This is a genomic window from Candidatus Nealsonbacteria bacterium (genome assembly GCA_026396195.1).
GTDB lineage: Bacteria > Patescibacteriota > Minisyncoccia > Minisyncoccales > JAGGXC01 > JAPLXH01.
In genome coordinates, this window is sequence record JAPLXH010000006.1 from 1 (window position 1) to 113,652 (window position 113,652).

Below are 113,652 nucleotides of genomic sequence, written 5' to 3' on the forward strand. Positions count from 1 at the left end.
CATTACTTTCAAATTTCATTATTCTGATAGAATCCCCCATCTCTATTCCTGCTTTTTGGGCTGGCGAATCTTTTAAAACTTCTGAGATTATAATGTTTGGATTTAAAGCATCATATTTTTCATCATCATCTACTCCCGTAGGTACCCCCCACAGAGCCGAAACGAAAGATAAAATAATTACAGCTATTATCCAAAAACTGACCACTCCTCCTAATATAATCAACATTCTTTGCCAAATTGGTTTAGCTAAAAAATTCCAAGGTTCCTTGTTTCCTTCTCCCTCTTCTCCGCAAATCTTAACAAAAGCGCCAAATGGAATAAGATTAATTGAATATATTGTTTCTCCAATTTTTTTTCCGAAAATCCGAGGAGGATAACCGAACCCGAATTCCTCCACTTTAACTCCAAATTTTTTCGCTAAAATAAAATGGCCAAACTCATGAATGGCTAATAAACTCATTAAACTGATTAAAGCAATGATTATTGTTAAAAACATATAATTTATTTAACCCGCTGTTATTTCTTTTTTCTTTTTTTCACTTATTTCTTCTATTTTTTTATTGGTGTCAGAAACCAAATCTTCAAGCTTGTCTTTTGCCCTGTATTTATCGTCTTCGGAAATCTTGCCTTCTCTTTCGCTGTTTTGAATTTCCTTCCAAATTTCGTCCCGAAGGTGCCTTACTGTCCGGCGAGCTCCTTCTTTTTTCTCTGAAATCATTTTAATCAAGTCCTGGCGGTATTCTTCGCTTAGGGGCGGCAAAGAAAGACGAATCATTTTTTTATCCACAATCGGCTTTACCCCAATATTGGCTTTTTCAATGGCTCCTTGAACTGCTTCCATGTAAGAATCGTCCCAGGTCTGAATAATAATCTGGCGGGACTCGGAAAAAGAAATCGCCGCCAATTGTTTTAGCTTCATTTTCTGGCCAAAACAATCAACTTCTATGTCTTCAATTAAATCTATTGAAATCCCGCTAATCCTTATTTTAGAAATTTCCCTTTCTAAAAAATTAATTGCTTTATCCAGTTCCGGCTTTATTTTATCTGTAATTTTTTGGTATTCCATATACTAAAATATTACCAAAATATAAACTTTTTGTCGAGAAAAAAATGGTGCTTTTAATTTTTAAAAGACACTTTTTTTATTTTTAAGCAGTGCTATAAATTTTCACGCTCATTTTTTGTTATATCAACAATAACATAAATTTGCCTCTGCTGGAAAACAGAGGCAAATTTCAAAAATTATTTTCTAGGATTAATTAATTTTACCACGAACAACAATAAGTATTCATCCTTGTTGTCATTGCTGCCCATGTTGCTCCGTCTGTATTGGTTGATTTAGTTCCTCTCTGATTGGCAAAAATAACCATATTCATTCCTGCTTGTGTCCCCTGTTCAGTAGTCGCCCAAATACAATACCATTGGCCAATTGCCGCACCACCGCAGGCCGCCCCACTATTGGTTACCCACTGATAAGATTTACCAGCTGTTGGATCTTGCGGAAAAGGGCTTAAAAAGTTTGTAACCCCTGTAGTCATAGGGTCGGTTGTTGTATAAACGCTGTTGTGAGAGTCATAATACATTTCCATAGCTAAGCCCATCTGCCTGACATCTGATTGTCTTCTGGCATCTCTGGCTTTGCCCCTAGTGCTGCCCAAAGAAACTAAAACAATGGAAGACAAGATTCCAATTATGGCTATCACAACTAACAACTCAATTAAGGTAAAACCTTTATTTTCTTTCATTCTTAATAAAAAATTTATCGAACTCAACCTTTTAAACATTTTATTTATTATACTATATTTTTATGATTTTAAAATAATGGATGTGTGGAAAACTTTTTTGATTTTTTAAATTAAATTTCCAACAATAAGTTCTCTAAAGCTAAGGTTGGATTTATTTCGGTTTTGGAAAGTAAAAAATTAATATCCTGAATCAGATTAATATTTTTTTTTAATTTTAAAAATGATTTTTTTTCGTCTGAAGAACCGACTAAAGAAAAAAGGTTGTTTCTGAAATATTCCAGCCAAATATCCAAAATTTCTTTCAGTTGCCAGGCATCCTGGGTAATCTTTTTAGCATATTCGAATCTCACGTTTAATGGAGAACCAATAAGGTTCTTTAATTCTTCTATTCTTTCTTCTCTTACTTTCAGCTTTTCCGGGTTATTTAAAAAATCCATAATCTCGCCGGGCCTTCCCCAGCCGACTGAAATTAATTTTTTGATTTTTTCTTCTGAGATTTCTTTATTTTTTAAAAAGTTTTCCATTTCTTTTTTTGCCACTCGGGAAAATCTAATTCTTTTTGTCCGGGAAACGATTGTCGGCAAAAGCAGTTCCGGAAAAGCGGTTGTTAAAATTATAATTGCCTGGCCCTTGGGTTCTTCCAGGGTTTTTAATAAACAATTTTGCGCTTCCTGATTCATCAAATGAGCGCTATCAATTATGGCTGCTTTAAAAGGAGAATAATATTTTTTTAAAGATAATTGCCAAGTCAAATTTTTAATTTGAGCAATTTCAATTTCTTTTTTTTCAGGCTGAGGCTCTATTAAAATAAAATCGGGATGAGATTTTCTTTCCAAGTCCTTGCAGCTTTGACATTTTTCGCAGGGTTTATTTTTAAAATTTTTTTCCTGGCAATTAAGAAGTTTAATAAATTCGAAGGCAATAGTTTTTTTCCCCACTCTTTCCGGGCCAAAAAACAAATAAGCATGGGAAACTTTCCCATATTCAGCTGAGTTTTTTAAAAACTTCCAGATAGAATGGTGCCCCAGAATCTCCATTGATTATTTTTTAGACATTATGGATTTTTTATAGAGTTCCAAGCTTTCCAAGACCGCTCCGGTGCCCTTCGCAACGCAAAGCAAAGAATCTTCAGCCACAAAACAAGGAACTCCGGTGCGCTGGGAAATCAAACGGTCGAGATTCCTTAACAACGCCCCTCCTCCGGAAATAATCATTCCTTTGTCCATAATATCGGCGGATAACTCGGGAGGAGTGTCTCTTAAAACAACTTTTATAACCTGAACAATATCGTTCAAAACATTGGCAATCGCCTCGCAAACTTCATGGGAAGAAATTTTTATATTTTGAGGAAGACCGGAAAGCAAATCCCTGCCCCTAATTTCCAAATATCTTTTCTCCCGGTCGGGCAAAGCAGTGCCAATTTTTATTTTTATTTCTTCAGCGGTCTGGTCTCCGATGGCTAAATTATATTTTTTCCTGATATAATCTGAAATTGCCTCATCCATTCTGTCGCCGGCCACTCTTACTGAACTGCAGGTAACTATCCCGCCCAAAGAAATTACCGCCACCTCCGACGTCCCGCCGCCTATATCAACAATCATATGGCCGCAGGAAGAATTAATGGGAATGCCGGCGCCGATAGCGGCTAAAATCGGTTCTTTTGCCACAAAGGCGTGTCTGGCTCCGGCCGCCAAGCCAGCTTCAATAACCGCTCTTTTTTCCGTGGAAGTGATGCCGGCCGGCACCGAAATCATGAGTTCCGGCTTAAAAAGCCGAAAACGACCCAGGGCAGTGTCAATAAAATGCTTTAACATTACTTGAGTTATCCGATAATCAGCGATTACCCCGCTTTTTAAAGGCCGAAAAACCTTAATAGCGTCCGGAGTTCGGCCAATCATTTCCTTAGCTTCGTTTCCTACTGCCAAAATCTTATTTTCAGTTAAAAAAACAGCAACCACTGAGGGCTCCTGCAAAACTACTCCTTTTTTAGGTATAAAAACCAAAGAATTACAAGTTCCAAGATCAATTCCAATTTTTTTTGAAAACATAATATTAATTCAAAGCTCAAAGTTCAAAACTTAAATTTGTGTTAGTTTCAAATTTTAAGTTGTGATTTTACGCTTTGAGTTTTGCGTTTTGAATTTAGGCACGAATACGCTTAATGTCTGCTCCTAATTTTTGAAGTTTTTCTTCTATTTTTTCGTAACCCCGGTCAATCTGAAAAACATTTTCAATGGTTGTCTTGCCTTGGGCCACCAAACCGGCAATAATAAGCGCCGCTCCCGCCCTGATATCCCAGCTTTCAATTTTTAAACCCTGTAAAGATGTTTTTCCAAAAATTATTGCCCGATGAGGGTCAACCATTTCAATGTCCGCTCCCATTTTTCTTAGTTCTTGAAGATGGCTGAAACGGTTTTCATACAGCGGGTCGTGAATCAAACTTTTTCCCTCAGCTTGAGTTAAAAAAGCGGCAAAAATAGGCAAAAGGTCGGTCGGAAACCCGGGATAAGGCAGGGCCTGAACCCTTACTGCTTTTAAATTCGGCGAATAATTCACGCTTATTGAGTTTAATTCTTTTTTAAAATTAACGCCAGCCTCCTCCAGTTTATCCAAGAAAAGAGTCAGATGTTCGCTCTCTATGTTTTTTATCTCAACTTGGCCCGAAGTAAGGCAACCGGCTATCATAAAAGTCCCGGCTTCAATCGGGTCCGAAATTATTTTATAAGATATGCCGTGTAATTTTTCCACTCCCTCTATTTCTATGGTATGAGTCCCAAGTCCTTCTATTTTAGCCCCCATTAAAATGAGCATTTTTCCTAAATCTTGGACATGAGGCTCGCAAGCAGCTCCCATGATTCTTGTTTTGCCTTGAGCCAAAACAGCCGCCATCATTACGTTCTCGGTAGCTGTCACGCTAAATTCTTTTAAAACAACCTCCCCGCCTTTCAGTTCTTTTGTTTTAAATTGATAAAAATCTCCTTCAATTGAAATTTCAGCTCCCAGTTTTTTTAAAGCTTCCAAATGAGTATAAATCGGCCTTATTCCTATTTTGTCCCCGCCGGGACGAGCCATTTTAAAATTTCTGAAACGAGCCAATAAAGGCCCGATTAAAAGAACCGAAACCCGGGTTTTGGCTATCTTGTCAAAATCAAGATTTTGAGAATTTATATTTTTTGCTTTTATTCTGATTTTTCTCGGAGACAGCCACTCTATTTCAGCTCCAATGCCTTTTAAAACTTCTATTAAATTAACTATATCGGAAACCAAAGGCAGGTTATCTATAATAACCTCTTCGTCGGTCAAAAGAGAAGCGGCTAATATGGGACCCGCTGCGTTTTTTGAACCGGCCATTTCTATTGTTCCGCTTAACGGCTTCCCGCCGTAAATAACAAATTTATCTGACATGCCAGCTTATTTTAAAGCAAATAAAAAAATTTGCAAGCTTGTTTTTTGATTTTTAAAAAATGAAAAACATCAAAAATTTATGGAAATCAAGGTTCTGTCCGTACCGTATTTTAAAGGATTATTTTTTGCTTTTTCAAGAGTTAAAACGCTTAAAGATTTTTTGTCCTTTCTTCTCAAAATTTCAATAAAAACCGGTTCTTTAAAATAGTCAGAAAACCCGTCGGAATAAAAGATAACCAAATCCCCCTCGTTCAACGATTTCCTGTCAATTTGATAATATTTTTTAACCCCCTCTTCCCCGGAAAATGAACCGTAACCTTGGCCCGAATGGCTATTCCTGAAATCTTTATGCTGGATTATTGATTTTTGTTTGAAAGACAACTCTCCCCAGTTTTTATAAATTTTTTTGGCTTTTTCTAAAAAGGGCTGAACCTCATCTTTGGTTTGAAATTTTAATTGATTCGCTTTGTTAAAAATCGCTAAACCGCAATCGCCCACAAACCCGTAATATAAATTATTTCCCAGGATAAAGCCCAGCGCTCCTACTGCGTCAAACCAATCATAATCAAAATAATTTAATTTTTTATTTATTCCCTCGTTTATATTCAATTCCTTAATACGCCGATTTGCTAAATTAAAAGATTTTTCAATAAGAGCCTTATTAAACCCTAAGTTATCTTTTTGTTTAAAATCAATGTTTTTCTCTAAAAACTCTAAATTGGTATAACAAAAAATCTGGGCCGCAGCTCTGGCCCCGGTCGGAAAAGCGTAAGCTCCGGATTCAAAACGGCCCTGGGTTACTCCGTCAGCCACCGTAAAAATTGGAGATACTGAAGAAATCAAATAAAAGTCCTCATTGGGCTTTCTATTGAACTTTATAAAATCAGTATATGATGCAGAGAAATAAGTCATTGTTTTATTCTATCACTTCAACAAATTCAGTGTAAACACTTCGATAAACTCAGCGTAAACACTTTAATAAATTCAGTGTAAGCAAAAAAATTAAGATTTAAAAAAAACTTAACTTAAAAACTTGAAGGTGCTAAGTTTACTAAACAGGTTTAAAAAACTATAATTAACGAACATGGAAAAAAGAATAAGAAATATTTTAATTGTAATTTTTGGAGTTATTTTTGTGCTGGCCATCCCATTGGTTATTCTTTACTGCCAAGGATATCGCTTTGATTTTGAAACAAAAAAAATAATTAAAACCGGCGGATTTGCTTTCAAGGCCCAGCCAAAAAATTGTGAAATTTATATAAACGATAAATTAACAAAAAAAACTGATTTTATTTTCGGGGAAGTTTTTATTAAAAATCTTTTGCCCAAAAAATACAATATCAAAATTAAAAAAAATGGCTTTTCTGATTGGGAAAAAAATCTTGAAGTAAAGGAAAAAATGGTAACTGAGGCTAAAAATGTCTTATTATTTCCAAAAGAAAATAATTTTTCGGCTTTCCTTCCCGGTATTGATATTGAAAATTATTATTTTTCTCCCGATGAAAATAAAATAATTTTGAAAAAAAATACTGAAAATACCTGGGAATTAAGCGTTTTTAACTTAGAAAGCAAAGAAGAAAAATTGCTTTTAAAAGAAGTTGAATATTTCAAGCAAAAAGGAGTTGCAGTTTTAGATTTAAAATGGAGCTCAGATTCAAAAAAAATACTGCTGGAAACCCAAATTAAAAAAGAGGTTAAATATTTTGTTATTGATGTTTTAAAGGAAAATGAAGAATATATCTTTTCCCTTGATTATTCGGGAAAACCAAAAGAAATTTTATTTAATAACCAAAACTCCCAAGAACTTTTCTTTTTAAAAACAACCTCAACCGGAACTAATCTTTTTAAAACTAATTTCTATCAAAAAAGCTTATCAAAATTGCCTATTGAAAACGTTATATCTTACCAGCTCTCCAATGGAAATATCTTTTGGTTAGACAAAGACGGATTTTTAAGTAAATCCGACCTTTCCGGAAATAATTCGGAAATTTTAAACAAAGAGTCATTCCCCGTTGAACAGGGCCTTGAAGTCGAAATAAAAATTTTACCGAATCAAAAAATATTTTTAAATAATAAAAACGGACTCTATTTATTTAATCCGGAAACAAAAATTTTCGAAAAAATATTAAATTCAATCAAAGACTTAAAGTTTTCTCCTGATTCTAAAAATATTTATTTCTCCAATAATTACGAAATTTGGCTTTCGGACCAATCTTTAAAAGAATTTCTTTTTTTAAACCGGTTTTCCAAAAAAATAGATGATATTTTTTGGTTAAATTCTGATTATCTGATATTTAATACCGAAGAAAAAATAAAAATTTCGGAAGTTGACCCGAGAGACAGAATAAATATAGTAGAAATAGGTAATTTTGAAAATCCTAAAATTTTCTGGAGCCAAAATCATAAAACCCTTTATCTTTTGAGTAAAGGAAGTTTGTATTCACTCGGGAATTTAGTGCCTTGATTTCAAGGCCAAAACCTATCTAAGGGTTGATACGAAAGGGTTGTTCTTTATATAAAACCTCCAAGGTTTTTTAGCCCAAGAGCCGGCATAATCTATGCCGATTCTTCTTGCAGCCATAATCTGGCTTTTTTTCATCTTCTCTCCCCCGCCCTCCAGCCAAATTCTTTTTGATTTTATCAAATCTTCTCCGTAAAATGACTTGTCCAGTTTTAGCCACCGGCACAATTTTCCGGGACCTGTTGTCAAATTTTTAATTTCTTTTAAATTTTTGTATTTCAAAATAGGCTCCAGCGCTCGAATCAAAACACACTCTGGCTTTCCTTGTTTTTGGGTTGTAAAATTCAGTTGCCAGTGCATTCCATAGCAAAGGTATATATAAATCCGGCCTCCTTCCAAATACTCAACCTTGTTTCTTTCCGTCATTTTCCAACAATAAGCATGAGAAGCCTTATCTTTGGGACCGATATAAGCTTCGGTTTCAACTATCTTGCCTATTAATTTTTCTTTTCCGATTTTCCTGATTAAATTCTTTCCTAAAAGGTCCTTGGCCACCTTCAGGGTTGGTCGAATATAAAAATTTTTAGAAATTCTTTTTTTCATTTTAAAACCAAAAAACAGCCAAAAAGCTGTTTTTTTTATTATTTTTTAATCTTTTTCTGGCTTTCCTTCTCAATTTTATCTTTAAATTCCTCCCAATCCATCTCGTCGCTCTTTCCGATCTTGCAAATGTCCTTAAACTGACAGTACTTACACTGCCAACTGTCGGGATAGCTGGAAATTCTGGCGGGAATAATGTTTAAATCTATTTTTTCTTTTAAATTTGCGAGAGTTTTTAAAATCGGTTCGACTAACTTTTTATCGTAATAAACAAAAAATTCTTTTAATTCTTGATTGTCTTTATTAACGTAAAGCAAAATGCCTTTTGGAATTTTAAAATAATGCAAATAAAGCTGAATCTGATTAACATTTTCCTCTTTGGGATTCTCCAAGGTCCTGAAAATCATGCTATTCATGCTTTTAATGTCCAAAACGTATAGCTCCTTTCCATCGCTCAATATGGCGTCCGCTCTGCCGGAAATTATCTCCTGAGGGGGAATTGTCACCTCGGAAGCCACAACATGAATATCTCTGGTGCTGACCAATGACTTCATTATGAGTTTGTGGATAGCGTCTCCGTGGTCAAACAATCTTAAAATGTTTGCCTCCATTTCTTTTCTGGGGGCGTTTTTAAACTTAAAAAATATCGAACGGGAACACTTGCCGGCATCGGTAACGTAAAAATGATTTTGTTCTTTATCTCTTTGTCCGTCCAAATAAAATTTATCAATAATTTCTTTTAACATATACCCTATTTTATTTTAAAAAAACCGAATTGGCAAATAAAAAATCCGCTTTTTTTCAAGCGGATGGAATTTTTAATCTTTTATTTCTATAAGCGAGCTGTTTAGCAAATCTTGAGCAAGGCAATAAATTTCAGAGTAAATTTCGCAGGTCTGTTAGCATGGTCTCCGATTTATTCGGAGTAACGGACCGAGAATTTAGATAGTCAAATTTCGCTGGAAATTTGAACTATCGGTACTCTGAAAATTGATTGCCGAGCAGATTAACGTTTCTGCCCTTCGACTACGCTCAGGACAAAAAAGATTTCTATCTTTTTTGCCACTGTGGAGCTCGGCGAGCTCGCTTTAACCCAAACTTCTTTCTTTCTCTCATCCTTGGATCGCGGGTTAAATATCCCACCTTTCTTAAGCGTTTTTTAAAATCAATATTAAATAAAACTAAAGCCCGGGAGATAGCGTGTCTTACCGCTTCCGCCTGAGCTTGAGTTCCACCGCCCTTTACCAAAATCTGAGCCCTAAACTTATCCAAGCATTTCATTTTATCTAAAGCATCTATCACTACTTGCTGAAGTTTCAAGGCGGGAAAATAAGATTTATAAGGCTTTTCGTTAATTAAAATTTCTTTTTCTCCCTTACCATAAAGCCGAGCTCTGGCCACGGCCGTCTTTCTTCGGCCTACGGCCTCAAAATATTTATCCTCTTCTTTGGGTTTGACTTTAGGTTTCTTTTTTATTTCAGTTTTCTTAATTTCAATTTTTTTAATTCTTGGCATAAATCTACTTTATAAATTTTAATGCTATCGCTACAAACTTACTTCGTAAATTTTAATGCTATTGCTATAAACTTACTTCGTAAATTTTAATCTTTTGATTCTTTTGGCTCTTAGTTTATTTTTAGGCAACATTCCCAAAACAGCTATCCTTAAAACTTCTGAAGGTCTCTTTTCGAATAATTTGCTGAAAGGAACTCTCTTCAATCCTCCATGATATCCGCTATAATGATAATATATTTTTTGATCAAACTTTTTGCCGGTAACCTTAATTTTCTCTATATTTTTAATCACCACAATATCTCCCATGTCCTGAGAAGGGTCATAATTCGGGCTGTTTTTCCCTTGAAGCAAAAGCGCTATCTGGCTCGCCAATCTTCCTAAAATCTGGCCATCGGCATCGATTGTATGGGTTTTTCTTTTTTCCATGTTATTTAATTAATTCAATTATCGCCATTTTAGCGCCATCGGATTTGGTTCTTCGGCCTAATTTTATAATTCTGGTATAACCGCCCGGTCTTGTTTTATATCTTGGAGCAATTTCTTTTTCCAACTTCGCAACAACCCTAGAAGATAAATCTCTAAGCAATAATCTTTTTTTTGCCAAATTAATTTCTTTAGCTTTGGTTATGTATTTTTCAGCAAAACCGGCAAGCTCTTTGGCTTTGGCCTGGGTGGTTTTAATTTTTTCTTTCAAAAATAAATTATTTGCGAGCCCGATTAAAAGCGCCTTTCTTTGGCTTGTTTCTCTGTTGAATTTTCGGCCCTTTTTTCTTTTTTTCATACCAATAAAATGCTATTTTTCTTCTGTTTCCAGTTCAATGTTTAACTTTTTTAAAACCTTTTTAATTTCTTTGATTCCTTTCTCCCCCAGTCCTTCTATTTCCGATAGTTTTCTTTTTAAAATTCCGCCTACGGTTTTAATTTTATTCGCGCTCAAAGCATTGATTGTTCGAGTGGATAATTTCAAATCTTCTATTTTCGTTTCCAAAACATTCTCGTCTTTTTTGCCGATTGATTTTCTTCCTTCTTTTTCTTTTTTCTCTTCTTCGGGAATCAAAGAGAAATGCTCAACTAAAATCTTAGCCGCCCTGGATAATGCTTCTTGGGGAGTAATGGTGCCGTCAGTTTCAATTTCAATTTTTAATCTGTTAAAATCGGTTCTGTCCCCGACTCGCATGTTCTCAACGTGAAAAGCCACGGTTTTAATCGGAGTAAAAATGGCATCCAGGCAAATCTCGCCCACTCCCAATTTTTCTTTTCCTCTTAGTTCTACCGGAACATAACCCACTCCTTTTTCTATCTGGATTTCCATTTCCAAGGAAGTGCTTTTTGAAGTAATGGTAGCTAAATGAGCATCCTTATTTATCAATTCCACTTGGGATGGCAGCTCAAAATCACCCGCTTTCACCTCTTTTTCGCCTTTTATCTTTAAAAAAGCTTGCTGGGGTTCGTCGGTATAAACCTTAAACCTTAAAAGTTTCAAATTTTGGCAAATTTGAAGAACGTCTTCCAAAACTCCGGATAGTGTTGAAAATTCGTGCTGAACTCCTTTAATTTTAACCCGGGTAATAGCCGCCCCTTCCAAAGAAGAAAGCAAAACCCGTCTCAAAGAGTTACCAATGGTAACTCCGTATCCCGGATACAAGTCTTCTATTTCAAAAACAACCGAGTTTTTTTTAGTTTCAATAATTTTTGGTTTTTGAGGTAAAGGAATCATATTTTTTTATTTTTTAAATTATTTTTAACGAGAATAAAATTCGAAAATTAAAGATATTTCCACGGGCGGAGCAACTTCTTCCAATGACGGAAAAGATTTTATAGTTCCTTCGGCTTTTTTAGGATCAATCAAAATCCAGGAAGGAGGAGTTTTTTTATCCAAAGAAGATAGCACGCTTTTGAAAACGTTCTTTTTTAATGATTTCTCGGAAACTGTAATTTTGTCTCCTATCTTTAAATGATAACTTGGAATGTTAACTTTTTTCCCGTTGATTAAAAAATGGCCATGGGAAATCAGCTGGCGGGAAAAAGCTCGGGAACTGACCAGCCCCATTTTAAAAATTACATTATCAAACCTCGATTCTAATTTTTGAATTAAAAGAGTTGGAGAATCTTTAGATTTCACTGAAGAACGTTTGCTTAAAATATCTTTTACATAATTTTTAAACTGAACCTCTCTTAAGCCGTACCATTTTTTTAATTTTTGCTTTTCTTTAAATTCTCTTCCGTATTGGGAAAGGCCCTTGTTCATTCTTGTTTTCATTCCGGGAGGATAAGGACGCCTAATCATCGGACACTTTGTGGTAAAACACCTGTCTCCTTTAAGAAATAGTTTGGTTCCCAATCTTCTGCAAATTTTACATTTTGAAGTCTTCTTCATATTTTTATACTCGGCGGACCTTTGGCGGCCGACAGCCATTATGAGGAATCGGAGTTAAATCTTTTATGGAATTAATGTCTAAACCGTGGGTAGCTAAAGACCTGATGGCAGATTCCCGACCCGAACCCACTCCTTTGATTATAATATCAGCCTTTTCCATTCCTATTTTTTGGGCAATTTCACAAATACGGCCCGCTACTTTGGAAGCGGCAAAAGGAGTGGCTTTTTTAGTCCCCTTAAAGCCGATATTGCCGGCCGAAGTCCAACCCAAAGTATTACCCTTTAAATCAGTCAGGGTGATAACTGTATTATTGTAAGAAGAACTGATATAAATCTTTCCTTCTCTGACTCTCTTGGCTTCCTTGATCTTTACCGTCTTTTTTATTTTTTCGTCAATTTTTTCTCCTTCTTTTATTAATTCTTCTTTTCCGCCTTTAATAACTCTTTTTTTGCCCATTTTTTAAATAAATTAGTTTAATTTTATGTCGGCTCAACGGCTTTTCTCTTGCCGGAACCCATTGTTTTTCTGACGTTCCCCCTGATGGTCCTGGTATTGGTTTTGGTTCTCTGTCCTCTTACCGGTAATTTTTTTATGTGGCGAATACCCCGCCAACAGCCGATATCTTTTAATCTCTTTATTGCCATCATTTTTTCTCTTCTAAGGTCACCCTCGACTTTATATTTTTTTTCAATAATCTGTTTAAGCAAGTTGACCTCCTCTCCTTTTAAGTCTTTTCCCTTGACGGAAGGATTAATATTGGCCTCTGCTAATATCTTTTTACTGAAAGGCAACCCTATCCCATAAATATAGGTCAATCCAACTATTATTTGTTTGTTATCGGGAATATTTATTCCCGCAATACGTAACATAAAATAAAAAACAAAATATGTTTTTAAAAATAAAAACTATCCTTGTCTTTGTTTGTGTTTAGGATTTTCGCAAATGATATAAACTCGGCCCTTGCGTCGGACCGTTTTGCATTTTTTGCAAATTTTTTTTACTGAAGCGCGAACTTTCATAATTACTTTTTCCGGTAGATTATCCTTCCGCGTGTTTTATCGTAAGGAGATAATTCCACCAATACTCTGTCTCCGGGCAGAATTTTTATTCTGAATCTTCTTAGGTTTCCCGAAAGATGGGCTAAAATTTCAGACCCATCGCTTAACTTTATCTTAAAAAAAGTGCTCGGCAAAGCCTCAGAAACCACGCCCTCTACCCGGCTTTTCTGATTAGGTTTTTTATAAAAATTATTGTTTTCTTTATCCATTAAAAACTGTCTTTAAAGATAGCAAAAATATTGGATTTAGTCAAGGTTTATTTTTAAATCAATTTTATTGAAGTCTGGGGGCATTTTTTTAATCCAAAACGGCCAAGATTTTATTTCAAAACTCGATATTTCGGGTTTTCCCCCCAGAAAACCCTTGGCCCCTGCGAGGTCCTTGTTTTGTAAATCTTTTTTAAGGTTCGTTTGCAAAATCTCAAAATAAGTTTTTGCTGAAATTTCCACATCCAATATAATTTTACCCGCAGAGGAGGTGGAAGCGTCGGGAAAAATTATGGTTTTGGGCTTCCAATCAATCTTTAGGCTCTTTTCATAAAGCTTTTCATTTCCCGTAAGGTTTTCTTTAAAAAATTCTTTAATTAAATTGTCCATGTCCTCTTTTTTAAATACCAGAGCTTTTGATTCTACTTTCCCCGAAAAATTAAATTTTTCAAATTCAAAACCCGCCTTAGTCAGGGAAAAAGCGTCTTTTATCTCCTGCCTGAAGGCCTGTTCCAATAAAACAAACCCTGATTCTTGTATTTTTTTATCAATAGCGTTTTTCTCTTCCGTCTTTAATTTTTCCGCTACTATGTTTTGGGCTTTTTGAAGGTCATCCTGGGTCACTTGGGACGCCTCTCCTGTAAAACCGCCCTTCATCGGCTCAAAAGATTTCCCGTAAAGCTTGGTATAAAGAATCGTTCCTGCCAAACCCGGCAAAGAAAAAGTATCAGGCCCAATATTATAGTCCGGTCCTGGTTCTGAAGCTATCACGTCTACATCTATGAAGCCGGGAGCTTCTTTGTTATTTTCTATTTTCTTCCCCGGAACTACTATCTTTTTCGGCGTTAAAAAAACATTGCCGGAAGCCGCCATAAAACGGGTGTTTTCCCTTAATGATTGGGAAAGCTCATAGTTGTTGTAAACCCTGATTATGCCTTTTGCTTTTTCGGTTTTTAAAGTTTTACCCGAAGAAAAAAATGACTGGGAAGCTGATTTTTCCTGTTCCAAAAGATATGCCGGAATAACTTTAACCGATAAATTCGGCTCTTTAGCGCCGGTGTCGGCGACAATTTCAAGTTTATAATCAAAGTTTTTAAATTTAGGCGAAATTTCAATTTTTATTTTAGAAGAAACAAAAAAATAACCGCCAATGACAAATATCAGGCTTAAAAATAGGAACAAAAATAATTTTCCTCTTTTGCCTTTTTTTGCCGGTTCTTGAGCGTGAAGGGTTTTTTTAGCTTCGACAACCGGAATATTTTTTATTTTTTCGGCTTTTTCCGGAGGTAAAATATCAAAAAACTTTTCTCCCATGTTGTTATTATTATATATTATTTTTTCGTGTTTATGAATTGCCCGCCCTGATTCTCCTGATGCCGGCTCCGGCCGACTCTTCTTTTATAATTTTAAAAATCTCGATTTCCGACGTTCTCTTAACGTGAGGTCCCGCGCAAATTTCTTTGGAAAAAATTCCGGCCGAATAAACCGAAACTCTGTCCGGATATTTTTCTTTGAAAAAAGCCAGAGCTCCCGAATTTATTGCTTCCTGATAGGACATTTCTTCTCTCTTTACCTCCAAATCCTCTTTTATTTTTTGATTTACCAGGTCTTCAACTCTTTTTATTTCTTCGGGAGTCATCTTTTTAGGGTGGGAAAAATCGAATCTTAATCTTTGGGCAGTAATGTCCGAACCCATTTGCTGAACATGCTCTCCCAGTATTTGCCTCAAAGCTTGATGCAAAAGATGGGTGGCGGTATGAAACTTAGTGGCTTCAAAGGTAGCTTCCTTGCCCAAGCCCCCGAATTTCTTTTCCACTCCGGCCCTGGAAATTGCCTGATGTTTTTCAAACTCTTGCTTAAATCCATTTTCATCTATTTCAAAATTAGCTTCTTTCGCCAGCTCCTTGGTCAATTCCAAAGGGAAACCATAACTTTGATATAAATCAAAAACTATTTTTCCGGATATTAACTTTGTTTTTAATCCGGACGTTTGCGATTTAAATTCTTTCAACCCGTTTTCCAAAGTCTTGATAAATCGCTCTTCTTCGTTTTGCAAAACAATTAAAATTTCGGCTTGCCTGGATTGGATTTCAGGATAAATCTCTTTATAAATTTCTATTATTTTTCGGGCCGATTTAACTAAAAAATCATCAGGCAAATTTAAAAGCTTTCCAATCCTTATGGCTCTTCTCAAAATCCTGCGTAAAACATATCCTCTTTCCGTATTGGAAGGAATTATTCCTTCGCCGGCTAAAAAAACCGAGGCCCTGATATGGTCCGCCAGTATTCTGAATTTAATTTTTTGTTCTTCATATTTATTTAAAGATTCTTTTTCCAGCTCCAAAATTATCGGCCAGAATAAATCCGTTTCGTAAGCCGAATCTTTTCCCTGAAGGAGAGCCGCCATTCTTTCAAAACCGGCTCCCGTATCCACGTTCCGATGAGGCAGGGGTTTAAAGCTTCCGTCTTTTTCTTTGCTATATTCCATGAAAACTAAATTCCAAATTTCAATTATTCTTTTACATTTTAAGCAATTCGGACCGCAATTTTCATCTTTACATCCCAATGCCATGCCGCGGTCATAATGAATTTCAGATGTCGGACCGCAAGGCCCCATATCTTTCACCGGACCCCACAGATTGTCCGCTTCTCCGAATTCTCTTATTCTTTCTTCGGGAATCCCAAGTTTCAGCCAAATTTTTTTTGATTCTTCGTCCTTGGGAATATCTTTATTTCCCCTAAAAATAGTTATCCAAATATTTTCTTTTTTCAATCTTAATTCTTTCAATACAAATTCTAATGCGTATTTTATTGCCCCTTCTTTGAAATATCCTGTTTTTTTGTCCTCTCCGATTGACCAATTACCCAACATTTCAAAAAAAGTATGATGAGTATCGTCTCCAATTTCTTCGATATCGTTAGCCCGAAAACATTTCTGGCAGGAAGTTAAGTGCCTGATGCCAAAATCCTTTAAAACATCCTTTTCTCCGGCCAAATAAGGAGAAAACTGCTGCATTCCGGCCGTAGTAAAAAGAACCGTCGGGTCGGCGGGTATCAGGGAAAAAGAAGGCACTATTTTGTGTTTCTTTTTCTTAAAATAATCTAAAAATTTCTTTCGAAGTTCGTTCGATGTCATAATATGATTTTACCTTTTTAGTATTTTTTTCGCAAGAATTGTTAAAAATAAAATCGGCCACTCACCTGCCTCAATTTTTCCTCCTCCCTCTTTGCCAATTTTTCTCCTTCCCTTCTATAAAAACAAAAAAACCGCTAAAAAGCGGCTGGCGTTTGTTTCAGTATTTTTTATTAAGAAAACCTATCAGCTACAACCGAAGCTGCAAAAGATTCCGGTTTTATTTTTGGCTCAAAACCGTTTCCCCGTATTAAACCTGTTACTTCTTTTATCATATCCCTGGTCGCTCCTCCTTCTCCTACGTCAGCGTGAATATAATTAAATTGATAAGAAAGATTTTGAATTTTCTCTTTTATTTTTTCTCTTAAAACCAAAGCCAGTTCGCAGGACAACAAAACTTCTTCAAGAATTCTTTGGTGAAGATTAAAAAATAATTTGTTTTTATATTTAATTTTTTTAAGGAAAAATCTTCCGCCCTCTCCTTTTCTTAAAATTACTATTACTAACGGAAAATCCGGCTCTTTTTTTGAAGATGAGTCGCAACCGACGATTATCTCGTATTTCTTATCGGGTTTTTCTTCTATCCAATTTTCCATTTCTCCAATTGCTCCCTCAAAGGTCAGATTCCCCCGAGTGGGATTATAAAAATTTCCTTCAGTGATGTTTCTCATAAATCCAACATTAGCAAAGAGAAAAATTAAAGTCAAAAAGATTCGACGTCCTTCACGATTTTAATAAATTCAACGGAATCCAATGATGCTCCGCCGATTAAAACCCCTTTCATTTCCGTTTCTTTTAAAAAAGTCGAAGCCTTTTCCCGGTCTACGCTGCCGCCGTATAAAATTCGGATGCTTTGAGCCGTGGAACGGTCGTAAATTCTGGTAAGAATTTTGCGAATCATAAAGTTTATCACCTGAGCTTCAACCGGCTTGCATGATTTTCCGGTGCCTATCGCCCAAACCGGCTCATAAGCTATGACTATCTTATCCGCTTTGCTCTTTGGAACTTTACTCAATCCTTTTTCAAGCTGATGTCGGATCACTTTTTGAATTTCTCCTTTTCTTTTTTCTTTTTCGTTTTCGCCGACGCAAAGAATGCAATTTAATCCTTCTTCCAAGGCCAGTTTTAATTTTTTATTAATCATCGAGCTTTTTTCTTTCAAATGTTTTCTCCTTTCCGAGTGCCCCAAAATTACATATTTACAACCTAAATCCCTTAACATTGAGGGAGATATTTCACCGGTAAAAGCCCCTTCTTTTTCCCAGAAACAATCCTGAGCTCCCAACTTTAATTTAGAATTTTTATTTTTTTCCAGCTCTCCGGCAATATCCGCGAGATAGATATAAGGCGGACAAATTACTATCTCGTCCTCCTTTATCTCGCCAACGCCCTTTGTAATGGAATCAAAAAGCGCTTTAGCCTTAGCTAAGCTTGAAGGATTCATTTTCCAATTGGCAACAATTAAAGATTTTATCATAAAATTAAAAATATAAATTTCTTGTAATGAAGAAATTGATTTTTATGGACCTTCCGCAGTCCCGATTTATCGGGAAGGAACTGAGCTTGCTTCTCGCTGGCAGGTCGCGAGAACTTCCCGCGAAGCGGGAGTTCCCGACCGGGAAGCAGAGCGCGTCCTAAAAATTAATTTCTGAATGCTACTGTTTTCTCAAATATTCGGCCGCTTTTTCAGGTTCAATAGTTGAAATTTCCATTCTGGTTCCGATTTCAAACCCTGCCCAAATTGAAGTTTTGGGTAGCATGGTCCAATGCCAGTGATAATGTTCGTAGTTCTTACCATCACAGGGAGCGGTATGTAAATAAAAATTATAATCAGGGTCATTTAATCCCTTGTGCAGTTTTCCAAAAGCTACTTGAAAAGCTTCGGCTAATTGCCACTTTTCTTCTTCAGTAATTTTTTCAAAATTGGATTTGTGCTTTTTTGGAGAAATAATTATTTCAAAAGCCGACTTTGAGGCAAAAGGACATACCACTAAAAAATCTTTGTTTTCAAAAATAACTCTTTTTTTGCTTTTTCTTTCCCATTCTCCCATTACGCAATAAATGCATTTTTTATGTTTTTTAAAATATCTTTCTGAATTTGAAAGGGCGTTTCTTAAATCCGCATCAATAAGAGGGGTGGTTACAATCTGGGAATGGGGATGGGAAACCGTAGCTCCCGCTCCCGGTCCGTAATTGTGAAAAACGGAGACATAATTAACAAATTTTTCTTTCATTAAAGATAAATATCTTTCCTGGTAAACATTTAAAACTTCTTTTATGGAGCTTATTGAAAGCTGGGCTATGTGTTTTTTGTGGTCTCTGGTCACCACGATTTCATGAAAACCGACAGCATTCATTGTTTGATAAACTCCCCCTTCTATATGCTTATTTAATTCATTGGTGGGAATAAAAGCCGGATACTTGTTGGGAATGGATAGCACCGTCCAGTTCGAAGGAATTTTTTCCCCTTTTTTTAATGTAATTTTTTCTCCTTGGCTATAAATTAAAGTGGGGGTTTCTTGGTTTTCTATATTGCAAAAGGGACAAATTTTTTGCGATATCTCGGGCCTTTCTTTTTTTTCTTTAAACATTTCCGGTCTTTTTGCCCGGCCGGTAGCGATAACTACCCAATCTTTGGACACCAAGTCAAACCTCAGCTCCGAGGGAAAGCTAACTTCTGTTTTTTTCGGTTTTGTTTTCAAAATCTTTTTAATCATACTTTCGGGTAATAATATTTATGCTTATCTTAACCAGGTCAAACCCCATTTTAACCATGCTTTTAAATTGTACCTTGCTTTCCAAATCATTCTTCCAGGTTATCGGAAATTCCTTAATTTTATATTTTAATTTTTTGGCAATAACCAAAATTTCAGCATCAAAGGAAAATCGGTCAATTTTGCATTTTGGAAATATGGTCTCGGATGCCTTCGCCGTAAAGCCCTTGAACCCGCATTGGCTATCGTCTATATCCCAAAGCCCGGTAAATATGTCTGTGAGCAACCTGAAAGCATTTCCGGTTAATTTTCTGGTAAACCCCTGGGGCGGGTCTAAAATAGCTCCCTTTATCGAACGGGAACCGACTAAAACATCGTATCCTTGCTTAAAAAATGGCCACATTTTTTCAACCTGATCAATATTAGTGGAGTTATCGGCATCCATAAAAACCCTGAAGCTTCCTTTTGCTTCCAGCATTCCCTGTCTGGTCACAAAACCTTTGCCGTGATTTTCTTTGTTATCAATAAACTTTAAATTTTTAATCTGAGACATTAAGCCCCGCACGTTGTCCCCTGTTTTATCTTTTGACCCGTCACTAACCACAATTATTTCGTAATTATAATTTTGCTTTGATAAATAAGAATCAACGTCTTTTAAAGTTTTAGGCAATCTTTTTTCTTCGTTATAAGCCGGTATCACAACTGAAAGATAAATATTATTTGACATATTTTAAATTATTTTTTAATAATTCATTAATTGTAGCATAAAATCAAAAAACCAAAAATCGTCTTTCGTACGATTTTAAAAAATCCTGTTCATTTAAAATAATTTAGAAATCGGTTAAAATAATGTTGCCTTTTTGGGTTATGGCAATCTCGCTTTCAAAATGGCAGGAAAGGGAGCCGTCAAGCGTTTCATAGACAAAACCGTCTTTTCCTCTTTTTATCCGCCAATCACCCATTGTTACCATTGGTTCCAAGCATAAAACCATGCCTTCTTTAAGCTCAAAACCTGTTCCCCGTTTTCCGTAATTTAAAATTTGAGGGTCCTCGTGTAGTTGCCTGCCGATTCCATGGCCGCAAAGTTCTCTCACCACGTTAAAACCTTGGGATTCAACATATCTTTGAATTGTATTTTCTATATCGCCCGTCTTGTTCCCGGGTTTAGCTTTCTTAATTCCGATTTTTAAAGATTTTTTAGTAACTCTGATTAATCTCAACTTTTCAAAATCAACCTTGCCTACAGGCAGGGTTAGCGCCATATCAGAATGAAATTCTTTGTAAAAAATACCCAAATCCAAAGATAAAATATCCCCTTCTTTCAATTCCCTGTCTGATGGAACGCCATGAACGATTTGTTCGTTGATTGAAGCGCAAAGACAAGCGGGAAACCCATCATAGCCCTTAAAAGAAGGTTTTGCTCCCGACTTAAAAACAAGGTCTTGAGCGACCTTGTCTAATTCTTTGGTGGTAATCCCGGGGCTGATTTTTTTTTCTAATTTTCCCATAATTTCTGATAGAATTTTCGCCCCTTCTGCCATTATTCTAATTTCTTCTTTTGTTTTTATTTTGATCATTGCAATATTTTTAAAATATCGTTGTGAAGCTCTTCGGGTGTTTGCTTGCCTTCAATTTCTTTTGCTATAAAATTTTCTCTTTTAAAGTAATCTATCAAAGGCAAAGTTCTTTCTTTATATTCTTTAAGTCTTATCTTCATTGTTTCGGTGGTGTCCAAAATCCTAACTACCAATTCTGAACCATCTAAAGGACATCTGGTTAGCTTTTCGGTTTCTTTGCTATATAAAATTGGGTGGCGCATCAAAGAACAGAATCTTCTGTGGGTATTTCTAAAAATAGATTCTTTTTCCGGAAGTTTAATTAAAATTATTTCTATGTTTTCTTTTCCGTATAACTCATCTAAAAAAGGCATTATTTGCTCTCCTTCATAAATAGTTCGCGGAGAACCAGAAAAAACAATTCCCTTTCCTTCTTTTGCCAATTCCTTAATTTTTTCTTTCACTAAATAAGTAACTAAGACGGGAGTGCATAAAATTCCTTCTGCAAATAATTTCTTTTCGTGAAGAAGGTCATATTTTTCTCCATCGACTTCAATGAATTCACCTTCTTTGGCATTATTAAAGTTTTGTTCAATAATTTTCGAAGTTTCAAAATAATAAAAATTTAATTTTTCAGAAAGCAATTGAGACTGAGTTCCTTTTCCCGAACCCGGAGGTCCCATTATAATAATTATTTTCTTATTCATTTTTTTTAATTTAAAGACTAAAAAGTATCGTATTCTCTCATTTTCAACTGGGCTTTGATTTGCCTCATTGTTTCCAGAACTACGCTGACCACGATCAGCAAAGAAGTTCCGCCCACTAAAAATCTGAAAGACTGCACTCCCGTTGTCCCCTGGACAATAGAGGGTAAAACAGCAATAGTGCCTAAAAACATAGCGCCGATAAATAATATTCTGTTTAAAATATATTTTATAAAGTCGGCCGTATTTTTTCCCGGCCTGATGCCCGGGATAAAACCTCCCATTTTCTGAAGATTGGAAGCAATGGTTTCAGGGTTAAAGGTTACGGCCGTATAAAAGAAAGTAAAAAGAAAAACCAAAATAAAATAAAAAATTCCGTAAATCCAAGGATTTTGAAGAGAGGTGCTGACACTCGTAGCCAGATTAGATAAAAATTGATTTCCGGCTCCCGCAAAAAAAGCGGATATCATGCCCGGAATCATCATAATGGATATTGCAAAAATTATGGGAATAACTCCGGCCGGATTAATATTTAAAGGCAAATAAGTGGAAACTCCGCCGTAAAGTTTCATTCCTCTGACTCTTTTGGCGTAAGAAACCGGAATATTCCTCCGAGCTTCGTTAACTAAAACTACTCCGAAAATAATAATCAGGGAAGCTGCGATAAACAAAAGATAGGAAGGAATTTCAGACGCTCCGCCGCCGCCGGATATCATTTGCCTGATATTTGAGGGAATCCCGGCAATAATTCCGGCAAAGATCAAAAGAGAGGTGCCGTTACCGATTCCCTTTTCGGAAATTAACTCTCCCAGCCACATTAAAAATACGCTGCCGGCGATTATCGTCAAAACGGAAGTTAAAAGTAAATTCGGAGACATGGAAGGAATCAATCCTTGGCGCTGGAACAAAACCAGCATTGAAAATCCCTGAACCGCAGCCAAAGGAACCGTTAAAATCCGGCCGTACTGATTAAATTTTTGCCGGCCCGATTCCCCTTCTTCTTTATACATTTTTTCAAAAGAAGGAAAAATCATGGTCAACAATTGTAAAATAATGGTCGCGGTGATGTAAGGGCCCAACCCCAGCATCACGATAGAAACTTTGTTTAAAGCCCCGCCGGTAAAAAGGTTCAAAAGCCCGAATATTTGATTATTTGCAAAAAAATCTATCAATCTTGCCCTGTCTATCCCGGGAACCGGAATATTGGCCATAATCCTGAAAACAACGAAAATAAACAAAACAAAAAGTATTTTTTTTCTCAGGTCTGGAATTTTAAAAATTTGAATAAAGTTTTTTAACCACATAATAAATTAAATTATAAACTCAAAGGTCAAAGTTCAAAACCAAAGCTTTTAAACTTAAAAACTTCTTTCTGTTCTTATAAGTTTTTGGCTTTAAGTTGTGGTTTTGCATTTTGAGTTTTGCACTTTGAGTTAGTTATAGAACCGCCGGCTTTTTCTATTTTTTCTTTAGCGCTTTTAGAAAACTGGAAGCCTTCAAAAATTAAAACTTTTTTTATTTCTCCGCTTCCTAAAATTTTAATCTGGGGAATGTTTCTTTTTTGGGCGCGGATAATTTTTTTATCAACTAAAATTTCCGGCGTGATTTTTTCGTTTTCTTTAAATTTCTTCTGCAAGTTCCCGATATTTATTATAACAAGATTTTTAATTTTTGTATTAAAACGATAACCCCTTAATTTGGGATATTTTTTTATCAATTCCCTGATAATGGGTTTGAATTTTGCCCCTGCTCTGACGTTTTGTCCTTTTACCCCTCTGCCGGAATAACTTCCTCTTTTTCCTCCCCGTCCTATTCTTTTTTTCCCTTTTCTGGAATGAGTTGGTTTTAATTGATGCAACTGCATAAAATTATTTTTTACTTTCTTTGTTTTTAAAATTATCGAAGGTCTTTTTCAGATTATCAAAGGCCTTCAAAGTGGCTTTGGCGTTATTAATCTTGTTTCTTGATTTTGACAATACCTTGGAAGAAACGTCCTGAATCCCGGCCAGCTCGCAAATTGTTCTTACGACTCCGCCGGCCACCAAGCCCCGGCCTTTTATTTGAGGCCTGATTAAAATTCTGGCTGCTCCAAACTTAGCCTCAACGTCAAAAGGAACGGTCCCGTTGACAATCGGAACTTCGACTAAATTCTTTTTGGCGAATTTTGTCGATTTTTCAATCGACTGAGCGACATCAACCCCTTTGCCGACGCCCAACCCGACTCGTCCTTTTCTGTCTCCCACTATCATCACCGCCCTGAATTTAAGACGGCGCCCCCCTCCGGTCATTCTTTCCACCCTGCTTAAATCCAATAATTTTGAATCGAATTCGTCTTTTTGTTTTATTTTTTCTTCTCTTCTGAACATAATTAAAAAAATTAATTAAAATTCTAAACCTCCTTCTCGGGCGCCCTCGGCCAAAAATCGGACTCGGCCGTGATAAGCAAATCCGCCCCGGTCAAAAACCACTTTTTTTATTTTATTTTCCAGTGCTTTTTGGGCAATCAATTTTCCGACCTCAAAAGCCAAAACTTCTTTCGAACCGAGAGCTCTTTTTTCCTTAATTTTTGGTTTTTGTGCGGATTTTCCGTCAGTTTTATTCTCTTTATCCGCCGCAATTTCAGCAGAAATGGATTTTTTTTCAACCTTATCGCTGATTTTTGTTTTTTTAATTTCAAAATCCTTGGCGCTCAAAATAACCCGATTTTTTTCATCATCGATCAAATTACAATAAATGTGGTTAGCTGACCTGAAAACGCAAAGACGGGGAACCTGGGCCGTTCTGGAAATCTTAGCTCTGATTCTTTTGTGTTTCCTTTTAATTCTTGCTTTTTTTATTGAAATTGCCATATTTTTTAATCAAATTTAAGCGCCCGTGGAAGAAACTACTTTCTTGCCTTCTTTCAGTTTTATCACTTCCCCTAAATATCTTATTCCTTTGTCTTTATAAGCATCGGGCGGCCTTATTCTCCTTATTTTAGCAGCCGTCTCTCCGACCAATTGCTTGTCAAATCCTGAGACAATAATAATATTTTTTTCTACAATAAACTTAATGCCTTCGATTTTTTTCATTTTTACGGGATGGCTGAATCCTACCTGCAAAACCAAATCCTCTCCTTCTAAGTTGACCTTGAAACCTATTCCTTTGATTTCTAATTTTTTTTCAAAACCGTCAGTAACGCCCTTAACCATGTTAAATAAAAGAGCGCGGGTTGTTCCCCAAAAAGCGCCGGTTTTTTTAATTTTAATTTTCGGAGTGATAAAAAGCTTATCCTCTTTCAAGGAAACTTCAATTTCCCGGCGAATTTCCTGAGAAAGTTCACCTTTGGGGCCTTTTATTAAAATTTTCCCTTTCTCTATTTTTACCTCAACGCCCTTAGGGATTGTGATGAATTTTTTTCCTACTCTGGACATAATTTTAAATTTTACCAAATTTCAAACATTAATTCTCCTCCCGTTTTATTTTTTCTCGCTTCCTTGCCTGTCATTAACCCCTTGGGAGTAGAAATTACGGATATGCCATATCCGCTTCTGACTTTTTTTATTTCAGAAACAGAGACGTAAACTCTCCGTCCCGGCTTTGAAATTCTCTTAAATTTGGAGATGGCGGGACAATCTCCTTCATATTTTAATTTAATTCTTATCGCCTTTTTTTCTTTTTTAATGCTTTTTTCAACCTCTCCTAATATATTTTCCCTCTCTAGAAGCTTGGCAATGTTATATTTTAAATCAGAAAAAGGAATCTTAACCTCGGGATGTAAGACGGCTTGCGCGTTCCTTATTTGATTAAACATGTCTGTAATTGGGTCTGTCATAATTTCAAAATATTTTTAATTACCACGAAGATTTTTTAACGCCGGGAATCAAACCTCGGTTAGCCATTTCTCTGAAACAAATCCGGCACAAACCGAACTTCCTCATATAAGCTCTTTTTCGGCCGCACTTAAAACATCTTCGCACCAATCTCGTGCTGAATTTGGGTTTCCTTTTTGATTTGGCAATTTGAGATTTTATCGCCATATTATTAATTTAATCTTACTTTAATTCTTTATTTTTAATTGGGAATCCCATTAATTTCAGAAGTTCCAATCCTTCGTCTTTATTTTTAGCATTAGTCGCCACTATCACTTCGAATCCGAAAATCTGCCTTGCTCTTTCCGGAGAAACTTCCGGAAAAACAATGTGTTCTCTAAGGCCTATCGTAAGGTTCCCGGATTTGTCTATTGATTTTTCTTCAATTCCTTTAAAATCCCTGGATCTGGGCAGTCCTATGGAAATCAATCTTTCCAAAAAATCGTACATCTTTCTTTTTCTCAGGGTACACATTGCGCCTATCGCCATGCCTTCCCTGATTTTAAAAGCCGCGATTGATTTTTTGGCTTTGGTTAAAACCAATTTCTGGCCGGCAATCAAGGCCAAATCCTGTAAAATAAAGTTTTGAATTTTCTTTCTTTCTTCCGAAGAAGCCTCTCCGGCAACCTGCCTGCCAAAACCGACATTTATCACCGCTTTATTAATTTTAGGAACCGCCATGCTGTTAGGATAACCGAATTTCTCCTTCATTTTGGGAATGACTTCTTTTTGATATTTTGATTGTAAATTTGGAATTCCTTTGCTCATGCAATTAAATAAACTTTATATTGTCTCTTTGCATTTTTTACAAATTCTAAATTTTTCTTTTTCAACGATTTTTACCCCCAATCTCGTCGGCTTCCCGCATTTTGGACAAATCAATTTTACTTTTGAAGCCGGAAAAGGATAAGGAAGGGACACTATCTGCCCTTTTTCTCCTGATTTTTTCGGTTTTACGTGCTTTTTTATCAAATTCGCTCCTTCAACCGTAATTTTTTCAGATTCGGGCAAAGCCCTAAGAACCTTGCCTTTTTTGCCTCGGTATTTTCCTGAAATTATGAGAACTTGGTCATTCTTTTTTATTTTCATTTTTTTTATTTTATACCAATTCTTCAGCCAAAGTAGCTATCTTTTCAAATCCTCTTTCTTTTAATTCCTTGGGAATGGGACCGAAAATTCTTCCGCCTTTCGGCTCTTTTTTCGCATCAATAATAACAATCGCATTTTCATCAAAACGGATATAAGTGCCGTCTTTCCGGCGAAAATTCTTTTTTTGCCTCACGAGCACCGCCCTTAAAACCTGATGTTTTTTGACTTCTCTCCGAGGCTCGGCTTTCTTGATAACCACCACAATCTGGTCTCCGATTTGGGCGAATTTTTTATTGCTTCCGCCCAAAACGGTAATACACTGAGCCACCTTGGCTCCGCTATTATCCGCTACTTTTAACATGCTTCTAAGCTGTATCATTTTTTTAAAAAATTATATTTTTTTAATAACCACCCATTTCTTGTCTTTGCTGAGAGGCCTGCACTCTTCAATCAAAACCTTGTCTCCCGTCTTGAATTCTTTTTTTTCATCATGGGCTTTGTATTTTTTATGAATGGTGTATCTTTTTTTATATTTAGAATGGAATTTGTTTCTTTCAACCGATACCACCACTGTTTTTTGCATTTTGTCGGATATGACTTCTCCCTTTAATTGATGTTTTGGCATATTTTAAAATTATTTTTTGCAGTTTTTTATTGTCATAATTCTGGCAATATCTTTTTTCGTCTCCCTGATTTCCCTTACGTTTTTTACCTTGCCGGAAACCAAATCAAAATTAAGCTTCCCTATTTTTTCGGATAATTCTAAAAATAGTTTATCCACCTCGGTTTTTGATTTTTGGCGAATTTCAGATATTTTCATCTTTTTTAACAAATTTAGTTTTAATTGGCAACTTAGCGCCCGCTATCTTAAAAGCTTCCCGGGCCTGTTCCTCGCTTATACCTTCCAATTCAAAAATAATCCGGCCGGGCTTTATTGGAAAAGCGTAAAATTCCACTCCGCCCTTTCCTCCGCCCATCGGTGTTTCCACTCCCTTGCTGGTAATGGGTTTGTCCGGAAAAATCCGAACCCATAACTTTCCTCCTTTCTTCAGATATCTGATAATAGCTCTCCTGGCCGCCTCAATTTGCCTGGCATTAATCCACTTGGTCCCCATGCTTTTCAATCCGAAAGTGCCGAAAGCAATCTCAGTTCCTCTGGTCTCTATCCCTTTAGAGCGTCCTTTTTGCCATTTTCTGTGTTTTACTCTTTTTGGATTAAGTAATGCCATATTTTTTAATCAAATTTGTCTCCTTTGTATATCCAAACTTTAACTCCTATTTTTCCGTAAGTGCAAAGAGCCGCCGTTTCACCGTAATCAATATCCGCTCTCAATGTCTGGCGAGGCAATCTGCCTTCTTTCAGCCACTCTCTCCTGGCGATTTCTTTTCCGTCAAGCCGTCCGGAAACCTGAACCCTGACTCCTTTTGCTTCTTTGTGAACCATAACCTTGCCGATGGCTTGTTTTAAAACCTTTCTGAAGCGGGACCTTTTCTCTATTTGTTGGGCAATCCATTGGGCCACCAGCTGGGCTTTTATCCAAGGATCTTTTACTCCCTTTATTTCTATTTTTAAAATTCTTTTCTTGTCTGATTTTAAAATCTTATCTTTAATGTATTTTATCAGCATTTCTATTCCTTCCCCGCCCCGGCCGATTACAATGCCGGGTCTTGCCGTAGAAATAATAATGTTAATTTTGCCGGGAAATCTCTCAATCTCAATTTTTTCTATTGATGCTTCTTTTAATTTTTTATCCAAAAAATCTCTGATCCTCAAATCCTCCTCTAAATATTGGGGGGTGTTTTTCATGCTTATCCAGCGGGAATCCCAGTCGCCGATGTCTCTTATTCTGAACGCTTTTGGGTGAACTTTATGTGTCATATATATTTGAAATTACATTGCTTTCCTTTGAAATATCCTTTTAGGGGTGGGTTTTATTTCCGACTTTTTCATTGTTTTTAAATCTTTAAATTTAAATTTGGCTTCTTTTTTAATTTCAGGCTTCCTGTCTTCTGTTTTTTCTTTAATTTCCTCAATTTTTCTTGCCTTTCCTTTTGCGATTTTTTGTTTGTTTTTTAAATCGGCTGTCTCTTCTATTTCTTTTAAAACTAAAACAATATGGGATGTCTTTTTTTGAATTTCGTAGGCCTGGCCTCGGGCTCGGGGCATAAACCTTTTTAATTTCGGCCCGTCGTTAACCAGAAGTTTTGATATATAAAAATTATTTTCATCCAATCCGAAATTATTTTTAGCATTAGCCATCGCGCTTTTTAAAAGTTTTGCCAAGGGAAGGGTCGCTCTTTTAGAAACAAATTTTAAAATATTCTGAGCTTTCTCAACTTTTTTACCTCTTATCAAATCGGCCACTAATCTGACTTTTCTTGCCGATATTCTTAAATAATTTAATTTAGCGATAACTTCCATTTTTTTAATTATTTTTTAGTTCCTTCTTTTTCTTTTTGAACCACTGTCTGTTCTTTTTCAACTGCTTGCGCCTCCAAGTCGCGCTGCATCCTTCCGCCGTGTCTTGAAAAACGGGTTGTCGGAGCAAACTCCCCAAGTTTGTGCCCGACCATTTCTTCGTTTACGGTCACCTGGACATGTTCTTTCCCGTTATGGACTCCAAAAACCAAATCAATCATTTCCGGAGTAATGGTGGAAGACCTGCACCAAGTCTTAATAATGGCTTTCTTGCCTGAAGCTTTCATCTTTTCTATTTTTTCCAAAAGTCTTGAATCCACAAAAGGGCCTTTTTTAAGCGATCTTGCCATGTTTTTTTAATTATTTTTTGTTTTTTTGCATTATAATTTATTTCTCAAACTATCTGACTCCTTTTTGGCGGCGGGACACTATGAATTTATCGGAATATTTTTTTCTTTTTCTTGTTTTTACTCCTTTGGCATGCTTTCCCCAGGGAGTTTTAGGATACTTCAAGCCGATAGGCGTGCTTCCTTCTCCTCCGCCATGAGGATGGTCGCAGGGATTCATCGCTGTCCCCCGAACTCTCGGCCTTACTCCCATGTGGCGCGCTCTTCCGGCCTTGCCTATAACTATAAATCTGTTTTCCGGACAAGAAATCTGGCCGATGGAAGCGAAACAATCTCCTAAAACTTTTCTGACTTCCGTGGAAGGAAACTTTATCTGGCAATATTTGTTTTCATGGGCTAAAACCACGGCCGAAGAACCCGCTCCCCTGACTAATTTTCCCCCCTGGCCGGGAATCAATTCAATATTATAAACCGCGGTCCCTACGGGAATATTTTTTACTTTCATTCGGTTGCCCCCTGAAATCGGAGCCTCTTCCGCAAAAATAATTTCGTCACCCACTTTTAAATTGTGGGAAGCGATAATATATTTCCTTTCTTTGTCAGGGTATTCCAATAAAGCTAAAAAAGCTGTCCGGTTCGGGTCGTATTCCAAAGCAATTACTTTGGCTTTTACATCTAATCTTTGCTGGCCGAATTCAATAATCCGGTAAATTTTTCTGGCCCCGCCTCCCTGATGCCTGGAAGTAATGCGGCCGGTATTATTTCTTCCGCCTTGTTTTTTCAAAGACACCAACAAATTTTTTTCCGGTCTTTTTTTCGTTAAAACCGTAAAGTCCTTGCTCATCATATGTCTCCTTGAGGGAGTTGTGGGTTTATAGCTTTTCATAAAAAAATTATCTTGGCAAAATTTCTATTTTTTGTCCTTCTTTTACTTTAATAATGGCTTTTTTATATCCTTTTTGCCAACCCTCATGCCTTCCCAACCTTCTTTTTCTCGCCGGAATGTTTATAATCCTCACCGTCAAAACATCAATGCCGTACAGGTCTTGGACCGCTTTTTTAATTTCTATTTTATTGGCTCTTGAATAAACCTTAAAAACGTATTTATTTTTTGCCACCAAATCCGTTGCTTTTTCGGTAACGTGGGGTCCTTTTAAAATCCACCTTTCTTCGCCCCGGGTTATTTTTTTAATTTTAATTTTTGGCTCCTCAATCTTTACTTCTTTTTTTTCCGGTTTTTTCTCAACCTCTTTCTTTTCCGGAATCTTCGCCGGCTTTTTTTCCGTCTTCTTTTTCGCCTTCTTTTCTTTCCAGGGCTTTTTTAAGGCTTCTTTTTTATTTTTTTTAAATTTGTCTAAAAAGCTCATAAATTTATTTTAAAAACGTTTCTCTTATCATTTTTACCGATTCTTTCGGCAGAATTAAATACTTGGAAGAAAGCAAATCCAAAACATTCAAATTCCTTGCTTCAAGAGTTTTCAATCTCGGAATGTTTCTGGCTGATAAAACTATTTTTTTATCCAATTTTGGCAAAGATATCAGGCAACTTTCGCTTTTGCAGGGAAGTTTTTTTAAAATTTCGGCCATTGTCTTTGTTTTTATATTTTCTATTTCAATTTTATCCAAAACTATTAAAAAGTTTTCTTTGGCTTTAACGCTCAAAACCATAAACAAAGCCTTTCTTCTCATTTTCTGGGGCATATCTCTTTTAAAAACTCTTTGTTTTCTCGGCCCGAAAGTCACTCCGCCGCCTTTCCAAAGAGGAGAACGGATGGAGCCGTGTCGGGCGCGGCCGGTTCCCTTCTGTTGCCAAGGTTTCTTTCCTCCGCCCCTCACTTCGCTTCGGTCTTTGGTATGGGCGATAACCTGCCGGCGATTGCCTTTTTGGATGGTTACTGCCTGATGGACTAAATCCGAATTAAAAGGAACTTCAAATATTTCCTTGGGAAGCAAGGCCTCGCTGACTGCTTTTCCTTCTTGATTATAAACTTTAATTTTCATAAATCTATTCTTTAATTTCCAACAAGGTCCCTCTTCGGCCCGGAACCGCTCCTTTTACGGCTAAAATATTGTTTTCTTTATCTATCTTGGCAATCTTTAAATTTCTTACTGTTATTCTTGCAAACCCCATATGGCCTGCCATTCTTCTACCTTTAATTACGTGCTGGGGATAACGGCAGCCTATTGACCCCAAAGTTCTTGATTCATGTTTTATTCCGTGGGCAAAACCCCTGTCCCTGAATCCCCATCTTTTTACCGCTCCCTGAAAACCCTTTCCCTTTGAAATGCCGGAAATTCTTACCTTGTCTCCTTCTTTAAAAATGGAAAGGTCTATCTCCTGTCCTAATTTTAAATCTTCGTTATTTTTAAATTCTTTTAAATATTTAAATTCTTTTTTGTTTTCGGTTTTTTTAATATTTTTTGTTTTTTTAATGAAACCCAATTGAACGGCCTCGTACCCGTCTTTTTCTTTATTTTTCACTTGCAAAACTTTGCAAGGCCCGGCTTCAATCAGAGTTACGGGAACAACTTCTCCTTTTTCATTGAATATCTGGGACATTTCTAATTTTTGACCAAGAATGAATTTCATAATTTCGAAGCTTTAGCGAAAAATTATATAGTTTCCGCCAAAATTGAACTCTATATATTTATCAACGCAAAACTGGGCTACTAGCCCAGCCTAGACTAGTCTAATAAATTTTAAAAATATCTTATTTTTAAAAAAATTGCATATTTATTAATGAAAAATAGCAATTAAGTTTTCATTTCGATATCCACTCCGGCCGGCATATTTAAATCCCTTAAGGTGTCTATTATTTTCCCCGAAGGGTTTAAAATCTCAATCAATCTTTTGTGGATTCTCATTTCAAATTGCTCTCTGGCATCTTTATGCACAAAAGTAGAACGGTTAACCGTATATTTATGAATTTCGGTCGGCAAAGGAATGGGACCTAAAACTTCTCCTCCGCATCGCAGAATGCTCTCTACGATTTGCTTAGCGCTGTTATCAATAATCTTATGGTCATAAGCTCTAAGCTTAACCCTAAGTTTAGGTCTTTCTCCTTCAATCTCTTTTTCCTTTAATTCTTTTTCAATGACTTTCTTCTTAGAAGTCACGGTATTCTTCTTGGAAATCATCTTTTAGCTTTATCTCGTCTTATTTATTTTATCATATGCCTTTGGGCATATATTCAAGGTTCTGTCTTTGATAAAAGACATGTCCTTACTTTTTTATCTTAGTCACTACTCCGGATCCCACGGTTTTGCCTCCTTCTCTGATGGCAAATCTTTGTAATTCTTGCATGGCTACCGGGGCAATCAACTTGACGCTTACATTGGCCGTATCTCCGGGCATCACCATTTCGGCGCCGGCAGCTAAAGTAACGTCCCCGGTCACATCGGTCGTTCTTACGTAAAACTGGGGCTTATAACCTGTAAAAAACGGAGTATGACGGCCTCCTTCTTCCTTTGTTAAAATATAAACTTCAGCATCGAACTCGGTATGGGGAGTTATGGAACCCGGTTTAGCTAATACCTGCCCTCTCTCAATATCTTCTTTTTTTGTTCCTCTTAACAAAATTCCAACGTTATCTCCGGCTCTCCCTTCGTCCAAAGATTTATTAAACATTTCAACGCTAACTACCGTTGTTTTTTGGGTCGGGCGAATGCCGACTATTTCAACATCTTCTCCGGACTTAATTATTCCTTTTTCAATTCTACCTGTAGCCACTGTCCCTCTTCCGGCAATAGAAAAAACATCCTCAACCGACATCAAAAATGGCTTATCAATTTCTCTTTTGGGTTCAGGAATATAATCATCCAAAGCTTTGGCTAAGTCCAAAATCGGTTTGGCGTCAGGGTCATCGGCTGATTTAACTTCTAAAGCTTTTACAGCAGAACCCCTGATAATCGGAATCTCGTCTCCGGGAAATTCATATTTCTTCAAAAGCTCCCTTACTTCCGATTCCACCAAATTAATAATTTCCGGGTCGTCTACCGCGTCGCATTTATTTAAAAATACCACCAAACAAGGCAAGCCGACTTGGCGGGCCAATAAAATATGTTCTCTGGTTTGAGGCATCGGTCCGTCAGGAGCTGACACCACTAAAATAGCACCATCCATCTGGGCGGCGCCGGTAATCATATTTTTAATATAATCAGCGTGTCCCGGACAATCAATATGAGCATAATGGCGTTTTTCGGTCTCGTACTCTACGTGGCAAATATTAATGGTCAATCCTCGGGCTTTTTCTTCCGGGGCTGAGTCAATTTCATTAATTCCCTTTTCAGAAGCTTTAAATCCTTTAAGTTTTAAAACTTTAAGAATTGCCGCTGTAAGAGTGGTTTTACCGTGGTCAACGTGGCCGATAGTTCCTATATTTAAGTGAGGCTTTGTTCTATCAAATTTTGCTTTTTCTACCATGTTTTTTGTTGCAATCAACTGTCTGAATAACTAAAAAATTTAATTACTTAAACAGTTCACTGCGTGATTTTTTATTATTTATTATTATTTATTAATTTTAATTTTAATAATTTATATATTACAAAAATTCAAAGATAAAGTCAACCCTTTTATCGTCTTTTTCCTTCAATTATCTCTTGGGCAATATTCTGAGGCACTTGTTCATAATGGTCAAATTCCATTGTAGATGTTCCTCGGCCTTCAGTCAATGATCTTAAAGCAGTGACATATCCAAACATTTCTGATAATGGCACTTTAGCATCTATAACTTTTAAATTTAACCTATCTTTTGTCTCATCAATACTGCCTCTTCTTGAATTTAGGTCGCCGATAGTGTCGCCAAAAAATTCAGCAGGTATTACCACCTCCAATTTCATTAAAGGCTCCAATAAAACTGGCTTTGCTTTTCTGCATGCTGATTGAAACGCCATGGAGCCTGCGATTTTAAAAGCAATTTCCGAAGAGTCCACTTCGTGGAAGGAGCCGTCGTAAAGAGTCACCTCTATGTCCACCATGGGATAACCGGCCACCACTCCCTTACCCATCGCCTCTTTTATTCCTTTTTCAGTTGCCGGAATAAATTCTCTGGGAATTACTCCTCCCTTAATGTCATCAATAAATTCAAAACCCTCTCCCCTTGCTTTAGGCTTTACCTTTAACCAAACGTGTCCGTATTGGCCCCGGCCTCCCGACTGTTTGATATATTTTCCCTCGGCCTCCGCGGAATCGTTTATTGTTTCTTTATAAGCCACTTGCGGCCTACCCACGTTAGCTTCAACATTGAACTCTCTTTTCATTCTGTCGGCAATAACATCCAAGTGCAATTCTCCCATGCCGGAAATAATAGTTTCTCCTGTGTCGTGGTCGGATTTTACTTTAAAAGTCGGGTCTTCTTCGGATAATTTTCTCAAAGCCAAGCCCATTCTTTCCTGGTCAGCTTTGGTTTTAGGTTCAATCCTGATGGAAATAACCGGTTCCGGAAAAACCATTTGTTCCAAAACCACCGGATTCGATTCATCGCAAAGAGTGTTCCCGGTGGAAGTTTTTTTCAAACCAACGGTAGCGGCAATATCACCGGCATAGAGAGAGTCCACTTCTTCCCGATGCTGGGCATGCATTCTTAAAATCCGGCCGATTCTTTCCTTTTCGTTGGTATTAGAATTTAATAAATAAGAACCTTTTTGCAATGAACCGGAATAAACTCGAAAATAAGTTAAAGTTCCGACATAAGGGTCGGAAGCCACTTTAAAAGCCAGAGCGGAAAAAGGCTCTTGGTCTAAGGGATTTCTTTCAACTTCTTTGCCGGTTCTGGGGTCAATTCCCTTTATTGGCGGCAAATCAATAGGTGAGGGCAAATATTCGCAAATTCCGTCCAATAAGGGCTGAATTCCCTTGTTTTTTAAAGCCGAGCCGACGAAAACCGGAATAATCTTATAGCTGCAAACCGATTTTCTGATGACTTTTTTTATTTCTTCAACCGAAGGTTCTTCGCCCGCCAAATATTTTTCCAATAAAAACTCATCTTCAGCAACCACTTTGTCCAGTAATTTTTTCCGCCATTCTTTGGCCGTTTCCAATAAATCCTGGGAAAGTTCTTCTTCGATTAGTTCTTCTCCGCTCTCCCCCTTAGATGTTATTGCTTTCATTTTTAATAAATCAATCACCCCTTCAAATTTCTCTTCCTCGCCGATTGGAATTTGAACGGCCATGGCATTGGGAGAAAGCTTAAACCAAATGGATTCCATGTCTTTTTTAAAATCAGCCCCCATCCGGTCCATTTTATTAATAAAACAAATTCGAGGAACGGAATATTTATCAGCTTGACGCCAAACTGTTTCCGATTGCGGTTCCACTCCGGCTACTCCGTCAAAAACAACAACCGCTCCGTCCAAAACTCTTAAAGACCTTTGAACTTCAACGGTAAAATCAATGTGGCCGGGAGTGTCTATAATATTAATCCTGTATTCCCTTCCCTTAACAGCTTTGGTTTCGCCGGGAGTCCAGAAACAAGTGGTGGCGGCGGAAGTAATGGTTATTCCCCGTTCTCTTTCCTGAATCATCCAGTCCATAATTGCTTCTCCTTCATGAACTTCTCCAATTTTATGGGAAATTCCGGTGTAAAACAAAATTCGCTCACTGACCGTTGTTTTGCCGGCGTCAATGTGAGCTATGATTCCGATGTCTCTATATCTTTCTATTGGATATTGTCTCGGCATAAAATAAAAAAAACTAATATCTAATTTTAATTTATGAATAAACTTTTAGGCGAGGTATGAATTTCAAAGGCAGCTTTCGGAGTCCTACCAGTACGGTTTCCGATTAAATCGGAATGGCGGGACGAGAACGCAGACCTCAAAATCTCGCTGGGATTTTGAAGGTCGATGACTTTGAAATTTACAACGAGCCGTCTATTTACCAATTAAAACGGGCAAAAGCTCGGTTAGCTTCAGCCATGCGGTGAGTGTCTTCTTTCTTTTTTATGGCTTTTCCGGTATTTTCAGCGGAGGCCATTATTTCTTCGGCTAATTTTTTCGCCATTCCTTTTCCTTTTTTTGACCTTGCCGCATCAATAATCCATCTGGTAGCTAAAGTCAAAGCCCTTTCTCTTTCCACGGGAACGGGCACCTGATAGGTTGCGCCTCCGACTCTTTTTGGCCTGACTTCAACCAAGGGAGTGGCATTTTTTAAAGCCTCTTCAAAAACCAGAAGAGGTTCTTTGTTTTTCTTTTTAATCTCATCGAAAGCATCGTAAACAATTTTTTCGGCGGTAGTTTTTTTTCCCTTTTTCATCACCTTATTAATAAAAACCGCCACGCTCACGCTGTTGTGGATGTAATCAGGTTGGATTGTTCTTTTTTTAATCTTTGCCATATTTTATTCGGATTTAGGTCTTTTAGCTCCGTATTTTGATCTTTGCTGTTTTCGGCCTTCGACTCCGGCGGTGTCCAAAACGCCCCGCACAATGTGATATCTTACTCCGGGCAAATCCTTAACCCTTCCGCCTCTTATTAAAACAATCGCGTGTTCCTGCAGATTATGTCCCTCCCCGCCGATGTAAGCAGTTACTTCTTTGCCATTACTTAATCTTACCCTTGCCACTTTTCTCAAAGCGGAATTCGGTTTCTTTGGGGTCACGGTTGAAACCTTAATACAAACTCCTCTTTTAAAGGGAGCTAAATATTTTATTTTTCTATTTTTTAAAACGTTAAAACCGAACTTTAAAGCTCTGCTCGCTTGAAGCTTTTTGATTGATTTTCTCGGATTTTTAATTAATTGATGAATAGTCGACATAGTATAATTACAAAATTAATCAAGCGTTTAGCGCTTGAGTTTTAAATTATCAAAAAAAACCAAAGGTGTCAATAGTTTTTTTTAAAAAATTATAGGCATCCCTACGAGTAATTTATAAATTAGGGAAATTAAGGGGCCCAAAAATCGGAAAAGAACAAAAACAACAAAAATTAAAATGAAAAATTGATACTGCGTTAAAAAAATTCTGATTTCTCTGGTTATCGCGGATTCCGGCAAAAAAGTGAATAAAAGATGGGAACCGTCCAAGGGAGGAATGGGAATCAAATTAAATAAAAATAAAACCAAATTTATAAAAACAACGTAACTGAAAAGATTATAAAGTCCGAACGTTAAAGGCGCAAATCTCAAAATCATTCCGAAAACGAAAGCAAGAATAAAATTGGCAGCAGGCCCGGCCAAAGCCACTTTCGCTTCGCCGTATTTTTTATCAATAAAGTTTGCCGGATTTATCGGAACCGGTTTTGCCCAACCAAAAAGCACGGGGCTCTGAAAAATAAGTAAAATCAGGGGAATGAAAACTGAACCCATCGGGTCTAAGTGTTTTACGGGATTCAAGCTGAGACGCCCCGCCATTTTTGCCGTAGGGTCTCCCAAATAATCAGCCACTGCTCCGTGGGCGACTTCGTGAATCACAACCGACAAAATTAAGATAACAAAAGAAAAAATAACAAAAATCATATTTGATATTTAACTGATATATAAAATGATAGCAAAGATTACAACCCTTGCCAAGTCATTTCAAAAAAGATATATTATTTTATATGTCTAGAATTTGCCAAATTTGTGATAAGGGCGGTTCAGTGGTGGGAAAAATAGTAAAATCCAGAAGTAAATACAATCCCACCAAGAATTCGAGGAAACATCCCAATCTTCAATGGACTCGCCTTACCAGTGGAAAAAAAGTTTTAGCTTGTACCCGATGCATTAAAAAAACCGCTAAAAACAAATAATTTTTATTTCAGCGCGGGGCATAGTGTATCGGCAACATTCGCCCTTGGGGTGGGCGCGACAGTGGGTTCGACTCCCACTGCCCCGACTTTTTATGGAAATTCAACTTCTTCTTAGAATCCACAAACTCCTTAAGGAAAGAAGAATAAAATTAGGATTGTTTAAGGACGAGAAAAAAGCCCTAAAGAAAATTAAAAGAAAAGAAATCATCACTAATAACAGTGATTTTAATATTAACTTGCTTAAAGAAGCAGGATTTATTTTTTTCCACATAGTTAATAAAGCTGACCTTGAAACCGTGGAAAAAGTTAAAGCGGAAATGAGAGATATCGGAACGCGGGAAATCGTAGGAATCGGCGGCGGAAAAGCAATTGATGTGGCAAAAAAAGTGGCAGCGGACTTAAAAATAAGACTAATCTCCTTCCCTACCGCTCCCTCCCATGATGGCTTAATCTCCAAAAACTGTTCCTTATATTCCGGAAACAAAAGAGAAACAATGACAGCGGTTTATCCTTCGGATCTGATTATTCCTTTAAATTTATGGAGAAATTCGGGAAATTTAAGAAAATCAGGCATTTGCGATTTGCTCTCCAACTTGATTGCCCTTCAGGATATAAGCTTGGCCGAAAGAAAAGGAGAAAAATTTGAAGACCTTTATAAATACTTAAGTTTTCAAGCCACAAAACTAATTCACGTGGAAAAAGAAAAACACTTGGCTTACGGCCTGATAATTTCCGGCTTGGCCATGGAAAAAACTTCAAGGTATTGTTCGGGCTCCGAACACCATTTTGAAAGATTGTTCGCTGAAAAAATTCCCGATATCTATCTCCACGGCCAATTAGCGGGAGCCGGTACTTTAATTTCAGCTAAAATATATTCGAAGTTTTCAGATAACTTCAAAAAATTAAGATTTGACTCTAAAAATTTATTTGAAGTCGTGGTTGAAGAAATGAAAAAAGAAAATCTTCTTGAATTTGCCATAGAACCTTTAAAAGATACTAACTTTGACCCCGAATGGTTAAAAGACCTTTCCCAAATAAGGCAAGACCGCTATTCTCTCTGGAATGAAATCAATTCGGGAGACCTTGACTGGAAATCTATAATTGAAGAAATTAAGCTTACCTCTTAGAAAATAAAACCACTCTTTTTAAAGAGTGTAATTAACGAGTCCCGTTTTTCCCTTAGAGGATTTCTGTAAAATAATTCAAGTGGGTGTTCACACTTCACCGCCAAGGCGGTGAAAAATTTTGAACTCCCTAATAAAAGTTTTTGTTGCAGAATCTAGCTAAAGGAATTTAAACAGGACTCTATCTTATTTTAAGAGTTTAACAACCCGCGTCAAGGGGTTGTTTTTTTTGGCTGATGGCGTGTTACTTGAGGCAATTATCTCAAATGACTACAATCCCAGTATCTCCACTAACTGTTTAATCATTGAAACAACAACCGGTGGTGGCATTAAACTATAAGCAGGAATGCCTTCGTCGTCGTTAACCTGCCAAGGTTTTTCAATTACTTTTATTTTCTTACCGGACATTTCATATCCAAATTCCGGAGTTACCTCATAATCATCAACAAAATCTTTTGCCTCTTTCACGGGAATTGAATTCCTTAAAATAACCTTGGGAATGCCATAAAGATTAAATGCTTTTTCAATTAATTCTTGGTCAAGCTTCAACCTGGCCCTTATTGGCTCAATCCCCAGCTGGTCCCCTTCTTTCATCACCATTTTCACTTTCTTGCAAGCAGGGTTATCGCACATTAAATAAAATTCTTTTGTGGTTTTATCAAATCCTATTTTGGAAGTGGGCAGTAATTTATGGTTTCTTGAGGTTTTGCAAACCGGACAAATCCTCCTGTATTTTATTCTCTCATTAATTACCGCTTCCGGAACATCAATTAAAACAAAAACATCCGGGTCCTGCCGGTAGTTAATCAGCTCCCTGAAAAACAAAGAATAAGATATCTGGTCCAATCCCCTCGGAAAACCATCAACAAAAAGGGCTTTTCTGGGCATTTTACTGATTTCTCTTTTTACCAAAGACAAAATGAACTCGGTTGGCAGTAAAGTCTTGGTGTCGCGGTTCATCATCGCTTCCAGGGTCTCCTCAAGAGAAATATAACCCCGATAATCTTGTTTTAACCATTTAATCAACTCCTCTTTTTTCTTTTCATCAGTAATCGCTTCCTCGTGAATCTGCCTCACCACGTCTCCAATGGATACATGAGCCACCTTGTCCGGACTTACTATTTCTCCAAACATCTTGGCATATGTCCCCTTGCCTGAATTTTTCTTGCCCAATAAATAAGCGATAAAAGTATTCTTTTTCAAATACTCTCTCAGTTTTTTAATTTCCGGCCCGGCTTTCAACTCAAAATATTTTTGGCGCTCTTTTGGGTCGTTTAAATCAAATCGTTTTTTTTGTCCCTCCAGTTTGGTTTTGAAAATAGGAAATTTCATAAAGTTAATTAATTATTTATTTGATAATCAATTCCATTGCTTATTATTTTAATGTCGCCTTCAAGGTCGGTTCTCATAATATTTTTTATACCATATTCTTCCAAGGTTTCCAAAGTTTCCGTAGCCGGATGTCCGTATTTATTGTCTTTGCCCACCTGAATAATTGCCACTTTCGGTGAAACTTTTTCGATAAATTTGGGAGCGCTGGAATTTTTGCTGCCATGATGCGCCACTTTCAGAAAATCGGATTTTAAGTTCTCCCCTTCCTGTAAAATTTCATTTTCCACGGATTTATAAATATCACCGGTAAATAAAAATGATTGCTCGCCAAAATCCAATCTCATGACAATTGAAGAATTGTTCAAGCTTTTCGGTTCCTGTCCCTCCAAGCTTTCAAAGGGATATAAAACTTCAAAAACTGCTCCGTCAGCTATAATTTTCTCGCCGGCTTGAGCCATCACCACTCTGGCGTTCTCTTTTCCTAAGGCCGTTTTCCATTCTTGATATTCTGGCCCTTCGCTGATAACTCCTGTCCACAAAATATTTTCCACCTTATAACTCTTTAAAATTTCAATGAGTCCTGAAACGTGGTCAAAATCAGGATGGGTCAAAATTACCAAATCAATTGTCCTATCCCAAAAAGGCATTTCATTCCCCAGCTTTTCCAAGACCGTGGAGTCCGGCCCGCCGTCAATTAAAATCTGATGCCCTTGGGGTGTCTCAATAAAAACACTGTCCCCTTGTCCTACATCAAAAAAAGAAACCTCAAGCATTTGAGGCTGGCTAAAATCAAAAATCGCGAGCCAGGTCAAAAAATTAGCTAAAAATAAAATCCCAATCAAAACCGGGATAAGTTTTTTAATTTTTTCGGAAATCATTTATTTTTTTAATCAATAAACTTAAAAGTGGAAAGCATTTGATTGAAGATTTCCTTTTGAGGCGTAGTTACAGAAAAACGAAAATAAATATTTGATTTGCAAAATTCAATTTCGTCTTCAGCAATATTTTGTTTCAAAAACTCATTAACACTATTGTTAGAAAAATTCGTATAACTTGAACAATTAAAATATCCTCCTGGTGCCACATAGAAAATCACATCTGCTTCATTTTTAATAAGGTCTTTGCTGTTTGGAGCAAAAATAAAAGATTGAGGATTAATCCCTTCAATGAATTCGATCTGGCCAGGACCTAATCTTCCTGGAAATTCAGATGTTGTTTTCCATTCCGGTGGATACTTCACTTCAAACCCATACTCCTCATTCCTGTAAGTCTGCCAGCCCTTCGTAGCTAAAGCTTCGGAGGACGAGCTGGCGGTTTCGTTTTGGGGCCAAACAAACTCACATTTATTCTCAACACATTTACAATTAGGATTAACAGGCATTTTGCAAATAATATTTGTTGAACATTTTTCATCTTTTGATACACAAGCACAGCCACAAGTATATTTGCAATCCCCATCAGAATTACAACTCTTATTACATAAATCACGATTTTTATCAGAACATTTTTTCTCCGGAATCTTTATTTCTGGAAACTTAATTGCTAGTTCTTTCTGCGTCTCTGAATACTGTAAAATAGTAAAACTAGCCAATGCAACGGATAGGATTAATATAATACCAATGGCTAATGGAGTTGAGATTTTTTGTTTGAGCATAGTTTTAATTTTTTATCATAATAATTAAATAAAAAGACAGTCGACATCACCGCCAAGATAAAATACCACCTTTACACGTAATGTCTTTCTCTTTTTTTGTATCTATATCAATAACTAAACATTTCACAATAGAATCATCAATATCGGGACCAATCCATTTATTAATTTTTGTTAAATATTTAACTTCATTTTTTATTATTCTTATATCGGAGACTCCCATGTTCATAAAAGAACCTAATATAACCTTGGGAACGGTTATTTCTTTTAATTCTTTTGTTTCTTTATTTAATAAATTATATAAAAAAAGTTTTACTGTTCCATTGCGATTATCTATGTCAATGTACGATTCTGGTTCCATACCAAATCTTTCAGATGGATAAATTATAATATTCCCCGCCTCAATTGGCTCTGTCTGTTTTTCCTCAACGTTAAAAACCTTAGAATAAACTATATTATTATCATAGATTTCAAGACAAGTGGCTGATCCATTTAACTCTTCAGGTAAGGCTTCTTTTTTATCTGTCTCTATATCATAAAGATAAAATTTTCTATCTTCTCGAAAGATAACTTTATTCTTTCTGCCGACAAAACAACTGTAACCCGTCGAAGTTTTAAGCAATGGCTTCATTTTCTTGGTATTTATATCAAAGAGAACTAATTCCTGATTTGGATTAAAATCGTCAATTATTTTTTTAATTATTATTTTATCTTTATGCGCACGGTATTCTCTAGCCCTTATGGATATTAATTCTTCTTGTTTTTCTGTGTTTATATCATAAAAGTACATTTTCCATTCTTTACGATTGTCTCGACTTTCTACCCAAACTATTTTATCTTCCGACAAGAATTTACTTAAAATTATAGCTGGTTCTTTGGTGACTTTAATGGTTCTTTTTTCTGGTATTATCATTAAATAAAGATTATCTTTAGATTCTCTTGGATCAGTTTCTTCATCAGATTCTGTCCAAATAACTGCTTTTTCATTGGTAAATGAACAACGAGCAAAACATCTTTCTTTTGCTTTTTTGTCTAAAGTCTGAATCGTCAACGATATAATTTCTCCTATCTTTGTATCTATTTCTCTTTTATGCTGCAAAAAAGTAAAACTGCCTAACGCAACAGATAGGATTAATATAATACCAATGGCTAATGGAGTGGATATTTTTTTGTTCATAATATTTTATTCTACCACAAAAACGCAGCGGAGAGCCTGTTGGTTCTCCGCTAGAGTGATTTTTTTCTTTTTTAAAAAAGAAATTAAACAATTCTTCTCCTGAAAAATTATTTTTTACTGGGAAGGAATTTGAACATTTTTGTTCCACAGTCAGGGCAAGTTCCGGTTGCGGCTCTTCTTTTTGTGCCGCCCTTTCCGCCCACGCTCACTTCTTTCTCGTTCTTTATCTCCTTTTTTTTCTTACACTTTACGCAATATGCTTCTGCCATATAAATTTTGAAAAATTATTTAAGAGTACGACCTTTTTAAAGCTTTGTATGATTTTACCTTAATTTAAGCAAAGAATAAAGCAATTATCCACAAGCTAGCCCATTTTACCCGAATGTCAGGAAATTCGGCTTGAAAATCAATAAAATTCCCAGAATAAGCATAAGGACGCCGGCAATCAAAGTTGAATACTTATTATACTTATCCGAGAAGTCAAAATGCCTCAAGGTGAAGAAAGCGAAGCCGAAAACTATAAAATCGTCCAGCATATAGAATATATTATAAAAAAACATATAAAGGTAATATTGGAGAGTTCCGATATTCTGAAGCGTTAAAACGCGGGTAAACACCACCGGAAAACCAGCTGAGCAGAAAAATTCTATCATATTCACCCCGAAAGCCAAGGCAATGACTCCCAAAATCGTGGCCGGCAGGGCTTTTGGCATTAAAACTTTATTAATTTTATTAAAAAGCTTTTCCTTGCCTGAATCCCCCACAACTTTGCAGGTCGCCGGCTTCCAGGTAAAAAAGTCCTTTATTCTCAAAACGCCAAAACCAATTCCGAAAACTCCTATAAGCATTCGGGTGATTGTAACATATTGAATAAATAAAAAGGCGTTAAGCCAGGCGGTCATAAAAAGAAAATAAAGAAGTCCTTCGGCAAAAATAAATATCCCGCCTATCAAGGCAATTTTCTTGCGAGATTTGCTTGCAAGCAAAAGAGAAATCAGCATCACCAAAACCCACATCGCGCAGGGATTAAACCCGTCCAAAGTTCCCAAAACCACAGTTAAAACCGGCAAAGAAACCTTGGAAGCATCAACTTCTCCCAGAAAAGGAACTTTAATGGTTTTAGAAGAACCCCCATTCATACCTAAACATTCCATTAAGCAAGTTTCAATGTCCTTGCCTGTCTGGTCGTTAAATCCGACAAAATATTTAGTTGGAGTAAAAGTTACGGGCACATATCCTTTTTCATTGTCAGGAACATTATATTTCTGGTAAAAATCCTCTAAAACTTTTTTGTTCTCGGGGTTGTGAACCACTTCATAAGATTTTATTTCGATTCCCGGATATTTTTGCTTCAAGGTCTCCAAAAATTTCTCTTCTGCGGCGCAATGAGGACAGGTTGAACTATAGAAAAAATTAACCTCGGCTTTCTTTCCTTGAGCCAGAGCCAAATTAAAATTAGCCAACAAAAAACAGAAAATTAAAGCAAATAAAATTAATTTCTTCATAGATGAATAATTTATGATACCAGATTAGCTGATTTTTGAGAATACTTCAACTAAAAAGCTGCAAATCCACTTCTTTGCCAATATATTTCTCTCTGGCTTTACAATAAACAAGATGAGCGGCGAATAAATCCTGGATAGCCAGGCCCGTTGAGTCAAAAACAGTAATTTCTTCGTCATTTTCCCGGCCGATTTTTTCGGAGTTCACGATTTTTCCCAAAGAAGAATAAATATCTTCTTTTGCTATTATGCCTTTATTAAAAGGCACGTTGATTTCCCCGGAGTGGCTGGCCTGAGCCCAATCGTCAATCACCACTTTGGCTGTTTTTAAAATTTCCGGGTCCAGCTCCTCTTTGCCGGCAGCATCAGCTCCGATAGCGTTAATATGAGTGCCGGGCATTATCCATTCTCGCTTAATAATCGGTTTTTCCGAAGGAGTAGTGGTAACTAAAATATCCTGCCTTGCCACTTCCTCAATTGAAGCTTTCTCTATTTTAATTCCTATTTCCAAAAGCGAATTGGCAAGGTTTGTTATATTCTTTTGGCTAAGGTCGCAAACAAAAACTTTTTCTATCGGCCTGACTTTTGAAATAGCGACGATTTGAAATAAGGCTTGTTTGCCCGCTCCCGCCACGCCTAAGGTTTTGGCTTCTTTTCTGGCTAAATATTTGACAGCTATTGCTCCCGCAGCGCCGGTTCTCATTCCGGTGATATAAGTTCCGTCCATTAAAGCCAAAGGGAAACCGGTCTTGGAATCGTTTAAAATAATGACCGCCATTACTGTTGGCAATCCTTTTTTAGAATTTTCCGGATGAACGCTCACGATCTTAGTGCCTGCCATATCCAAATCAGTGGCAAAGGCCGGCATTATCCGAAGGTCGCCATTGTACTGTTTAAAATATAAATAGCTTTTTGGAGGCATCTGCACTTTTCCCTTTGCGTAATCTAAAAAAGCTTTTTCCGTACAATCTATCACTTGCCCGATTTCCGACAAAGGAAGCAAATCTTTAACTTCTTTTTGGTTAAGTATCAACATAAATTACAAAATTAATTTTTAATCAAACAATGGCTCTATTATAATAGAAAGATTGCCTTTTAGGCAATCTTTCTTCTCAAACAACTGCTGTCTATTTTTTGGCTTTTTTTCTCTTCTCAGAAATAAAATATAGTACAAATAAAATCACTATAATTGAAACAATCAATAAATTAGTTTTTCCTATAGTGTTAAATACTGAAGCCAGGCCCTTTGAAAGAAAACCAAGAAATTTTTGGCGTTCCGGAGACGAAGTATTATGTTCTTCTTGTTGTCCTTGGGCTTGGCCTTGGGAAATTTCAGTTGATGTTCCTTCTGCTGAACCCTCTTCAATTTCTACAACAGGCTGTTCTTCTTCAAGAACAGGACCGGGAATTAAAGGCTCTGTGACAAAAATTAATTCTTCTTCACCTAAAACTTCCGGTGAGCCTCGTGAAATAGGCCTCCAGTAATAAGTTTTATCGGGAGCCAAGCCGGTTATTATCACGGAATGAAAAATAACCTTATTTTCTATGTCTTGTTCCTCCGTCGAAAAATTATATCCATAAGTCGGCGATTCTCCGGGAGTTGAAACTCTTTGTTCTCCGTAAACTACCCTGCTGGTAGCCGGAATATTCGTGTACCAAGAAACAGTGACTCCTGTGCTCGAAATATCGCCAAGTCTTGCATTAAATATGGAAATAGGAGGCTCTATAAAAGCAGAAGTAGTGGCAGAACTGTCTTTGCAGGTCTCGGAAGCTATTTGATTAAATATTCCGTTTAAATCGTTGCCTGTAGGAGCAAAATAATATTTGCCGCCCGTGTTCTTCGCCATATTAGAAAGCATTTTTGTATTTACATCGCTCCCTAATCCAATGGTAAATATCATAATTCCATTTTCAGCAGCTTCCAAAGACTTAGCCAAAGCCAGGGCTATGTCAGCCGGATTTTCATTAGAACCGTTGCCATTCGGCTGATTAGCTCTTCCGTCAGTCAAAAGAATTTCTATTCTGGCTATGCTCGGAGAAGCAGTAGCTGATATTAATTCCTTATTGGCCTTATCAATTGCCTCTCCTATGTTAGTAGCACCGCTTGCAACTAATCCGGCAATAATAGACTTGGTAGATGCATGGTCGTTTGATAATTTTTTATTCAAAGCAGATGTCCAGCTGAATGAAACTAATCCGGACTGGTCGCCACTTCTTAAATTATCAATGAAACTGTTAGCTGCAGTTTTAGCCATAGACAATCTTGTCGGGCTGTCGTATCCCATGCTGCCTGACACATCCATAACCATCATTACGTTTAAATCCATATTGCATATATTTTTTTCTAAGATGCAAGACGCGGTACAAGTGTAACCCTCTGTAACCCCGGCGCTTTTATCACACTGTTCGCTTCCATTTACTATCCCGTCGCCGCAAAAAGGCGAACCGCCGCAGTTTGGGCCAATGCAGCCGCCGCAACCGCCGCAATAGTTTCCGCAACTATCGGTTTGGTTGCATTCTAATTGAGAACAAGTTTTAATCGGTATGCAATGATAATTATTGGTTATGGTACAAGTTTTTGTCTCCCCTGCCAGAATTGTGCTCGAGCAGTTATCAGAATATGAGGTGGTATAATTCGAAAGACTGGACTGGTTTACACTGTAAGAACCTGAACCAAGAATCACCGGAGTGCCTGGAGCTTCTTGTCCTGGAAATGAAGTAGGAACAGGACTGTTTCCTGCTACAGAAACTGTAAAAGCTCCTGAAGTGGCGCTTCCGCCAATAACGTGGTCAATAACAATAAGAGTGCTAATTTCGGGTTGTTCCTTGTAAATATTAATTATTGTACAAGTTTTTGTCTCCCCTGCCATAATTGTGCTCGAACAATCGGCAGAAAACGAAGTAATATAGTTCGAATTATTAGATTGGCTTACGCTATAAGCGCCCGGATCAAGTACTACGTAAGTACCGGAAACATCTTCGCCGGGAAATGATGCCGGAGAGGTATTAGTTCCTGTAACATAAACTGTAAAATCACCCGAGGTAGCTGTTCCGCCGATAACGTGGTCGATGACAATGAGAGTGCTGGTGCCGGGCTCAACATAGGGTTGGCATCTCAGACTTACGCTATCAACAAAAGTACCTAATGAATTGGCTACTCCCAAATCAGCAAATTCTAAACGGGTAGTGCTGGTATTGGCAGTGAAACTATAAACACGTTGAGACCAATTATTATTTGAAGAACCTGCTTGAGAAATAGTGTCTAAAATATTTCCATTCCATTTAACTTCAAGAACATTATCGCCTTGAGCGGTGCTTGGTCTTGGCGAAAAATAAAAACTAAGATTATAATTTTCTCCGGGAATGGTTGAGATGTCCTGATAAATTTTTACGGAAGCAGGCTCATTGCTCAAACTTCCGGCTGGACCATCCCAGTCAGTGTCTAATTCGGCATATTGGATTCCTTCGTAAGGAAGCCAACCGTTAACTCCGGCCTGAAGTTCAAGATGGGCCGGTTCAGGCCTTGCAACATCATTCCAAATGGCCGGAATATCGTTTCTCCATTCAACTGTCCAATTTCCGGCAATTGAATCAAAAATATTCCACAATTGAGGAGTTGAAACTAAAGGCAATTCAAAACCGTTGTTAACGATTAGTTCTTCTTCCGGATCGCAGATCGGAAGTTCAATAGTGCAACTGGCTGAACAACCGTCTCCGTCAATAATATTTCCGTCATCACATTGTTCATCGCCATTCAATATTCCATCGCCGCAATAAGACTCCACCGGAGTTAAAGCGTTAAAAGCAACGCAATAATAACTTTCGTCTAACTGGGGATTCAAAATATAGTCGTAGTTATCATAGTTTAAAACATCTTCGTGGCAATAAAGCTCGGCGCCAACGTTATCTCGAGGAGCGCTTGTGTCTCCTGAAAAAGGAATATATCCTTGTTTCATTATTTCACGAAGCCATATTCTGTCTCCGCTGGTAGTGCTAATATTTACGCTCGCTATTCCGTTGCTGTCTGTGGGACCGAAAGTTGTCCATCCTGAACCCGCGGGACCTATAATATTGTCTCCGGGATTAGGTGTTCCGGCAAAAGCCCATTCAAAATTCCAGCCTGAAGCTAAGTGGCAGTTTTGATTACCCTCAACAAACGACTGAGCGGTTTTTGCTGTAATGTTTGGACCGCCGTCGCCCCAGTTTGGCAAATCGGTTTCGGACTGACAAACTATTTTGGAAGCATAAATTGTCAATTGGTCATCACAATCAACCGTTGTTTGCTCTATCACGAACTCTCCCCAGCCGGTCTGGTCAGACCAATATTTTGCTTTGTTTTCCAGAATAGTTCCGCACTGAGTATCTTGTGAAACTTGCATAGTCAGGTCAATATTTTCTTCTTCTCCCGGAGTTAAAATTCCGAAATTCCATTTAATATAAGTGCTGGTTACTTCTTCGGGAGTTTTGCTGGAACTGACATAGCTTGTATTTTGGTCAAAAACGTCTTTTACTCTGACTCCGCCGCCGGTACAATTGGCAGTTCCCGTATTCTTTAAGTTCAAGTGATAAACAATTTGAGCTCCCGCATCTACGGGGTCAATGTTATCGGTTTTGGTCAATTCTAATTCGCAATAAGGCTCTGTTTCTTCAAGAGCGTTAAAAGCAACGCAGTAATATTCCTCTCCTAATTGCGGATTCAAAATATAATCGTAGTTGTCGTAATTTAATACATCTTGATAACAATACATTTCCGCGCTTGTGCTGTTCTGTAAATCTCCGGGAGGATTAGAAAAAGGAATATATCCTTGTTTTAAAACTTCTCTCACCCAAATTTGATTGTTACCATTGAGCTCATCTTCACTTAAAATGACCTTGGCCGGAGTAGCGCCGGTAGGATTATCAAAATCATTCCATCCATTTCCGTCCGGGGCAAAGCCAATATAGTCGCCATTTTGCTTTTGGGCTTCGCCGTTTCTGCCCCATTCAAAATCCCATCCTGATTCAAGATGGCAGTATTGGGAATTTTGGGCGACAAAATCATTGATAACTTGCTCGGTTATTATTGAAACATCTTGTCCGTCGCCCCAGTTGGGTAAATATTGTTCGCTGTCGCAAACAACCTTGTAACCGTAAATAATTACTTCTCCGCAGTCCTGAGGACAATTACATTTATTCTCTCCAAGACCGCAAACTCCATTTCCGCACATTGTACAATAAAAAGCTCCTACGCATTCGCCCGAACATTCACCGGTCAAGTCCGGCTGGTCGCATCCTATTTGAGTTAGACCTTGGCAGCATTCGGGACCCTCGGGAACAACTGCTCCGCTTTCACCCTCGGCGATACATTGAGGTTGTTCAATAGTACAGCTCGCCGAACAACCGTCGCCATTAATAATATTTCCGTCATCACATTCCTCGCCTGCTTCTAATGTTTGATTACCGCAAACAGGAGGAGGCGGAGGAGGCGGACATAAAGCCCCTCCTTCTATTACAAAATCTTCCTGATTCTGGGCTAAATGAGCGCTAAGAGCATCTATGGAAATTTCTATTTCTACCCAGGGATTTTCAGAGCTTTCTGTCCTATGGCAAACCTGCACATTTTCCGGTACGCAAGCCGATACCTCAGCTGCCTTGTTTGAAAAATTAAAACCAGGAAAAGCGAGGTTTCCCACAAACGAAAAGATAAACATTAAGACTAAAATTCTTTTACTTAGTATTTTCATTTTTTTATATCTTTAATTTAATAATTATTTTTCGACTTTTTATAACTGACTTTCGGCCTTTTTTTACTTCTTTTATGAAACACAAAAAACACTTCCTGTGAAAAAGCGTTCAAATAATTCTTACCCAAGAATTCTTGAGCCAGCTGTTAAAAAATTTTTAACAACCGGTTAAATTATTTCTTATTGTAGGTTCCCTCCTGCCTTCCCTTTTATCAAAAAAAGGCATTATAAACCGGCACAAAAATTCAAAGAACTGTCATTTGTGTTCCAATTATTTATTCAATTCTTGTGTTGCAATTATACACTGACTTTCTGTGTTCTGTCAATATAAAACTTGAATTAATTTATCGCATTTGTCCTATCCAAATGTCCTACTTTTTTGTTAAGAAAAAAGCCACTAAAAGCGACTTTTTTATTATATCAAAATGCATTTTATTTTTCTTCTTTTTTTCTTCTTTTAAATAATAAAAACAACAAAAATAAGATAATAATTAAAAGTAAAATTATCAGCCAGTTATTGCCAAATTTTCCCAGTACATCTATTAAAGAAGCTAATCCTCCTGAGAGAAAAGCTCTAAGACCTTCATTAGCTTGATTTCCCAATCCTTCCTGCCCTTCTTCTTCTCCTTGTCCGCCATTTCCTGCTGTCAGCTCATTTCCCTCGCCCCCTTCGACTTCGCTCGGGACAGGTCCTTGATTGCCTCCGGTTTCTCCGCCCAAAGCAATTTGTTGACCGGGCGTTTCACTTCCGCCAGCTGGAGGATTTCCTCCTTCTTCTTGATTCCCGCCTGTATTTTGGTTAGCGCAATTTTCTGCGGTCACAGTAGTGAAATTAAATTCTCCGGTAATTGATGACGGTGAAGCATGGGATTCGCAGCGGAAATAATAAGTGGTATTTGGAGAAAGCCCGGTAATAGTTACGGAATGAGCGGTTACTTTTTCAAGCAAGCTGTTGTCTCCTTCTTTTGAATTTGCGTAGCCATAATTTAAAGCATATAAATCAAAGTTGTGGGATTCGCTCGCTTTTGAATAAACTACCCGGCTGGTAGAAAAATAATTTGTAGTCCAATTGATAGTTATACTGCAGGATTCACAACCGGTAAGATTGGTTGAAGCCACTGATTCGCTCAAAATAGTTAAACCCTGTGGCAAAGTTCCGCCTCCGCCTCCTCCGCCGCCTCCACCTTCCGTTATGCCGTTGCCATCTCCGTCTTGTCCTTCCTCTCCCTGAAATCCGATTAAAATATCAAAACCCAATGCTTTTCCCTGATAATCATTATTGCTTGCGGAATCAAAAGCAATCGTAAGGTCATATTGTTTTGTAGCCCCATTAGCCAAATCAGAAAGATAAAATTGTCCGGCGTTAAAAAAGTTAATCAAAGTATTGTTATAAAGAATAGTTGCTCCTTCTTTGATTGTTAAATTCAATTGGGAAGCAAAATTATCCGGGTCGCTTTCATTTATTGTTTCAATGGCAATTCCTCGGCTTTCTCCGCTGTTGTTGGTTACTTTTATCCAGCGGGTAATTCCCTCGCCCGGCAAAAAGTTCGCCTCTTTGAACAAAGGCGTTTTTTCAAATTCAACTGCCAAAGGATCAGCAGGTTGAGCATAAGTTGAATTCACTGTTAAAATCCCTGTTCCAAGAACGATAAGTGAAATTAATAAAATTGTTTTATAAACTTTGTTCATTTTTAAATTTATTCTGTAACAGCGCTCGGTTCAGGAGCAGCGCCCGTTGTTTCCACAACTGCTGCCGGCGGAGGTTCAACTGCGCTCGGAGCTGGTTCCGGGCTTATTGTACTGTCTCCGCCCGTGCTTCCATCAGTTGGCGGATCGCCAGCTGGCGGATTGCCTTGAACTGAAGAGCTGTCTTGGGGCGACATAATCACTTCCTGTTCAATTGCCGGAGTTTGGTCTATTGAAATTTGTTCTTCTGTCGGATTATTTTCAATGACTGGCGGTTCTTCTATTGGTGTTTCCTCGGCCGGTAATTCTTCTATTGGTGTTTCTTCGGTCAATGTTTCTTCGGTCAATGTTTCTTCGATAACAATTGTTCCATCATCAGTGGAAACTCCTGTTCCGCCGCCGCCTCCACCAAAAATTCCTTCGATTATTAAATCTTCCGTAGTAGTGGCGATTCCTTCCGTTGTAGTAGGAAATTCTTCTGTGGTAGTGGAAATTTCCTCGGAAGTGGTAGAACCTTCTTCAGGCAACAATCCCATAGCTTTCAAAGCTTCTATTTCTTCAGGCAATAATAATTCATAATCTATTGGCGGACAAAAATCAGCGTCAGACATATCCCAATCTTGCACCATAAAGTTCTCCGGTCCCCAAGCCACAGCTTTTATCCTGGCAGTATGAGAAACAACATAATAAGTGCCTCCTATATATAAAGGTATTCTCCAGGCATAAGTACCGTCATTTTCCGTTCCTGTTGCTATCTTCCCCCAAGTAGCTCCTGAATCTCGAGAATACCAAAGGTCAATTGTTAAATCAGTGTCAGTGCCGTTTGGATTAGTGGCTGACCATTTTAAATCATAAGTTCGGCCGACATACAAAACTTCTCCGCCATTAGGCCAGATTACCGTAATTTCAGGCAATCCTAAATCTTTCCAATCCGAGGCCTGGTTTGTATCAAGGCCGGTTGGAATCCTCGCCAGCATATGGCCTTCGTTAACGTCAGGACAAGCCGGGTCAAAGGCAAAAGTGTCAGTGCCATAACTCACGGCATCATCTATTGTTCCGCTGGGCAACTTAAGAATTACCCGGTCCGAATCATTGTCTAATCCGTCCCCGATTGCGCCATCATCTAAAACAATTTTTATTATATCATCCGGAATCTGCCAGTAACTCCAGGTCGAAGCACTGCCTGTAATAATCGCAAATCCTTTGGCTGGAATAGGACTGGAAGATGGAATGACATCGGTCGAAGAATTATCTTCAATTGTCCAGCCGGAAATATCTACCGGATTATCCAAAGGATTATATATCTCAATAAATTCGTTGCCAGGCTCTAAACCGTGGTCAGCGTCCACGTCATAATAAACTTTATTTATTTTTATTCCTCCGGCAGCAAAAGAACTGTTTATTTCTTCTGTGTCGTTAAATCCCTGGCCAAACGCTAAATCGTTTCTCGTCTGGGAGCCGTCAAAAACAAATTTTACCTGGCAAACTTCTCCGGGAACAAAAATCACATCTGAAGGCAAGGTTACGGTGAAAAGCCAATCATCTTGTTTGTCGTCGCCAATTACAATTAACGGGTCTATATTTAAATTCATCAAGCCGTCGCTGTATTTTGTTTCGCCATTTAGCTTGGCTTCTAATTTTAAAAGATTGCAAAAATCAAGATTTCCGCCGGCTTGGACTGTTTTGATATTATATTTAAATTGATTGGTATTTGCTTCTTGAATAATGCTAATTTCCCGGGTGATTGTATCCCCGGCTTTCATATTAGCAACGGTTTCTAAGGGAATAAAATTCGGAGTTGGCGAAGATAAATAAAAATCTAAAGTTCCGGCTTGATAAAAATTAGCATTGGAATCCTCTGTGTCGTTATAATAAGCAATAGTTTCGCCGATGATAGACAAGGCGTTCCAATTCAAAAGCACAATAAGCGATAAAGCTGAGATTTTCAGAATTAACTTTTTGATAAAAGCAAATTCTGATCCCGAGCGTAGCCGAAGGACTCGTCCTGCCTGTCCTGAGCGCAGTCGAAGGAAGCGCAGTCGAAGGGCTTTCTTTTTCCTTGTTTTCGCCTTAACTAACTTTGGCTTTTTCTTTCTTTTACTTTCAGCCTTAATTAGTTTGGGCTTTTTTTTCTTTATTCTTTTTAATTTCATGTATTATTTTCTTGATTTCGTCAAAAATAATCACGAGGGCAGGAGCTATAATTAACAAAGCGAATCCCATGGGCTGTTTTGCGAAATTAACCACGTAGCCTAAATAAGGGATTGAAAAAACGACCTTTCCTAAAACTTCTTTTTTCTGGACTTCTCTGGCGTCAGGCGCATTATTGGCGTCCCCTTTAGTAATATAAACAACATTTCCTTCGTTAACTTTAATGTCAAAAATTCTGTGGCTGGTCGGCGCTTTGGTTTTTGTCACCGGCCCGAAAGTAATCACGTCTCCGATTTTATAATCTGCTTGCCCTGAGCCTGCCGAAGGGAGCGGTTTCACCATCACCAAGCTTCCGGTTTTAATCTGGGGCGCCATTGAACCTGACTGCACAATCATAAATTTAATATTTCCGGTAACCGGAAAAACCGAAACAATCAGCAAGCCTGCAACCAAAACTATAAAAATCAGAAATATGTAATAAACCCACCCACTTAAACGGGTGAAACGTTTATTTGTTTTTATTTCTTGAAGAATAGGTTTTTTTGTTTTTTCTGATTCTTCCATATTATTTTAAGTGGGAGGGTAAATTTTTGAATGCTTTCATAAAGATTTTAGCGACTGTCCCACATCCACAAGTTGTGAGGCAGTCTAAAAAGCTTTAATTAATAAATATTAAGGCGTCACTACATTTGCATCAAACAAAGCAGAGCTAGGCAATATACCGTCTCCAACATTTTCTACTTTCAATTCCAAAGTGTAAACTCCGGCAGATGGTGCTGTAAAGCTCCAATGAGTCCAAGGGGTTTCGCCATAATTTCCGGTTCCTGCAACGCTTGCAGACCATGGAGTTATTGAACCTCCGCTAACGACAACCACTGCGGCGTCATCATCAAATGGAAGATAATCCTTGGCATCAAAAGCTGCCCATCCCTCAAGTTTTTCTCCGGCAGATAATGTAATTTGCTGACTGGCGATTGTATAGACATTTTGCTGACCTGCAGTCAAAACTAAAAACTTATTTCCTTCTACAGGATTATAAGTAGTGTTTTGGTCGCTCACATAAGAACCCACTACAGCGTTTTGACCTGTTACAGTCCAACCGGTAGTGTCTCCTGTTTCAAAACCGCCGTTTACCAACTGATGAGGATTAAGGCTTTCACAAGTAAAGTTACTGTTGTTTCTCCATTGCTCGGCATAAGCTGTAAGGTCGGCAATAAGCTGGTCGCTTTGGGCAATATCGCTTACTCCGGAACCATCACAAGTGATTATACCATTAACTGTGTCCACAATTTGATTTCCGAAACACCAAGCTAAGCCGACATATTTTGTCGTATCGCCGGGTATTTGCGGTAATTGAGTAGAATCAGCAATTTTAAGTGTTGCAACCGGATTAGCTAATGACCCTTGGAATAATGTTGCTTCACCAGCATCATATACTCCGTCTTGGTCAGCATCGTTCCAGCCGAACACTTTAATAAACTGTGAAAGCTCTCCCATATTCTCAGTTACATCTCCGGCTTTCTTTTCAGGATTCAACCATGTATTTTCAAGTTCCTGTTTATTGTTAACTAACAAACAAGCCCATGAATCGTTGTCATAAACATGCAAGCTGATAAGATTTGTTCCTCTGTCTCCGGGTTTCACATCGTCAAAATTCCAGAAATGTTCATTCACTAAATCTTTTTCGCCCCAAAGTTGACAGTGACTCTTAAAGTAATTATCCTGACAATTTCCGCTAATGAAAAATTTATAAATAAGTCCTCCGGGATTTTTCCAATAAGTGCCGTCCGCTAACGCCCAGTTCTTAACTTCAAAAGTAAGAACATTTGTACCCTGCACTATATGGTCATTAACGTCTGCCGCTGGAATATGAAGCATATGTTCTTCCTGATAACCTTGCTCCATTGGATTCGTAGCGATTGTTTCACCATTAAGTTTAACCACTATACTATTGTCGGAACCAATAGCAAATAACAAATCCGACGAAAGAATCGGCCCATACCACTCAAATGTTTTCTCAAAAGTGTAAGTGACATCAACTCTGGTATCTGCGTCTTGAGTTGGGTCTGATTCCCAAATCCACTTGGCTCCGGCAGCTGCAAGCTGAGAATCATTCTGTGCTGTCCAGGCAGAATGAAACCAGTTGGGAGCACTAAACATAGGAGGTTGAGTACTTCCAACAAACACTGCAGGATAAGGAGTGACGGATGAACCATCTTTCTTGACCACAATATTAGTTGGGTCACTTATAAGGGTAAGATTACAAGTATTGCAATCTACGCCGTTATAAGTTTGTCTCAAATGGTCAACTTTCAAATCCAACGAACCTGCAACTAAAATGTTGCCAGTACTGGTTTCTGTGTCATTGAATAAAGCAATCGTTGCACCAATAGCAACAACAGCAATTATTCCGACTATGCTTAAACTGATTAATAATTTTTTATTCATTGTTATTTTTTAATTTTTATTTATCGATTATATTTTTATTCCCTCCAAAATTCGACCTTTTGGTTTTTAATAAATTAAAACCTTTAGCGACTGTCTCACGTCCACAAGTCGTGAGGCAGTCTAAAAAGTTTCGAGAGTTAAGTATTACTGTTTTATTGATTGATTCCAGTTAGGACAAACAAAGTTTTCATTATTTCTCTGTTGTTCTGCGTAAGCTGTAATTGAAGCAGTGAATGAATCTGTCTGGGCAATATTACCCATTGAAGAACCGTCGCAGGAAATTATATTTCCAACAACTGTCTGTGTCCCAGCACACCAAGCAAGTCCAACATATTTAGTATTGGATGCTGTAAGAGGAATCTTACCTATTGCTGTGGTAAGTGGAACGTTTGGTCCAACAATTATAGAGCTCGGTCCGTCATCATAAATATTATTTTGGTTAATATCTTCCCAGGCAAATATTTTTATGAATGGCGAAAGTTCACCCGTTGCTAAAGTATCACCCAATGCTAACTCTGGATCTACAAGTGTATTATCCAAATCAACAATGTCGTGAGTCATTATACAAGCATATGCATCGTTGTTGTAAGCGTGCAAGCTGATGATATTTACGCCGTAATCTCCGGGTTTAACATCACCATAATGCCAATAATAATCACCCTGTCCCAAATCTTTCAAGTCCCAAAGAGTGCAAGTTCCGCCGGTAATCTGGTAGGTGCAGTTATAAGGATGAACGCTAACGTTGTCCAAAAATATGCCTAAGGAATTATCAGTTCCGCCGCCAATAAATTCTACTTTTGTAGAAGCATTGGTTGCAGTAAATTCTTTAGTATATTCTGTCCAAAGTATGCTTCCTCCTCCTGCAACTGGACCTACTGTCTGGGCCAAAACATCATCTATCTCAACATTAAGAATGTTTTCTCCGCTGCCTGTATTAGGACGCGGTGAAAAATAATAATGAAGTTTATACTTTGCACCCGGAGTGGTAGGAATGTTCTGATAAATTTTTACCAAAGCTGGCTCGCCATTCAAAGGATGATTGGGTCCGAACCAGTCAGAATCAAGTTCTGCATACTGGTCGCCATCCTGGGCGTTACCAAGAACTCCTTCATGATATTCAACCAAAGCCGGGGCAGGCCTGTCATAACCGCCGTAACTTGTTTGGGATCCTGCCCACTCAACGGTCCAAATAAGTCCCGATGCGCCAGATTGGAATATCTCCCATTTAGCAGGGTCGGTAACTTCGGGCACTTCAAAACTTCCATTTTGGATGAGGTTGACGCTTGGATTCTCAACGCAATCTTTTACGCATTCGTTTCCGTCATACATTGCGTATTTATGGTCAACTTTCAAATCCATTGTGCCTGCAACTAAAATGTTGCCTGTGGATGTCTCGGTGTCGTTGTAGTAGGCAATCGTTGCTCCAATTCCAATCGCAGCAACTACTCCAATAATACTTAAGCTAATTAATATTTTTTTCATAACTTATTTTTTTCCTCCTTTCAAAAAATTAATCTTGTAGCCAATCTCCGGTTGGACAACCGCTATCAAATTGATTTCTTTTCTGTAAAGCATCAATAGTTAAATCAGCATTGAAAGAATCTGATTGTGTTTTATTATCAAGTAAAGCACCGTTACAAGTTCCATCTTGATTCCATGTTCCAAAACAATATGCAATACCATAGCATTGTGCATTTACTTCGGTTATTGGAAGTTCTCCAATGCCATACTCTTTATCTTCTGTAATTGTGCCTGAAGTTAATATTGGTTCAAACTGACCAACGTAATCGTTATCACATTCGCTAAGATCTTGTGGGCCTTGAAATCCAGGAGTAACGCCTTGATCCAGCCAAACAATGAAACTAACATTATCATTTAACTCACCTGTCTCATCGCAACCAGCGACGGTTCCGGGAAGATCAGGATTTCCCATCATTTCATCTTTTCCTTCGGGCGTAGTACAAGTATTATCTGAATCCTCAGTTACATCAATAGAAACCTTTCCACAAGAAGGGTTATCATCAACCCATAATCTTACTGTTTTTTCACCAGTATCACCGGGTTTCATATCTCCTAAAGGAAAAGTCACTCCATCAAAAAGAGGAGCACCATTTACATCTGTCCATGGTCCTGCCGCACCCCCAACTTGGAATCTTAAATCCAAGCTACCAGCAGTGAAAGTGTTGCCAGTGCTGGTCTCTGTGTCGCTGAAATAAGCAATGGTTCCGCCCACTGCTATTGCAGAAGCTGCGCCAATTATGGCTAAGCTTAAAATTATTTTTTTCATAGTGTATTTTGTATTTTTTCTTTCCCCCGTTAACCTGCCAAAGCAAGTTAAACGGAGTTAGTTATTTTTAATTTATTTCCCGTGTAGCCCACGGTGGCTCGACCTTGTTAGGGTCTCACCGCAGTATTTTTCAACTACGGATTAATTACGCCCTGAATCATACCCCAAACCCAAAAGGGTCAGGTCGCCCGAAACTCCTCCGGTTCGGGACATATTTCAGGGTTGAAACCCTTGCCGCCACATCTAATTTTTTAGATACGCCGGCAAAGATTACTTCCTGGCCGTTTATATATATATGTAAATGTAACACTTCGACGGAGTTTATGGTGAGTTTATCGAACCACTCAGGGCAAACCCTTCGACTCGCTTCGCTCGCTTCCTTCGACGAACTCAGGACAAGCAGGACAAGTCCTTCGACAAGCTCAGGGTAAACAAAAACCGTTCAAACAAAGAACGGCAAAATTAAATTTCTCTCTCCCATTTTTATAAATTAAATTTTCTCTAATTTTTTCGCAATGTGAAAAAATCACTTGGTCTGATCTAGTTCCTCCGCTAGATAATTATCCAATTTAATACTTATTCAATTTATGATATTCTAAATAAAAGGTCAAGTGATAAAAGGAAAAGTTTTCCAAAAGTTTTCCACCATTTAATCCACACCAATTTTTCTTCTAAAATGTCGTCCGCGGGCACCGAAATTAGGGAGGAACTTATCATCTAAAAACGGTGCCCAAGGACGGCATTTTAATTTCTAGTCCGATTTATCGGACTGAATGAATCTTGTTTATTTTATCTACAGAAATTCATTCACTCAATTTTAAAAGCGTAGCATGTTAGCTACGCTGGACTATTCCAATTTACAATATTGAAAAATCTTGTCAATATCCTTAGGACATCCTTCAACTACGTTCAGGATAAATTTTCTACTGAACAAATAAAAAACAAAAACTTTATTTCTTTTTTAGAAAATCACGGGCTTTAATCTGGGCGATTTTCAATTCAAGAACTTTTTTAGAATTATAATCCTGATATTTTTTTCTTTTTAAATAAAACCAATCCTGAATTCTTACAATATAGGACTTAAAAAACCAAACAATGCCTAGAGCAATTGATAAGGGCAAAAAGAAAGAATCAAGCAATAAATTATTGGTGATGCCGGTGTTAACATTAGTCGCAGCTCCAGCTGCCGCAGTTTTAGTAACAACAATGGTGGCGGTTTTTGAATTTGAATTATTAGAGCTCGAAACTAAAGCCGTATTTACCAGTTGATTTTGGCCGGAATTAAATTTATCGGCTCCGGCCAGAAAAGCGGTAAAAGTAATTGTTTTTTCCTGGCCCGAAGACAAATCCCCGATATTCAAACCCGAAAAAATATTTCCGGAAACTGCTGTCCCGTTTACTTGCAGGGAATTGTTTTGATAAATCAACTTGTCAGGCAGAGTGTCGGTCACTATTACATTATATAAACTGGAATTTTCTGCCCTGACTCTGATAGAAAAAGAAATTAATTCTCCAGGGTCAGCATAAATTAAATTCGCAAAAGCTCCTCCGTCAGAAAGGTTCCGAGCTAACTTTTCCGTAAAAATATTTCCCGTATTGGCGCCGGAAATGTTTATCCAAACGCTATTCGAAACAGCAGTGCCTCCCGAATTTGAACAAGTAATTGTGTAATATTTGGAAGAAGTAAGGTTGCCGGTTGACTCGGAACCGGAAGTTGATTTTGAACCTGACCAATCCCCTGAAGCTGTACAGGAATTGGCATTACCCGAAGTCCAACTTAAATTTGCGGATGTATTATAGGCAATAGTTACAGGTCCATCGGAATTATTGGCTTTAATATCAACTGTCGGAGCTGAAGGGTTGCAATTGGAAGCTTGAATTTGAAAAGTATCTTCAGCGGTCTTGCCTTCTCTCTCGGCTCTTACTTTGGCAGTATAGTTCCCCGGCGAAGAATAGTCGCAGAGATTAACAACAGTATAAAAAGCGGCATTGGAATTGTTTATTTCTAAATCCCAGATTCCGTTATCAGTACAGTCAAACTTATAATTAATATTTCCTTGGGCAGTTCCCGAAACCGTGACCTTTAAATCAACTTCATTCAAAGGCGAACAGCCGGAGGCGGGAATCGCTTCCAGGTCCAAAGAAAGAGTCTGACTCTGGGCATTAACCGTTAGAACAAAAGAAAAAAATAAAACTAAAGAAACAATTAATAAATTTTTTTTCATAATATTTAAAATATTTTTAACTCAGCTTCCACGGCAATTCTTTTTACATCTTTGCCCGGAGGCCAGCAACTCACCAATATTAAAACATTTTCTTTCTTTGTCAAATCATCTTCCGGAATTTGCTCTCCCCTGTCCAAAAAAAACTTCCGCTTAACTGAATAAACATATTTTTGATTTTCGACATAAAGGATGACCTCGTCTCCTTCATTCAGTTCGTTTATCTTGCTAAAAGCCCAGTCGTAGTTTATTTTCGGCCAATTAGCAGGAGAGCTGTGCCCTAAAATTATAGTTTGTCCGATTTGGCCCGGCAAAGCAGAATCGGTAAAATGAACCGTACCCTTTTCCAAAGCGCCGTACAATTCCTTTTCGTTTTCGCTATCAATAAAAATAAGGGGAACTAAAACTCCGAATCTGGGAATTTCCAAATTTCCCGGGTTAGCCGGTCTTTTTATTTCTTTTTTTTCTTTTTGAATGTTCTCCGCAAAAATTTTATCAAAAAAACCGAACGCCGGAGAAAATTTAATCTGAGGCAGGGACTTAATTAGAATTTGGGAAGTAATTTTATAATTAAAAGCCCAGGAAATATCGCTCCAGTTAATAACTAGAAAACTGACCAAGAAAATAAAAAGGAAGGGCTTGGACAGCCTTTTTAATTCTTCTTTTGAATTTTTTATTTTCTGAAAATTCACAACTAAAAAGTCTTTGAATTTTAAAATCTTATTCTTAATCATTTTAATATTATATCGTATTATTTTTAAAAAGTCAAGACAGAAAAAAGGCATATATACCAAAAAAAATAGCTAAAAACAAACAAGGGTCGGATTACTCTTTAAAAATCAAAATTTGACACCTGCTATTTACGGAAGCTAGAGGGGTTTACAGAAAGCACTTTTAGGGGTTTACAGATACAATTTTAGGGGTTTACAGATGATTTATAAAGGATTATAATTGTTTTATATGAATAAAATTAGCAATGAAGTTAGAGAATTTATTCTCAACGAAATTAAAAATCATCCAAATGATATAGCTCCTCTAGTTGCTAAAAAATTTGGATTCTCAAGGCAAAGAGCTCATGCATATATTGCCCGAGAAGTAACAGCCGGAAAAATAATTAAAATTGGAGACAATAGGTGGACTCGTTATTTTCTTGCAAAGAGTAATTTTATTGAATTCAACGAAAAAATAAAACCGTCGCTTAAAGAAGATAGAATATGGTCTGTTTATGTTAAGCCGATGATGTTAGATTATGCCGATAATATAAAAAATATTTGTGCATATGGCTTTACTGAAATATTTAATAATGCCATTCATCATTCCGAAGGCACAAAAATATATACAAGCATAGAAATCAATAACAATAAGTTAACAATTACGATAATTGATGATGGGATAGGTATATTCCAAAAAATTCAAAAAGCATTAAATTTAGAATCAATAAGAGAATCAATACTCCATTTGTCTAAAGGAAAGTTTACGACCGATCCTGCTGGGCATACTGGCGAGGGGATATTTTTTAGTTCGAGAGTTTTTGATAGCTTTTCTATTTTTTCTAATGATATGTATTACACGTTTGCAAACTCAGAATGGTTTTTATCATCCGAAAAAAGAGAAAATTTCGGGAAAGGAACATATATTCGAATGCGTCTATCACTTAATTCTATTAAAACATTAAAAGAAATTATGGACCAATATTCGAATCAAGAAATTGGATTTGGAAAAACAATAGTTGCGGTAGCATTAAGCGCCGACCCCGGAGATCCACATATTTCTCGTTCTCAAGCAAAGAGACTTTTAGTAGGGCTCGAAAAGTTTAAGCAAATTGTGTTAGATTTTAAGAGCGTGGAATCTGTCGGACAAGCTTTTGTCGATGAAGTGTTCCGTGTGTTTAAAAATGAACATCCTAATATATCAATTCAATATTTTAATGCTAACGAAAATGTTGAGGCTATGATTAAGAGAGGATTCAGCAATCTACCATAATAACCATAAAACCTTCATCCCCCTTAAATATAAAGAAAAAGACGCACTAAAGCGTCTTTTTCTAATGAAATTTAGAAGATTTATTAAGAATTTATTTTTGTTCGCAGTTATCGGTAATGAAAACCGCGGCGGAAATAACCGTTGTCCACAAACCGTCTTTATTGCCCTCGGCTGACTGGCAAATATTGGTTGTTTTAATAATCTGGCCGCTGGCTTTATAAATCTGTTCTCTTTCGTCCCAAGCCTGATTGGAATCAAAAGAAATACCGAGCGTGGTGGCTAACATGGTAGCTGCCAAATCCTCGGCATATTCCCCCGCTTTTTCTCCTTTTTCGCCGAAACAATGATGTTCTGAAAGATAGCCGTACTGATTCTCGGCAAAGGGCACCGCCAAACCAACGGCGGCTGAAACCAAGCGGTTGGGTTCGTTGGTTTCGGTTCTCGCCATTACGCAAAAAACAATTTGGCCGGGCATAAGATATTCTAGACCCTTTTCCTTGCTTATTAATTTACAGCCCGGAGGAAAAATACTGGAGACATAAACTATATTGCACTTTTCTATGCCGGCATCCCTTAAGGCCAGCTCAAAAGAAGCCAATTTGTCTTTGTGAACGCCTGCTCCTTTTACGAAAAATACTTTTTGAGGAATTATCATGTTTTTGAAAAACAAAAAAACCCAATTTAAGGGCTTTTTTGTTTGAGTACTAGAAGCTTTCTTCGGACCCTGAGTTTCGGCCTCTTGAACCGAATCTGTCTCTGAATCCACCGGAAAATTTCTTAAAAGTGTCTCTCTTCTCCATTGGTCTGGCGATGTCAACGGCTAATTTTCTTCCGTCAACTTCTTTTCCGTTGAACATTTCAATTGCCTTTTTGGCTTCTTCTTCAGAGGCCATTTCGACAAAACCAAATCCTTTTGACCTGCCCGAGAACTTATCCATAATGACATTGGCTGAAGTCACGGTGCCGGCTTGAGAAAATAACTCTTTAAGAGCGTCTTCCTTGGTATCGTATGAAAGACTTCCTACATAAAGTCGATTTTCCATTTTTATGTTTTTTACTGTTTAGTTAGCGACCTACTCCTATCTACTTACTTATTTTAATTTTTAGTAAGGGTTCGCGAGTACGACATTTCTTAAAAAGAAACGTTCTTTGATGATATACCTAATAAAAATATTTGTCAAGAGTAGCCTTTATAAAGGCTACTCGCAGATACTGAGCTTGCCTGCCCTGCTTGTCCTGAGTTTATCGAAGGAAGTTCATCGAAGGGTCGAAGCATCAAGAGCCGATAATAAGGCCGATTAAATTTTTAAAATTAAAAACCAGAACAAAAGAGCCAAAATTATGCGGTAAACCCCGAAAGAAATGAAAGTATGTTTTTTTATGAAAAAAAGCAAAAATTTAACGCTCAGGGCCGCCACAAAAAAAGAGGTAATGAATCCTAAGATTAAAAAATGAAGCTGAGGGAGAGAAAAATTGCTTGCGTTTTTCGATAAATCAAAAAGGGTGGCAACAAGTATTGTGGGAACAGCCAATAAAAAAGAAAATTCAACAATGGTTTTTCTTTTTAAACCCAAGCCCAATCCCCCGATTATGGTAGCTGCCGCCCGGGAAACGCCGGCAATCATGGCGAATGATTGGAAGGTGCCGATTAAAAAAGATTGAAAATAAGAAATCTCGGCAATGCTTTGCTTTGCCTCTTTTTTTTCTTTGTATAAAAACTCAAAAACAATTAAAAAAATACCGCCCAGAAAAAGCGCCCAAAGAACAACCTTGTCCTGCATTAAAAAATCTTTAAAGGTTTTATAAAAAACAAATCCTAAAATTCCGGTCGGGATAAAGGCGACAATCACTCTTTTTAAAACTTTTCTTTCCACTAAAAAAGATTTCCAATATAAAAAAACTATCGATAAAACCGCTCCCAGCTGAATGGCGATTTCAAAACTTTTCAAAAATTCAGTTTGTTTTAATTCCAAAATCCGGGAAGCCAGAATTAAATGCCCGGTTGAAGAAATCGGCAGAAATTCAGTGACCCCTTCCACTATTCCCAAAATTATCACGTGAATTAAATTCATATTTTGTTGTTCTTATTTTCGAGCGCTAGCGAAAAATCAAGGTTTTATTATTTTTTAAAAATCGACCGAAAAATCCATTCATTATTCATAGCCGTATTTTTTAATAAACCATTTTTTAACCACCTGGACAAACAATAAATAAGTGACAATCATAAAAAATAATAGTAAAAAATATAGGGCAGGCGGGGCTACGAATCCGAATGATTCAGCCAAAGGAGAAAATGGAATCATTATACCTATTGTCACTATTAAAATAGAACTTAAAAATAATAATCTGCTTGGCTTGCTTTCGATAAAAGGAATTTTTCCGGTACGTATTATATGAATAACAAGAGTTTGGGTACATAGAGATTCTATGAACCATCCCGTATGGAATAATTCCGGAAAAGAAAACGCATTAAAAACGAACAGCATAACTCCCCAAGTAAGAAAATCATAGAGAGAGCTGATGGGTCCGATGATAAACATAAATTTTTTGATATAACCTACGTTCCATGGCCGGGCTCTGTTTATATATTCTTTATCTACCTCGTCCGTAGGGAGTGCCACCTGAGACATGTCATAAAGAAAATTATTTAAAAGAATTTGTATCGGTAACATCGGTAAAAAAGGCAGAAACATACTGCCTCCGGTCATACTTAACATGTTGCCGAAGTTTGAACTTGCGCCCATCTTTACGTATTTAAGAATATTTCCAAAAATCCTTCTCCCCTCTATAACGCCCTCCCGAAGCACTGTAAGACTTTTGCGGAGAAGAATTATGTCTGCCGATTCTTTAGCAATATCAACGGCGTTGTTCACCGATATTCCCACGTCAGAAGCTTTCAGCGCCGGAGCATCATTCATGCCATCTCCCAAATAACCCACTATGTGTTTATTTTCTCGCAAGGCACTTACTATTCTTGCTTTTTGCGACGGAGATAAACGGGCAAAGATAGTGGTATTTTCAACCAATCCCTGAATTTCTTTATCGCTTAATCTCTCTATTTGGTCTCCCGTTACCAAGCCCTTAATTTCAAGTCCGACATCCTTACATATTTTTTTTGTAACCAAATCATTGTCTCCGGTTAAAATTTTAAATTCTATTCCTATTTTTTTTAATTCAAGAATTGTCGGTTTAACGCTGGGTTTTGGCGGGTCAAAAAATGCCACATATCCCTTAAGTATTAAATCTGATTCATCTTCTTTTGAAAATATTTCTTTTTTGTTATTTACTTTTTTATAAGCTATGGCTAAAACTCTAAAACCTTCCGAACTTAAGCTTTCATATTCTTTTTTTAAATTTAAAAAAATCTTATTGTTTGTTTTAAATATTTCACCGTCCAGTTCGTAGTGAGAACATCTTTTAAATATTTCTTCTGGAGCGCCTTTGGAAATAATCGTGCGCTCGCTGTCTGTCTCCACGACTACGGACATAATTCTTCTCAAAAAATCAAAAGGCACTTCGTCTATTTTTTTAAATTGCTTTAATAGTATTTTTTCGTGTTTTAAAATCGTTTGGTCTAAAAGATCTTTTAACCCTGTTTGATAAAAACTGTTAATATAAGCGTACCTTAAGACGTCTTCGCTTTCTTTGCCTGCAACATCGCAATGCTTCTCTAGAACTATTTTGTTCATGGTCAGGGTGCCGGTTTTATCCGTACAAAGTATATCCATTGCGCCGAAGTTTTGGATGGAACCTAATCGCCTGACAATTACCTCTTTTTTCGACATCGCAATAGCGCCCTTTGAAAGGTTTATTGTGACCATCATAGGCAACATTTCGGGCATAAGTCCAACGGCAACTCCGATGGAAAAAAGCAACGACTCTATGAAGTCGCCCCTGCGCAAAGCATTAATGGCGAAAATAAAAAAAACCATAAGTAACGTTGAACGAATCATTAAAAAGGTGAAGCTGCGTATTCCCTTTTCAAAGCCCGTTTCCGTTTCGATTCCCGCAACTTTTTGAGAAAGTTCGCCAAACTGCGTAGAAGCGCCCGTTTTTAAAACTACTCCCAATGCTCCTCCGCTCACTACGCTGGACCCCATAAAAGCAATATTATTCAATTCCGACATTGAATCATTTTTCGACGTTATTGGAGTTGAAAATTTTTCTACGGGGAATGATTCCCCTGTTAAGGAAGCTTGATTAATAAACAAATCTTTGCAAGAAATAATTCTTAAATCTGCAGGAATCATATCGCCGGCAAATAACTCAACTATGTCACCTGGAACCAGTTCCTGAATTCTAACTTCTTTTGGGTTTCTGTTTCGATAAACAGTGGCAGTTGTTCGGACCATTTCAATAAGCTTTTCTACTTCTTTTCCTGCCCGATGTTCTTGAAAAAAAGAAAGCAAAACGCTCATTATGGCCATCAAAAAAATTAAAATCGCACTGATTGTTTCTCCTAAAAAAATTGAAATAATTGCAATAACCAAAAGAGCAATAACAAGAGGGCTCGTAAACTTTAAAAGAATTTGAATGAAAACATTCTTCTTTTTTCTCTTGGCAGGTTCATTAAACCCGTATTTTTTAAGTCTTTTCCGAGCTTCTTTTTCTGAAAGACCGTTCTCAGAAGTTTTTAACTCCTGAAAAATCTCTTCAATTTTTTTTGTTGTGTATCCAGAAAAATTCATATAATTATTTTATTCTACCACTTCGATAAACTCAGTGTAAACAAAAAACCCTGCCTACCGGCAGGCAGGCGCCTGATTGGCGATTTTTATATTGGCTTGCCCTGAGGAGCGTAGCGACGAATGGGTGGCTTGCCGAAATATACCTGCCCTGAATTTATTGAAGGGTTAGAACCTGTTTTTGGTAAAGAATTTTATAAAATCAAAACTAAGAATGATAAAATTAAAATAATAATTCCTATTAGTCCGAAATCATTCTGTCTGGGGTATGGCAGTGTAAATACTCCAGGAATCCGACTTCTAGTAGCAAGAGTAAACAACGAACCAATAAAGAAGAGAGCAAAAAATAAAATCATTCTTATATTCATATTATTTAATTCTACCACTTCGACCCTTCGACGCAACTCAGGGCAGGTAAACTCAGTGTAAACACTTCGACGAGCTCAGTGTAAACAAAAAACCACTCTATTGGTGGCTTACGGAAATATGCCTGCCCTGAACTTATTGAAGGGTTAGAACCTGTTTTTAATCTTTGCTAAATTATTTTAAAAATTTTAAGCACCAATACAACAAAAAATATAATTACTGTTCCAATTACTATTCCAACTAATCTGTCCCAGAATACTTCAAACCAAGGGTTATTAAGGTGGCGATCTTTCCATGTGTCTTTATTAATTAAACCAATTATAAAAATTAAGACGGATAACCCTAAAATTATGAAATTATCAGTAACAGCGGCTATCGCACTCCCTATACCAAATAATATAATCCCAGGCACAAAGAAAAAAAGAGAACTAATGCCTTTTTTTTCTTGATTCATGTTCTTTTATTCTACCAAAAAATCGCCTCATTATCCAAACCGCCTCCCCGTATTGCAAAAAAGTCTGTAGATACTCCTCTGCTACCCCTTGAGTTTGAGGAGGTGTTGTATATTTAAATAAAAAATCGCTTTAATGGCGATAAATAAAAAAGCGACTCTATTTTTAGATGTCGCCGATGTCCTTTGTTTCGCATACTTCTAAAACTTTCAAAACTAATTTGCCTTGATCTTTTAGGTCTATTATTACCACTCCGATCGCCATTGTTGTCTTATTCAAAAAAAGAATTTCTGGTTTTTCTATAATAACCTTTATTCCTTCTAGGGTATTATAAGTATGGTAATAATTTATATCCCATATGATTACTTCTCCAGCATAAATTGACTTATCTTCTCTTTCATCTGGAAGTTGTTCTATTGGAGTTATTTTTATTATCACTCTCCTAACTTTACCGCTATAATTCTCCATTTGAGACGGTTCTATTGATATTGGTTTTTCTGATGCTTCGTAATAATTATAAAATGTAAAAGAGCCAAGAACTATTCCAAGTACCACAAAAAAAAGAATAACTCCTATTATCGCTGCATTTATCGCTGATTCATTTTTGCTTTTTCCTTCTTTCAAGTTTTAAACCTCCTCTATCTTTCTACCCTAAATCACTAATTTGTCAAGTCACAAAACCGCCTATTATCCAAAGCGCATCCTCATGCTACTGAAATGTCTATGGCTTTATGTGAGGGAAAAACACAAAAACCCGAGGAACCGCTCGGGTTTTTGTTTGAATAAAGTAACCTATTTAATCCTCGGTTGTTGTGCCATGGCCAGGAAAAGAAGCTTTAAAATCGCTTTTGGCTTTCTCCATAGCTATTTTGAAATCACTGATTGCTTTTTCAAAAGCTGCTTTTTTCGTAGCAATAAGTTGGTCTTTCACCTCTTTTGTCTTATCAATCTCCTTTCTTTCGCTTATAAATTTATCGCGAGCTGTTTTCAAATCATTGGTTAAATTCTGGCGAATGGTTGCCGGCAGGACGCCGCTGGCGCAATCCGTTGTTGCTTTGGTAATCGCAGCTTTTACCGCGCTTTCGTAATTATCTCCCAAGGCATCAATAGATGCTTTTCTTGAAGCAATCGCCTGGTCAACTCCTGTTTTAAAATTCTGGATTGCCAGGTCTATCGCTAACCTTCTGGTTGAAATCGCGTCGTTTACCGCTTTCTTAAAATTTATAACCGCTTGTTTTTGTTCTTCAGTTTTGGCTTTTTCTTCCAATTTTACAAAATGTTCCTCCCGGTTAACGTCCCATTTATCCCGGACTTGCTCCAATTTCATTTCTCGATTGTCCCTCCTCTCCTCGAGCTTATTTGATATCTCGACGCGTTTAACTCCAAGTTTATCCCCAATGCCTGTAATTTTTTGGTCAATCTTTGAAGTAAGCGAGAGAATTTGGGAACAAAAATTTTTTAATTTTTGTTCCGCCGATTGATTGGCGTTTTGGGCTAAAATCATTGTTGGAAATAAAATAACGCCGACCAACAAAATCATTAATATTTTTTTAGAAGTCATTTTCATTGATAGATTGACCAAAATCATCAACTTCCTGGCTGTCGGAATCTATCAAACTGGCGTCCCCTTCCAAATCCTTTGTCGCTAAATTTTCATCGTCCATTTCTTTTAATAGGGCATTAATAGTGTCGTCTACATTTCCGGTGGCCGGAATAACAGAAATTTCTTTTTCTTTAATCCATTGAATCGGTTGGGTTTCGCCCTTTAAAAGTTCTGCGATTTCCTGCTGAGTGAAAATATAGGAGAAAGTCAAACCCAAGATAACGACAACTGAACAAGCTACGAAAATTGAAAATGTTCTTTTTGAAATCATAAAAATTGTGATTTTGATTCTTTTTTTGTTAATAAAAAATCGACCTTTTCTATATATTATAATTATTTTAGCAAATTCAAATAAAACAAAAAAGAGGCAATTTTGCCTCATATTGTGCATTGTTTATCCCCGTTTACAAGATGACCGCCGAAACTATCGGTTTTTTTTATCATTTCCCGAACGTCCGGATCTTCTAAAAGCTTGCGAAGAGCTTCAAGTTTTGTTTTTTTGATTTTCTTTCTTTTTTTCAAACTATCCCTCCTATTGTATGCTGGCGCAAAAAACGTACTTGCAATTTGTGCAAAAAATCAACGGGTCCATCTCGCTATATTGAGATGTTCTTTTTAAGGTGCCTGACTTTTTACAATTGGGACATATTTCCATTTTGTCTTTGTCTGCTGGTATTTGTTTCTCCCAGATAATCTCGCCGTGTTGGGGTGTTTTTTTTAAAGTACTATGCTTATGAGGTTCTGTTTCATTTAACATCTGTTCTCCTCCAGATAGAATTTATTCTCAAATTAAATTTTTGTCAAACTTATTTTATTTAAATTCAAACCTTTTTGTACAGAAAAATATTATTTTCTTTTTTTATCGGTTCCCAGGTTGGAAAATGAAAATTATTTGAAACAATCCTTGCTTCTTGTTTAAGTTCTTTTTTTAATTTTTTTTCCAAACTCTTCATAATATAACCTATACCGTAAACCGTTACTGCGTCGTATTGGGAAAAATCTTCTTTCCAAAAATTCTTGCGATAAACAAAAGCTTTGCCTTCAAGTCCGGCTTTTTTGATATTTTTTTGAGCTAATTTTACCAAAAAGGGACTTATTTCAAATCCCGTAGCTAAGGCTCCGGCACTAGCTAAGGCAATAACCAATCTTCCGTCTCCGGCTCCAATATCCAAGGCTTTCTCTCCTTTTTTTATATTCAAAAGTTCAATCATTTTTTTAACTTTTTCTTCTTTAGTCGGGGCATAGAGCGCTCCCCAAAATAAAAAAGGGATAAGAGCCCTTAAAAAAAGAATCGTAATAAAAAATAAAATTAAAAACAAAAAAGATAAGCTAATAGAAACAATAAATAAAATGTTCATATGATTAATATTATAAATATTCTAACACAAAGCCCGGCTGAATGTCTTGGCCGGACTTTTAAATTTTTAAACTTATTAAATAGTTTGATCTATCCCCGGGAGTTGAGGCGCTTCAAACATTAAACATTTTTCGCCGTTAAAACATTTTTCGGGTTCACATTCGCAAATTTTAATTTCGTGACTGTTTTCCAATGAACAACCGCAAGCACCAATAGTGCACAAGTCGGGAAAATCGCCGGTTGATTTACAACAAGAAAAAAAACTCACCTTTCCGCCCGAATTAAGACAGGCTTTTTCTTTGCTCGACATCATCTTATTTTCAATTACCCTTTTTGCGCTCTCTGAATATTTCCCGGAATTTTTTAATAAAATAATACCGACTCCGACACAAATAAATAAAATTATTGCAATTAAAATTATTTTTTTCATATTTTTAAAATATTGATGGAAAACATTTTTTATTTTATGTTCCTATTTTAAATTTCTTTATAAAATTATACCATAAAAAATCTTTTTTGTCTTTAATGTTTTATTTAACAGTTACGAATGATAAAATGTTTTAAGGCATGGATATGAAATTCTTAACCAAAAAAAGAAAACTTATAGGAATGCTTATAATTTCTTTTATCTTTATTTTTTTAATTTTAGGTTTCAATCTGCAAAAAAATTTAGTCGACATCTGTCAAAATCAAGAATCAATAATTATAAAAGACAGAAAAGAGAAAGAAATTTTTATCATTCCTAATCAAAAAAAATACTGGTCAATATATATGAATGAAGTTCCTGACAGGTTTAAGGAGCTTTTGTTGAAAAAAGAAGACAAATATTTTTATTATCACCTTGGGTTTAATCCTTGGAGCATCTCTCAAGCCTTATTGCATTACGTAGGAATCGGAGATCGCAAAGGTTCCAGCACGCTAACCCAGCAATTGGTAAAAATATTATTAAAAAATGAATTTAAAAGAAGCTTAAAGAACAAAATCATTGAATCTTTGTATGTTTTAAACTTGGAAGCATATCAAAGCAAAGAAACTATTTTGAAAATGTATGTCAACTCCGTTTACTTTGGAAATCAAGCCCAAGGATTAAAAGAAGCCAGCCGGCTTTATTTTAATACCGACCCCGATTTACTAAGCGATGAACAAATATTGCAACTTCTGTCAACGATAAACAGTCCGACCCAAAACAATCCGGCTCAATTAAAAAATAATGAAGCGGCCTTGGCTTTAGCAAAAAAATTAAACTTTGATGAAAAAAATTTAATTTTTACGAACTATAAAAATGTGGAAAAAAATATGAATAATTATTCCCGTTTTAATAGCGCTTATTTTGAAATCAAATCCTTTATTAATAATGAAAAAAATAATAACCAATTAACGATAGATCTCGATCTGACTGAAAAAACAAGGAATATTTTAGAAAGAAATATCGAAGAACTAAAATTAAAAAATGTAAACCAGGGAGCCGTTATAATAATAAAACTTCCGGAAAACGAAATACTGGCATTAATCGGCTCAACCGACCCTAACTCTTTTAACGAAGCCTCCCAAATAAACATGCTGCAGGAACCGAGACCTATCGGCTCAACCATTAAACCTTTTATTTACTTGAAAGCTTTTGAAAAAGATTTGAGGCCTTATACTTTAGTTGACGACCGAGAATATAAATATATTACCGCTCTCGGCTTTCCTCTTTATCCCAAAAACTTTGATTATAAATACCGGGGGGAAGTCAGCCTCCATTATGCCTTATCCAACAGTTTAAACGTCCCTTCGGTTAAAGTATTGGAATACGTAGGTTTGGAAAATTTTTATAATTTTTTGGAAAAAGATTTGGAATTTAAACCCATCCAAAACCTGAATAATTATCAATTGGGAATCGCCTTAGGGGCCCTGGAAATGAATTTGTTCGATCTGTCCAGATATTTTACTATTTTCCCGAACAAAGGAATATTAAAAGACCTTAAAATTTTTAGAAACAGCGAATCTTCTGAAAAAAATATAGCCCAAGAAAAATACGTTCAGTTAATAAATAAAATCTTAAATGACAGAAAAACCAGTATTGAACAATTCGGCATGAAAAGCTGGTTAAATCTTTTTCAAGAAAATTACGCTTTAAAAACCGGCACTTCCAGAGATTTCCGGGACAGCTGGGTAATTGGTTTTACTCCTGATTTTTTAGTGGGGGTATGGTTGGGAAACGCCGATAATTCGCCAATGGACGAAGTTTCCGGCCAGATGGGAGCCGGGAGAGTCTGGTCTCAAATAATGGATTTGCTTTTAAACTCCGAATATAACGAAAAAACTCCTTTTAATTTCGGTTTATTAAAGGAGTTTCGTAATCAAGAAAACAATATTGAATACGGCCTAGCAACAGACGATTACGATGCTAATCGATTAATTTTAAAAGAAAAAGATTTTTCAATAGTCCTCTCTCCTCACAATGGTGACGTTTTTCTTTTGGAAGAAAATACTAAAATATTTCTGAAAGCCAAAGAAAAGGTGAAATGGTCCATAAACAACGAATTTCTAGAAGAAAATCAAAACGCTCTTTTCTCCCCTCAAAAATCCGGCTTATATCAAATAAGCGCGGAGAACTCCAAGAATGAAAAAGAAAGCGTATATATTTTACTGAACTCTATATAATTTGACGAAAAAAACTTAATTTATCTCAAAATAACTGCCGGCTGTTCTTCCAAAATTCTCCGGAAAGTACATCTCGGAAACAACTGCCGGTAAATGAGTAAATTTTCCCTTGATTAATGCCCGAACATAATAATCAAATTCATAAACTCCGGGATAAAGAGATTCTGAAAAAATAAAAGCCCTGTCATCGTGAATTTCTTTAAAAGTTGGGTAAAGTTCCCGGCCTTGCAATTCTTTTTCTTGAAGCAAAAGAGATTTCTGCTCGGTAGCCAAGTCCAAATTAACAATTTCCATTCCTGCCGGGATAAAATCTTCGATAGCCACAAAATTTCTTACTTCCGGAACGATTATCTTCAGTCTGACCCTCAACACATCTCCTACCTTGGCAGAAGCCAAAGGATTTTCATTTTCTTTATCATCTGCCTCGTAGAATTCTCTTTCAATGCTGAATCCCTCGTCTCTGGGAGCGATCTGGTCGGCGGGTAAATAATATTTCAGATAAATATCGTAATAAAGATTGTTGGATAAATCGTTATTATTGGTTTTTAAAAAAGATATCGCATTGATTTCATTAAATTTCAAATCTTTAAGCGGCTTTTCGTCTTTTAATTGGTCTAAAATTGTATCTGGCTTAAATTCAAAATTGTTTATTTTTTGGTCGTTAATCAACAATTCAAGAGTAAAATTTGATTCGGTTTCTCTTTTCCATTGGAGAAAATCAGTCAAAGCGTCTATTACCGTAACCGTATTGTTGGTTGACCCCCAAGCGCCGTCTTTTTGCCTGGAATTCAAAATCCATCTTAAAATTTTGTCCATAACGGGGCTATTGTTATTGTCGGCCACCAAAGCTTTCAAATAGAGAGCTGTGTTTTTAGTGGGAGTTTCATAATATCGCCAGAGAAAACTTTTTCCGCTTTTCAGGAAAGCGCCCCGGGAATCAATATCAATTTTATTGCTTAGAGTGTTAAAGACTTTGTCTTTCAAGTCTTTGTCAAATCCTTTGGTTAAAGAAATGGCTAAATAAGCCAGACTTGTATTGCTTATCTGTTCGTTAATAAATAAATCATCTTTTATTATGCCGGTTATTTGATTTTTAAAAAAACCGTCATCCTTAAAATTCGGCGACCTTGATAAAGTATAATAAGTGATAATAACTCTGTTTCTATAACTATTTTCATCTTCTGAATAAAACTTTTTTCTAATTTCGTTTTTAAGATAATTCAACGTTTTATCTAGGCTATTTTGATTAATCTTAAAATCAGCCGAAGCGAGATCTTGCAAGGTATCCGCTACGTGCAAGGTAAGATAAAAATCTGAATTGCCATTGGTCCAAAAAGAAAATCCGCCGTTAGATTTCTGATTATTGTAAAGCTTTGATAATCCCATGTCTACCGCTTCTTCAAGGGTATATTCTTTGTCGTCATATTTGATTTTTTCTAATTGGAATTTCTTATCAAAATTAGGCAAATTCAACCCCTTTTTAATAATTGCGATTGAATCTAATTTGCTGGCAATTTGTTCTGAGCAACCGTAAGGAAATCCTAAGAGATAATTTAAAGCATCGGAAAGAAAAACGGCTAAAGTGGCGGAACTTCTTATTGAAATCTTGCCTTTATCTTTTATGATATTATCCGGTAAAAAAACGTATTCTTGGGTGGATTTACTGGCGGTATAATTGGAGGTAGCGGTCACTTCATAGGTATCGTTGCGAACAATTTTTATCGATTGCTCAACCGTATCTTCCAGGTTATTGCTTTTAGCTGAAAGAACAAATATATGCTGCCCTTCGTCGAATTGACTGCCTGCCTTAACTTTAAAATAAACAGTTTCACTCTTGCCCGGGTCAATTTTAATTTCTTTCAATCCTTGTTCTTCCATCAATGATAAAGTCAAGCTTTCGAAAGTAACTTTTAAGTTTTGTTTTTCTTGGCTCTGATTAAAAATTTGGGCGCCTATATAAAAATCATCTCCGGGAACTATAAATCTTGGTTTTAAAGGAACAACCATTAATTCTTTACGGCTTATAAATTCTTGATAGTCAATTCCGAGCTTCGTATCTTTCGTCAAACCCAGAGCCTCCACTTGCCAAGTCGTTAAATTGTCCGGAAGAGTGAATTTTACCTGAGCCTTGCCTTCTTTGTCCGTTGTTATTGTGGCTTCCCAAAAAGCGGTTTCCTTGAAAATGCCCCTCTTTTTTACTGCTAAACTAGCCTCAGGGGCTCCACCTCCTCCTTTAGTGCTGGGAAGGTCTATTTCAGTAAGAATATTTTTAAGATTGGAGCTTGTTATGACGGTCAAGGGAAAACCGTCATAAAAAAAAGCAATGGGATTTTTTTTAGGATTGCCCTTAAGGGCGAGTACGCTCAGGTCGGTTACCGCTACCGATAATTCGCTGGAAACGGGATTCCCTTGAAAATCTTTTGCCAAAATATCAAGAGTTACATCCTCTCCCGGCAAATAATTTTTCTTATTGGAATTAACTTCAATGGTTAATTCTTTTTGTTTCGTGTTGACTTTAAATTCAAATTTTCCGAATTTTATTTCTGGTTGATTGGATTGCAATAAAACCGAAACGAAAACATTAGGCAAATATTCTTCTTTGACCGAAAAATTATAATTATAAAGATTACCCTGAATTTCTTTTATCTGATATTCGAAAATTTTTCCTCTTTCAATGGCAATTAATGCTTTGGATTTTTGATAAGGAGACTTGATTATTAAGCTTCCCTGCTCTCCGACATTAAGATCGGATTTATCTGACTCTAATTCTAATTGAGTATCTTGGGTCGGTTTAATATTGACCGTTCCCTCGCCATAAACATAAAGATTATAACTGCTAAAAATTAAATTATTTTTTTTATCTCTTGCTTTCACCTCTAATTGATATTCGCCTTCCTTTTCAATCTGAAGCTCCTTGGAATAATTTCCGTTGTTGTCGGTATCTAAATAATATTCTTTAACCAAATCTCTCTTCTCTTCCCATTGATAACCGTATCCTCCACCGGCTTCTTGTCTTTTTGAGTAGACCCAATCGGTTTTGTAAAGGCCGAGCGTTATATTATCTTTTTTAACTTCTTTTCCCTGAGTATCGACTGTTTTTATTTTAACGTTAAATTTTTCATTTTTGCCGAGAAATGATTTATCGGTTTTTAACCCGAGATAAAATTCTCCGGCATGGACAATAATGGATTTTTGAGCCGAAATGCTTTGGCCCTGATTGTTTTTAACCGTAAGGTCGAAAACAATAATTTTACTTTTTCTCTGAGTTTCATCTTTAAATAAGCTCTCGAAATCTAACGGTTGAACTATAGTGGCTTTGCCCTGAGAATCAAGAGAAGCTTTTCCTCTTAAAATAAACCTGTCTCCGTAATAATAAGGCTCGTAGTACCAATTATAACGATAGGAATTAAAATTAAAGTACTCTTTGGCATATCTGTCGAAATAATAATTTTGGCTGGCAATTGTATATTCCACCTCTCCTCCTTCTAAGGGTACGCCAAAATAATATTTCGCATTCACTTCTAGGTTTGCCTTGTCCTTAGAAATATATTCTTCTTTATCGCTTTTTACACTCACCTCGAAAGCCGCCGGCACATACTCTTCAACATCAAAATAAATATCATAAACACAGTGGTCACTTTCATTGATGCAAACGCGATAGTTTCCCAAGGGAGAATTCAGGGGAAGCATATAATCGGTATCAAAAGTGCCAAAATCATTGATATTCAAATCCTGGCTCAAAACTTCATCATTTCTCGGATTAAAAATTTTAAATTTAATTTTTTTATCCTGATAAATTTCATAATTTCCATCATAACCTATACGATAAATTCCTTTTATGAAAACTTTCTGGTCAGGACGATAAATGGGTTTGTCGGTATAAATATAGAATTTTTCTGAAGTAAATAATTCGCTAGCCCATTGCAAATTACTCTGATAAGAAGGAATAATCGTGCTGTCTTGGTCTTTTGTAACAACTGCTCCATTTAAATTAGCGAAAGTTTTAGTAAGAGATACTCCTTGCTGGTCGGTAAAATAACTGCTGTTAAATTTAAAATTAGCCCCTTCCGCTGTTTGCTGATAAAGGTCGATTTTAGCCCCAAAAACCGGTTCCAAACTAGAAATTTCCGTTACCCAATAAAGATTATTTATCTGGCTAAGCTGTTCTTCGTTAAGCGGTTTGTTCAATCCATAACTTGAATACTCCGGCATTATTTTCTTTTCAGCCACAGCTAAATTAGTTATGGTTAAATAAGTTTTTTCGTAAACTTTTTTGTAAATTTCTGAATCAGTATTGCTGTCCCAATAACGATATTTATAATTGGGATTAGAAAAAGTTAAGATATAATGGCCAAAAGATTCGTTAAAATAATCTTTAAGGTCGACTTGAAAATAATTTTTAATCCAATATTTCTTTGGCAATTCAATGGTGTCTTGGACTATCTTCTCGCAATTATAGCTCGGGACCGATTGAAACCATGACAACCTGTTTTCTAAAAGATTAAGAAGATTAAGGGGCTTTAGTTTGCAAATCTCCAGATTAATATAATCCATGTTTTCAGCCGCATAGGTCAATTTTGTTTTTGAAAGTGAAGTAACATTATAATCTCTTTGAAGATGATAAAAAGCTAAGTGCTCGTCCGGCATAGAACCTGTTTTAAAGGCGAAGGTCTGATTAATTTTTTGGCCGAAAACATCTTCTAAATTAATCTCTAAAAAATAATCGGAAAGAGGCATTAATCCGTAACTAATCTGGGTATGAAATTCTCCTTCCCTGCAAGGCTCTTCTTTATAAATATAATAACCCTCTATTTTCCATGAATCACTCCAGCTTTTTAATTCGTAATCTAAGTTGGATTTGAAATATTTATCATAATCTTCTTTTAATGGTGGTAAAATCGGAACGTTAGTACAAAAAACAAGTCCGGTTAAAGAAGCTGACCCATCATTATTCGCGGAGGATGTTTTTAAAATTTTAAAATCGGGATAGGACTTAATTGATGAAAAAATCGGGTCTTTATTGATTACCAGGCCATTAACATTAGTTATTTTTTGAAAATTAATGTTCAATGTCTCTTCCTTGGAAATTTCATTGGAATTAAAAATCAAATAAATTCTTTTTTTATCCGGAACCTTCTCGCAATCATTAGAATAATTATTCCCATCTTTGCATTTTTCCCCATAGCCAATTTCTTTTAATTTCGGAACGGAAATGACGGTTTTGTCTTTATCGATTTCTTCATAAAAACTGACCCATAATTTGCCTTCGGGGTCAAAAAAATCTGGACTAGCGTATCTTGTTCTTTTTGATTCGGCAGAAATGCCGGCAATAACATCGCTAATATTAAACGCAGTCACGCGATTCTCGTTTAAAATAATATCCCCTTCTGCAGGATAAGCTTTATTAATTCTCAGCTGATAATTATTTTTGAAATCCCAAAATTTTTCCCGACCGAAAATATCGAATTTATTATAAATCTGAATAGTTGAAAGATCTTTTTTTGTTTCTTCTTTCTTTTCGCCCAAATAACTGATTTTTTCTATCTTGGAAATTAGGCCGGCAACAAAGTTTCCCAGGGCTTCAAACCCCTGATTTTTAACTTGTAAATTATTATTGGAATTATTGTTGTCTGAAGATCCGGGAGCGTACTCAACAATAAAAGGTATTTCTTGATTTGTATTTAAATTCTTAAGGGATATTTCATTTTTTATTTTCTCCAGATCGACCGGTTGATTAAAATGAATCGAGATGGGTTGATTATAAACAACATTTCCTCCTGTTAAGTTCAGGTATCTCAGTTTCCTGGTTACAAAATTATTTTCCTTGCCCGCCAAAGACAATCCATCCATTGAAACCATCTCGGGTTTTATCGTTACTTTATAATTGGAAGATCTTGTCAATCTTTCTTCCGGAATAAATTGCAAATTTCTTGTGCTTATCCATTTAAAACGGCCCTTGGTCGCGGGAGTTATTTCTATTGGAACATCTTTGCCCTCCAAATATCCCAAAGTAGTTAAAGGAACCATAGGCCGGTTAAAAACTATGGTAATTTCGCTTTGTTCGGGAGCTTCCGAATTATTGGCAGGAAAAACAGCTACAATTTGAGGATCTTCATCGGCTAAAAAATCTGATTTTATGGCTCGAGATTCCGATTCGCTTAAAGTTAATTCAATGGAATAATAATGATTAACATCTAATTGTTTTTTTGGTTTAAAAACAATTTCTTTTTCATTATCAGAACTCAACCATTCACCTTCTATTTCAGGGTCGAATTTTGTATTTTTCTGGGCTAAATTTTTATCTATCGAATAAGGAAGATAAATTGAAATAGGAGCTGATTTGGAAATTTTTTCGTTAACCAAACGATAGCCGGAAATAAAAGGAGGTTTAGGCATTTGTTTGGTATAAAATTTTTCTCCAAAATAAAAACCGAGGGCTGCGAGCCCCAGTATTAAAATTAAAGGAATGATGGGTTTCGATTTTAAAATAAATTTAATTTTATTGGGTTGATTAGAAACGTTGATAGATTGGTCCATTTTGATAAAACTCTTATTTATTATTGAATTTCAATAAGAGCAAATTATTAGTTTATATAATTATATCAAATATTTTGCTTTGGCAATATTATGTTCTTCAAGGGTACGGCTGAAAATAGTTTGACCGTCAGGAGTAGAAAGATAATACCAATAATCGCTTTCCTTGGGATTTAAAGCCGCTCTTATGCTTTCCAGTCCGGGATTGCAAATTGGACCCTTTGGCAATCCGGCGTATTTATAAGTATTGTAGGGAGAATCTATTTTAATTTCTTCATATGAAACTTTGCCAGTTTTTGTATTTTTGATATAGGCGATAGCGGCGTCAACCTGAAGGGGCATGTTGATTTTTATTCTTTTCCATAAAATACCCGACACTATTTCCTTTTCTTCCTCGGTTTTTACTTCTTTCTCCAACAAAGAAGCCATGGTAATTATTTCAAAAATATTTTTTTGCTGCGTTTCGATTTTTTCTTTAAAATCTCGGGTAAATTTTTTATCAAAGTTTTTTAAAAAAATTTCAGCTATTTCCTTGTCATTAACCATTGGATTCAATAAATAAGTGTCGGGAAACAAAAAACCTTCCAAGGATTCTTCTTCGGGAATCTCGGATAAAAAATCAAAACTATCTTTAAATTCTTTGACTGAAAATTTTAAAGACATAGTTCTTTCCAGTTTTTCGCTTAACACTTCTTCTATTTGTTTCAAGTTGAATCCTTCGGGTATTGTTATTTCTATTTGAAAGGTTTGGCCCTTAACAATTTTTTCTAAAATTTGGGGCACGGTCAGCGAAGGATTTAATTTATAAACTCCGGCCTTAATGTCTTTGGCGGTTCCCCTGAATAAAGCGTAAATTTTAAAATATAAATCGTCTTTAATTAAATTTTCTCTTTCCAGGTTTAAAGCGATTTCTTCCAGGCCTTGGCCCTTTTCAATATCGAAAATTACCTCTTTTTCGTTTAATGAATTAGGCAAAAAAATACCCCGCCAAACTGCTAAAAATAAAAAACCGCAGGTTACAATCAAAAACATCAAAACTAATAATATTTTTTTAATCATAAATAAGTTTATTTTTTCAATAAATTATTTATATAATCTATCATTTCAAGCTGTTCTTCTAAGTTGTTTTCCAGTTCCAAAGCCGTAAAATCAGAAAAATAATTTATCGGATATTTTTTAAGATAATCCAGTTCTGAAAAATTTTCCAAAAAATGCCTATCATGCCTGGTTTTTCCTTGGCCGTCGAGATGAGTTGTTTTACAGATAGCGCTCACGTGATTACAACCGATATGGCATTTTTCTATTACTTTTATATTATAATTGAACTTTTCATTCTCCAACAATCTGTCGTTTTCTAAATGAGCAAAATCCAAACAAACGCCTCCGAGTTTTTTAATTTCTTTTTCATTCAATGGCTTGCGGGTATTTTCAATAAAAATAATTTTTCTGTATTTTGATTTTGAATAATCATGAATAAATGGATGAGATTGATGCTCTGATTGGCTATGGATATTAAAAGCTTTGGCGTTAAAATTATTAATTAAATATTCAATTTCCTTAAAATCCATGTCTTCTTCCCTTAAGTGAATGAGAGGAATATTTTTAATTCTTATTTTTTTGAGCAATTCGTAGGCCTCTTTTCTTTCGTTTTTGTCCAAACAGGTCGGAAAAAAACAAAATTCTTTTAAGTGAAGTTCCTTCGCTTCTGTTATTTTTTCCCGCCAATTAGAATAAAGGGGAGAGAATCTTGTGGTTGTAATTGAGGGTAAAATTTTCATTTTTTATAAAATATATTTTTCCATTATACTTTTTCCCTCCCGAACTAACAAGTTGAGTCCCCCCAATCTGTCGGGACGAAATCCCGATTTATCGGGGTAAAAAAGACAAAAACTGCCCGTTACGCTAGGCGGTTTTTAAAGTTTCAGCCCAATGGCTTATTTTTAAAATCTAAGCTTACTTTTGATTAAATGAAAAGGCAAATAATTTTTTACTTGAATTTTAAACACTTTCCTGGCTCTCCTGACGCAGTCAAAAGGAACCCAAAACAAAAGAAATATAAACAGATAATAAATCCACCATTTAAGAATGAAGTGTTTCAACATCACCAAAAAACATAATAAAAAAACAAATTGGATTAAAATCAAAAAAACAAAACTCATTTTCCGGCCGATTCTTGTTGTGGTGTTTTGTGTGTTGCCCAAATCCTGGTCGTAATCAATCACCTGATGGGATAAAAGGGCGTTGCAATTTATAAGAAAAAACAAAAATCCGACAGATAAAATATAAAAATCAATGATTCCTCCCGCTAGCGTTACTCCGGCTAAAAAGGGAAAAAACCCGCCCATCAATCCGTGAGAAATTATATCAGCTCCGGTTTTTTCTTTAAGGCGGACTTTCTTTATGGAATAAAGAGTGGAAGTGATAACGCTCAATACCACAAAAATAAAACCTATTAAATTCATATAAGCGGCTAAGGCAAAAGAAAAAAATAACAAAAGCATCATAATAAACAGAGTCCCTCTTTCGGTTACGGAACCTTGGGCCAATGGGTTTTTATTCGCTTTTATTTTTCTTTCGTGTTTTTTATCAATCTCTACGTCAAAATAATTATTTATAATGTAGGCATAGGCCAAGGTGCAAAACGAAATCATCGAAACAATTAAAGCAACCTTCAAAGAATAAGAAACTAAAAAAGTGGCTAAGACCGGAATCCAAAAAAATCCACGAACCCAATCTTTGGGTCGCAACATTTGTAAATAATTAAAAATCATTTTTTTATAAAATAAAAACTGATCAAAGTTTTTTCTTAAAGGTTTTTTATTTGATATCAAAAACGCCTTTATTTTTCTTTACATCCGCAAGAACAATCCGACTCGCATTCACAGCAATGGAAGCAAACGCATTCCTCGCAGGAGCATTCATCTTCCGGCTTCTCTATGGGCATGCCACATTTTTTGCATTTTTTTTCGGCCATAAATTTTAAATTTAATTTTATTAAACTTGAGAAATGGGTGAAACTTTTTTATCAAATCCTCTTTTTACTGCAAAGTAATAAATAATCGCTCCAAAAATTCCGGTAAATATCATTAAAATAATCCAAACTGGCTTGCTTTCTATCGGCTTTTTAATGGCATGAATTAGCATCATCAACCAAAAAATAAAAGAAATTAATCCTACCGTCAAACTCACTATAAAAAAACCGAGTCCTAAAGCTAAAAAGCCCTTCGCTCCATCACTTAAAAAACTATTCATTTCATCGCAAGACACCTCTTTACCGTTTACGGTACACGTTTCTTTTATTTGAGCTAAAACAGTATTGCTTATCGTAAGCCCTAAAATAAAAATTAATAAAATAATTTTGAATTTATTTATTTTCAACATAATAATAATTTATTATTAAAGAAATCGACCGTTTATTTTATTCTACCATAAAATCCCGCCGTTCCTTTAATTTCCTATCTGAATAATCGCAAAGAATTAAAAATTGGGATAAAGTCAGTAAGGAAATTATAAACCGCGGCACCCGGAGGATTAAGAATATGCAAAAAAACAAGAGTAAAACCTAATATATTCAATATCCCCCATAATAATAGATTTTGGCGGATAACCTTTATCGTGGCGCGTCCGATCTTTATTAATTCCGGGATTTGAGAGATATCATCTTTCATCATTGCAATATCAGCGGCCTCTATGGCTGAATCGGAACCTATGGCGCCCATAGCGATTCCAATATCAGCCAAGGCTAAAACAGGCGCATCATTAACTCCGTCGCCAACCATTGCCACTTTATATTTTTTATTTGAGTATTTCTTATAATATTCCAGCTTATCCTTCGGTAAAAGATTGGCATGAAAAATATCAATTCCTATTTCCTCGGCCACTTTTTGAGCAATGTGCTCGTTATCACCCGTAAGCATCACGGTTTTTTCTATGCCTAATTTTCTCAATTCTTCCATTGTGTCTTTTGCCCTAGGCCGTAATTCATCAACCAAAGCTATAAACCCAACCAATTTTCTATCATACGCAACAAGAGTAACGTTCAATTTTTTTAGTGTTGCTTTTTTTACCTCAGAATGCTGTTCTAACGTTATTTTAATTCCCAAATCTTTTAAAAACGATGGCTTGCCTATCGCAATTTGCTTGCTTTTATAAACGGATGACATGCCCTTTCCTCCATATTCTTCAAAATTTTCCGATTCATCGATGGAAAAATTTTTCTCTTTTGCATAATTAACAATGGTTTTCGCGATGGGATGACTAGAACATGAAGAAGGAATGGCAGCTAATTTTAAAACTTCGTCTTTGGTCTTTTGATTAAAACAAAATATTTCCTCGACTTTCAATTTTCCTTGCGTTAAAGTGCCGGTTTTGTCAAAAATTATCATTTTTATTTTTGCCAGTCCCTCAAGGTAGTTTCCGCCCTTAATAATCGCACCGTGTTTGGCACTGTGAATAATGGCCGACATCAATGCTAACGGCGTGGCTATGGCAATATCATCAGCGCAACTCACCAAGAGAACTCCTGCAACTAAATTCATATCTCTTGAAAATAAATAAACCAAGAGAGAGCCGGTGAAAGTAAAGAAAATATACCACTTAGCAAATTTGTCAATTAAGGTATAAATCGGCGCCTTATTCACTTGGGATTGCTCAACCAAGGCAACGATTTTCTCAAAAGTCGTTTCATTACCAACTTTTTCTGTCTTAATAATCAAATGACCGGCAATAATTGTGGTAAAACTTAAAATCCTATCTCCTTCTTTTTTAAAAACCGGAAGCGATTCCCCTGTTAAAGAAGACTGATCAATTGTAGCTTCGCCTTTTTCAATTATGCCATCAACCGGAATCATCTCTCCCAATTTGACAACAATACTATTCCCTTTTCTCACGTCTCCCAGCGGAATTTCCGTTGTTTTTCCATCCTTTATTATCCTCGCTTTTTTTGGCTTAAGCTTCATTAAACCCTGCAAGGCGGAATGTGATTTAATCTTGACATAGTCAATAAAAATTCTTGCCGAAACAATCATTAGGTTTATAAAAATAACAGCCAGCCATTCCTTTTCAAATAAAGAAACGAACAAGGCGACGCTTGCCAATAAATCAATGGAAATCTTTCTATTTTTTAAAGATTTAATGGCGCTGAAAAAAACCGTTGAAGTGGCAATAATAGAAATAGTAACCAAAACTGATTCATTCCAGAATAAAGAAATTTTAAGTAAATGAAAAAGCAGAGTTCCAACCAAAAGGAAACCGAGGAAAAAATCAAAATTCAAAAAATTTTTTGGCTGCCGACTTTCTTCTTCAACCATTTTAGCGATTTTAATTAATTAACAATATCATAACAAAAAACCGCCCTTCGATAAATCCTCCGACTCTGAATTATCAGGACCGAAGGGCTCAGGGCGATTTTTGTTTGGTTTGTTGTTATGTAAAGTTTACGCGTCCGTAGATTTAACGAAGAACAAATATCAGAACTTATACGGTTGCAATCTTTAACGATGCTTTAATTTAAATTTTCTGTGAAGCCTTGCTCGTCTGCCATAATTTTTATTTTTATGATTTTTCATAATAAAATTCTCCTTATTATTTTAATTTTTATATTTTCTATCTAGCTATGCTTTTTTAATTTTTTGTTTTTCTTCCGGTGTTAAAGAAGTAAGCCAAAAAATGAACGGCCGACGAAGTTTATCTAAAGGCCAATTTTCACTTTTAAAAAGCATTGCTTTCTCTATTCTAAAACGAGACAGCAAAGACATGGTAGTCTGCATGTTCGGAGAAGACAATCTGTTATGTTCTGATAAAAATTCTTCTTTTGTGGTTTTCTGAAGCATGACCGCTGAAGACTTTCCTTTATTTAAAAATCTTTGAAGACTTTGATACATAAATTTTTTATTAATTCGACAAGTTTAAGATAAATACTGAGCTGGCTGAGGCATAAAAAAACAACTCTTAACCGCAATGAGTTGCAAATAGTATTATTGATTATTTTTCAGGGAAAACGAAGTAGCTATTTGTGGGTCCTGGCTCTCAGCTTCTATTTTCATATTACGCTTGTTCTTCAGAAAAATCAAGCTGTTTGCCGGCTGATTAAATTAATCTAAGCAAGGTTCGTTCACTGAACAATAATCTCTTCTCCTGATTCAGGACTGCAAGATTTAATCATAATTATTCCGCCAGGACTCTTCTTTATCGCATAATATGTCCTTTCCGGACTGCCCATGACAGGATCATAAGGTATAAAAGATATATAATCAGGCACCAAAGAAGAGGTCAAATCTAAACAAGAAACAGCATTTGTTTCAACTAATTTTTGAAAATCAAATTCATAAAGCTGCCAGTAAAAACCTTCATTGGCAAGGGTGGCATAAAATCTAATTCGGGCCTGGCTGACCACGCCTTCGCTAAAACTCTCTTCTGTCCACTGCTTATCATTAAATGCGCCTTCAAAAACATGTACCCATATACCATCCTTGAAAACATCGACATCAACAGAACTGACTTGGCTGCCCCCGCGGGCAGAAAAACGAAGCTTATTGGAGACCATCGCAAGATGAGTAAAATAAATAAAAGAGCTCCACTGCGGGTCGCCAATATTGTGATAACTCCTGGCATAAGTAATGGTGTAGCCATCAAAAGCATAGGTTTCATCTCCCCATTTATTATCCGGGTCGGCATATCCGGTTGGCAAAACCCAGCCAGTTGATGCCGGAGCGGTAGTAAATGCTTTATCACCGCAATCAACAGTACCTGCGCTATTCTTGACTTGGGCCTGAAAGTGATATTCAGAACTGTTATCAAGGCTAAATATAGATTCATTGAAACCATCGCCGGTTATTTTGCCGCTCTTCCAATCTGTATTATTGCCATAAACTATTGTTTTTCCGTATTGAAATCTATATTGACAAGGTTCTCCGCCATCGTTTATCACAAGGCCAAGCAAATTAGCCGTATTCTCTTCAACTGAAATAGCATCTTGAGTGGCGCAAGCAGGAGGATTAATTGTTAATGATGTTTCATAAAACTGAAATTCGTAAAGCCAGTAATAAAAGCCTCCGCGTTTATAATTATACCTGAATCTTGCCTTTGTCACTGTTGCGCTTTTCGCAAAAGATAATTCAACCCACTTGCAGTTCCAATCATTTTCGTTCCCGCCCTGAAAAACATGTACCCATGTTCCACCTTCAAAAACATCGACGTCAACTTCTGTTATATCTGAATCCATATAATCAGCGTTTATCCGGACACGGTCAGAAACTATAGGCCCCGGCAAGGTAACCACTATGAATTGGCCCCATCCCGATGAACCATAATTATTTGAGGCGTAGGTGCCTATATCGCCATCGTAAACATTGGGTTCATTGCTCCACTGGCTTCCGGGGTCTTCGTAGCCGGTTGGCAAAACCCAGCCGGATGGCGGGTCAATCCAATTTATTTCTTTTTTAGAGAATAAATTAAGAACATTTGCCGCAATTATTGTCGTAACATATCCCTTTCTTTCCGTATCACGAACTTTCCACTCGGCTTCCCAAGTTCCCTGATAACTGTTCCCTTCTTTTAATTCCAATTCAATCTTCTCGATTCCGCCCATGTCAGCAATAACAGAATTTATGCCATAGTTATCCTTTATTTCGGTTTTTACCAGCATAATATCTCCGGGCACAACCTTAACCGGTTCAACTGAAGCAGAAATTATATTTGGAACTTCCGATTGATTGTCAAAGTTTTGCGCTATCTGGGCGGCATAAACAGTTGATTCTTTTTTAGAAAAATACCGGCCTATTTTGCCGATATTCCTGTTTTTTTCTTGGTCATTATTTATTTTGCTGATTTTTGTACCGCAAATAACATCACAGCCCGAAGTAGCTGTCCCTATCATTCTCAGGGTAGTATCAACTTCCGGAAGGCCGGCTCCTTTATGGTCGGTAGCGTACTGATTTGTAGCATTCCAAATAGTCCTGATGTTCATTCTTCTTTGAACATCATGCGCTTTTTTAAATTGCTTGGCAGGATTTATCGCAATTACCGCCACTGTTGAAAGTAAAACAACAATGCCCACGACAATCAAAAGCTCGATAAGAGTAAATGCTTTTTTGAATTTAAATTTAAAAATCAATTTTTCCATTTTATTGTCCCGCTGACTTCTTAAAATCTGCTCGCGCTCCCTAAAAGAAACGGTTTATTACAAAAAAATAATCAAATTATTAATTAAACAATTTTACCAACCAACCGAATAAGCTGAATTTGCCTTCCTGGGCTTTTATAAAACTTTCGATTCTTGTTTGTTCCTGCTCTAATACTTGGATTTGATTCTGAAACTCTGTTTTATCTCCTTCATTCTGAACATTTACCATTAATCTATTTAACTGTTCTAATCTATTTTTAGTTTGAACCGTTTCGCTTCTTAACGCACCGAGGTTTTTGTAATCCGAACCAAAGAAAAATGTTTTTACCTTGCTCCTCGCCTGAACTTTTTCCATCGCTTGAATTGTTGTGCTCGCAGATTGGTTCTGCTGTTGGGCAATAACTCTTACCTCCTGTCCTATTCCTTCTTCTCTATTGGCAACTTGTAAAAGATTCTGGACAAAATTTGCTACTGCGCTACGATGTTGCTCGGCATTAATTTGTCCTTGTCCTTGTTGCTGTTGCTGCTGAACTTGTACTTGATTTTGTTCTTGGTTCTGATTTTGAACCTGTTCGTTGTTTTGCACTTGGATTTGACCGTCTTCGCCATGATCAGATGTTTGCGTCTGTTGCTGAACTTGATTGCCAGTTCCAGTGTTGTTAATTTGACTTACTGAGTATGCATTAACCGTAAAAACAAAAGTGAACGCAAAGACGCTTGCTGTTAAAATTTTGTTTTTCATTTTTTAAAAATTAATTTAATTATTCTTATGACTTTTATATTATTCTACCACTTCGATGAGCTAAACTTAAGTCCTGAGCCTGTCGAAGAGCTCAGTGTAAACGCTTCGATAAATTCAGCGCAAGCAAAAAACCGCCTCTTGAAAAAGCGATTTTTTTGATTACGCAATGTTAACCTCGCCAAACCAATTATTAAATACGGGTGACGTTTGTTGCGTTGGGTCCTTTTGGAGAATCAGCTTTTTCAAAAGACACTTTGTCTCCCACTTTTAATTCTTCGTAACTCACGTCTTTTAGTTCATTCTTGTGAAAAAACAAATCTTTTTCTTCGCCTTCAACGGTAATGAATCCAAATCCCTTATCTGTAAGATTTTTAATTGTTCCTTCCATAATTATGGTAATATAAATTAATTTAATTAATGTTTTAAGGTTTACCCCGTTAAATAGCTGTAAATTAAATTTAACAGGGTGAATCCTAAAGTTTAGTTCCCCGAAAAAACTCGACCAAATTTTCGTTAGGCAACTATCTTATGTGAATAATATTAACATCTAAAAATCAACTAATCAACCCCGTTAGAGATTATTTTTTTATTTATTTTCAATTAACTTTTAATTTGGGAAGTATCTTTAATTTTTTATACCCTGTAATCTCTAAGGGGATGTCAATCTGTGGAAATTAAGATTTGATATTTTACTCTACCCCGCTAATCTATTAAAGCGAAACCAGAATATCACTCCGCTGCCCCCAACCTTTTTTTAACTTTTTCCACTATGTCGTTTAAGTTCCAGTTGGACTTAACCAAATAGTCAGATTTGCTTATCTCTAATGCGTCACTGATGTGCTTGATGTCGTCTAAATTAGTTAAGAATATAATCGGCACATTACTTCCGGCTTCTTTCAGTTTTTGGGCCATAGCAATGCCGTCAACTTTAGGCATTACAATGTCTAAAAGAATCAGGTCGGGTTTTTCTTTTTCTGCTGCGGTTAAGCCGTCTTCACCGTCTAAGGCGGTAACCACTGAAAATCCCTCGCTCGTAAATTTTTCTCGAAGGGCTGAAAGAAGGGCTTCTTCGTCTTCGACAATTAAAATTTTTTTATTTATTTTGGCCATAATAAATTATTAATAATTTTTTAACTACTTAATGGGCAAGGCAATCCAAAAAGTTGTTCCCTCGCCCTCTTTGCTTTTAAACCAAATTTTACCAGATAAGGCATCGACCATTGCCTTAGTAATATAAAGTTCCAAGCCGGTTCCCCCTGGATGTCCCCTAACTGCATTATCCCCTCTGAATAATTTTTGGAAAATCTTATTTTGTTGTTTTTCGGGAATTCCGATCCCTGTATCTTTAATTGCGGTAATAATCTCTTTATCTTTTTTCTCCACAGTACAAGTAATATTGCCTCCAGGGTGCGTGTACTCAACGGCATTGCCAAAAATATTTTGAAAAATCATCCGAACTGATTCAGGGTCAGTAAAAATTTTTAACAACCCCTTCGGTATTTCAACAACAACCTCATGCTTTTTTCTTTGAATAAAAGGCGCTTGCTCTTTAACAACCTCTCGAAGTATTTCTCCAATATCAGTCGGTTTGGAGTTAACGGTCAAAATGCCCATTTCAATTCGGGAAACGTTTAATAAATTACTCACCAGGCCAATCATTCTTTCGTTCCCGCGATAAACTTCTTCGACATATTTTTTTTGTTTTTGGGTTAACTCCTCGGCACCCTCCCCTAAAAGCATCTCTGAATACCATTTTATAGAAGTAAGAGGAGTACGCAGCTGATGAGAAGCCAAAGAAACAAGTTCGCTCTTCATTTCACTAATCTTCTTTTCTTTTTCTATTTCTACTTTGTATTGCCTCATTGTTTTTTTGCAAGAGTTGCTTTTTTTTGCGACCTCCTCAGACTAGTAATGTCTTCTATAACAAGAAGAATCATTGGGTTAATAATATTTTTAAAGATCCCCATTTTTTCATAAATTTGACGGCCATTGAGCAACATTATTTTTTTCCCAATTTTTGGAAATTTATGTTCAACATAAAAATTTCTGAAATAAGTTTTCTTTGGTAAAATTTTCTCTAAAAGCTTCCTTAATTTAGGGATATTCCATTGACCCTTTCCTAAATTATAAATAAGCTTATTTTCCGTATTTTTTCGTGAAACTTTGAATACTCGGTAGAAAAATTTATTTGCCGCGATTACCCGCAATTCAGAGTCAAGAATTAAAAAGGGGGTCGGCGCCGTATCCACAATAGTTTTGACAAAAGCCCAAGCGGTCTCCTCTAATCGCTTTACCGTCCCTTTCTTAAACAATTGCTTAGTTTCTTTTTTTGCACATTTTTTATCTTTCATAATTAAAATAATAGTTTTTATTACAAAATAAAAATCCCTATTGCCGACCTTAAACAATAGGGTATTTTCTTAAATTCAAAAATTTTTGAAAGTCCCTTGACTCTCTCTTTTAATGCTTTTTTTCGAATGGCATCCTCCTTTGCCATAACTATTTTGATTATATCAAAATTTGACGAAAAAAGTATAAAAGTTTAATGTTTACATTATATATTATACTACATCTTTGATAAAACGACAATGTAAGGTTTTACACAAGTAGAGCAATTTAATAATCTACTTGTAGTGGTCAAACAAATTAACCTTTAATTGTTTGCCCAAATTTTTTCTGATACCACCACCAAGGCAATTTAAATCTACAAGGAAGATTATTAAAATATTTCGTTCTTAATGTCAAAAATTGCCATTTATGCTCTCGAAAAGCCCCTAAGCTGGCGAGGTCCCAGATTGGCGGCACAAGCAAAAAAACATTCTCAGAAATTCTCTTTAACTCTTTATAAAACTTATCCGGGTCATCTACGTGTTCCATCGCATGGGAACATATTGTATTTTTAAACTCTTTGTCTTTAAACGGCAGTTTATAGATATTTTTTATCAGAATAAAATTTGTTACATTTCTTTTAACAATATCTGCGTTAACACCTCCCCCGTCTGTGCTTCCGCAACAAACATTAAGGTCCCATTTTTGTTTCTTAAAATAATAATTCTTTAGGATTATATAACTAAAAACATTGGCTAGCACTATATAAACAAGTAATGGCCAATATATTAGCCCGATTATGATTAAAATAATAAACTCTGAAACTCCCGGAAGATGTTTTTTTATTATTTCCTTTCTTATCATTGTATTTTTAAATTATACTTTGTCCGTCCGAAGTTTCGACGTAAGGGGGATGTTAGAACCGAATATGAAAAAAATCAAGAATCATAAAAAAAATCACTAAAATATATGGGATAAGTAAAGGAGTAATAAATATAATTGCTAAAATGGTTAAAATAATTTTAATTATCTCTTTTTTATTCCATAAATTATTTAATTTATTATCTCGTGAAATTAATTTATTTATTATAAATAAGGGTATTCCTAAAATAACTAATAAAAAAAGGAAGGTTGGAACGAAAATAACGATTGGAAGTATCATAAATTCAAAAGGATCATAACCTTTTTCTAATTGACTGAAATATTGAAAAATAGAATTACTTAAACCAATGATGAAAGAAATAATTATCCAAATTTTTATTACTTTTTTGCTATTCATATTCTTTATTCTATCGTAAAAATATCCCCACGAGATTAATTTATTTATTATAAATATGAGTATTCCTAGAATAATTAAGAAAAAAACAAAAATCGGAACGAAAACAACAATTGGAACTATTATAAAATTAACAGGATTATGAGCTTTTTCTACTTCACTAAGATCTTGAAAAATAGGAAAAATAGAATCAACTAAACTAATAATCAAAGAAGTAATTATCCAAATTTTTATTATTTTTTTGTTCATGTTATTTAAATTAGTTAGTTACTTCTTTATTCTATCAAAAAACCCTGCCTACCGGTAGGCAGGCGCCTTAATGGCGATTTTTTATTGGATAGGCGATGTTAGAACCTGTTTTAAAAAAACGGAATGAAAAAAAGCGTCAAAAATAGACGCTTCTACAAAATTACACTAATTAGTTGTTCATCAACTGTCTTCGCTATTTCTCTGTAAGCCTTACGTAGAGTGAATTCACTGATCTCAAATTCTGAACATATCTCTCTCTGAGTTCTACGACAACCCTCTAAGATAAGCACAATATACAGAGAACCGGCTAGAAGAGATAAAGGTTTTCCTTGCATTTCTTTGCCTTTAAGATTTTTTAAAATCAATTCGGTTTTTTCATTGACTTTTTTATTAGATTCTTCCGAGCCTCTTATTATTTTTTTTATCAATGATCTTTTCTTTCTTAAAAGCTTTAAAGCTTTTTCTGCATAGATATCTCTATGTTCATTTTTCATTTTTTACCTCCGACAAAATTCTACATTTAATTAATTAATTTGTCAAACCAAAAAACCGCCTCAACAAAAAGGTGGTTTTTAGTGGCTTGCCCTGAGCGAGTCTTCGGCTTGGCTCAGACCAAGACGAAGCGAGTCGAATGGGCTCCGCGGGTAGGATTCGAACCTACAACCTAGTGCTTACACCTTGCCCTCATGTTTCCATAAGGAGTGGACTATATCTTCATCTTGTTCCGATTTCATCGAAATTTAGATGTTCCGGTATCTAGTCTCTACGGAGCCCCCGCCAAGGCGGGGTTCCCACGGTATTACCCTGAGCTTACTTAAGGGCTTCACCGTTATCCCGGAATGTTTCATTCCAAAATTTCTTTTGGAAGCTGCGTAATGCCTACGTGCAATTCTCTATGACAATTTGCGCACAATAAAATACATTTATCAATTTCTTTTTTTACTTTCTCCCACGATCTTGTATATCCCTTATCAGAAATTGAAAAATCTTTTTCAGAATTATTAAGATGGTGGAATTCTAAAGCTTGAATGCATTGATTATAACCGCATACAATACATTTGCCACCCTTATATTCTATCGACATTTGTCGAATTTTCCTTCTTCTTTTCGCTACTGCTTTTATAAGATATTTTGCACGATCGGCGTATTTTCTTCTGTCTGGCATAAATTTAATTAATTTTACCAAAAAAGAAGAATTGTGTCACAGGCACCCGCGCTACCATTGCGCCACCGCGGAATATTTCTATTATAATGAAATTTCTAAAAAAATCAATTAGTAGCCTTTTAGTTTTTGCAAAGAGCGATGTTGTCGGATTTTTTCAAGGGCTTTGGCTTCAATTTGTCTTATTCTTTCCCGAGTTACGCCAAAAACCTTGCCCACTTCTTCCAAAGTGTGATTTATTCCGTCTTTCAAACCAAATCTCATGGAAAGAATTTTATGCTCTCTGGGAGTTAAATCAACTAAAATCTCTTCCAGTTGTTTTCTCAAAAAAGCTCTGGCGGCTTTTGTCTGGGGAGGCGGAGTTTTTTCATCTTCAACAAACTCCAATAAAATACTGTCTCCGTCTTCATCTCCCACCGGTGTTTCCAAGGAAATGGTTTTTTGGGAAATTTTCATTACATGATGAACCTTTTCTACTTCAATGCCCATTTCAGCCGCAATTTCCTCAGGAAAAGGCTCCCGCCTCAGGTTCTGAGACAGCTGTCTTCTGACTTTTGTGTATTTGGAAATAGTTTCCACCATGTGAACCGGAATTCTGATGGTTCTGGCCTGGTCGGCCAAAGCCCGGGTAACAGCTTGTCTTATCCACCAAGTTGCATAAGTTGAAAATTTATAACCTCTCCGCCAATCAAATTTTTCCACTGCCCGGAATAAGCCCAAATTGCCCTCTTGAATCAAGTCCAGCATAGTTAGGTTAGGAGAACGGCCAACATATTTTTTAGCAATAGAAACCACCAATCTTAGATTGGCCTTAGCCAAGCTTTTTTTAGCCTCTTCGTCTCCTTTTTCAATAAGCTTTGCCAATTCTTTTTCCTCTTTCGCGTTCAAAAAAGGAGTTTTACCGATTTCTTTTAAATAAATTTGCACCAAATCAACCCCTTCTCCTCTTGCCGGCTTTACCTTGACCCCTTTAACTTCCAAAAATTCTCTTGATTGCTTGACTTCAATACCTTGCTTCTCCAATTCTTTATACAAATCTTCCAGGCCGGAGATATCATTTTCCATATCCGGAAAATGATACAAAAGTTCGGAAAAAGTGATAAACCCTCTGGACTTGCCTTTTTTAATCAGCTCCGCTATCTTTTCGGGAGTAAAAACTTTCTTTTTTCTCCCCCTGGTTTCTTTGGGCGATTTCTTGGTTTTTTTCTTTTTCTTTGCTTTTTTCTTTTTCGTTTTTTTAATTTTTTTCTTTTTTGCGGTTTTCTTTCCGGTTTTTTTCGCCTTTTTTGTTTTCTTCTTTTTATTTTTTTTCTTTGCCATAATTTAATTATTATTAATTAACTCTTTTGACAAATCATTAAATTGCCTCACCAGTTCCTCTATTTTTTTATAATCTTTTTCGTTCTCGGACTTTTTAATTTCTTTGGCAATTTTTTCCAATCTTTCTTTAATGTCAAAACCCCTGATTTCCCGCAGACAAACTTTTGTTTCCTGGCAGGGGTCCATTTCACAAAATTCCTCGTCAATCTCCGCTTTTAAAAGCAAAGGATTTAAAAATTCAATTTCCCCTTCCGGCAAATCTTTTTGAAAATCGGCGAACCTGATTTTAAAATCGGAAAAATCTTTATCTTCCTGAAAAAATTTCTTAAATTTCGAAACAAAGCCCGAGGCGTTTCCGCCCAGCAAACAAATATCGTTATCACAGATTAACTTGTGATTTTCGGGTTTCCTTAAAAGAAGAGAAAGCAATCTTTCCTCTGTTTTCTCTTTTCTTGATTTAGCAACGCTTTCCACTTCGACCTTATCTTCTTCGTCCATTAAATTGTAATTTTGGTCTTTAATTTTTTTAAGCTCCTCTTCAACGTCCTCCATTCTGACTTCCAGGCTCTTGGATAACTTTTGAATCCAGTGTGATTGGACGATTTTATTGGGAATTCTTTTTATAACGGGCAACAGAATTTTTGAAATTTCTTTTTTACCTTCGGGAGTTGTTTTATCAATCCGGGAAAGGGTGGTATCAAAATAAAAATCCAGAATTGATTTTGCCTGGCTGATTAATTTTTCCCATTCCTTTGGGTCCTTGGAAATAACATCAGCCGGGTCGGTATCTTGAGGCGTATTAAGGATTTTGATATTAAAATCCAAACTCTGGGCTAAGTCTATCCCTCTTTTGGTTGCCGTATCGCCGGCCAAATCCATGTCAAAGGCTAAAATCAAATTTTCCGAATATCTTTTTAAAATTTTTAATTGAAAAAGAGTTAAAGCGGTTCCGGAAGCAGCCACCACATTTTCCTGGCCAACCTGGTGAGATAAAATACAATCGGTATATCCTTCAACTAAAACAACCGAGTCCCTTCTTCTGATTTCCACCTTCGCTTGGTCCAATCCGTACAGGGTTCGGCCCTTGTCATACAAAAGAGTGGCGGGAGTGTTTACGTATTTGGCTATTTCGTCTTTTTCTTTGGGTCCGAAAATCCGGCCGCCAAAACCTGTCACTTGGGAGTTAATATCGAAAACCGGAAACATAATCCGGCTTTGAAAGCGGTCGTAATAGTTTCCCCTGTCGTTTTCAATGGCTAAACCCGATTTTACGATTTCTTTTATTTTATATCCCTGGGAAATCAAAAAATCGCTTAATCCCCTGAAATTATCCGGGGCATAGCCGATTCTCCATTTATTTATTGAATCTTGGGTTATATTCCGCCCTAAAAGATATTTTTTAGCCGATTGTCCCGCGTTGTTTCCCTCTAATTGCTTCTCAAAAAATTTACAAGCCAACTCTGAAATTTCATAAAGATTTTGGCGCTCGGTTCTCATCTCAGGCCTTATCTCCTTTAATTGAATTCCTGCTTTCTGGGCTAAAATTTTTAAGGCGTCTCCGAATTCTATTCTTTCCACTTCTTTAATAAAACCGAAAATGTCTCCGCCCTTGCCGCAACCGAAACAATGCCAAATCTGACGGGCCGGTGAAATAAAAAAAGAGGCCTTTTTTTCCGAATGAAAAGGACAGCGAGCCCTGTAATTTGCTCCGCATTTTTGAACTTTAATATAACCGCCGATAACCTCGACTATATCCAAGCGGGATTTAATATCATCAATTTGAGAGCCAAACATTTTTAAATCTTAAAGTTAATGTTATACTGAAAATAGGTATTTTTATTATACTTAATTTATGAGAATTGCTCAAGTGTCTCCCCTTTGGATTCCAACTCCGCCTTACACTTACGGAGGAACGGAGCTGGTAGTCTCCTGGCTGACGGAAGAACTGGTTAAAAGGGGCCATCAGGTCACGCTTTTTGCTACGGGCGACGCCAAAACTTCGGCTCGCCTTGTTCCAATTTGGCAAAGAAGTTTATGGCGGGCAAGGCTATCCGCTCCCCACGCTGTTTTCGGTTTACTTTATCAAAAACTGGTTGAAATGCAAAATGAATTTGATATTATCCATGACCACTGCGAGTTTTATACAGCTCCCTTCAGCCCTTTTTTAAAACCGCCCATCGTCAGCACGCTTCACCACCCGATTTATGAAGAAATGACCGTTCTTTTTAAAAGATTTTCCAAGATTAATTACGTTACCGTTTCTAAAAACCAAAAAAAGAGCAGCCCGGGAATAAATAACGTCAAAACTATTTACCACGGACTGCCGATAGAAAAATATATTTTCAATCCCGAACCCAAAGATTATTTACTGTGGCTTTCAAAAATTATTCCAACAAAGGGCTTGGCAAGGGCAATTGAAATTGCCATTAAGTCTGGAGAAAAATTAATAATCTCGGGAGTTATACCTAAGGATTATCAAGATTACTTTGATTACAGAATCGCCCCCTTAATCGATGGAAAACAAATCCAGTTCGTGGGAGCGGCCGATTTTAACAAAAAAATAGAACTTTTTAAAAACGCCAAGGCCTTTATTTTCCCGGTAAGAAGGCCCGAGCCCTTCGGTTTGGTGGTTATTGAATCAATGGCTTGCGGAACGCCGGTCCTTACTTACAAAGAAGGTTCGATGCCCGAAATTATCAAAGACGGAAAAACGGGATTCTTGCTTAACAACCAGGAAGAAATGATTGAAGCCGTTAAAAAAATAAAGCAAATTGACCGCCTTGATTGTCGAAGATATGTGACTCGCAAGTTTTCTCTCGAAAAAATGGTAAATAAATACGAAGCTCTTTACAATACAATTTTAAAAAATGAAAAAAATAAATAAAAAAATAAAAGTTTCTAGCAAAATAAAATTTTTATTTGTAAGCATGGGTCCCGGAGAAACAAGCCAGGCAAGAGCTCTGGCTAAATTTATTTTTAAAAAAGGAGGCAAAATTATTTTTGCCCTTCATCAAAAAATAAACTTTCATTTTCTTGAAAAAGACAAAAATAATTTTGAAATTTTTTTAACGGAAAGCCCATCTAAATTAAACCTATTGATAAAAACAAAAAGGCCGGATGTTCTTTTGTTTTTTAATTCAAAAACTTGGGGAAGACACCAAGAATTTCAACAAATACCCCCTTCCCCAAAACCACTTACGCTTTGTGTCGATTCCAATTGGTTGTTTAACGATAAAAAATATCCTTTTTTTAATTTTATAAAATGGGCGGATAATTATTTAATTAATATCCCCGAAAAAATATTTAATTTCGGTTTGAAAGAAAACGGGGGAAATTTTGTTATTTCTTCTCAAACGAAAAATAAAATAAAAATAGTAGGACTTATCCCTTATTACAGGAAAATTTCTTTTAAAGAAAGATTAAATATAAGGAAAAAATATAAAATTAAAGGAAATGAAAAATTTATTTTTTCCTATTTTAGCGGATTTGGCGCCGGACACAGAATTTGGGCCTTTGATAATCTGCTGAAAGCGACGGAAAAAATTATTAAAAAGGGTTTGAAAATTAAATTATTGTATCTGGGACCTACGGATAATATAAATCCGGAAAAATTAAAAAAAGACTGGATTATTTTAAAAAATTCCTTGTCCTCCGATGAATTTTATTCCGTTTTAGCTTCCTGCGACTTAATATTTCAGCACCAAGGATTGGCAACCTTATCCCAAGCGATTTCAGCCCAAATTCCCGTGATAGCTAATGTTGCAAGACAACCAAAAGCAAGCTTACCGAAAATTCATTTCTGGGAAGTGGAACCCTTTAAAAAAGCTGGGGTTTGTTCTTTACTTTCCAAATCCACTCCTATTGATAAAATAGCCAAAGAAATTATAAAACTTCTTTATGATTCTTTGGCAATAAAAAAAATGAGAGAAGTGCAAAAAAAATATTGCGTTCCCGGAGAAATAGAAGCTTATAAAATAATAAAAGAGTTATTAATTAATAAAAACAAATGAAAAAATTGAGAATCGGACAGATAGGACCGCTTAATCTCCCAATTCCTCCTAAAAAATACGGCGGAACGGAAAAAATTATCTATTCTCTTTGTGAGGGTCTGACAAAAAAAGGACACGAGGTTTTTCTTTTTGCCGCCAAAGATTCAAAAACCAGCGCTCATCTTTGTCCTATTGTTGAAAAGAGCCTCTGGACTTTAAAAATAAAACCCCAAGAATATGCTCCCTATTATGCTTATCAAATGGCAATAGTCGCCCAAAAAGCAAAAAAATTAAAATTAGATATTATCCATGACCACTTGGGCCCTTGGAGCCTAGCACTTTACGGCCAAACAAAAATTCCCATAGTCCATACTCTTCACGTCCCTTTTAGAAAAAAAGACAGAATCTGGGCTTACCGAAAATTAAATTCTAAATTAATTTCTATTTCTTTTGCCCAAAGAAAACCAGCCCCTGACTTAAACTATGTAGCCAATATTTATAATGGAATTGATTTATCTCTTTACCCTTTCAATCCAAAACCCAAAGATTATTTTATCTGGGTAGGAGAGCTTTCTCCCAGAAAAGGAATAATGGAAGTAATTGAAATCGCTAAATTAGCTAAATTAAAATTAATTATAATAGGAAGAATTCCGCCTCCGGTCCAAAAAATTGACTATGATTTTTTTAATCAATATATTAAAAAAAATCTGAACAAAGGAAATGCTAAATATCTGGGAGAATTAAATCAGGAAAAAATCGGAAAATATTATAAAGAGGCAAAGGCCTTTCTTTATCCCTTACAATGGGAAGAACCCTTCGGTCTCACAATGACCGAATCAATGGCTTGCGGTACTCCGGTTATTGCCTTCAAAAGAGGCTCGGTTCCGGAAGTAATTAAAGACAATAAAACCGGACTTATAGTTTCTCCTTTGGAAAAAAATGGAAAAATTAATTTAAAAGGATTTATCCAAGCGATAAAAAAAATCGGCCAAATAGACCGAAAAGAATGCAGAGATTTGGTCAAAGAAAATTTTTCAGAGGAAATGATGATTGATAACTACGAAAAAACTTTTCTTAAAATTCTAGATCAACGCTCCTCTCGATAAAATTAAGCGACAAAATTAAGCAAAGCAGCCGAAGCCCAAGCTTGAGGATAACAAGGTTTTTTCTCATTTTTTAAAATAATTTTATTGTTTACAGCGCTGTAAAATTCCGGTAAAAATCCTAATTCGTTGTGGACCCTTAAAAGGGATTTTTTAATTTTCTGATATTCTTTTTTTAAACCCATTTCTTTCAGGCCCTCGGCGATTATCCAATTGTCGTGAGGCCAAATTGTTCCCCTCTGGTAACAAAAAGGGTCAAAATCAGGTTCCCTTGCGGAGTGATTTCTTATGCCAAAAGAAGTCCAAAGGTCTTTTTTAAAAATTCGTTTAACAACGGCCTTTGCTTTATCGGATTCGCAAATCCCGGTAAAAAGAAGCTGGCCCGGATTTGAGGTTATAATTTTTTGCTGTTGGTTTTTTCCGTCAATGGCCAAAGAGAAAAATTTTTCCGAAGAAAACCAAAATTTTTCGTTAAACGATTTTTTTAATCTTTTTGCTCTTTGTTCAAGATCTTTTTCCAAAAATGGTTCCTTCATAATTTTCGCCATTTTAACTCCCGACAACAAAGCAAAATAAGCGTAGCCCTGAACCTCAACCACGGAAATTGGAGACGCCATTTTTTCTATTGGTCCTCCCCAACCGTCTTTCCAGCTCTGGCTCATCAAGCCCTCGTCAGGATTTCTTTTCTCGTGTTTTAAAAACCCCGTATCCAATCCGCCAAAATTTATCATCCAGTTAATTGCCGATTTGGCGTTAGGCCATATTTTTTTTAAAAAAACTTTGTCTTTTCCAAGCTCCCAATATTTATTTAATAAAATTAAAAAAAGAGGCGTACTGTCCACGCTAAAATAAACCGGCTCTCCCCTTTTCAACCATTTGATATGAGCTTTGTATTTTTTCCACCAAACGTCTGAAGTTTCTTTAGGATAATACTCGTGGATAATTTTACCCGGCTCCTCTCCGGTTTTATAATCTATTTTTTTTCCCTGATAAAGCGCCAGTATTTCCAAAGTTTTTCTGGCAATTTCAGGTTTCAATTCAAGTAGTTGCCAGGAAGTAATCAAAGAATCTCTGCCAAAAAGACCCAGCAATCTTGGATAACCGGCCATAATAAATCCCAGTTGAGGGTGCAAAAGCGATTCAATTTCGTGCCAAAGTTTTTTCTTGATTTCTTTTGTTGATTTTGTTGTATTGTTCATATCAAACGGTCTTTTTTAATCTTACCAAAAACAGCAACAGAAAGAAATAAAAAAGGGCTCTTAAATTATTAAGAAACCCATACCATACATAAGGTGCTTTCTAGGCGATTTGAATTAATTTCGTTTCGCCTTTTTTGTTTTTGGAATAGAGTTTTCCTTTCATAAAAAAAACCATATTATTTTTCTTGTCTATTACCCGGGAATTATCTATCCAGTATAAAGCTCCGCATTTTTCACAGGCAAAAGCTACGTTTTCGTAGGGACATCCCATTTGAAGCTGCCTCGGAGTAACTTTATCGACTATTCCATTACAATCTTCTTCTATACATCTCATTCTCTTTCCACATCCTTTAATTTTAACAGAAAAGGGTATCTTTTATTGATTTTCTAAGGAGAGACGAAAATCAAAACCCTGCTTCCCGCCACGCATACGTTAACACAATAAAAAATTAAATCAAGGAGTTCTTGTCTCTATAATTCAAAAATCAACTAATTTCTTTTAGGCGTTGTTTTTCTTCAATAATTTTCTAAGGTTTCTTTCTAAAAGATTTGTTTTATCAACAAAAACATAAAGCCCGAAGAAAAAGGCGTCGAAAAGATACCAAATAGCATGCTGAGATAAGTTAGCGTACCATCTTCCTTGAACTCTTATTATATTGGCGGGAAATAAAACGGTTTTATTGATTGCGAAATCACTTAAAGGATAAAAAATAAAAACTACGCCCGTGACCATATCTAAGCATAAATGAATCATTGCTCCCGCAAAAAATAAAAAAACCAATGAACGGTATTTAATATTCAATGATTTAAATATTAAATAAAGCCCGAGAAAAAAAATTGGAAAAAATAAAGAATGAGAAAAACTGATTCTGTCCGCTACAAAAAGATGGGGCTTTAACAAATCCGGAAATATCCCGGCAAAACCAATTACAATAAACCAAAAATAAGGAAAGCTTGTCTCGTTTTTAGCTTTTTTAATTTTATCGTAAACAGACAAAGATAGAAGCGAGGCTGACAGATGAGCGATTGGTAGCATAAAAAATTTTATTTATTTTGACTTTTATCCAATATCAATACAAATATCCCCAGGTTTGGAGCCGGTCAGAATCCTGATACCATTTAAGGCCGATATCTGTCCGATAATACATATTCTGCAACATGATATTTTTTAATCTCGAGTAGACTTGTTTCCGAGCATCGTCGACAGTTAAACCAGAACCGGTTATTACTAAAACATAGCCAGATTCTCCAGCAATACTCCAAACTCCATTTAACAGCTTAACGTCGCCCAAGTGAACTCCATTAAGGTCATTTTTTTTAAAAAGAATTGAAAGGTCTTTATAGATAAAAGTTTCATTCTTATCTTCGTATGGAAAAGGAGGGACAACGACTATAACGCCGATCTGAAAACCTTTCTTGTTTTTTAATTCTAATGCCTCTTTTTTGGTTAATTTATAAAAAAATTCTCCCCAGTCATTGGTTACTCCTTCCATTTGAACGCTAATTGTCGGATAGCCGAATCTGCAGGTGAACTCAAGAGGGAAAATACCTTTAGCATTAGCAATACAGTTAATATCAATATATCCAACATAACCGGACTCTATTAGTTTCGGTTTTATTTTTAATAAAGTATTTCTAAAAATTTCATTTTGAGGGGACCAATACATTAAAGTTCCCATCTCGCCGGTGTAGGGACCTATATCTCCGGGGAATAATTTTTTATGCTCAAAATTTATATTAACCGGGAAGATAAAGTCTTGGCCGTTAAAAAAGGCTCCGACCGCCACTTCAACCCCGACTGCCATTTTTTGCAACTGAAATTTTTTGATTTTTTTTGCCCAAGTTTTTTTATTTTGTTCCAATATTTCAATTAAATCTTTGCCGTCCTCCTCTTGTCCTAAAAATAAAATTCCTTTTTGATCGGAAGCAATATTGCCAGAAGGTTTAAAAACATAGTGAGTGGGATTTGATTTAATAAATTCAATAGCAGAATCAAAATCAGAAAAATCCCAATGGGGAAGCACCGCCAGTCCCGCTTGCTTCATTTCGTTTTGTCCGAATTCACGGTCTTCTTCCAATTTGTCCGTATACTTACTGCCACCGATAACTAATTTTCCTTCAGTCCTCAAAGAGTCAGCGAAACTTCCAAAACCAACATCATCAAAAATAATGATATCTGCCCAGTCTTTATATTTTTGCCAATCATCAACTTTATCAAGAAAACCATCGTAAACATCTTGGTCGCTTTCTGCTTTAATATATGCCTTAACTTCATGCCCTTCATTTTTTATTTTTAAAGCCAGGTCCCCGCTTAAACTTTCCCAAGAAACAAATAAAAATTTTTTAGCCGAAAAATGATTTTTATCGTGATTATTGTTTTTTTCATTATTATTTTCTGAATTGTTTGACATTTTTTTGTGTTAATCAAATTAATAAATATTTTTAAAATCTTTTTTAATTTTATCATAAAAAATAACATTTGTTTATACTTTTTAAAAAATAATCATACGTTCATTAAAACATTTAGATAAATTCAGTACAAAAAAAACCGCCCGATAGGCGGTTTTTACCATTGCACAAAATGTTTATTGATGAAGGCCCGTCCCGATCCAAATTTTAAATATTTTTCAAATTCAAAAGCTTTGTATTTATCATTTATCGCGAAATAAAAATCTAATTTTACCGGTAAACGATTTGCCGTTGCCGGTATTTGTCCCTTTTGATGTCTTCCCAATCTATCTTTTAAGTTATCTGTACATCCAATATAGTAGCCGTCTTTGCATTTTAAACTGTAGATATAATGCATAAAAAAATTCCGGCGCATTAATAATGAACTTATCACTCCTAAGCTCTAACGAGGCGAATCCCACTTTCGCTCGCTTGGCGGATTTTATCACGCCGAAGCCGAGCTTCAGCGAGGCGAAGGCGGAGAGGGTGGGGTTCGAACCCACGGGCCCCTTTCGAGGCACGGCTTTCCAAGCCGTTCCATTAAACCACTTTGGTACCTCTCCATTTTGCAATTTGCAATTTGTAATTTGCAATCTACAATTTTAAATCTCTCAACGCCTTAACTCTCTCTATTGTCAGAGGATGAGTTCTCAACAAATTAGCAAACCAATTTTGCTTTTCTTCGGCCCTGAAAGGAGCTGAAATAAAAAGATGAGCTATGGAACTGTTGGCTACTCTTAAGGGATTAGGATCGGCTGAAATTTTTTCTAATGCTCTGGCCAGTCCTTCCGGGTATCTGGTTAAAAGCGCTCCGGAAGCATCGGCTAAAAATTCTCTTTTGCGGGAAATAGCCAGTTTTATTAGGGTTGCGGCTAAAGGCGCTAGAATTGCAGCAATTATCAAGATAGCTAAAAAAATTGCATTTCCTTTTCCCCGCCTGCCTCCTCCTCCGCCGAAACGACTCATCCTAAAAAATAATTGAGCCATCAAGGCTATCATTCCTGCTAAAACCACTACAACTGTTTGTAAAAGCATATCTTTGTTTCCAATATGAGAAAGTTCGTGAGCAATCACTCCCTCCAATTCCGTTTTCTCCAATTTTTCCAGCAATCCCCTGGTTACCGCAATTACAGCATGTTCCGCGTCCCGGCCGGTAGCAAAAGCATTGGGCTGGAGTTCATTTAAAATATAAATCTTTGGCAAGGGAAGACCGGCAGTAATACATAAATTTTCTACTAATCGATAAAGTTCGGAGTTTTGCTCTTTTGTAATTAACTGAGCTTTAGTCATTGCAATTACAATTTTATCCGAATACCAATAACTTCCAAAACTGGTAAACACGCTAAAAACAACCGCAATTGGCAAAATAAAAGGAGCTTCCAGATAATAACTGAATAAATAACCGAGAACAATAATGAGAATAAAAAAGAAGCTCATCAATATCCAAGTCTTGCGAGTATTGGACTCGGCTTGAGTATAAAGAGTTGCCATTTTATTTTTATTTAGAAGTTTACTTTGACAGGTTCCCTAGCCGCCGCTGCCTCTTCCAGTTCAAAAAACTCCATCTTTTTAAATCCAAAAGGGCCGGCAATCATGTTGCTGGGAAAAATTTCAATCTTTATGTTTAAGTCCCTGACGTTGCCGTTATAAAATCTTCTGGCAGCTTGAATTTTATCTTCTGTATCGGTTAACTCCCTCTGAAGCTCCAAAAAGTTTTGAGAAGCTTTCAAATCAGGATAACTTTCCGCTACGGCAAAAAGAGATTTTAAGGTAGAAGAAAGCATGTTTTCAGCTTGAGCTTTTTCTTGCATGCTTCCGGCTCCCATTGCTTTGGCTCGAGCTTCGGTTACTTTCTCAAACACTTCTCTCTCGTGGGTAGCGTAACCCTTGACCGTTTCCACTAAATTGGGAATCAAATCGTATCTCCTCTTTAACTGGACATCGATATCGGCCCAGGCCTCTTTAGATCTGGTCCTTAAAACAACCAAACCATTGAAGGTATAGGCCAGCCAAACACCTATAACTAAAATTATACCGACTAAAAAATATAAAATCATAATTTAAAATAAATATTATTATTTTTTGACCTTTTTATTATCTTTTTTTATTTTACCAAAATCTTAAAATTTATCAACACTAAAAACAAAAATCGCCTATTTTTTGGCGGTTTTGTTTTTTTATTTTTAATCTTTTTTCCTGATATCCAGCTTCTCGTCAAAAGCAACGGACAGAAAATCTTTCTCTTCCATGCGATATAAAAAATTCTTTCCTTCAAGATGGTCAAATTCGTGCTGGATGACTCTGGCATGGAAAGAGTCTTTTATCTGCTCAGTGTGTTTTTTTCCTTCCAAATCAAAATATTCTATTTTTAGATTATTGGCTCTTTTCACTTTTCCGTAAAAAGCGCCGTAAAAAACACTGAGACACCCTTCCGGATTTTTATTGGCTCCCAATGAAAACTTTAAAATTTTAGGGTTAATATAAGAAACAAAGCCAACTTCTTGCATCTCAGGATATCTTTCTTTATATCTTTCGGTTGGTTTTATATCCACAATAAAGATTCTTTTCGAAATCCCAATTTGAGGAGCGGCAATTCCAACCCCGCCGTAATGATTCAAGCTTTCCTTGAGGGATTTTACAATTTCGTCCGCTTCTTTAAAATCTAAAACCAACTCTGATTTCTTGGAAAGCAAATCCCCTTCTTTAGTGCCTAACTGTTTGGGAAGAACAATTGCCATAAATTTTTAGTACTCAGGCATCATCGGAGAAGCTGAATGTTTATGATTTTCTTTTTCAGGTTTTTCTCCGATTAAAACTTCAGTGGTCAGTAACATTGCAGCAGCCGAAGTGGCGTTTTCCAACGCTGACCTGACTACTTTGGTGGGATCCACTATGCCGGCTTGCATTAAATCTTCAAAAACTCCGGTTCCGGCATTATACCCAAACCCGCCCTTGTTGTTTTTAACTTGTTCAGCTACCACGGAACCCTCGGCTCCGGCATTTTTGGCAATCTGACGAATCGGCTCCTCCAGGGCTCTCTTTAAAATATTAAGCCCGAGCTGTTCATCGCCTTGGGCCTTTGAGTCTTCCAATGCTTTTACCGCCCTTAACAAAGCCACTCCTCCGCCCGGAACTATTCCTTCTTCAACGGCAGCCCGGGTAGCATTTAAAGCGTCTTCGGTTTTATGCTGAAGGGCTTTTTGCTCCACTTCGGTGGCGGCTCCCACTTTTATAATTCCAACGCCTCCGCTTAATTTGGCCAATCTTTCTTGAAGCTTTTCTTTGTCAAAATCGGAAGTCGTAGCTTTTATTTCTTTTTTTATCTGGTTAATTCTGGCTTCAATTTCGCTTTTTTCTCCTTTGCCTTCGATAATAGTAGTGTGTTCTTTGGTGGAAATCACCCGGCGAGCCATGCCCAACATTTTTTCTTCAACGTTTTCCAATTTTAAACCGGTTTCTTCGGAAATTACCTGGCCTCCGGTAACTGTAGCGATATCAGCCAGCATTTCTTTTTTTCTATCTCCGAATCCCGGAGCTTTAATGGCTAAAGTGTTAAAAATTCCGCGAAGCTTATTAACCACAAGTGTAGCCAAGGCATCGCCTTCGATTTCTTCGGCAATAATTACCAATTCTTTTTTCCCGATTTGAGCTAATCTTTCTAAAACCGGTAAAATTTCGTTTAAAGAAGCAATTTTTTTATCGGTAATCAAAATGTGAGCGTTCTCATAAACCGCTTCCATTCTTTCGGGGTCGCTTATCATATAAGGAGAAATATAGCCGCGGTCAAACTGAAGACCTTTAACGATTTCTTTTTGAAGGCCGAAAGTTTTTGACTCTTCAATGGTAATGACTCCGTTTTTTCCGATCTCTTCCATCATTTGGGCAATCAAGTTCCCCACTTCCGGATTCTCGGCGGAAATTGTCGCCACCTGCGCCATTTCTTCTTTGGTGGTTATTTTCTGAGCCATTTTTTTTAACTCGGCAACCACTTGCTCCGTACCTTTGGTCAAGCCCCGCTTGATAGCCAAAGGGTCTGCTCCAGCCGCCACATTTTTCAAGCCTTCTGAAATTATAGCTTGAGCTAAAAGCACTGCCGTGGTTGTTCCGTCTCCGGCTACGTCATTGGTTTTTTGGGCGACTTCTTTGACTATTTCAGCTCCTATATTTTCAGCTTTATCCTCAAGTTCTATTTCTTTGGCTATTGAAACTCCGTCATTGGTAATAGTCGGAGACCCGAACCCGCTTTCAATAACAACGTTCCGACCCTTGGGACCCAAAGTCACTTTGACGGCGTTAGCCAATTTATCAACGCCTTCTTTTAATTTTTTACGAGCATCTTCCGAATATAATATTTGTTTTGCCATAGTTTTTTAAATTATTCTAAAATCGCCAAGATGTCCTCCTGCTTAGCAATTAAATATTCTTTGTCATCGATTTTTACCTCATTGGGGCCGTATTTGGTAAACAAAACAATGTCCCCGGGTTTTACTTCCGGCGGAATAACTTTGCCGTCTTTGGTTCGCTTGCCGGACCCCACGGCAATAACTTTTCCCTGTTCCGGCTTTTCTTTTTCAACGGTAGAAGGAAGAATAATGCCGAATTTGGTTTTCTCTTCCTGGGAAATTGGCTCAATTAATATGTAATCGGCCAAAGGTTTAATGTTCATATTTTTAATTTTATTAATATAATTTTAATTGATATTGATTTTACCTGTTAGCAATTGCGACCTTTGATTGCTAATTTTTTATTTTAATTTTTTAAAAAATAATGTCAAGCCCTGTTGCTAAAAAATGTTTTTAAGGGCGCGGAGAAATTATAGAAGGGGTTTTAAATATTTTCCGGTATAACTTTCCTTGTTTTTGACGATTTCTTGAGGAGAGCCCTGGGCCACGATATATCCCCCCTTTTGGCCGCCTTCCGGCCCCAGGTCCAAAATCCAGTCAGCGTTTTTAATAACATCCAGATTATGCTCTATTGTCAGAATAGTATTTCCCTTTGCAACTAATCTTTTTAAAACCAGCAAAAGTTTTTTAATATCTTCAAAATGAAGGCCAGTGGTCGGCTCGTCTAAGATATAAAGAGTTTTTCCGGTGGCTTTTTTGGAAAGCTCGGTAGCCAGCTTAATCCGCTGGGCCTCTCCGCCCGACAAAGAAGGAGCCGGCTGACCCAAACCGATATAACCCAATCCCACTTCTTTTAAGGTATTTAATTTTTGAAACAAAGGAGGAATATTTTTAAAAAACTCCAAAGCATCTTCAATGGTCAGCGCCAAAACCTGGGCGATATTTTTCCCTTTATATTCTATCTCTAAAGTTTCTTTATTGTAACGGGCTCCCCTGCATTCCTGGCATTCCACATAAACATCGGGTAAAAAATACATTTCAATTTTTTTAACTCCCTGGCCTTCACAGGCCTCGCAACGGCCCCCTTTAACGTTAAAAGAAAACCTACCGGATTTATAACCCCTGACTCTAGCCTCTTTAACCTTGGAAAATATATACCTAATGTAAGAGAAAGCTCCGGTATAAGTTACGGAATTTGACCTTGGCGTCCGGCCAATCGGCGACTGGTCAACCAAAACCACTTTATCTAAATGCTCCAAGCCCAAAATTTCATCATATTTCCCCGGCTCTTCTTTTGATTTATAAAATTTCTTGAATAAAGCGCGGGCCAACGTGTCGGTGATTAAAGAGCTCTTCCCGGAACCGGACACTCCGGCAATGCAAACCATTTTTTTTAAGGGAATCTTGGCCGTGATATTTTTAAGATTGTTTTCTTTGGCTCCCTTTATTATTAAAAATTGAGGGGTTTTGTTGTTTTGATTTTTAATCTTTTCCAGTTCTATTTTTTCTTTTTCTTCTATCTCTACCTTTTTTTTGCCTGAAAGATATTGGCCGGTAAGGCTCCTTGACCTTAACAATTGCTTTGGGGTCCCCTCAAAAGTTAAGTTTCCGCCGTGCTTGCCCGCGCCTGGCCCGATATCGATAACCCAGTCGGCCTCTAAAATAGTATCTGCGTCGTGCTCTACGACAACAACGGTGTTTCCCAAATCCCTTAAATTTTTCAAGGTAGCAATCAATTTTCTCTGGTCTCTGGAATGAAGACCAATTGAAGGCTCGTCTAAAACGTATAAAACGCCGGTCAACTTTGAACCCAACTGGGTGGCTAATCTTATTCTCTGCTCTTCTCCCTCTGAAAGCGTGGCGGCTTTTCGGTCCAGGGTCAAATAATCTAAACCGACATCGCTCAAAAATTGAAGGCGATTGATAATTTCTTTAAAAATCGGGTGGGCGATTTTTATTTCTTCTGGTTTTAAAATAAATGATTTTTGCTCCAACATTTCGCCAAAAAACTCTTTCAGGTCTTGGATGTTTGTTTCCACTATCTGGTCAATCGATTTTTGGGCGACCTTAACCGCCAAAACCTCGGGCTTCAACCTCTTTCCTAAGCACTTAGGGCATTTTTTAATAATCATATATTGTTCAATTTCTTGGCGAGTCCAGTCGGAATCAGTCTCGTGATACCTTCTTTCCAAATTACGAACCACTCCCTCAAAATTTTGGTCTCCATGAAGAATTAAATCAATAACTTTCTTTGGCAAATCACTGACCGGAGCGTCAAGGGAAAAATCGTGTTTTTGGGCCAGTTTAGACAGTTGCCAAAAAAAATATCCCTGCCTGCCGATTTTATGGGAAGCCCGGGACCAAGGAAAAATAGCGCCTTCGGCAATGGTTAAACTTTTGTTCGGTAAAACCAACTTTGGGTCCACTTCTAATTTTTCGCCCAATCCCTGGCAAAAAGAACAGGCGCCGTAAGGAGAGTTAAAAGAAAACAATCTGGGTTCTATTTGAGGCAAGCTTATCCCGCATTCCTCGCAGGCGAAATGCTCGCTAAACAATATGTCTTTATTTTTTAAATTTATCATTAAAACGCCCTTGCCCAACTTCAAGGCGGTTTCTATGGAATCAACCAATCTGGTGCGGTCAATTGATTTTTCAATAATTAATCTGTCCACCACCACCTCAATGTTGTGATTTTTTTTGGGGTTCAAATCAATGGCCAGGGCCTCCTCAATCAAATGAACGATACCCTCAACTCTTACCCTGATGAAACCGGCTTTTTGAATTTCTTCCAAAACCCCTTTATGCTCTCCTTTCCGACCTCGGATAACGGGTCCTAAAACTAAAATTTCCGAACCTTTCGGTAACTTAAAAATTTGGTTGGTAATTTGAGCGACCGTCTGACGGGTTATCGCTTTTTTGCAATTTGGACAATGAGCCTGGCCTGTCCTGGCGAATAACAACCTTAAATAATCATAAATTTCGGTAATAGTGCCGACAGTTGAACGAGGGTTATGGGCGGCCTTCCTTTGGTCAATGGAAATTGCCGGAGAAATGCCCTCAATTTTATCAACATCAGGCTTTTGCATAATGCCTAAAAATTGGCGGGCATAAGGAGACAAGCTTTCCACGTATCGCCTCTGGCCTTCGGCATACAAAGTATCAAAAGCCAAAGAAGACTTGCCGGAACCGGAAATTCCGGTAATAACAACCAGTTTGTTCTTTGGGAGATTAACGGAAATATTTTTTAAATTATGGATTTTAGCTCCTTTGATTTTTATAAAATTACTATACATATATATAGAATAAGAGAAATCTTTAAGTCCTTAATTATACGCTGATTTTTCTTTAATTTCAATAGCTAAAAAGACCTCCCCCTACGTTGAGAATTCAAGATTTATGTTTTAAAATGAAAAAGTAATGGAAAAATTCAAGTTTACGAATCAAAATAAAATTTCTCATCTCTCTCAAAGCCCGGGAATTTATGCTTTTTTTGGAAAAAAAGAAATTTTTTATATAGGCAAAGCAATAAATATAAAAAAAAGACTAAAAAGCCATTTCCAGCAATCCTCTTATAAAGATAAAGTTTTTTTAGAAAAAACAAATAAAATAGGAATTATTGAAACCGGTTCGGAAATTGAGGCTTTAATTTTGGAAGCCAAGTTAATCAAAAAATACCAACCCAGGTTTAATGTGATATGGCGGGATGATAAAAATTATTTCTACGTTGTATTTACCAAGGAAAATTTTCCAAGAATTTTTATCACCCATCAAATTCCAAAAAATCATATTTTGAATAAATGTGCGGGACCCTTTGTCGACGGGAAAGCTTTAAAACAAACCTTGAAAATCCTGAGAAAAGCTTTTCCATACAGGAATTGCAGGTTTTTACCCAATAAGCCCTGTTTGTGGTATCAACTGAAAAGATGCCCGGCTCCCTGCCTCCTGAAAAACAAGCTGGCCGAACAAATCCCTGAAATTTCAAAAAAAATAAAAGAGGAATCCCGAAGAAATGCCTTTGACATTATAAAAATCTTGGAAGGTAAAAAGGAAAACCTTTTAAATGACCTTAAAGAAAAAATGAAAGGTGCGGCTAAATCAAAAAATTTCGAAGCGGCTCTCCAAATAAGAGACCATATCGGGTCCATGGAAAAAATAATGGCTCACCGAATAGCTTTAGACGAAAAAGAAGAAAATTTTAACTGGGAAAAAATTAAAAATAATTTACAGCTCATTTTAAACAATAAAAAAGATTTTTACAGAATAGAGGCTTATGATATTTCCAATTTCCAAGGTAAAGAAGCTACGGGAGCTCTTATTGTTTTTATAGAGGGAAAACCCGATAAAAATCATTATCGCAAGTTTAAAATTAAATTTTCCGAAAATAAACCCGACGATATTGCAATGCTAAAGGAAATTTTAAAAAGAAGATTTAAACATAAAGAGTGGCCCCTGCCTGATTTGGTTTTGATTGACGGCGGAAAAGGACAGCTGAATTTGGCTTTAAGGGCCATAAAAAATAAGGAGATAAAAATTATGG

The 113,652-nt window shown here is 36.6% G+C and carries 120 protein-coding genes, 2 tRNA genes and 2 pseudogenes (1 of these 124 only partly in view); 11 read left to right on the forward strand and 113 right to left on the reverse strand.

Features of this window, described 5'->3' with window-relative positions; genetic code table 11:
- The 7 genes from NTU58_01655 to NTU58_01685 form a co-directional block, all read right to left on the reverse strand.
- The coding region (locus NTU58_01655) for a site-2 protease family protein (GenBank protein MCX6764392.1) at positions 1–496 on the reverse strand (496 nt) is incomplete at its 3' end.
- A gap of 9 nt (positions 497–505) precedes the next feature.
- A complete protein-coding gene (locus tag NTU58_01660; protein ID MCX6764393.1) occupies positions 506–1,066 on the reverse strand; it encodes a ribosome-recycling factor in 561 nt (186 codons plus the stop codon).
- 199 nt (positions 1,067–1,265) lie between these two features.
- A complete protein-coding gene (locus NTU58_01665) occupies positions 1,266–1,745 on the reverse strand; it encodes a type II secretion system protein (protein MCX6764394.1) in 480 nt (159 codons plus the stop codon).
- Positions 1,746–1,855: 110 nt separating this feature from the next.
- Positions 1,856–2,782, reverse strand: a complete 927-nt coding sequence (gene holB, locus NTU58_01670; GenBank protein ID MCX6764395.1) for a DNA polymerase III subunit delta' — start codon at positions 2,780–2,782, stop codon at positions 1,856–1,858.
- 3 nt (positions 2,783–2,785) lie between these two features.
- On the reverse strand, positions 2,786–3,793 hold the full coding sequence (locus NTU58_01675) for a rod shape-determining protein (protein MCX6764396.1): 1,008 nt from the start codon (positions 3,791–3,793) through the stop codon (positions 2,786–2,788).
- 94 nt (positions 3,794–3,887) lie between these two features.
- Positions 3,888–5,150 (reverse strand): UDP-N-acetylglucosamine 1-carboxyvinyltransferase, encoded by a 1,263-nt coding sequence (gene murA, locus NTU58_01680; GenBank protein ID MCX6764397.1) that lies wholly within the window; start codon positions 5,148–5,150, stop codon positions 3,888–3,890.
- A gap of 69 nt (positions 5,151–5,219) precedes the next feature.
- A complete protein-coding gene (locus tag NTU58_01685; protein MCX6764398.1) occupies positions 5,220–6,062 on the reverse strand; it encodes a PP2C family serine/threonine-protein phosphatase in 843 nt (280 codons plus the stop codon).
- 172 nt (positions 6,063–6,234) lie between these two features.
- Here NTU58_01685 and NTU58_01690 point away from each other — a divergent pair, with 172 nt between their 5' ends.
- The gene (locus NTU58_01690; protein ID MCX6764399.1) at positions 6,235–7,614 is read left to right on the forward strand and encodes a hypothetical protein; all 1,380 of its coding nucleotides are present in this window, start codon (positions 6,235–6,237) and stop codon (positions 7,612–7,614) included.
- 15 nt (positions 7,615–7,629) lie between these two features.
- Here the strand turns inward: NTU58_01690 and NTU58_01695 are convergent, their stop codons facing one another.
- The 45 genes and pseudogenes from NTU58_01695 to NTU58_01915 form a co-directional block, all read right to left on the reverse strand.
- A complete protein-coding gene (locus NTU58_01695; GenBank protein ID MCX6764400.1) occupies positions 7,630–8,214 on the reverse strand; it encodes a DNA-3-methyladenine glycosylase in 585 nt (194 codons plus the stop codon).
- Between the two features lie 38 nt (positions 8,215–8,252).
- Positions 8,253–8,957, reverse strand: coding sequence for a Dna2/Cas4 domain-containing protein (locus NTU58_01700; protein ID MCX6764401.1), 705 nt, complete (start codon positions 8,955–8,957; stop codon positions 8,253–8,255).
- Between the two features lie 304 nt (positions 8,958–9,261).
- On the reverse strand, positions 9,262–9,726 hold the full coding sequence (gene rpsI, locus NTU58_01705; protein MCX6764402.1) for a 30S ribosomal protein S9: 465 nt from the start codon (positions 9,724–9,726) through the stop codon (positions 9,262–9,264).
- A 72-nt stretch (positions 9,727–9,798) separates the two neighbouring features.
- Positions 9,799–10,152, reverse strand: coding sequence for a 50S ribosomal protein L13 (gene rplM, locus NTU58_01710; protein ID MCX6764403.1), 354 nt, complete (start codon positions 10,150–10,152; stop codon positions 9,799–9,801).
- Position 10,153: 1 nt separating this feature from the next.
- On the reverse strand, positions 10,154–10,507 hold the full coding sequence (gene rplQ, locus NTU58_01715; GenBank protein MCX6764404.1) for a 50S ribosomal protein L17: 354 nt from the start codon (positions 10,505–10,507) through the stop codon (positions 10,154–10,156).
- Positions 10,508–10,519: 12 nt separating this feature from the next.
- Positions 10,520–11,443, reverse strand: a complete 924-nt coding sequence (locus NTU58_01720) for a DNA-directed RNA polymerase subunit alpha (GenBank protein MCX6764405.1) — start codon at positions 11,441–11,443, stop codon at positions 10,520–10,522.
- 24 nt (positions 11,444–11,467) lie between these two features.
- Positions 11,468–12,103, reverse strand: coding sequence for a 30S ribosomal protein S4 (gene rpsD, locus NTU58_01725; GenBank protein MCX6764406.1), 636 nt, complete (start codon positions 12,101–12,103; stop codon positions 11,468–11,470).
- Positions 12,104–12,107: 4 nt separating this feature from the next.
- Positions 12,108–12,500 (reverse strand): 30S ribosomal protein S11, encoded by a 393-nt coding sequence (gene rpsK / locus NTU58_01730; GenBank protein MCX6764407.1) that lies wholly within the window; start codon positions 12,498–12,500, stop codon positions 12,108–12,110.
- Between the two features lie 83 nt (positions 12,501–12,583).
- Positions 12,584–12,973 (reverse strand): 30S ribosomal protein S13, encoded by a 390-nt coding sequence (rpsM, locus tag NTU58_01735; protein MCX6764408.1) that lies wholly within the window; start codon positions 12,971–12,973, stop codon positions 12,584–12,586.
- Between the two features lie 36 nt (positions 12,974–13,009).
- The gene (rpmJ, locus tag NTU58_01740; protein MCX6764409.1) at positions 13,010–13,123 is read right to left on the reverse strand and encodes a 50S ribosomal protein L36; all 114 of its coding nucleotides are present in this window, start codon (positions 13,121–13,123) and stop codon (positions 13,010–13,012) included.
- A gap of 2 nt (positions 13,124–13,125) precedes the next feature.
- Positions 13,126–13,371, reverse strand: a complete 246-nt coding sequence (gene infA / locus NTU58_01745; protein MCX6764410.1) for a translation initiation factor IF-1 — start codon at positions 13,369–13,371, stop codon at positions 13,126–13,128.
- Between the two features lie 36 nt (positions 13,372–13,407).
- The gene (locus NTU58_01750) at positions 13,408–14,682 is read right to left on the reverse strand and encodes a hypothetical protein (GenBank protein MCX6764411.1); all 1,275 of its coding nucleotides are present in this window, start codon (positions 14,680–14,682) and stop codon (positions 13,408–13,410) included.
- Between the two features lie 31 nt (positions 14,683–14,713).
- On the reverse strand, positions 14,714–16,504 hold the full coding sequence (locus NTU58_01755) for an alanine--tRNA ligase (protein ID MCX6764412.1): 1,791 nt from the start codon (positions 16,502–16,504) through the stop codon (positions 14,714–14,716).
- A gap of 170 nt (positions 16,505–16,674) precedes the next feature.
- Positions 16,675–17,172 (reverse strand): hypothetical protein, encoded by a 498-nt coding sequence (locus NTU58_01760; GenBank protein ID MCX6764413.1) that lies wholly within the window; start codon positions 17,170–17,172, stop codon positions 16,675–16,677.
- A 32-nt stretch (positions 17,173–17,204) separates the two neighbouring features.
- On the reverse strand, positions 17,205–17,978 hold the full coding sequence (tpiA, locus tag NTU58_01765) for a triose-phosphate isomerase (GenBank protein MCX6764414.1): 774 nt from the start codon (positions 17,976–17,978) through the stop codon (positions 17,205–17,207).
- Positions 17,979–18,156: 178 nt separating this feature from the next.
- On the reverse strand, positions 18,157–19,218 hold the full coding sequence (locus NTU58_01770; protein MCX6764415.1) for a DUF4931 domain-containing protein: 1,062 nt from the start codon (positions 19,216–19,218) through the stop codon (positions 18,157–18,159).
- Positions 19,211–19,942 (reverse strand): glycosyltransferase family 2 protein, encoded by a 732-nt coding sequence (locus tag NTU58_01775; protein MCX6764416.1) that lies wholly within the window; start codon positions 19,940–19,942, stop codon positions 19,211–19,213. Before NTU58_01775 ends, NTU58_01770 begins: the two co-directional genes overlap by 8 nt.
- A 103-nt stretch (positions 19,943–20,045) precedes the next feature.
- Complete coding sequence (gene map, locus NTU58_01780) at positions 20,046–20,792, reverse strand: type I methionyl aminopeptidase (GenBank protein MCX6764417.1); 747 nt, start codon at positions 20,790–20,792, stop codon at positions 20,046–20,048.
- Positions 20,789–21,478, reverse strand: coding sequence for a nucleoside monophosphate kinase (locus NTU58_01785; protein MCX6764418.1), 690 nt, complete (start codon positions 21,476–21,478; stop codon positions 20,789–20,791). The genes map and NTU58_01785 overlap by 4 nt, the downstream gene beginning before the upstream one ends.
- A gap of 17 nt (positions 21,479–21,495) precedes the next feature.
- The gene (gene secY, locus NTU58_01790) at positions 21,496–22,779 is read right to left on the reverse strand and encodes a preprotein translocase subunit SecY (protein MCX6764419.1); all 1,284 of its coding nucleotides are present in this window, start codon (positions 22,777–22,779) and stop codon (positions 21,496–21,498) included.
- Between the two features lie 74 nt (positions 22,780–22,853).
- On the reverse strand, positions 22,854–23,339 hold the full coding sequence (gene rplO / locus NTU58_01795; protein ID MCX6764420.1) for a 50S ribosomal protein L15: 486 nt from the start codon (positions 23,337–23,339) through the stop codon (positions 22,854–22,856).
- Between the two features lie 4 nt (positions 23,340–23,343).
- Complete coding sequence (locus tag NTU58_01800) at positions 23,344–23,841, reverse strand: 30S ribosomal protein S5 (protein MCX6764421.1); 498 nt, start codon at positions 23,839–23,841, stop codon at positions 23,344–23,346.
- Positions 23,842–23,856: 15 nt separating this feature from the next.
- On the reverse strand, positions 23,857–24,324 hold the full coding sequence (locus NTU58_01805) for a 50S ribosomal protein L18 (protein ID MCX6764422.1): 468 nt from the start codon (positions 24,322–24,324) through the stop codon (positions 23,857–23,859).
- A gap of 15 nt (positions 24,325–24,339) precedes the next feature.
- The gene (gene rplF, locus NTU58_01810) at positions 24,340–24,888 is read right to left on the reverse strand and encodes a 50S ribosomal protein L6 (GenBank protein MCX6764423.1); all 549 of its coding nucleotides are present in this window, start codon (positions 24,886–24,888) and stop codon (positions 24,340–24,342) included.
- Positions 24,889–24,899: 11 nt separating this feature from the next.
- A complete protein-coding gene (gene rpsH, locus NTU58_01815) occupies positions 24,900–25,289 on the reverse strand; it encodes a 30S ribosomal protein S8 (protein MCX6764424.1) in 390 nt (129 codons plus the stop codon).
- Between the two features lie 19 nt (positions 25,290–25,308).
- Entirely contained in the window at positions 25,309–25,494 is a 186-nt protein-coding gene (locus NTU58_01820) for a type Z 30S ribosomal protein S14 (GenBank protein MCX6764425.1), read from the reverse strand.
- Between the two features lie 15 nt (positions 25,495–25,509).
- Entirely contained in the window at positions 25,510–26,094 is a 585-nt protein-coding gene (rplE, locus tag NTU58_01825; protein MCX6764426.1) for a 50S ribosomal protein L5, read from the reverse strand.
- Positions 26,095–26,109: 15 nt separating this feature from the next.
- Positions 26,110–26,415 (reverse strand): 50S ribosomal protein L24, encoded by a 306-nt coding sequence (gene rplX / locus NTU58_01830; protein ID MCX6764427.1) that lies wholly within the window; start codon positions 26,413–26,415, stop codon positions 26,110–26,112.
- A gap of 10 nt (positions 26,416–26,425) precedes the next feature.
- A complete protein-coding gene (gene rplN / locus NTU58_01835; protein ID MCX6764428.1) occupies positions 26,426–26,794 on the reverse strand; it encodes a 50S ribosomal protein L14 in 369 nt (122 codons plus the stop codon).
- A gap of 12 nt (positions 26,795–26,806) precedes the next feature.
- A complete protein-coding gene (gene rpsQ / locus NTU58_01840; protein ID MCX6764429.1) occupies positions 26,807–27,040 on the reverse strand; it encodes a 30S ribosomal protein S17 in 234 nt (77 codons plus the stop codon).
- Positions 27,041–27,049: 9 nt separating this feature from the next.
- Entirely contained in the window at positions 27,050–27,235 is a 186-nt protein-coding gene (rpmC, locus tag NTU58_01845) for a 50S ribosomal protein L29 (GenBank protein MCX6764430.1), read from the reverse strand.
- On the reverse strand, positions 27,222–27,644 hold the full coding sequence (rplP, locus tag NTU58_01850) for a 50S ribosomal protein L16 (GenBank protein ID MCX6764431.1): 423 nt from the start codon (positions 27,642–27,644) through the stop codon (positions 27,222–27,224). The genes rpmC and rplP overlap by 14 nt, the downstream gene beginning before the upstream one ends.
- Before the next feature lie 5 nt (positions 27,645–27,649).
- The gene (gene rpsC, locus NTU58_01855) at positions 27,650–28,294 is read right to left on the reverse strand and encodes a 30S ribosomal protein S3 (protein ID MCX6764432.1); all 645 of its coding nucleotides are present in this window, start codon (positions 28,292–28,294) and stop codon (positions 27,650–27,652) included.
- A gap of 216 nt (positions 28,295–28,510) precedes the next feature.
- Positions 28,511–28,837: pseudogene (gene rplV, locus NTU58_01860) on the reverse strand (50S ribosomal protein L22).
- A gap of 8 nt (positions 28,838–28,845) precedes the next feature.
- On the reverse strand, positions 28,846–29,184 hold the full coding sequence (gene rpsS / locus NTU58_01865; GenBank protein ID MCX6764433.1) for a 30S ribosomal protein S19: 339 nt from the start codon (positions 29,182–29,184) through the stop codon (positions 28,846–28,848).
- Between the two features lie 49 nt (positions 29,185–29,233).
- A complete protein-coding gene (gene rplB, locus NTU58_01870; GenBank protein ID MCX6764434.1) occupies positions 29,234–30,067 on the reverse strand; it encodes a 50S ribosomal protein L2 in 834 nt (277 codons plus the stop codon).
- Between the two features lie 7 nt (positions 30,068–30,074).
- Positions 30,075–30,548 carry a 50S ribosomal protein L23 gene (rplW, locus tag NTU58_01875; protein ID MCX6764435.1) on the reverse strand — a complete coding sequence of 158 codons (474 nt, stop codon included), beginning with the start codon at positions 30,546–30,548 and terminating at the stop codon, positions 30,075–30,077.
- Between the two features lie 4 nt (positions 30,549–30,552).
- Positions 30,553–31,182 carry a 50S ribosomal protein L4 gene (rplD, locus tag NTU58_01880; protein ID MCX6764436.1) on the reverse strand — a complete coding sequence of 210 codons (630 nt, stop codon included), beginning with the start codon at positions 31,180–31,182 and terminating at the stop codon, positions 30,553–30,555.
- A gap of 4 nt (positions 31,183–31,186) precedes the next feature.
- Entirely contained in the window at positions 31,187–31,771 is a 585-nt protein-coding gene (gene rplC, locus NTU58_01885) for a 50S ribosomal protein L3 (GenBank protein ID MCX6764437.1), read from the reverse strand.
- Positions 31,772–31,935: 164 nt separating this feature from the next.
- Positions 31,936–32,250, reverse strand: a complete 315-nt coding sequence (gene rpsJ / locus NTU58_01890; protein MCX6764438.1) for a 30S ribosomal protein S10 — start codon at positions 32,248–32,250, stop codon at positions 31,936–31,938.
- A gap of 154 nt (positions 32,251–32,404) precedes the next feature.
- Positions 32,405–33,604 (reverse strand): elongation factor Tu, encoded by a 1,200-nt coding sequence (gene tuf, locus NTU58_01895; GenBank protein ID MCX6764439.1) that lies wholly within the window; start codon positions 33,602–33,604, stop codon positions 32,405–32,407.
- A 149-nt stretch (positions 33,605–33,753) separates the two neighbouring features.
- Complete coding sequence (gene fusA, locus NTU58_01900) at positions 33,754–35,859, reverse strand: elongation factor G (GenBank protein ID MCX6764440.1); 2,106 nt, start codon at positions 35,857–35,859, stop codon at positions 33,754–33,756.
- A gap of 196 nt (positions 35,860–36,055) precedes the next feature.
- Positions 36,056–36,514 (reverse strand): 30S ribosomal protein S7, encoded by a 459-nt coding sequence (gene rpsG, locus NTU58_01905; protein MCX6764441.1) that lies wholly within the window; start codon positions 36,512–36,514, stop codon positions 36,056–36,058.
- 3 nt (positions 36,515–36,517) lie between these two features.
- Complete coding sequence (gene rpsL / locus NTU58_01910; GenBank protein ID MCX6764442.1) at positions 36,518–36,934, reverse strand: 30S ribosomal protein S12; 417 nt, start codon at positions 36,932–36,934, stop codon at positions 36,518–36,520.
- A gap of 81 nt (positions 36,935–37,015) precedes the next feature.
- The gene (locus tag NTU58_01915) at positions 37,016–37,633 is read right to left on the reverse strand and encodes a site-2 protease family protein (protein MCX6764443.1); all 618 of its coding nucleotides are present in this window, start codon (positions 37,631–37,633) and stop codon (positions 37,016–37,018) included.
- Positions 37,634–37,716: 83 nt separating this feature from the next.
- On the opposite strand from NTU58_01915, the gene NTU58_01920 reads away from it, so the two are divergent.
- The 3 genes from NTU58_01920 to NTU58_01930 all read left to right on the forward strand — a co-directional run bounded on the left by NTU58_01920 (position 37,717) and on the right by NTU58_01930 (position 39,032).
- Positions 37,717–37,905: a 50S ribosomal protein L28 gene (locus NTU58_01920; protein MCX6764444.1), complete on the forward strand. Its 189-nt coding sequence runs from the start codon at positions 37,717–37,719 to the stop codon at positions 37,903–37,905.
- A gap of 14 nt (positions 37,906–37,919) precedes the next feature.
- Positions 37,920–37,991: transfer RNA gene (locus NTU58_01925), tRNA-Pro, on the forward strand.
- Between the two features lie 6 nt (positions 37,992–37,997).
- The gene (locus tag NTU58_01930; protein ID MCX6764445.1) at positions 37,998–39,032 is read left to right on the forward strand and encodes an iron-containing alcohol dehydrogenase; all 1,035 of its coding nucleotides are present in this window, start codon (positions 37,998–38,000) and stop codon (positions 39,030–39,032) included.
- A gap of 267 nt (positions 39,033–39,299) precedes the next feature.
- On the opposite strand, the gene NTU58_01935 is transcribed toward NTU58_01930, so the two are convergent.
- The 17 genes and pseudogenes from NTU58_01935 to NTU58_02015 all read right to left on the reverse strand — a co-directional run bounded on the left by NTU58_01935 (position 39,300) and on the right by NTU58_02015 (position 61,942).
- Positions 39,300–40,361, reverse strand: coding sequence for a nucleoside monophosphate kinase (locus NTU58_01935; protein ID MCX6764446.1), 1,062 nt, complete (start codon positions 40,359–40,361; stop codon positions 39,300–39,302).
- An 8-nt stretch (positions 40,362–40,369) separates the two neighbouring features.
- A complete protein-coding gene (locus NTU58_01940) occupies positions 40,370–41,239 on the reverse strand; it encodes a ComEC/Rec2 family competence protein (GenBank protein MCX6764447.1) in 870 nt (289 codons plus the stop codon).
- Positions 41,240–41,247: 8 nt separating this feature from the next.
- Entirely contained in the window at positions 41,248–42,015 is a 768-nt protein-coding gene (locus tag NTU58_01945; protein MCX6764448.1) for a hypothetical protein, read from the reverse strand.
- A 46-nt stretch (positions 42,016–42,061) separates the two neighbouring features.
- Entirely contained in the window at positions 42,062–43,189 is a 1,128-nt protein-coding gene (locus tag NTU58_01950; protein ID MCX6764449.1) for a hypothetical protein, read from the reverse strand.
- 107 nt (positions 43,190–43,296) lie between these two features.
- On the reverse strand, positions 43,297–43,458 hold the full coding sequence (locus NTU58_01955) for a DUF5679 domain-containing protein (GenBank protein MCX6764450.1): 162 nt from the start codon (positions 43,456–43,458) through the stop codon (positions 43,297–43,299).
- Between the two features lie 105 nt (positions 43,459–43,563).
- Complete coding sequence (locus NTU58_01960; GenBank protein MCX6764451.1) at positions 43,564–44,694, reverse strand: hypothetical protein; 1,131 nt, start codon at positions 44,692–44,694, stop codon at positions 43,564–43,566.
- Positions 44,695–44,740: 46 nt separating this feature from the next.
- The gene (gene ala, locus NTU58_01965) at positions 44,741–45,727 is read right to left on the reverse strand and encodes an alanine dehydrogenase (protein ID MCX6764452.1); all 987 of its coding nucleotides are present in this window, start codon (positions 45,725–45,727) and stop codon (positions 44,741–44,743) included.
- 91 nt (positions 45,728–45,818) lie between these two features.
- Positions 45,819–50,414, reverse strand: a complete 4,596-nt coding sequence (locus NTU58_01970) for a VWA domain-containing protein (protein MCX6764453.1) — start codon at positions 50,412–50,414, stop codon at positions 45,819–45,821.
- A 432-nt stretch (positions 50,415–50,846) separates the two neighbouring features.
- Positions 50,847–52,103: a fibronectin type III domain-containing protein gene (locus NTU58_01975; protein ID MCX6764454.1), complete on the reverse strand. Its 1,257-nt coding sequence runs from the start codon at positions 52,101–52,103 to the stop codon at positions 50,847–50,849.
- 8 nt (positions 52,104–52,111) lie between these two features.
- A complete protein-coding gene (locus NTU58_01980; GenBank protein ID MCX6764455.1) occupies positions 52,112–54,253 on the reverse strand; it encodes a TasA family protein in 2,142 nt (713 codons plus the stop codon).
- Entirely contained in the window at positions 54,210–54,815 is a 606-nt protein-coding gene (locus NTU58_01985) for a signal peptidase I (GenBank protein MCX6764456.1), read from the reverse strand. The genes NTU58_01980 and NTU58_01985 overlap by 44 nt, the downstream gene beginning before the upstream one ends.
- A 108-nt stretch (positions 54,816–54,923) precedes the next feature.
- A complete protein-coding gene (locus tag NTU58_01990; protein ID MCX6764457.1) occupies positions 54,924–56,195 on the reverse strand; it encodes a hypothetical protein in 1,272 nt (423 codons plus the stop codon).
- A gap of 387 nt (positions 56,196–56,582) precedes the next feature.
- Positions 56,583–56,699: pseudogene (locus tag NTU58_01995) on the reverse strand (SipW-dependent-type signal peptide-containing protein).
- A 144-nt stretch (positions 56,700–56,843) separates the two neighbouring features.
- Positions 56,844–58,181, reverse strand: a complete 1,338-nt coding sequence (locus NTU58_02000) for a SipW-dependent-type signal peptide-containing protein (protein MCX6764458.1) — start codon at positions 58,179–58,181, stop codon at positions 56,844–56,846.
- A 28-nt stretch (positions 58,182–58,209) separates the two neighbouring features.
- Complete coding sequence (locus tag NTU58_02005; GenBank protein ID MCX6764459.1) at positions 58,210–58,986, reverse strand: TasA family protein; 777 nt, start codon at positions 58,984–58,986, stop codon at positions 58,210–58,212.
- A gap of 950 nt (positions 58,987–59,936) precedes the next feature.
- Positions 59,937–61,211 (reverse strand): hypothetical protein, encoded by a 1,275-nt coding sequence (locus NTU58_02010; protein MCX6764460.1) that lies wholly within the window; start codon positions 61,209–61,211, stop codon positions 59,937–59,939.
- 5 nt (positions 61,212–61,216) lie between these two features.
- Positions 61,217–61,942, reverse strand: coding sequence for a sortase (locus tag NTU58_02015; GenBank protein ID MCX6764461.1), 726 nt, complete (start codon positions 61,940–61,942; stop codon positions 61,217–61,219).
- 226 nt (positions 61,943–62,168) lie between these two features.
- Here NTU58_02015 and NTU58_02020 point away from each other — a divergent pair, with 226 nt between their 5' ends.
- Positions 62,169–63,191, forward strand: a complete 1,023-nt coding sequence (locus NTU58_02020; GenBank protein MCX6764462.1) for an STAS-like domain-containing protein — start codon at positions 62,169–62,171, stop codon at positions 63,189–63,191.
- A gap of 91 nt (positions 63,192–63,282) precedes the next feature.
- Here NTU58_02020 and NTU58_02025 read toward each other — a convergent pair whose 3' ends face one another.
- From NTU58_02025 to mgtA, 4 genes are all read right to left on the reverse strand, one after another.
- Positions 63,283–63,843: an arginine decarboxylase, pyruvoyl-dependent gene (locus NTU58_02025; protein ID MCX6764463.1), complete on the reverse strand. Its 561-nt coding sequence runs from the start codon at positions 63,841–63,843 to the stop codon at positions 63,283–63,285.
- 52 nt (positions 63,844–63,895) lie between these two features.
- Positions 63,896–64,234: an RNA-binding protein gene (locus NTU58_02030; GenBank protein ID MCX6764464.1), complete on the reverse strand. Its 339-nt coding sequence runs from the start codon at positions 64,232–64,234 to the stop codon at positions 63,896–63,898.
- Positions 64,235–64,489: 255 nt separating this feature from the next.
- Complete coding sequence (locus NTU58_02035) at positions 64,490–65,263, reverse strand: undecaprenyl-diphosphate phosphatase (GenBank protein MCX6764465.1); 774 nt, start codon at positions 65,261–65,263, stop codon at positions 64,490–64,492.
- Positions 65,264–65,344: 81 nt separating this feature from the next.
- On the reverse strand, positions 65,345–67,879 hold the full coding sequence (gene mgtA / locus NTU58_02040; protein ID MCX6764466.1) for a magnesium-translocating P-type ATPase: 2,535 nt from the start codon (positions 67,877–67,879) through the stop codon (positions 65,345–65,347).
- A gap of 120 nt (positions 67,880–67,999) precedes the next feature.
- Between mgtA and NTU58_02045 the strand changes: the two genes are divergently transcribed.
- Positions 68,000–68,305: a hypothetical protein gene (locus tag NTU58_02045; protein MCX6764467.1), complete on the forward strand. Its 306-nt coding sequence runs from the start codon at positions 68,000–68,002 to the stop codon at positions 68,303–68,305.
- Between the two features lie 106 nt (positions 68,306–68,411).
- Here the strand turns inward: NTU58_02045 and NTU58_02050 are convergent, their stop codons facing one another.
- The 8 genes from NTU58_02050 to NTU58_02085 form a co-directional block, all read right to left on the reverse strand.
- Positions 68,412–68,696: a hypothetical protein gene (locus NTU58_02050; GenBank protein MCX6764468.1), complete on the reverse strand. Its 285-nt coding sequence runs from the start codon at positions 68,694–68,696 to the stop codon at positions 68,412–68,414.
- Positions 68,697–68,859: 163 nt separating this feature from the next.
- Positions 68,860–69,318 (reverse strand): hypothetical protein, encoded by a 459-nt coding sequence (locus NTU58_02055; GenBank protein MCX6764469.1) that lies wholly within the window; start codon positions 69,316–69,318, stop codon positions 68,860–68,862.
- A 172-nt stretch (positions 69,319–69,490) separates the two neighbouring features.
- Complete coding sequence (locus NTU58_02060) at positions 69,491–70,261, reverse strand: hypothetical protein (GenBank protein MCX6764470.1); 771 nt, start codon at positions 70,259–70,261, stop codon at positions 69,491–69,493.
- Positions 70,245–70,568 (reverse strand): hypothetical protein, encoded by a 324-nt coding sequence (locus NTU58_02065; protein ID MCX6764471.1) that lies wholly within the window; start codon positions 70,566–70,568, stop codon positions 70,245–70,247. Before NTU58_02065 ends, NTU58_02060 begins: the two co-directional genes overlap by 17 nt.
- 107 nt (positions 70,569–70,675) lie before the next feature.
- The gene (locus NTU58_02070; GenBank protein ID MCX6764472.1) at positions 70,676–70,819 is read right to left on the reverse strand and encodes a hypothetical protein; all 144 of its coding nucleotides are present in this window, start codon (positions 70,817–70,819) and stop codon (positions 70,676–70,678) included.
- Positions 70,820–70,829: 10 nt separating this feature from the next.
- Positions 70,830–71,054 carry a hypothetical protein gene (locus NTU58_02075; GenBank protein ID MCX6764473.1) on the reverse strand — a complete coding sequence of 75 codons (225 nt, stop codon included), beginning with the start codon at positions 71,052–71,054 and terminating at the stop codon, positions 70,830–70,832.
- Between the two features lie 64 nt (positions 71,055–71,118).
- Positions 71,119–71,655, reverse strand: a complete 537-nt coding sequence (locus NTU58_02080; protein ID MCX6764474.1) for a methyltransferase domain-containing protein — start codon at positions 71,653–71,655, stop codon at positions 71,119–71,121.
- A gap of 75 nt (positions 71,656–71,730) precedes the next feature.
- Positions 71,731–72,084, reverse strand: coding sequence for a hypothetical protein (locus NTU58_02085; GenBank protein ID MCX6764475.1), 354 nt, complete (start codon positions 72,082–72,084; stop codon positions 71,731–71,733).
- A gap of 137 nt (positions 72,085–72,221) precedes the next feature.
- Here NTU58_02085 and NTU58_02090 point away from each other — a divergent pair, with 137 nt between their 5' ends.
- Positions 72,222–74,300, forward strand: coding sequence for a transglycosylase domain-containing protein (locus NTU58_02090; GenBank protein ID MCX6764476.1), 2,079 nt, complete (start codon positions 72,222–72,224; stop codon positions 74,298–74,300).
- Positions 74,301–74,315: 15 nt separating this feature from the next.
- On the opposite strand, the gene NTU58_02095 is transcribed toward NTU58_02090, so the two are convergent.
- The 20 genes from NTU58_02095 to dnaG all read right to left on the reverse strand — a co-directional run bounded on the left by NTU58_02095 (position 74,316) and on the right by dnaG (position 97,827).
- Complete coding sequence (locus NTU58_02095; protein MCX6764477.1) at positions 74,316–80,837, reverse strand: MG2 domain-containing protein; 6,522 nt, start codon at positions 80,835–80,837, stop codon at positions 74,316–74,318.
- A gap of 60 nt (positions 80,838–80,897) precedes the next feature.
- The gene (gene mltG / locus NTU58_02100) at positions 80,898–81,893 is read right to left on the reverse strand and encodes an endolytic transglycosylase MltG (GenBank protein MCX6764478.1); all 996 of its coding nucleotides are present in this window, start codon (positions 81,891–81,893) and stop codon (positions 80,898–80,900) included.
- Between the two features lie 8 nt (positions 81,894–81,901).
- Complete coding sequence (locus tag NTU58_02105; GenBank protein ID MCX6764479.1) at positions 81,902–82,612, reverse strand: hypothetical protein; 711 nt, start codon at positions 82,610–82,612, stop codon at positions 81,902–81,904.
- Positions 82,613–82,774: 162 nt separating this feature from the next.
- The gene (locus tag NTU58_02110; protein MCX6764480.1) at positions 82,775–83,605 is read right to left on the reverse strand and encodes a UbiA family prenyltransferase; all 831 of its coding nucleotides are present in this window, start codon (positions 83,603–83,605) and stop codon (positions 82,775–82,777) included.
- Positions 83,606–83,673: 68 nt separating this feature from the next.
- Positions 83,674–83,808, reverse strand: coding sequence for a hypothetical protein (locus tag NTU58_02115; protein ID MCX6764481.1), 135 nt, complete (start codon positions 83,806–83,808; stop codon positions 83,674–83,676).
- A gap of 20 nt (positions 83,809–83,828) precedes the next feature.
- Positions 83,829–84,215, reverse strand: a complete 387-nt coding sequence (locus tag NTU58_02120; protein MCX6764482.1) for a PLD nuclease N-terminal domain-containing protein — start codon at positions 84,213–84,215, stop codon at positions 83,829–83,831.
- A 74-nt stretch (positions 84,216–84,289) separates the two neighbouring features.
- Positions 84,290–86,143 carry a cation-translocating P-type ATPase gene (locus tag NTU58_02125; protein MCX6764483.1) on the reverse strand — a complete coding sequence of 618 codons (1,854 nt, stop codon included), beginning with the start codon at positions 86,141–86,143 and terminating at the stop codon, positions 84,290–84,292.
- Between the two features lie 303 nt (positions 86,144–86,446).
- Positions 86,447–86,716, reverse strand: a complete 270-nt coding sequence (locus NTU58_02130; GenBank protein MCX6764484.1) for a hypothetical protein — start codon at positions 86,714–86,716, stop codon at positions 86,447–86,449.
- A gap of 230 nt (positions 86,717–86,946) precedes the next feature.
- Positions 86,947–88,956 carry a type II secretion system protein gene (locus tag NTU58_02135; protein MCX6764485.1) on the reverse strand — a complete coding sequence of 670 codons (2,010 nt, stop codon included), beginning with the start codon at positions 88,954–88,956 and terminating at the stop codon, positions 86,947–86,949.
- A gap of 79 nt (positions 88,957–89,035) precedes the next feature.
- Entirely contained in the window at positions 89,036–89,698 is a 663-nt protein-coding gene (locus NTU58_02140) for a hypothetical protein (GenBank protein ID MCX6764486.1), read from the reverse strand.
- Positions 89,699–89,888: 190 nt separating this feature from the next.
- Entirely contained in the window at positions 89,889–90,089 is a 201-nt protein-coding gene (locus NTU58_02145) for a cold shock domain-containing protein (GenBank protein MCX6764487.1), read from the reverse strand.
- Positions 90,090–90,427: 338 nt separating this feature from the next.
- Positions 90,428–90,808 (reverse strand): response regulator, encoded by a 381-nt coding sequence (locus NTU58_02150; GenBank protein ID MCX6764488.1) that lies wholly within the window; start codon positions 90,806–90,808, stop codon positions 90,428–90,430.
- 24 nt (positions 90,809–90,832) lie between these two features.
- The gene (locus NTU58_02155; protein ID MCX6764489.1) at positions 90,833–91,561 is read right to left on the reverse strand and encodes a HAMP domain-containing sensor histidine kinase; all 729 of its coding nucleotides are present in this window, start codon (positions 91,559–91,561) and stop codon (positions 90,833–90,835) included.
- Entirely contained in the window at positions 91,558–92,049 is a 492-nt protein-coding gene (locus NTU58_02160) for a hypothetical protein (protein ID MCX6764490.1), read from the reverse strand. The genes NTU58_02155 and NTU58_02160 overlap by 4 nt, the downstream gene beginning before the upstream one ends.
- 295 nt (positions 92,050–92,344) lie before the next feature.
- Entirely contained in the window at positions 92,345–92,890 is a 546-nt protein-coding gene (locus NTU58_02165; GenBank protein ID MCX6764491.1) for a methyltransferase domain-containing protein, read from the reverse strand.
- A 52-nt stretch (positions 92,891–92,942) separates the two neighbouring features.
- Positions 92,943–93,551 (reverse strand): hypothetical protein, encoded by a 609-nt coding sequence (locus NTU58_02170; GenBank protein ID MCX6764492.1) that lies wholly within the window; start codon positions 93,549–93,551, stop codon positions 92,943–92,945.
- A gap of 152 nt (positions 93,552–93,703) precedes the next feature.
- Complete coding sequence (locus NTU58_02175; GenBank protein MCX6764493.1) at positions 93,704–94,045, reverse strand: hypothetical protein; 342 nt, start codon at positions 94,043–94,045, stop codon at positions 93,704–93,706.
- A gap of 350 nt (positions 94,046–94,395) precedes the next feature.
- A complete protein-coding gene (locus NTU58_02180) occupies positions 94,396–94,716 on the reverse strand; it encodes a hypothetical protein (protein MCX6764494.1) in 321 nt (106 codons plus the stop codon).
- A 108-nt stretch (positions 94,717–94,824) separates the two neighbouring features.
- Entirely contained in the window at positions 94,825–96,033 is a 1,209-nt protein-coding gene (locus NTU58_02185; protein MCX6764495.1) for a sigma-70 family RNA polymerase sigma factor, read from the reverse strand.
- Positions 96,034–96,036: 3 nt separating this feature from the next.
- The gene (gene dnaG / locus NTU58_02190) at positions 96,037–97,827 is read right to left on the reverse strand and encodes a DNA primase (GenBank protein ID MCX6764496.1); all 1,791 of its coding nucleotides are present in this window, start codon (positions 97,825–97,827) and stop codon (positions 96,037–96,039) included.
- Positions 97,828–97,885: 58 nt separating this feature from the next.
- Here dnaG and NTU58_02195 point away from each other — a divergent pair, with 58 nt between their 5' ends.
- The 3 genes from NTU58_02195 to NTU58_02205 are packed head-to-tail and all read left to right on the forward strand — an operon-like array spanning position 97,886 to position 101,128.
- Positions 97,886–98,917, forward strand: coding sequence for a glycosyltransferase family 4 protein (locus NTU58_02195; protein ID MCX6764497.1), 1,032 nt, complete (start codon positions 97,886–97,888; stop codon positions 98,915–98,917).
- On the forward strand, positions 98,901–100,043 hold the full coding sequence (locus NTU58_02200; protein MCX6764498.1) for a hypothetical protein: 1,143 nt from the start codon (positions 98,901–98,903) through the stop codon (positions 100,041–100,043). The genes NTU58_02195 and NTU58_02200 overlap by 17 nt, the downstream gene beginning before the upstream one ends.
- Positions 100,040–101,128, forward strand: coding sequence for a glycosyltransferase family 4 protein (locus NTU58_02205; protein ID MCX6764499.1), 1,089 nt, complete (start codon positions 100,040–100,042; stop codon positions 101,126–101,128). The genes NTU58_02200 and NTU58_02205 overlap by 4 nt, the downstream gene beginning before the upstream one ends.
- Before the next feature lie 2 nt (positions 101,129–101,130).
- On the opposite strand, the gene NTU58_02210 is transcribed toward NTU58_02205, so the two are convergent.
- From NTU58_02210 to uvrA, 12 genes are all read right to left on the reverse strand, one after another.
- Complete coding sequence (locus NTU58_02210) at positions 101,131–102,324, reverse strand: hypothetical protein (GenBank protein ID MCX6764500.1); 1,194 nt, start codon at positions 102,322–102,324, stop codon at positions 101,131–101,133.
- A 100-nt stretch (positions 102,325–102,424) separates the two neighbouring features.
- On the reverse strand, positions 102,425–102,658 hold the full coding sequence (locus NTU58_02215; protein MCX6764501.1) for a hypothetical protein: 234 nt from the start codon (positions 102,656–102,658) through the stop codon (positions 102,425–102,427).
- A gap of 165 nt (positions 102,659–102,823) precedes the next feature.
- Complete coding sequence (locus NTU58_02220) at positions 102,824–103,360, reverse strand: metal-dependent hydrolase (protein ID MCX6764502.1); 537 nt, start codon at positions 103,358–103,360, stop codon at positions 102,824–102,826.
- Between the two features lie 34 nt (positions 103,361–103,394).
- Entirely contained in the window at positions 103,395–104,735 is a 1,341-nt protein-coding gene (locus NTU58_02225; GenBank protein MCX6764503.1) for a phosphoribosylamine--glycine ligase, read from the reverse strand.
- Between the two features lie 155 nt (positions 104,736–104,890).
- On the reverse strand, positions 104,891–105,130 hold the full coding sequence (locus NTU58_02230; protein ID MCX6764504.1) for a GIY-YIG nuclease family protein: 240 nt from the start codon (positions 105,128–105,130) through the stop codon (positions 104,891–104,893).
- A 120-nt stretch (positions 105,131–105,250) separates the two neighbouring features.
- Positions 105,251–105,335: transfer RNA gene (locus NTU58_02235), tRNA-Ser, on the reverse strand.
- A gap of 31 nt (positions 105,336–105,366) precedes the next feature.
- Positions 105,367–106,263, reverse strand: coding sequence for a M48 family metallopeptidase (locus NTU58_02240; GenBank protein MCX6764505.1), 897 nt, complete (start codon positions 106,261–106,263; stop codon positions 105,367–105,369).
- Between the two features lie 11 nt (positions 106,264–106,274).
- Positions 106,275–106,829, reverse strand: a complete 555-nt coding sequence (locus NTU58_02245) for a LemA family protein (protein MCX6764506.1) — start codon at positions 106,827–106,829, stop codon at positions 106,275–106,277.
- A gap of 126 nt (positions 106,830–106,955) precedes the next feature.
- Complete coding sequence (locus NTU58_02250) at positions 106,956–107,510, reverse strand: peptide deformylase (GenBank protein MCX6764507.1); 555 nt, start codon at positions 107,508–107,510, stop codon at positions 106,956–106,958.
- Positions 107,511–107,516: 6 nt separating this feature from the next.
- Positions 107,517–109,136 carry a chaperonin GroEL gene (gene groL, locus NTU58_02255; GenBank protein MCX6764508.1) on the reverse strand — a complete coding sequence of 540 codons (1,620 nt, stop codon included), beginning with the start codon at positions 109,134–109,136 and terminating at the stop codon, positions 107,517–107,519.
- Between the two features lie 11 nt (positions 109,137–109,147).
- Entirely contained in the window at positions 109,148–109,438 is a 291-nt protein-coding gene (locus NTU58_02260; protein MCX6764509.1) for a co-chaperone GroES, read from the reverse strand.
- 147 nt (positions 109,439–109,585) lie between these two features.
- Positions 109,586–112,408 carry an excinuclease ABC subunit UvrA gene (gene uvrA / locus NTU58_02265; protein ID MCX6764510.1) on the reverse strand — a complete coding sequence of 941 codons (2,823 nt, stop codon included), beginning with the start codon at positions 112,406–112,408 and terminating at the stop codon, positions 109,586–109,588.
- 124 nt (positions 112,409–112,532) lie between these two features.
- Between uvrA and NTU58_02270 the strand changes: the two genes are divergently transcribed.
- A protein-coding gene (locus NTU58_02270; protein MCX6764511.1) for a GIY-YIG nuclease family protein crosses the window boundary here: on the forward strand, positions 112,533–113,652 show its 5' portion. It continues 170 nt past the right edge of the window; only the first 1,120 of its 1,290 coding nucleotides appear in the window; it begins with the start codon at positions 112,533–112,535; its stop codon lies off the right edge, out of view.

What these genes read in the sequence shown, in the direction of transcription:
- NTU58_02205 (MCX6764499.1), top strand. Translation starts at nt 100,040, where the DNA reads ATGAAAAAATTGAGAATCGGACAGATAGGACCGCTTAATCTCCCAATT.
- NTU58_01760 (MCX6764413.1), bottom strand. Translation starts at nt 17,172, where the DNA reads ATGAGAAACATCACTGAAGGAAATTTTTATAATCCCACTCGGGGGAAT.
- rpsC (MCX6764432.1), bottom strand. Translation starts at nt 28,294, where the DNA reads ATGACACATAAAGTTCACCCAAAAGCGTTCAGAATAAGAGACATCGGC.
- tuf (MCX6764439.1), bottom strand. Translation starts at nt 33,604, where the DNA reads ATGGTAGAAAAAGCAAAATTTGATAGAACAAAGCCTCACTTAAATATA.
- dnaG (MCX6764496.1), bottom strand. Translation starts at nt 97,827, where the DNA reads ATGTTTGGCTCTCAAATTGATGATATTAAATCCCGCTTGGATATAGTC.
- NTU58_01975 (MCX6764454.1), bottom strand. Translation starts at nt 52,103, where the DNA reads ATGAACAAAGTTTATAAAACAATTTTATTAATTTCACTTATCGTTCTT.
- NTU58_02035 (MCX6764465.1), bottom strand. Translation starts at nt 65,263, where the DNA reads ATGAATTTAATTCACGTGATAATTTTGGGAATAGTGGAAGGGGTCACT.
- NTU58_02185 (MCX6764495.1), bottom strand. Translation starts at nt 96,033, where the DNA reads ATGGCAAAGAAAAAAAATAAAAAGAAGAAAACAAAAAAGGCGAAAAAA.
- holB (MCX6764395.1), bottom strand. Translation starts at nt 2,782, where the DNA reads ATGGAGATTCTGGGGCACCATTCTATCTGGAAGTTTTTAAAAAACTCA.
- NTU58_01935 (MCX6764446.1), bottom strand. Translation starts at nt 40,361, where the DNA reads ATGAAATTTCCTATTTTCAAAACCAAACTGGAGGGACAAAAAAAACGA.
- NTU58_02010 (MCX6764460.1), bottom strand. Translation starts at nt 61,211, where the DNA reads ATGAAAAAAAATTTATTAATTGTTTCTTTAGTTTTATTTTTTTCTTTT.
- NTU58_02220 (MCX6764502.1), bottom strand. Translation starts at nt 103,360, where the DNA reads ATGCTACCAATCGCTCATCTGTCAGCCTCGCTTCTATCTTTGTCTGTT.
- NTU58_02240 (MCX6764505.1), bottom strand. Translation starts at nt 106,263, where the DNA reads ATGGCAACTCTTTATACTCAAGCCGAGTCCAATACTCGCAAGACTTGG.
- NTU58_01805 (MCX6764422.1), bottom strand. Translation starts at nt 24,324, where the DNA reads ATGGCAATTTCAATAAAAAAAGCAAGAATTAAAAGGAAACACAAAAGA.
- NTU58_01750 (MCX6764411.1), bottom strand. Translation starts at nt 14,682, where the DNA reads ATGGGAGAAAAGTTTTTTGATATTTTACCTCCGGAAAAAGCCGAAAAA.
- NTU58_02130 (MCX6764484.1), bottom strand. Translation starts at nt 86,716, where the DNA reads ATGTATCAAAGTCTTCAAAGATTTTTAAATAAAGGAAAGTCTTCAGCG.
- NTU58_02020 (MCX6764462.1), top strand. Translation starts at nt 62,169, where the DNA reads ATGAATAAAATTAGCAATGAAGTTAGAGAATTTATTCTCAACGAAATT.
- NTU58_02165 (MCX6764491.1), bottom strand. Translation starts at nt 92,890, where the DNA reads ATGATAAGAAAGGAAATAATAAAAAAACATCTTCCGGGAGTTTCAGAG.
- rplB (MCX6764434.1), bottom strand. Translation starts at nt 30,067, where the DNA reads ATGAAAAGCTATAAACCCACAACTCCCTCAAGGAGACATATGATGAGC.
- rpsH (MCX6764424.1), bottom strand. Translation starts at nt 25,289, where the DNA reads ATGACAGACCCAATTACAGACATGTTTAATCAAATAAGGAACGCGCAA.
- NTU58_02015 (MCX6764461.1), bottom strand. Translation starts at nt 61,942, where the DNA reads ATGATTAAGAATAAGATTTTAAAATTCAAAGACTTTTTAGTTGTGAAT.
- NTU58_01675 (MCX6764396.1), bottom strand. Translation starts at nt 3,793, where the DNA reads ATGTTTTCAAAAAAAATTGGAATTGATCTTGGAACTTGTAATTCTTTG.
- NTU58_02065 (MCX6764471.1), bottom strand. Translation starts at nt 70,568, where the DNA reads ATGATTTCAAAAAGAACATTTTCAATTTTCGTAGCTTGTTCAGTTGTC.
- NTU58_02210 (MCX6764500.1), bottom strand. Translation starts at nt 102,324, where the DNA reads ATGAACAATACAACAAAATCAACAAAAGAAATCAAGAAAAAACTTTGG.
- rpmJ (MCX6764409.1), bottom strand. Translation starts at nt 13,123, where the DNA reads ATGAAAGTTCGCGCTTCAGTAAAAAAAATTTGCAAAAAATGCAAAACG.
- NTU58_01700 (MCX6764401.1), bottom strand. Translation starts at nt 8,957, where the DNA reads ATGTTAAAAGAAATTATTGATAAATTTTATTTGGACGGACAAAGAGAT.
- NTU58_02105 (MCX6764479.1), bottom strand. Translation starts at nt 82,612, where the DNA reads ATGAAAATTTTACCCTCAATTACAACCACAAGATTCTCTCCCCTTTAT.
- NTU58_02260 (MCX6764509.1), bottom strand. Translation starts at nt 109,438, where the DNA reads ATGAACATTAAACCTTTGGCCGATTACATATTAATTGAGCCAATTTCC.
- rpmC (MCX6764430.1), bottom strand. Translation starts at nt 27,235, where the DNA reads ATGAAAATATCTGAAATTCGCCAAAAATCAAAAACCGAGGTGGATAAA.
- NTU58_02000 (MCX6764458.1), bottom strand. Translation starts at nt 58,181, where the DNA reads ATGAAAAAAATATTAATTAGCTTAAGTATTATTGGAGTAGTTGCTGCG.
- mltG (MCX6764478.1), bottom strand. Translation starts at nt 81,893, where the DNA reads ATGATTAAAAAAATATTATTAGTTTTGATGTTTTTGATTGTAACCTGC.
- rplC (MCX6764437.1), bottom strand. Translation starts at nt 31,771, where the DNA reads ATGAAATTCATTCTTGGTCAAAAATTAGAAATGTCCCAGATATTCAAT.
- NTU58_02215 (MCX6764501.1), bottom strand. Translation starts at nt 102,658, where the DNA reads ATGAGATGTATAGAAGAAGATTGTAATGGAATAGTCGATAAAGTTACT.
- NTU58_01915 (MCX6764443.1), bottom strand. Translation starts at nt 37,633, where the DNA reads ATGATTTTTGTTATTTTTTCTTTTGTTATCTTAATTTTGTCGGTTGTG.
- fusA (MCX6764440.1), bottom strand. Translation starts at nt 35,859, where the DNA reads ATGCCGAGACAATATCCAATAGAAAGATATAGAGACATCGGAATCATA.
- rpsS (MCX6764433.1), bottom strand. Translation starts at nt 29,184, where the DNA reads ATGGCAAGATCGCTTAAAAAAGGCCCTTTTGTGGATTCAAGACTTTTG.
- infA (MCX6764410.1), bottom strand. Translation starts at nt 13,371, where the DNA reads ATGGATAAAGAAAACAATAATTTTTATAAAAAACCTAATCAGAAAAGC.
- NTU58_02115 (MCX6764481.1), bottom strand. Translation starts at nt 83,808, where the DNA reads ATGGCCGAAAAAAAATGCAAAAAATGTGGCATGCCCATAGAGAAGCCG.
- rplO (MCX6764420.1), bottom strand. Translation starts at nt 23,339, where the DNA reads ATGCAGTTGCATCAATTAAAACCAACTCATTCCAGAAAAGGGAAAAAA.
- NTU58_02095 (MCX6764477.1), bottom strand. Translation starts at nt 80,837, where the DNA reads ATGGACCAATCTATCAACGTTTCTAATCAACCCAATAAAATTAAATTT.
- secY (MCX6764419.1), bottom strand. Translation starts at nt 22,779, where the DNA reads ATGTGGTTAAAAAACTTTATTCAAATTTTTAAAATTCCAGACCTGAGA.
- rpsQ (MCX6764429.1), bottom strand. Translation starts at nt 27,040, where the DNA reads ATGCCAAAACATCAATTAAAGGGAGAAGTCATATCCGACAAAATGCAA.
- NTU58_02090 (MCX6764476.1), top strand. Translation starts at nt 72,222, where the DNA reads ATGGATATGAAATTCTTAACCAAAAAAAGAAAACTTATAGGAATGCTT.
- NTU58_02135 (MCX6764485.1), bottom strand. Translation starts at nt 88,956, where the DNA reads ATGGAAAAATTGATTTTTAAATTTAAATTCAAAAAAGCATTTACTCTT.
- NTU58_02125 (MCX6764483.1), bottom strand. Translation starts at nt 86,143, where the DNA reads ATGGTTGAAGAAGAAAGTCGGCAGCCAAAAAATTTTTTGAATTTTGAT.
- tpiA (MCX6764414.1), bottom strand. Translation starts at nt 17,978, where the DNA reads ATGATAAAATCTTTAATTGTTGCCAATTGGAAAATGAATCCTTCAAGC.
- rplD (MCX6764436.1), bottom strand. Translation starts at nt 31,182, where the DNA reads ATGAAAATTAAAGTTTATAATCAAGAAGGAAAAGCAGTCAGCGAGGCC.
- NTU58_01820 (MCX6764425.1), bottom strand. Translation starts at nt 25,494, where the DNA reads ATGGCGATAAAATCTCAAATTGCCAAATCAAAAAGGAAACCCAAATTC.
- rplM (MCX6764403.1), bottom strand. Translation starts at nt 10,152, where the DNA reads ATGGAAAAAAGAAAAACCCATACAATCGATGCCGATGGCCAGATTTTA.
- NTU58_01690 (MCX6764399.1), top strand. Translation starts at nt 6,235, where the DNA reads ATGGAAAAAAGAATAAGAAATATTTTAATTGTAATTTTTGGAGTTATT.
- NTU58_01930 (MCX6764445.1), top strand. Translation starts at nt 37,998, where the DNA reads ATGGAAATTCAACTTCTTCTTAGAATCCACAAACTCCTTAAGGAAAGA.
- rpsG (MCX6764441.1), bottom strand. Translation starts at nt 36,514, where the DNA reads ATGGCAAAGATTAAAAAAAGAACAATCCAACCTGATTACATCCACAAC.
- NTU58_02230 (MCX6764504.1), bottom strand. Translation starts at nt 105,130, where the DNA reads ATGCATTATATCTACAGTTTAAAATGCAAAGACGGCTACTATATTGGA.
- rplF (MCX6764423.1), bottom strand. Translation starts at nt 24,888, where the DNA reads ATGTCCAGAGTAGGAAAAAAATTCATCACAATCCCTAAGGGCGTTGAG.
- NTU58_02030 (MCX6764464.1), bottom strand. Translation starts at nt 64,234, where the DNA reads ATGGAAAATCGACTTTATGTAGGAAGTCTTTCATACGATACCAAGGAA.
- NTU58_01985 (MCX6764456.1), bottom strand. Translation starts at nt 54,815, where the DNA reads ATGGAAGAATCAGAAAAAACAAAAAAACCTATTCTTCAAGAAATAAAA.
- NTU58_01720 (MCX6764405.1), bottom strand. Translation starts at nt 11,443, where the DNA reads ATGATTCCTTTACCTCAAAAACCAAAAATTATTGAAACTAAAAAAAAC.
- NTU58_02180 (MCX6764494.1), bottom strand. Translation starts at nt 94,716, where the DNA reads ATGCCAGACAGAAGAAAATACGCCGATCGTGCAAAATATCTTATAAAA.
- rplX (MCX6764427.1), bottom strand. Translation starts at nt 26,415, where the DNA reads ATGAAAATAAAAAAGAATGACCAAGTTCTCATAATTTCAGGAAAATAC.
- groL (MCX6764508.1), bottom strand. Translation starts at nt 109,136, where the DNA reads ATGGCAAAACAAATATTATATTCGGAAGATGCTCGTAAAAAATTAAAA.
- NTU58_02160 (MCX6764490.1), bottom strand. Translation starts at nt 92,049, where the DNA reads ATGAAAGATAAAAAATGTGCAAAAAAAGAAACTAAGCAATTGTTTAAG.
- mgtA (MCX6764466.1), bottom strand. Translation starts at nt 67,879, where the DNA reads ATGAATTTTTCTGGATACACAACAAAAAAAATTGAAGAGATTTTTCAG.
- murA (MCX6764397.1), bottom strand. Translation starts at nt 5,150, where the DNA reads ATGTCAGATAAATTTGTTATTTACGGCGGGAAGCCGTTAAGCGGAACA.
- NTU58_01695 (MCX6764400.1), bottom strand. Translation starts at nt 8,214, where the DNA reads ATGAAAAAAAGAATTTCTAAAAATTTTTATATTCGACCAACCCTGAAG.
- NTU58_01950 (MCX6764449.1), bottom strand. Translation starts at nt 43,189, where the DNA reads ATGAACAAAAAAATATCCACTCCATTAGCCATTGGTATTATATTAATC.
- NTU58_02155 (MCX6764489.1), bottom strand. Translation starts at nt 91,561, where the DNA reads ATGAGGCAATACAAAGTAGAAATAGAAAAAGAAAAGAAGATTAGTGAA.
- NTU58_02050 (MCX6764468.1), bottom strand. Translation starts at nt 68,696, where the DNA reads ATGAATCAAGAAAAAAAAGGCATTAGTTCTCTTTTTTTCTTTGTGCCT.
- NTU58_01775 (MCX6764416.1), bottom strand. Translation starts at nt 19,942, where the DNA reads ATGTCAAATAATATTTATCTTTCAGTTGTGATACCGGCTTATAACGAA.
- NTU58_02110 (MCX6764480.1), bottom strand. Translation starts at nt 83,605, where the DNA reads ATGATTTTTAATTATTTACAAATGTTGCGACCCAAAGATTGGGTTCGT.
- NTU58_02170 (MCX6764492.1), bottom strand. Translation starts at nt 93,551, where the DNA reads ATGAACAAAAAAATAATAAAAATTTGGATAATTACTTCTTTGATTATT.
- NTU58_01955 (MCX6764450.1), bottom strand. Translation starts at nt 43,458, where the DNA reads ATGGCAGAAGCATATTGCGTAAAGTGTAAGAAAAAAAAGGAGATAAAG.
- map (MCX6764417.1), bottom strand. Translation starts at nt 20,792, where the DNA reads ATGATCAAAATAAAAACAAAAGAAGAAATTAGAATAATGGCAGAAGGG.
- rpsL (MCX6764442.1), bottom strand. Translation starts at nt 36,934, where the DNA reads ATGTCGACTATTCATCAATTAATTAAAAATCCGAGAAAATCAATCAAA.
- rplW (MCX6764435.1), bottom strand. Translation starts at nt 30,548, where the DNA reads ATGAGCTTTTTAGACAAATTTAAAAAAAATAAAAAAGAAGCCTTAAAA.
- NTU58_02225 (MCX6764503.1), bottom strand. Translation starts at nt 104,735, where the DNA reads ATGTCAAACAATTCAGAAAATAATAATGAAAAAAACAATAATCACGAT.
- rplQ (MCX6764404.1), bottom strand. Translation starts at nt 10,507, where the DNA reads ATGAAAAAAAGAAAAAAGGGCCGAAAATTCAACAGAGAAACAAGCCAA.
- NTU58_01755 (MCX6764412.1), bottom strand. Translation starts at nt 16,504, where the DNA reads ATGACATCGAACGAACTTCGAAAGAAATTTTTAGATTATTTTAAGAAA.
- rplP (MCX6764431.1), bottom strand. Translation starts at nt 27,644, where the DNA reads ATGGCATTACTTAATCCAAAAAGAGTAAAACACAGAAAATGGCAAAAA.
- NTU58_02075 (MCX6764473.1), bottom strand. Translation starts at nt 71,054, where the DNA reads ATGTTAAATGAAACAGAACCTCATAAGCATAGTACTTTAAAAAAAACA.
- NTU58_02005 (MCX6764459.1), bottom strand. Translation starts at nt 58,986, where the DNA reads ATGAAAAAAATAATTTTAAGCTTAGCCATAATTGGCGCAGCTTCTGCA.
- NTU58_02150 (MCX6764488.1), bottom strand. Translation starts at nt 90,808, where the DNA reads ATGGCCAAAATAAATAAAAAAATTTTAATTGTCGAAGACGAAGAAGCC.
- rpsM (MCX6764408.1), bottom strand. Translation starts at nt 12,973, where the DNA reads ATGTTACGTATTGCGGGAATAAATATTCCCGATAACAAACAAATAATA.
- rplN (MCX6764428.1), bottom strand. Translation starts at nt 26,794, where the DNA reads ATGATACAGCTTAGAAGCATGTTAAAAGTAGCGGATAATAGCGGAGCC.
- NTU58_02085 (MCX6764475.1), bottom strand. Translation starts at nt 72,084, where the DNA reads ATGAAAAAAATAATTTTAATTGCAATAATTTTATTTATTTGTGTCGGA.
- NTU58_01980 (MCX6764455.1), bottom strand. Translation starts at nt 54,253, where the DNA reads ATGAAATTAAAAAGAATAAAGAAAAAAAAGCCCAAACTAATTAAGGCT.
- NTU58_02080 (MCX6764474.1), bottom strand. Translation starts at nt 71,655, where the DNA reads ATGAACATTTTATTTATTGTTTCTATTAGCTTATCTTTTTTGTTTTTA.
- NTU58_02245 (MCX6764506.1), bottom strand. Translation starts at nt 106,829, where the DNA reads ATGATTTTATATTTTTTAGTCGGTATAATTTTAGTTATAGGTGTTTGG.
- NTU58_01665 (MCX6764394.1), bottom strand. Translation starts at nt 1,745, where the DNA reads ATGAAAGAAAATAAAGGTTTTACCTTAATTGAGTTGTTAGTTGTGATA.
- NTU58_02250 (MCX6764507.1), bottom strand. Translation starts at nt 107,510, where the DNA reads ATGGCAATTGTTCTTCCCAAACAGTTAGGCACTAAAGAAGGGGATTTG.
- ala (MCX6764452.1), bottom strand. Translation starts at nt 45,727, where the DNA reads ATGTTGATACTTAACCAAAAAGAAGTTAAAGATTTGCTTCCTTTGTCG.
- NTU58_01685 (MCX6764398.1), bottom strand. Translation starts at nt 6,062, where the DNA reads ATGACTTATTTCTCTGCATCATATACTGATTTTATAAAGTTCAATAGA.
- NTU58_01660 (MCX6764393.1), bottom strand. Translation starts at nt 1,066, where the DNA reads ATGGAATACCAAAAAATTACAGATAAAATAAAGCCGGAACTGGATAAA.
- NTU58_02120 (MCX6764482.1), bottom strand. Translation starts at nt 84,215, where the DNA reads ATGTTGAAAATAAATAAATTCAAAATTATTTTATTAATTTTTATTTTA.
- NTU58_01945 (MCX6764448.1), bottom strand. Translation starts at nt 42,015, where the DNA reads ATGCTCAAACAAAAAATCTCAACTCCATTAGCCATTGGTATTATATTA.
- NTU58_02200 (MCX6764498.1), top strand. Translation starts at nt 98,901, where the DNA reads ATGAAAAAAATAAATAAAAAAATAAAAGTTTCTAGCAAAATAAAATTT.
- rpsI (MCX6764402.1), bottom strand. Translation starts at nt 9,726, where the DNA reads ATGCCAAGAATTAAAAAAATTGAAATTAAGAAAACTGAAATAAAAAAG.
- NTU58_01800 (MCX6764421.1), bottom strand. Translation starts at nt 23,841, where the DNA reads ATGTTCAGAAGAGAAGAAAAAATAAAACAAAAAGACGAATTCGATTCA.
- NTU58_02045 (MCX6764467.1), top strand. Translation starts at nt 68,000, where the DNA reads ATGGGTGGCTTGCCGAAATATACCTGCCCTGAATTTATTGAAGGGTTA.
- NTU58_01960 (MCX6764451.1), bottom strand. Translation starts at nt 44,694, where the DNA reads ATGAAGAAATTAATTTTATTTGCTTTAATTTTCTGTTTTTTGTTGGCT.
- NTU58_01920 (MCX6764444.1), top strand. Translation starts at nt 37,717, where the DNA reads ATGTCTAGAATTTGCCAAATTTGTGATAAGGGCGGTTCAGTGGTGGGA.
- NTU58_01770 (MCX6764415.1), bottom strand. Translation starts at nt 19,218, where the DNA reads ATGATTAAAAAGATTTTGAAAACAAAACCGAAAAAAACAGAAGTTAGC.
- NTU58_02140 (MCX6764486.1), bottom strand. Translation starts at nt 89,698, where the DNA reads ATGAAAAACAAAATTTTAACAGCAAGCGTCTTTGCGTTCACTTTTGTT.
- NTU58_01785 (MCX6764418.1), bottom strand. Translation starts at nt 21,478, where the DNA reads ATGAATAAGAAAATAATTATTATAATGGGACCTCCGGGTTCGGGAAAA.
- rpsD (MCX6764406.1), bottom strand. Translation starts at nt 12,103, where the DNA reads ATGAAGAAGACTTCAAAATGTAAAATTTGCAGAAGATTGGGAACCAAA.
- uvrA (MCX6764510.1), bottom strand. Translation starts at nt 112,408, where the DNA reads ATGTATAGTAATTTTATAAAAATCAAAGGAGCTAAAATCCATAATTTA.
- rplE (MCX6764426.1), bottom strand. Translation starts at nt 26,094, where the DNA reads ATGAGCAAAGGAATTCCAAATTTACAATCAAAATATCAAAAAGAAGTC.
- NTU58_02175 (MCX6764493.1), bottom strand. Translation starts at nt 94,045, where the DNA reads ATGAAAAATGAACATAGAGATATCTATGCAGAAAAAGCTTTAAAGCTT.
- NTU58_02060 (MCX6764470.1), bottom strand. Translation starts at nt 70,261, where the DNA reads ATGAAAATGACTTCTAAAAAAATATTAATGATTTTGTTGGTCGGCGTT.
- NTU58_01970 (MCX6764453.1), bottom strand. Translation starts at nt 50,414, where the DNA reads ATGAAAATACTAAGTAAAAGAATTTTAGTCTTAATGTTTATCTTTTCG.
- NTU58_01940 (MCX6764447.1), bottom strand. Translation starts at nt 41,239, where the DNA reads ATGATTTCCGAAAAAATTAAAAAACTTATCCCGGTTTTGATTGGGATT.
- NTU58_02195 (MCX6764497.1), top strand. Translation starts at nt 97,886, where the DNA reads ATGAGAATTGCTCAAGTGTCTCCCCTTTGGATTCCAACTCCGCCTTAC.